This window comes from Streptomyces kronopolitis (assembly GCF_014646275.1).
GTDB lineage: Bacteria > Actinomycetota > Actinomycetes > Streptomycetales > Streptomycetaceae > Streptomyces > Streptomyces kronopolitis.
In genome coordinates this window covers 172,001-284,175 of sequence record NZ_BMND01000002.1, presented here as the reverse complement: position 1 = coordinate 284,175, position 112,175 = coordinate 172,001, and the positions used below count along the sequence as shown (strand labels likewise).

General features: G+C 72.2%; 106 protein-coding genes and 1 pseudogene. 70 read left to right on the top strand and 37 right to left on the bottom strand.

The genetic code is table 11. The features are described 5' to 3' along the window. Positions 1-4: 4 nt before the first annotated feature. The 3 genes from IEY78_RS03095 to IEY78_RS03085 form a co-directional block, all read right to left on the bottom strand. On the bottom strand, positions 5-487 hold the full coding sequence (locus IEY78_RS03095) for a hypothetical protein (RefSeq protein WP_189095950.1): 483 nt from the start codon (positions 485-487) through the stop codon (positions 5-7). A gap of 492 nt (positions 488-979) precedes the next feature. Next, positions 980-2,701, bottom strand: coding sequence for an acyl-CoA dehydrogenase family protein (locus tag IEY78_RS03090; protein ID WP_189095949.1), 1,722 nt, complete (start codon positions 2,699-2,701; stop codon positions 980-982). Between the two features lie 85 nt (positions 2,702-2,786). Next, positions 2,787-3,359, bottom strand: coding sequence for a PadR family transcriptional regulator (locus tag IEY78_RS03085; RefSeq protein ID WP_189095948.1), 573 nt, complete (start codon positions 3,357-3,359; stop codon positions 2,787-2,789). A 237-nt stretch (positions 3,360-3,596) separates the two neighbouring features. Between IEY78_RS03085 and IEY78_RS03080 the strand changes: the two genes are divergently transcribed. From IEY78_RS03080 to IEY78_RS03065, 4 genes are all read left to right on the top strand, one after another. Then, positions 3,597-4,268 (top strand): AAA family ATPase, encoded by a 672-nt coding sequence (locus tag IEY78_RS03080; RefSeq protein ID WP_229699670.1) that lies wholly within the window; start codon positions 3,597-3,599, stop codon positions 4,266-4,268. Between the two features lie 148 nt (positions 4,269-4,416). Continuing rightward, positions 4,417-6,399, top strand: a complete 1,983-nt coding sequence (locus tag IEY78_RS03075) for a P-loop NTPase family protein (protein WP_229699669.1) — start codon at positions 4,417-4,419, stop codon at positions 6,397-6,399. Positions 6,400-6,435: 36 nt separating this feature from the next. Then, positions 6,436-7,983 (top strand): ABC transporter substrate-binding protein, encoded by a 1,548-nt coding sequence (locus tag IEY78_RS03070; protein WP_189095946.1) that lies wholly within the window; start codon positions 6,436-6,438, stop codon positions 7,981-7,983. A 250-nt stretch (positions 7,984-8,233) separates the two neighbouring features. After that, positions 8,234-8,659, top strand: a complete 426-nt coding sequence (locus tag IEY78_RS03065; protein ID WP_229699668.1) for a DUF779 domain-containing protein — start codon at positions 8,234-8,236, stop codon at positions 8,657-8,659. 243 nt (positions 8,660-8,902) lie between these two features. Here IEY78_RS03065 and IEY78_RS03060 read toward each other — a convergent pair whose 3' ends face one another. The 3 genes from IEY78_RS03060 to IEY78_RS03050 all read right to left on the bottom strand — a co-directional run bounded on the left by IEY78_RS03060 (position 8,903) and on the right by IEY78_RS03050 (position 11,813). Next, positions 8,903-9,850, bottom strand: coding sequence for a hypothetical protein (locus IEY78_RS03060; RefSeq protein WP_189096186.1), 948 nt, complete (start codon positions 9,848-9,850; stop codon positions 8,903-8,905). 170 nt (positions 9,851-10,020) lie between these two features. After that, on the bottom strand, positions 10,021-10,539 hold the full coding sequence (locus tag IEY78_RS03055; RefSeq protein ID WP_189095945.1) for a lytic polysaccharide monooxygenase auxiliary activity family 9 protein: 519 nt from the start codon (positions 10,537-10,539) through the stop codon (positions 10,021-10,023). Positions 10,540-10,793: 254 nt separating this feature from the next. Beyond that, positions 10,794-11,813 (bottom strand): LacI family DNA-binding transcriptional regulator, encoded by a 1,020-nt coding sequence (locus IEY78_RS03050; protein ID WP_189095944.1) that lies wholly within the window; start codon positions 11,811-11,813, stop codon positions 10,794-10,796. 355 nt (positions 11,814-12,168) lie between these two features. Between IEY78_RS03050 and uriH the strand changes: the two genes are divergently transcribed. Then, entirely contained in the window at positions 12,169-13,116 is a 948-nt protein-coding gene (uriH, locus tag IEY78_RS03045) for a uridine-preferring nucleoside hydrolase UriH (protein WP_189095943.1), read from the top strand. Next, positions 13,113-14,552: a uridine transporter UriT gene (gene uriT / locus IEY78_RS03040; protein ID WP_189095942.1), complete on the top strand. Its 1,440-nt coding sequence runs from the start codon at positions 13,113-13,115 to the stop codon at positions 14,550-14,552. Before uriH ends, uriT begins: the two co-directional genes overlap by 4 nt. 87 nt (positions 14,553-14,639) lie before the next feature. On the opposite strand, the gene IEY78_RS03035 is transcribed toward uriT, so the two are convergent. Further along, the gene (locus IEY78_RS03035) at positions 14,640-15,719 is read right to left on the bottom strand and encodes a baeRF2 domain-containing protein (RefSeq protein WP_189095941.1); all 1,080 of its coding nucleotides are present in this window, start codon (positions 15,717-15,719) and stop codon (positions 14,640-14,642) included. 354 nt (positions 15,720-16,073) lie between these two features. On the opposite strand from IEY78_RS03035, the gene IEY78_RS03030 reads away from it, so the two are divergent. The 3 genes from IEY78_RS03030 to IEY78_RS03020 all read left to right on the top strand — a co-directional run bounded on the left by IEY78_RS03030 (position 16,074) and on the right by IEY78_RS03020 (position 18,639). Beyond that, positions 16,074-16,490: a DUF2795 domain-containing protein gene (locus IEY78_RS03030; protein ID WP_189095940.1), complete on the top strand. Its 417-nt coding sequence runs from the start codon at positions 16,074-16,076 to the stop codon at positions 16,488-16,490. Between the two features lie 120 nt (positions 16,491-16,610). Further along, positions 16,611-17,090: a DUF5709 domain-containing protein gene (locus IEY78_RS03025; RefSeq protein ID WP_189095939.1), complete on the top strand. Its 480-nt coding sequence runs from the start codon at positions 16,611-16,613 to the stop codon at positions 17,088-17,090. A gap of 241 nt (positions 17,091-17,331) precedes the next feature. After that, a complete protein-coding gene (locus IEY78_RS03020) occupies positions 17,332-18,639 on the top strand; it encodes an NAD(P)/FAD-dependent oxidoreductase (RefSeq protein WP_189096185.1) in 1,308 nt (435 codons plus the stop codon). Between the two features lie 79 nt (positions 18,640-18,718). On the opposite strand, the gene IEY78_RS03015 is transcribed toward IEY78_RS03020, so the two are convergent. After that, positions 18,719-19,135, bottom strand: a complete 417-nt coding sequence (locus IEY78_RS03015) for an Asp23/Gls24 family envelope stress response protein (RefSeq protein ID WP_189095938.1) — start codon at positions 19,133-19,135, stop codon at positions 18,719-18,721. 569 nt (positions 19,136-19,704) lie between these two features. On the opposite strand from IEY78_RS03015, the gene putP reads away from it, so the two are divergent. Together putP and IEY78_RS03005 are read left to right on the top strand one after the other, a co-directional pair. Then, positions 19,705-21,207 carry a sodium/proline symporter PutP gene (gene putP, locus IEY78_RS03010; protein WP_229699667.1) on the top strand — a complete coding sequence of 501 codons (1,503 nt, stop codon included), beginning with the start codon at positions 19,705-19,707 and terminating at the stop codon, positions 21,205-21,207. 339 nt (positions 21,208-21,546) lie between these two features. Beyond that, positions 21,547-22,194 carry a TetR/AcrR family transcriptional regulator gene (locus IEY78_RS03005; RefSeq protein WP_189095936.1) on the top strand — a complete coding sequence of 216 codons (648 nt, stop codon included), beginning with the start codon at positions 21,547-21,549 and terminating at the stop codon, positions 22,192-22,194. A gap of 163 nt (positions 22,195-22,357) precedes the next feature. On the opposite strand, the gene IEY78_RS03000 is transcribed toward IEY78_RS03005, so the two are convergent. Next, positions 22,358-23,350 (bottom strand): DUF6214 family protein, encoded by a 993-nt coding sequence (locus IEY78_RS03000; RefSeq protein WP_189096212.1) that lies wholly within the window; start codon positions 23,348-23,350, stop codon positions 22,358-22,360. A gap of 214 nt (positions 23,351-23,564) precedes the next feature. On the opposite strand from IEY78_RS03000, the gene IEY78_RS02995 reads away from it, so the two are divergent. Next, a complete protein-coding gene (locus IEY78_RS02995) occupies positions 23,565-24,938 on the top strand; it encodes an FAD-dependent oxidoreductase (protein WP_229699666.1) in 1,374 nt (457 codons plus the stop codon). A 40-nt stretch (positions 24,939-24,978) separates the two neighbouring features. On the opposite strand, the gene IEY78_RS02990 is transcribed toward IEY78_RS02995, so the two are convergent. Then, positions 24,979-25,350, bottom strand: coding sequence for an ArsR/SmtB family transcription factor (locus IEY78_RS02990; protein WP_189095935.1), 372 nt, complete (start codon positions 25,348-25,350; stop codon positions 24,979-24,981). Positions 25,351-25,508: 158 nt separating this feature from the next. Here IEY78_RS02990 and IEY78_RS02985 point away from each other — a divergent pair, with 158 nt between their 5' ends. From IEY78_RS02985 to IEY78_RS02955, 7 genes are all read left to right on the top strand, one after another. After that, the gene (locus IEY78_RS02985; protein ID WP_189095934.1) at positions 25,509-26,612 is read left to right on the top strand and encodes an NADH:flavin oxidoreductase/NADH oxidase; all 1,104 of its coding nucleotides are present in this window, start codon (positions 25,509-25,511) and stop codon (positions 26,610-26,612) included. Positions 26,613-26,782: 170 nt separating this feature from the next. Further along, the gene (locus IEY78_RS02980; protein ID WP_189095933.1) at positions 26,783-27,868 is read left to right on the top strand and encodes a WD40/YVTN/BNR-like repeat-containing protein; all 1,086 of its coding nucleotides are present in this window, start codon (positions 26,783-26,785) and stop codon (positions 27,866-27,868) included. A gap of 141 nt (positions 27,869-28,009) precedes the next feature. After that, positions 28,010-28,687 carry a uracil-DNA glycosylase gene (locus IEY78_RS02975; RefSeq protein ID WP_189095932.1) on the top strand — a complete coding sequence of 226 codons (678 nt, stop codon included), beginning with the start codon at positions 28,010-28,012 and terminating at the stop codon, positions 28,685-28,687. 23 nt (positions 28,688-28,710) lie between these two features. Continuing rightward, positions 28,711-29,778, top strand: a complete 1,068-nt coding sequence (locus IEY78_RS02970; protein ID WP_189095931.1) for an LURP-one-related family protein — start codon at positions 28,711-28,713, stop codon at positions 29,776-29,778. Then, positions 29,771-30,802 carry an N-acetylglucosamine kinase gene (locus IEY78_RS02965; RefSeq protein ID WP_189095930.1) on the top strand — a complete coding sequence of 344 codons (1,032 nt, stop codon included), beginning with the start codon at positions 29,771-29,773 and terminating at the stop codon, positions 30,800-30,802. Before IEY78_RS02970 ends, IEY78_RS02965 begins: the two co-directional genes overlap by 8 nt. Positions 30,803-30,893: 91 nt before the next feature. Next, positions 30,894-31,850 carry a sirohydrochlorin chelatase gene (locus IEY78_RS02960; protein WP_373294048.1) on the top strand — a complete coding sequence of 319 codons (957 nt, stop codon included), beginning with the start codon at positions 30,894-30,896 and terminating at the stop codon, positions 31,848-31,850. A gap of 392 nt (positions 31,851-32,242) precedes the next feature. Then, positions 32,243-32,584 (top strand): nuclear transport factor 2 family protein, encoded by a 342-nt coding sequence (locus IEY78_RS02955; RefSeq protein WP_189095928.1) that lies wholly within the window; start codon positions 32,243-32,245, stop codon positions 32,582-32,584. 125 nt (positions 32,585-32,709) lie between these two features. On the opposite strand, the gene IEY78_RS02950 is transcribed toward IEY78_RS02955, so the two are convergent. Together IEY78_RS02950 and IEY78_RS02945 are read right to left on the bottom strand one after the other, a co-directional pair. Continuing rightward, complete coding sequence (locus IEY78_RS02950; protein ID WP_189095927.1) at positions 32,710-34,218, bottom strand: FUSC family protein; 1,509 nt, start codon at positions 34,216-34,218, stop codon at positions 32,710-32,712. A gap of 287 nt (positions 34,219-34,505) precedes the next feature. Beyond that, entirely contained in the window at positions 34,506-34,880 is a 375-nt protein-coding gene (locus tag IEY78_RS02945) for a 2'-5' RNA ligase family protein (RefSeq protein ID WP_268240247.1), read from the bottom strand. A 231-nt stretch (positions 34,881-35,111) separates the two neighbouring features. Between IEY78_RS02945 and IEY78_RS02940 the strand changes: the two genes are divergently transcribed. Both IEY78_RS02940 and IEY78_RS02935 read left to right on the top strand, forming a co-directional pair. Continuing rightward, positions 35,112-35,591 (top strand): Lrp/AsnC family transcriptional regulator, encoded by a 480-nt coding sequence (locus tag IEY78_RS02940; RefSeq protein ID WP_189095926.1) that lies wholly within the window; start codon positions 35,112-35,114, stop codon positions 35,589-35,591. 25 nt (positions 35,592-35,616) lie between these two features. Beyond that, positions 35,617-36,339, top strand: coding sequence for an HAD family hydrolase (locus IEY78_RS02935; RefSeq protein WP_189095925.1), 723 nt, complete (start codon positions 35,617-35,619; stop codon positions 36,337-36,339). 128 nt (positions 36,340-36,467) lie between these two features. Here the strand turns inward: IEY78_RS02935 and IEY78_RS02930 are convergent, their stop codons facing one another. Next, positions 36,468-37,538, bottom strand: a complete 1,071-nt coding sequence (locus IEY78_RS02930; protein WP_189095924.1) for a sugar ABC transporter substrate-binding protein — start codon at positions 37,536-37,538, stop codon at positions 36,468-36,470. 709 nt (positions 37,539-38,247) lie between these two features. Here IEY78_RS02930 and IEY78_RS02925 point away from each other — a divergent pair. After that, positions 38,248-39,135, top strand: coding sequence for a phenylalanine 4-monooxygenase (locus IEY78_RS02925; RefSeq protein WP_189095923.1), 888 nt, complete (start codon positions 38,248-38,250; stop codon positions 39,133-39,135). A gap of 45 nt (positions 39,136-39,180) precedes the next feature. On the opposite strand, the gene IEY78_RS02920 is transcribed toward IEY78_RS02925, so the two are convergent. Further along, positions 39,181-40,047 carry an SDR family oxidoreductase gene (locus IEY78_RS02920; RefSeq protein WP_189095922.1) on the bottom strand — a complete coding sequence of 289 codons (867 nt, stop codon included), beginning with the start codon at positions 40,045-40,047 and terminating at the stop codon, positions 39,181-39,183. A 96-nt stretch (positions 40,048-40,143) separates the two neighbouring features. Between IEY78_RS02920 and IEY78_RS02915 the strand changes: the two genes are divergently transcribed. Beyond that, a complete protein-coding gene (locus IEY78_RS02915) occupies positions 40,144-40,605 on the top strand; it encodes a MarR family winged helix-turn-helix transcriptional regulator (RefSeq protein WP_189095921.1) in 462 nt (153 codons plus the stop codon). A 25-nt stretch (positions 40,606-40,630) separates the two neighbouring features. Here the strand turns inward: IEY78_RS02915 and IEY78_RS02910 are convergent, their stop codons facing one another. Beyond that, positions 40,631-41,794, bottom strand: a complete 1,164-nt coding sequence (locus IEY78_RS02910) for a PucR family transcriptional regulator (RefSeq protein WP_229699697.1) — start codon at positions 41,792-41,794, stop codon at positions 40,631-40,633. 112 nt (positions 41,795-41,906) lie between these two features. Here IEY78_RS02910 and IEY78_RS02905 point away from each other — a divergent pair, with 112 nt between their 5' ends. From IEY78_RS02905 to IEY78_RS02885, 5 genes are all read left to right on the top strand, one after another. Further along, the gene (locus IEY78_RS02905; protein ID WP_189095919.1) at positions 41,907-43,076 is read left to right on the top strand and encodes a lactate 2-monooxygenase; all 1,170 of its coding nucleotides are present in this window, start codon (positions 41,907-41,909) and stop codon (positions 43,074-43,076) included. Continuing rightward, positions 43,073-44,086, top strand: coding sequence for a 2-hydroxyacid dehydrogenase (locus IEY78_RS02900; protein ID WP_189095918.1), 1,014 nt, complete (start codon positions 43,073-43,075; stop codon positions 44,084-44,086). The genes IEY78_RS02905 and IEY78_RS02900 overlap by 4 nt, the downstream gene beginning before the upstream one ends. A 386-nt stretch (positions 44,087-44,472) precedes the next feature. After that, on the top strand, positions 44,473-45,762 hold the full coding sequence (locus IEY78_RS02895) for an MFS transporter (protein ID WP_189095917.1): 1,290 nt from the start codon (positions 44,473-44,475) through the stop codon (positions 45,760-45,762). 236 nt (positions 45,763-45,998) lie between these two features. Then, on the top strand, positions 45,999-47,318 hold the full coding sequence (locus IEY78_RS02890; protein ID WP_189095916.1) for an NsdA family TPR-like regulatory protein: 1,320 nt from the start codon (positions 45,999-46,001) through the stop codon (positions 47,316-47,318). Positions 47,319-47,337: 19 nt separating this feature from the next. Beyond that, positions 47,338-48,486, top strand: a complete 1,149-nt coding sequence (locus IEY78_RS02885; protein WP_308426853.1) for a UDP-N-acetylmuramate dehydrogenase — start codon at positions 47,338-47,340, stop codon at positions 48,484-48,486. A gap of 42 nt (positions 48,487-48,528) precedes the next feature. On the opposite strand, the gene IEY78_RS02880 is transcribed toward IEY78_RS02885, so the two are convergent. The 7 genes from IEY78_RS02880 to IEY78_RS02850 all read right to left on the bottom strand — a co-directional run bounded on the left by IEY78_RS02880 (position 48,529) and on the right by IEY78_RS02850 (position 56,101). After that, positions 48,529-49,677 carry an amidohydrolase family protein gene (locus IEY78_RS02880; RefSeq protein ID WP_189095914.1) on the bottom strand — a complete coding sequence of 383 codons (1,149 nt, stop codon included), beginning with the start codon at positions 49,675-49,677 and terminating at the stop codon, positions 48,529-48,531. Positions 49,678-49,950: 273 nt separating this feature from the next. Beyond that, complete coding sequence (locus IEY78_RS02875; RefSeq protein WP_189095913.1) at positions 49,951-50,217, bottom strand: acylphosphatase; 267 nt, start codon at positions 50,215-50,217, stop codon at positions 49,951-49,953. A 49-nt stretch (positions 50,218-50,266) separates the two neighbouring features. Then, positions 50,267-51,055 (bottom strand): DUF72 domain-containing protein, encoded by a 789-nt coding sequence (locus IEY78_RS02870; protein ID WP_189095912.1) that lies wholly within the window; start codon positions 51,053-51,055, stop codon positions 50,267-50,269. A gap of 83 nt (positions 51,056-51,138) precedes the next feature. Then, positions 51,139-52,299 carry an XdhC family protein gene (locus tag IEY78_RS02865; protein WP_189095911.1) on the bottom strand — a complete coding sequence of 387 codons (1,161 nt, stop codon included), beginning with the start codon at positions 52,297-52,299 and terminating at the stop codon, positions 51,139-51,141. Between the two features lie 60 nt (positions 52,300-52,359). Continuing rightward, entirely contained in the window at positions 52,360-54,501 is a 2,142-nt protein-coding gene (locus tag IEY78_RS02860) for a xanthine dehydrogenase family protein molybdopterin-binding subunit (protein WP_189095910.1), read from the bottom strand. Then, the gene (locus tag IEY78_RS02855; protein WP_189095909.1) at positions 54,498-55,490 is read right to left on the bottom strand and encodes an FAD binding domain-containing protein; all 993 of its coding nucleotides are present in this window, start codon (positions 55,488-55,490) and stop codon (positions 54,498-54,500) included. The genes IEY78_RS02860 and IEY78_RS02855 overlap by 4 nt, the downstream gene beginning before the upstream one ends. Further along, complete coding sequence (locus IEY78_RS02850) at positions 55,487-56,101, bottom strand: (2Fe-2S)-binding protein (protein WP_189095908.1); 615 nt, start codon at positions 56,099-56,101, stop codon at positions 55,487-55,489. The genes IEY78_RS02855 and IEY78_RS02850 overlap by 4 nt, the downstream gene beginning before the upstream one ends. 287 nt (positions 56,102-56,388) lie before the next feature. Here IEY78_RS02850 and IEY78_RS02845 point away from each other — a divergent pair, with 287 nt between their 5' ends. The 4 genes from IEY78_RS02845 (at position 56,389) to IEY78_RS02830 (ending at position 59,815) form a co-directional block, all read left to right on the top strand. Next, positions 56,389-56,985: a TetR/AcrR family transcriptional regulator gene (locus IEY78_RS02845; RefSeq protein ID WP_189095907.1), complete on the top strand. Its 597-nt coding sequence runs from the start codon at positions 56,389-56,391 to the stop codon at positions 56,983-56,985. Positions 56,986-57,166: 181 nt separating this feature from the next. Next, on the top strand, positions 57,167-57,844 hold the full coding sequence (locus IEY78_RS02840; RefSeq protein WP_189095906.1) for a DUF4232 domain-containing protein: 678 nt from the start codon (positions 57,167-57,169) through the stop codon (positions 57,842-57,844). A 483-nt stretch (positions 57,845-58,327) separates the two neighbouring features. Continuing rightward, positions 58,328-59,275 (top strand): DUF5996 family protein, encoded by a 948-nt coding sequence (locus IEY78_RS02835; RefSeq protein ID WP_189095905.1) that lies wholly within the window; start codon positions 58,328-58,330, stop codon positions 59,273-59,275. 66 nt (positions 59,276-59,341) lie between these two features. Continuing rightward, positions 59,342-59,815 (top strand): VOC family protein, encoded by a 474-nt coding sequence (locus IEY78_RS02830; RefSeq protein WP_189095904.1) that lies wholly within the window; start codon positions 59,342-59,344, stop codon positions 59,813-59,815. A 68-nt stretch (positions 59,816-59,883) separates the two neighbouring features. Here IEY78_RS02830 and IEY78_RS02825 read toward each other — a convergent pair whose 3' ends face one another. The 3 genes from IEY78_RS02825 to IEY78_RS02815 form a co-directional block, all read right to left on the bottom strand. Further along, entirely contained in the window at positions 59,884-60,435 is a 552-nt protein-coding gene (locus IEY78_RS02825) for a hypothetical protein (protein ID WP_189095903.1), read from the bottom strand. 423 nt (positions 60,436-60,858) lie between these two features. After that, entirely contained in the window at positions 60,859-61,029 is a 171-nt protein-coding gene (locus IEY78_RS02820) for a hydrophobic protein (protein ID WP_189095902.1), read from the bottom strand. Between the two features lie 133 nt (positions 61,030-61,162). After that, positions 61,163-61,549, bottom strand: coding sequence for a hypothetical protein (locus IEY78_RS02815; RefSeq protein WP_189095901.1), 387 nt, complete (start codon positions 61,547-61,549; stop codon positions 61,163-61,165). Between the two features lie 309 nt (positions 61,550-61,858). Between IEY78_RS02815 and IEY78_RS02810 the strand changes: the two genes are divergently transcribed. The 10 genes from IEY78_RS02810 (at position 61,859) to IEY78_RS02765 (ending at position 67,929) form a co-directional block, all read left to right on the top strand. Then, entirely contained in the window at positions 61,859-62,155 is a 297-nt protein-coding gene (locus tag IEY78_RS02810; protein ID WP_189095900.1) for a gas vesicle protein GvpO, read from the top strand. Positions 62,156-62,300: 145 nt separating this feature from the next. Continuing rightward, positions 62,301-62,747, top strand: a complete 447-nt coding sequence (locus IEY78_RS02805; protein ID WP_189095899.1) for a gas vesicle structural protein GvpA — start codon at positions 62,301-62,303, stop codon at positions 62,745-62,747. 2 nt (positions 62,748-62,749) lie between these two features. Next, positions 62,750-63,463: a GvpL/GvpF family gas vesicle protein gene (locus IEY78_RS02800; protein WP_189095898.1), complete on the top strand. Its 714-nt coding sequence runs from the start codon at positions 62,750-62,752 to the stop codon at positions 63,461-63,463. 50 nt (positions 63,464-63,513) lie between these two features. Then, positions 63,514-63,771: a gas vesicle protein GvpG gene (locus tag IEY78_RS02795; RefSeq protein ID WP_189095897.1), complete on the top strand. Its 258-nt coding sequence runs from the start codon at positions 63,514-63,516 to the stop codon at positions 63,769-63,771. Between the two features lie 27 nt (positions 63,772-63,798). Beyond that, a complete protein-coding gene (locus IEY78_RS02790; protein WP_189095896.1) occupies positions 63,799-64,506 on the top strand; it encodes a hypothetical protein in 708 nt (235 codons plus the stop codon). Further along, complete coding sequence (locus IEY78_RS02785) at positions 64,499-65,740, top strand: SRPBCC family protein (RefSeq protein ID WP_189095895.1); 1,242 nt, start codon at positions 64,499-64,501, stop codon at positions 65,738-65,740. Before IEY78_RS02790 ends, IEY78_RS02785 begins: the two co-directional genes overlap by 8 nt. A 56-nt stretch (positions 65,741-65,796) precedes the next feature. Then, positions 65,797-66,264, top strand: a complete 468-nt coding sequence (locus IEY78_RS02780) for a gas vesicle protein (protein WP_229699663.1) — start codon at positions 65,797-65,799, stop codon at positions 66,262-66,264. Next, positions 66,261-67,172 carry a GvpL/GvpF family gas vesicle protein gene (locus IEY78_RS02775; RefSeq protein WP_229699662.1) on the top strand — a complete coding sequence of 304 codons (912 nt, stop codon included), beginning with the start codon at positions 66,261-66,263 and terminating at the stop codon, positions 67,170-67,172. Before IEY78_RS02780 ends, IEY78_RS02775 begins: the two co-directional genes overlap by 4 nt. Then, positions 67,169-67,435: a gas vesicle protein gene (locus IEY78_RS02770; RefSeq protein ID WP_229699661.1), complete on the top strand. Its 267-nt coding sequence runs from the start codon at positions 67,169-67,171 to the stop codon at positions 67,433-67,435. The genes IEY78_RS02775 and IEY78_RS02770 overlap by 4 nt, the downstream gene beginning before the upstream one ends. Positions 67,436-67,533: 98 nt before the next feature. After that, positions 67,534-67,929, top strand: coding sequence for a gas vesicle protein K (locus IEY78_RS02765; protein WP_189095894.1), 396 nt, complete (start codon positions 67,534-67,536; stop codon positions 67,927-67,929). Here the strand turns inward: IEY78_RS02765 and IEY78_RS02760 are convergent. Next, entirely contained in the window at positions 67,926-68,132 is a 207-nt protein-coding gene (locus tag IEY78_RS02760; protein ID WP_189095893.1) for a hypothetical protein, read from the bottom strand. The two genes, IEY78_RS02765 and IEY78_RS02760, sit on opposite strands and share 4 nt — an antisense overlap. A 135-nt stretch (positions 68,133-68,267) precedes the next feature. On the opposite strand from IEY78_RS02760, the gene IEY78_RS02755 reads away from it, so the two are divergent. The 3 genes from IEY78_RS02755 (at position 68,268) to IEY78_RS02745 (ending at position 70,979) form a co-directional block, all read left to right on the top strand. Continuing rightward, positions 68,268-68,975 carry an AAA family ATPase gene (locus IEY78_RS02755; RefSeq protein ID WP_189095892.1) on the top strand — a complete coding sequence of 236 codons (708 nt, stop codon included), beginning with the start codon at positions 68,268-68,270 and terminating at the stop codon, positions 68,973-68,975. Between the two features lie 119 nt (positions 68,976-69,094). Continuing rightward, positions 69,095-70,120: an alcohol dehydrogenase gene (locus IEY78_RS02750; protein WP_189095891.1), complete on the top strand. Its 1,026-nt coding sequence runs from the start codon at positions 69,095-69,097 to the stop codon at positions 70,118-70,120. A 145-nt stretch (positions 70,121-70,265) separates the two neighbouring features. Next, positions 70,266-70,979, top strand: coding sequence for a DUF4328 domain-containing protein (locus IEY78_RS02745; protein WP_189095890.1), 714 nt, complete (start codon positions 70,266-70,268; stop codon positions 70,977-70,979). 88 nt (positions 70,980-71,067) lie between these two features. Here IEY78_RS02745 and IEY78_RS02740 read toward each other — a convergent pair whose 3' ends face one another. Continuing rightward, positions 71,068-71,928, bottom strand: a complete 861-nt coding sequence (locus IEY78_RS02740; RefSeq protein ID WP_189095889.1) for an alpha/beta hydrolase — start codon at positions 71,926-71,928, stop codon at positions 71,068-71,070. Positions 71,929-72,466: 538 nt separating this feature from the next. Between IEY78_RS02740 and IEY78_RS02735 the strand changes: the two genes are divergently transcribed. The 5 genes from IEY78_RS02735 to IEY78_RS02715 all read left to right on the top strand — a co-directional run bounded on the left by IEY78_RS02735 (position 72,467) and on the right by IEY78_RS02715 (position 77,375). Beyond that, complete coding sequence (locus IEY78_RS02735) at positions 72,467-72,607, top strand: hypothetical protein (RefSeq protein WP_189095888.1); 141 nt, start codon at positions 72,467-72,469, stop codon at positions 72,605-72,607. Positions 72,608-72,770: 163 nt separating this feature from the next. Then, positions 72,771-73,877 carry a cupin domain-containing protein gene (locus IEY78_RS02730; protein ID WP_229699660.1) on the top strand — a complete coding sequence of 369 codons (1,107 nt, stop codon included), beginning with the start codon at positions 72,771-72,773 and terminating at the stop codon, positions 73,875-73,877. Positions 73,878-74,007: 130 nt separating this feature from the next. Next, a complete protein-coding gene (locus tag IEY78_RS02725; RefSeq protein WP_189095886.1) occupies positions 74,008-75,078 on the top strand; it encodes a hypothetical protein in 1,071 nt (356 codons plus the stop codon). Positions 75,079-75,172: 94 nt separating this feature from the next. Continuing rightward, positions 75,173-76,399: an MFS transporter gene (locus tag IEY78_RS02720; protein WP_189095885.1), complete on the top strand. Its 1,227-nt coding sequence runs from the start codon at positions 75,173-75,175 to the stop codon at positions 76,397-76,399. A 160-nt stretch (positions 76,400-76,559) separates the two neighbouring features. After that, entirely contained in the window at positions 76,560-77,375 is an 816-nt protein-coding gene (locus IEY78_RS02715) for an SDR family NAD(P)-dependent oxidoreductase (RefSeq protein WP_189095884.1), read from the top strand. Between the two features lie 177 nt (positions 77,376-77,552). Here the strand turns inward: IEY78_RS02715 and IEY78_RS02710 are convergent, their stop codons facing one another. The 3 genes from IEY78_RS02710 to IEY78_RS02700 form a co-directional block, all read right to left on the bottom strand. Continuing rightward, positions 77,553-77,804: a hypothetical protein gene (locus IEY78_RS02710; protein ID WP_189095883.1), complete on the bottom strand. Its 252-nt coding sequence runs from the start codon at positions 77,802-77,804 to the stop codon at positions 77,553-77,555. Then, entirely contained in the window at positions 77,801-78,415 is a 615-nt protein-coding gene (locus IEY78_RS02705) for a nucleotide-binding protein (protein ID WP_189095882.1), read from the bottom strand. Before IEY78_RS02705 ends, IEY78_RS02710 begins: the two co-directional genes overlap by 4 nt. A 238-nt stretch (positions 78,416-78,653) precedes the next feature. After that, complete coding sequence (locus tag IEY78_RS02700) at positions 78,654-79,610, bottom strand: LysR family transcriptional regulator (protein WP_189095881.1); 957 nt, start codon at positions 79,608-79,610, stop codon at positions 78,654-78,656. 364 nt (positions 79,611-79,974) lie between these two features. Between IEY78_RS02700 and IEY78_RS02695 the strand changes: the two genes are divergently transcribed. Then, a complete protein-coding gene (locus IEY78_RS02695) occupies positions 79,975-81,099 on the top strand; it encodes a homogentisate 1,2-dioxygenase (protein ID WP_189095880.1) in 1,125 nt (374 codons plus the stop codon). A gap of 327 nt (positions 81,100-81,426) precedes the next feature. Here IEY78_RS02695 and IEY78_RS02690 read toward each other — a convergent pair whose 3' ends face one another. After that, the gene (locus IEY78_RS02690) at positions 81,427-81,849 is read right to left on the bottom strand and encodes a secondary thiamine-phosphate synthase enzyme YjbQ (RefSeq protein ID WP_189095879.1); all 423 of its coding nucleotides are present in this window, start codon (positions 81,847-81,849) and stop codon (positions 81,427-81,429) included. A gap of 145 nt (positions 81,850-81,994) precedes the next feature. On the opposite strand from IEY78_RS02690, the gene IEY78_RS35080 reads away from it, so the two are divergent. From IEY78_RS35080 to IEY78_RS02640, 11 genes and pseudogenes are all read left to right on the top strand, one after another. Then, positions 81,995-82,084 carry a putative leader peptide gene (locus tag IEY78_RS35080; protein ID WP_352231883.1) on the top strand — a complete coding sequence of 30 codons (90 nt, stop codon included), beginning with the start codon at positions 81,995-81,997 and terminating at the stop codon, positions 82,082-82,084. 457 nt (positions 82,085-82,541) lie between these two features. Continuing rightward, positions 82,542-83,504: an ABC transporter permease gene (locus IEY78_RS02685; RefSeq protein WP_373294047.1), complete on the top strand. Its 963-nt coding sequence runs from the start codon at positions 82,542-82,544 to the stop codon at positions 83,502-83,504. Beyond that, a pseudogene (locus IEY78_RS02680) lies at positions 83,477-84,244 on the top strand (ABC transporter ATP-binding protein); the annotation flags it as partial. The gene IEY78_RS02685 and the pseudogene IEY78_RS02680, both read left to right, overlap by 28 nt. 227 nt (positions 84,245-84,471) lie before the next feature. Continuing rightward, positions 84,472-85,518: an ABC transporter substrate-binding protein gene (locus IEY78_RS02675; protein ID WP_189095877.1), complete on the top strand. Its 1,047-nt coding sequence runs from the start codon at positions 84,472-84,474 to the stop codon at positions 85,516-85,518. Between the two features lies 1 nt (position 85,519). Further along, positions 85,520-86,725 carry an LLM class flavin-dependent oxidoreductase gene (locus IEY78_RS02670; RefSeq protein WP_189095876.1) on the top strand — a complete coding sequence of 402 codons (1,206 nt, stop codon included), beginning with the start codon at positions 85,520-85,522 and terminating at the stop codon, positions 86,723-86,725. Between the two features lie 167 nt (positions 86,726-86,892). Beyond that, entirely contained in the window at positions 86,893-88,011 is a 1,119-nt protein-coding gene (locus IEY78_RS02665; RefSeq protein ID WP_189095875.1) for an NAD(P)-binding domain-containing protein, read from the top strand. Positions 88,012-88,649: 638 nt separating this feature from the next. Then, entirely contained in the window at positions 88,650-89,627 is a 978-nt protein-coding gene (locus tag IEY78_RS02660; protein ID WP_268240244.1) for an oxidoreductase, read from the top strand. An 89-nt stretch (positions 89,628-89,716) separates the two neighbouring features. Next, entirely contained in the window at positions 89,717-90,364 is a 648-nt protein-coding gene (locus IEY78_RS02655) for a class I SAM-dependent DNA methyltransferase (protein ID WP_189095873.1), read from the top strand. Positions 90,365-90,537: 173 nt separating this feature from the next. Then, a complete protein-coding gene (locus tag IEY78_RS02650; protein WP_189096178.1) occupies positions 90,538-91,485 on the top strand; it encodes an alpha/beta fold hydrolase in 948 nt (315 codons plus the stop codon). After that, the gene (locus tag IEY78_RS02645; protein WP_189096211.1) at positions 91,407-91,937 is read left to right on the top strand and encodes a 2OG-Fe(II)-dependent halogenase WelO5 family protein; all 531 of its coding nucleotides are present in this window, start codon (positions 91,407-91,409) and stop codon (positions 91,935-91,937) included. Before IEY78_RS02650 ends, IEY78_RS02645 begins: the two co-directional genes overlap by 79 nt. Beyond that, positions 91,934-92,338: a hypothetical protein gene (locus IEY78_RS02640; RefSeq protein ID WP_189095872.1), complete on the top strand. Its 405-nt coding sequence runs from the start codon at positions 91,934-91,936 to the stop codon at positions 92,336-92,338. The genes IEY78_RS02645 and IEY78_RS02640 overlap by 4 nt, the downstream gene beginning before the upstream one ends. Here the strand turns inward: IEY78_RS02640 and IEY78_RS02635 are convergent. Further along, a complete protein-coding gene (locus IEY78_RS02635) occupies positions 92,317-93,618 on the bottom strand; it encodes an MFS transporter (RefSeq protein WP_189096177.1) in 1,302 nt (433 codons plus the stop codon). The genes IEY78_RS02640 and IEY78_RS02635 overlap by 22 nt on opposite strands. Before the next feature lie 652 nt (positions 93,619-94,270). Here IEY78_RS02635 and IEY78_RS02630 point away from each other — a divergent pair. The 3 genes from IEY78_RS02630 to IEY78_RS02620 are packed head-to-tail and all read left to right on the top strand — an operon-like array spanning position 94,271 to position 97,154. Continuing rightward, a complete protein-coding gene (locus IEY78_RS02630) occupies positions 94,271-95,023 on the top strand; it encodes a (Fe-S)-binding protein (RefSeq protein WP_189095871.1) in 753 nt (250 codons plus the stop codon). Further along, positions 95,020-96,510, top strand: a complete 1,491-nt coding sequence (locus IEY78_RS02625) for a lactate utilization protein B (RefSeq protein WP_189095870.1) — start codon at positions 95,020-95,022, stop codon at positions 96,508-96,510. The genes IEY78_RS02630 and IEY78_RS02625 overlap by 4 nt, the downstream gene beginning before the upstream one ends. Then, positions 96,507-97,154: a LutC/YkgG family protein gene (locus IEY78_RS02620; RefSeq protein ID WP_189095869.1), complete on the top strand. Its 648-nt coding sequence runs from the start codon at positions 96,507-96,509 to the stop codon at positions 97,152-97,154. The genes IEY78_RS02625 and IEY78_RS02620 overlap by 4 nt, the downstream gene beginning before the upstream one ends. Here the strand turns inward: IEY78_RS02620 and IEY78_RS02615 are convergent. Together IEY78_RS02615 and IEY78_RS02610 are read right to left on the bottom strand one after the other, a co-directional pair. Further along, the gene (locus tag IEY78_RS02615) at positions 97,132-97,518 is read right to left on the bottom strand and encodes a DoxX family protein (protein WP_189095868.1); all 387 of its coding nucleotides are present in this window, start codon (positions 97,516-97,518) and stop codon (positions 97,132-97,134) included. The two genes, IEY78_RS02620 and IEY78_RS02615, sit on opposite strands and share 23 nt — an antisense overlap. Before the next feature lie 102 nt (positions 97,519-97,620). Beyond that, on the bottom strand, positions 97,621-99,438 hold the full coding sequence (locus IEY78_RS02610; protein WP_189095867.1) for an ABC transporter ATP-binding protein: 1,818 nt from the start codon (positions 99,436-99,438) through the stop codon (positions 97,621-97,623). A gap of 125 nt (positions 99,439-99,563) precedes the next feature. On the opposite strand from IEY78_RS02610, the gene IEY78_RS02605 reads away from it, so the two are divergent. Together IEY78_RS02605 and IEY78_RS02600 are read left to right on the top strand one after the other, a co-directional pair. Then, complete coding sequence (locus IEY78_RS02605; RefSeq protein WP_189095866.1) at positions 99,564-100,022, top strand: MarR family winged helix-turn-helix transcriptional regulator; 459 nt, start codon at positions 99,564-99,566, stop codon at positions 100,020-100,022. Positions 100,023-100,054: 32 nt separating this feature from the next. Continuing rightward, positions 100,055-103,024 (top strand): FAD-binding and (Fe-S)-binding domain-containing protein, encoded by a 2,970-nt coding sequence (locus IEY78_RS02600; RefSeq protein WP_189095865.1) that lies wholly within the window; start codon positions 100,055-100,057, stop codon positions 103,022-103,024. Between the two features lie 12 nt (positions 103,025-103,036). Here the strand turns inward: IEY78_RS02600 and IEY78_RS02595 are convergent, their stop codons facing one another. After that, complete coding sequence (locus IEY78_RS02595; RefSeq protein WP_189095864.1) at positions 103,037-104,407, bottom strand: alpha-amylase; 1,371 nt, start codon at positions 104,405-104,407, stop codon at positions 103,037-103,039. A 328-nt stretch (positions 104,408-104,735) separates the two neighbouring features. Here IEY78_RS02595 and IEY78_RS02590 point away from each other — a divergent pair, with 328 nt between their 5' ends. Next, complete coding sequence (locus tag IEY78_RS02590; RefSeq protein ID WP_189095863.1) at positions 104,736-106,169, top strand: Gfo/Idh/MocA family protein; 1,434 nt, start codon at positions 104,736-104,738, stop codon at positions 106,167-106,169. A gap of 90 nt (positions 106,170-106,259) precedes the next feature. Here the strand turns inward: IEY78_RS02590 and IEY78_RS02585 are convergent, their stop codons facing one another. Next, a complete protein-coding gene (locus IEY78_RS02585; protein WP_189095862.1) occupies positions 106,260-107,021 on the bottom strand; it encodes a hypothetical protein in 762 nt (253 codons plus the stop codon). A 227-nt stretch (positions 107,022-107,248) separates the two neighbouring features. On the opposite strand from IEY78_RS02585, the gene IEY78_RS02580 reads away from it, so the two are divergent. Continuing rightward, positions 107,249-109,051: an ABC transporter transmembrane domain-containing protein gene (locus IEY78_RS02580; RefSeq protein WP_189095861.1), complete on the top strand. Its 1,803-nt coding sequence runs from the start codon at positions 107,249-107,251 to the stop codon at positions 109,049-109,051. Beyond that, positions 109,048-110,829 carry an ABC transporter ATP-binding protein gene (locus IEY78_RS02575; protein WP_189095860.1) on the top strand — a complete coding sequence of 594 codons (1,782 nt, stop codon included), beginning with the start codon at positions 109,048-109,050 and terminating at the stop codon, positions 110,827-110,829. Before IEY78_RS02580 ends, IEY78_RS02575 begins: the two co-directional genes overlap by 4 nt. Before the next feature lie 238 nt (positions 110,830-111,067). On the opposite strand, the gene IEY78_RS02570 is transcribed toward IEY78_RS02575, so the two are convergent. Continuing rightward, complete coding sequence (locus IEY78_RS02570; protein ID WP_189095859.1) at positions 111,068-111,859, bottom strand: metal-dependent hydrolase; 792 nt, start codon at positions 111,857-111,859, stop codon at positions 111,068-111,070. Between the last annotated feature and the right edge of the window lie 316 nt (positions 111,860-112,175).

The following is a 112,175-nucleotide window of genomic DNA, read 5'->3' as shown; positions in this document are numbered from 1 at the left end:
CGCTCTACGGCTGGTGGTAGATGGTGGCGCTCCAGCCGGCCTTCCAGCCTCCGTCGCCGAAGCGGAGGTTGACGGTGCACCTGCCGTTGTCGCCGTCGCAGTTCAGGCTGCTCGCCGGCACGGGCGCCATCCGCCGGGCGGCGGACCGCAGCGCCGGGTGGAACACGGTCGCGGGCCAGCGGGCCCGCCAGCGCCCGTCGCCGAACATCAGCTCGGCCACGCAGGAGCCGTTGTCGCCGTCGCAGGAGAGGTTCGTCACCGGTACGGGAGCGCGCGAGGCGGACCGGGTCGCCGCCTGGTGGAAGATGGTCGCGTCCCACCTGGCCTTCCAATTGCCGTCACCGAAGCGCAGGTCGGCCGTGCACTTGTAGGTGTCGCCATCGCAGCTGAGCGCGGTCACCGGAACGGGGGCGGCGAGGGCCGGGGCGGCCGGTCCGATCCCCAGAGCCGCGAGGGCGGCGCAGGTACCGAGGAGGGTGCGTCGCATGGCCGTGTCCTTCCGTCGCGGGCGCCCGCTGCGCCCGGTCCGGAGAAGGATCCGCTGATTCCGTCCGGCGTCACGACCGGCTCCACGGGCCTTCAGCAGAAGGTGTGAAGGCCCGGAACGGCAAGCGAACCCCTGGCCCTCGGCGCCCGCGGAGAACGGTGGTGAACAGCGCGTTCGTGGTGAACGCGGGGTGGTGAAGAGGGCGCATCGCAGAGCCCGCCCGGTATCCGGTGGCCCATGCCACGGGCACGGTCCGGCGCGCCGTCGGCGGCGTCGGGGGGCGCTGCTCCGACCGGCGCCCCGAGGGAGGGTGCGGGGCGGGCGCGGGCGGGTAGGGAGTCCGGTTCGGGTACGCGGGGGTGGGACGGGACGGCGTATCCGCTCCGGCGGCGCCGGGCCCGGCGGGGCCCGTGACCACAGCGCTCGGCCGGCCCCGTGCGGGGACCGGCCGAGTCGGTGGGTGCGGCGCCGGACGGACCGGGCGCCGGCTGGCTACGGGGCCATCTCGTACGCGCCGGCGAGCGCGGCGACGCGCTCCCAGACGCGGGCCGAGCGGGCCTCGTCGACGACCGGGCGGCGGACCGCGCCCAGCGCCCAGTTCTGCTGCTCCGGGGTGGCGGAGTCCTTGCCGTGCAGCTCGACGGCGTGCGCGGAGAAGTCCCGGACGAGGACGGCGAACAGCTCGTCGAGCACCTCCTCGTCGAGCCCGGTCAGCCGCGCCTGCTCCAGGATCAGCTGGCCGTGGACGACCAGCGCGAACAGCTGGCCGATGGCCAGGAGGAGGTCGAGGTCGCGGCTCTGCTCCTTGTCGGGGGCGGCGGTGGTGATGAACTCGCAGAGTGCGTCGGCCTGTTCGCGCAGGCGGGCGACGTTGGGGACGGCCGCGTAGGCGTCGTAGGCGGCGCGCCAGTCGTGGAAGCGGATGCCGCTCAGGCCGCGGGCCGGTCCCTGCCGGAAGAGGAACGCGTCGTCGGCCGCGTCGAGGCGGGTGGGCACCGGCTCGTACTCGGCCGGGTTCAGCAGGTGGTTGCCCATGAACTTGAGGATCAGGGCGAGGTTGACGTGGACCGTGCCCTCCAGCTTCGGCAGGCCGCGGATCTCGGTGGCGGCCTGGGAGAAGTAGGTGTCCTTCTCAAAGCCCTTGGCCGCGATGACGTCCCACATCAGGTCGATGACCTTCTCGCCCTCGGTGGTCACCTTCATCTTCGTCATCGGGTTGAAGAGGAGGTAGCGGCGGTCGTCGGGGCCCGCGGAGCGGAAGTAGTCGACGGCGCGGTCGCTGAACAGCTTCATCCCGACGAGGCGGACGTAGGCGTCGGTCAGCTCGCGGCGCACGTGCGGGAAGGCGGTGACGGGACGACCGTAGAGGATGCGGTTCTGCGCGTGGGTGACGGCCTCGTACATGGCGTGCTCGCAGATGCCGATCGCGCCCGTGCACAGGTTGAACTTGCCGACGTTGACGGTGTTGAGAGCGGCGTCGAAGGCCGCGCTGCCGGTGTGCAGGATGTCGTCGGCGCCGACCGGGTAGTTGTCGAGCCGGAACTCGCTGACGTACTTCGAGGAGTCGACGACGTTCTTCACCAGGTGGTAGTCCGGGTGGCGGCTGTCGGCGGCGAAGAAGACGTAGCCCTCGGGGCCCTCGATGTCGGTGCGGCGGCCGAAGACGGAGACGAGCCCGGCGGCGTTGCCGTTGCCGATGTAGTACTTGGAGCCGCTGGCGCGGAAGCCGCCGTTGCCGTCCGGCTCCAGCAGCATGTCGGTGGAGTAGATGTCGGCGCCGTGCGACTTCTCGGAGAGGCCGAAGGCGAACACCTCGCCCTGGTCGAGGAGTGCGGCCGCGCGGGCGCGGACGGTCTCGTTGTCGCTCTGCCAGATCGGGCCGAGGCCCAGGATGGTGACCTGCCAGGCGTACCAGTAGTCGAGCCCGTAGAAGCCGAAGATCTCGTTGAGGGCGGCGATCCGGGCAGTGTCCCAGCGCTTGTCCTGCGCTCCGTCGGCCGCGGAGGCCGGGGTGAGGAACGTCGCGAACAGCCCCTCCTTCGCGGAGAAGGCGAGGAACTCCGACAGCCAGGCGCGGGAGCGGTAGTCCTCGATCAGCCGGCGCTTGCCACGGTCCTCGAACCAGTCGACGGTGGCGCGCAGCAGCCGGCGGGTCTCGGGGTCGAAGTGCGCGGGGTCGTAGGTGCGCGGGTTGAACAGCAGCGGGTCGGCCATGGTGTTCGCCTTTCCGGTTCGTCGGGAGATGAGGGTCAGGAGACGTGCGGGCGGTGCCGGTGAGCGGCCCGGGCAGGCGGGCGGCTCACCGGGACCGGGTTCCGTGCGCGGCGGCGAGCCGGCGGAGGGTGGCGAGCACGTCCTCCAGCCAGGCGATCGTCATCCGCTCGTACGCGATGCCGCCGCGCAGCACGACGTGCTGGAGCTCCTGCCCGGCGTCGGGCTCGCCGGGGGCATCGGGTCCGGTGAAGTCCCGCCGCTCGCCCGCGAGATAGTGGGCGAGCCGGTCGGTGTGCTTGCGGTGGTGCCGCTCGACCTCGTGGATCAGCGCGGCCGGGTCGTCGAAGGCGGCGCCGCGGATCTTCACCGCGAGGTCGTGCCGGACGCTCTCCGGCTCGATCGGCTCGTGCAGCCACGCGGCGAGGGCGGCCCGGCCGGGCGCGGCGACGGAGTACTCCTTCTTGTCCGGCCGGGCCTGCTGCGGCACCTCCCGGACATCGATCCAGCCGTCGCTCTCCATGCGCTTGAGAACGCGGTAGATCTGCTGGTGGGTGGCGGTCCAGAAGTAGCCGATGGACCGCTCGAACCGCCGGGCCAGCTCATAGCCGGAGCCCGGTTGCTCCAGCAGGGAGACGAGGATCGCGTGGTCGAGCGCCATGCCCCGATCCTTCTATGCAACGAGTTGCATAAACAAGGGGCGCCGTGCGGGTGAGACACGGCTCACCCCGCACCCACCGCTTCCGCGCGCCTCCCCTGCGCGGCACCGCCGCCCGCCGCGCCGTGGGACGATGACGCCGACGGGGAATCGGGGGAGGCAGCGGTGCAAGGCGGAGTTTCGGGTGTGCCGGACGTGGGTGCCCCACCGTCGGGGCCACCGCGGCCACCGGTACTCGCGGTGCACGGCGGACTGTACGACCTGCGCGGACGGGCCGGCGCCCGGCCGGTCCCGTCGTCCCCGTTCACGCTGGTCTACCCGGCGAACGCGGTGGTGGTGGTCTCCGGCCTGCCGGGCAGCGGCAAGAGCACGCTGCTGCGCCGCGCCCCCGCGCAGGCCACCGTCATAGACCCGCGGGCCGTCCATGTCGCCTGCGAGGCGGTGATGCCCGACTGGCTGCCGTACGGCCTCTACCGGCCCTGGGCGCGGTGGAAGCACATCCGCTGGCTCCACCGCGAACTGCGGGGCGGGGGACCGCTGTTGGTGCACGACTGCGGCAGCCGCCCCTGGGTGCGCCGCTGGATGGCCCGGGCGGCGGCGCGCCGCGGCCGCCCCCTGCATCTGGTGCTGCTGGACGTCGGCCGGGCCGAGGCCCTGTCCGGCCAGAAGTCCCGCGGGCGGCGGGCGCCGCGACGCGCGTTCGCGCGGCACCACCGCGGTCTGGACCGACTCCTCGGCCGACTGTCCCGGGCGGCCGACGGCGGGGCCGCCGCGGACCGCGCGCCGCTGCCCGTCCCCCCCTGCGTGGCGGAGGCCGCCTCGGTGGTGCTGCTCGGCGGCCCGACCCGGGGGCTCGCGACATGGGAGTTCACCGGGGTGCCCGGGCCCGCGCGACCGGCCGACGGCCCGTGACCGCACCCCGCCACTGCGGCCCGTGAGACATCGTCAGCACCTTGCGTGAACCGCTGGCACGTTGCGCATGCGCGTGCCAACCTTCTGTAATCAGCCGGCGGTCATGTCGCCGGCCGGGACAGGGGGATGGGCCGTGACGGAGCGTCCGTTGGGCATACAGGGGATCGAGGCCCTGTACGAGGAGTGCCGCACTCGGGTACCGGACCACAAGGCCGCGCCGGCGGGGCACGGGCTCCCCGCGATCGTCCTCGTCGGACCGCGCGGCAGCGGCAAGACCGCCGCCCTGAAATGGCTCGGCCACCTCGGCTCGCGGCGTCCCCACGCGTACTTCGACTTCGACTCCGCCGCGCCCCGCCGCCCCCACGAGGTCGCCGGCCGCCTCGCCTACGGGCTCTCCCACCGCCTCCCCCGGCAGACCCCGCTGCTCTTCCCGCGGCTGACCCTGGGCCTGTTCGTGGTGGACCCCGAGCTGTTCCTGGACGCGACGGATCCCGAGCGGGCCAAGAAGCAGCTGCGGCGGGCGCTGCGCGGGCCCCGCGACCCGCATCCCGCGGCCGAGCGGGTGGTCGCGGTCGCCGGGCTGCTCCAGGACATCAACCTCGTCCGGATCCCGGGCATCAGCCTGCTGGCCAGCCTCATCCGGCAGCCGCCCAGCATGCCGCTGCGGGTGACCCGGCACACCGGATTCGCCTGGTATTCCGGCCCGCTGGCCGCGATGGACGCGCTGGTCGAACTCAACCAGCTCAGCAGGAGCGAGGACCCCGCGGACCGGGCCGCGGTCGACCGGCGGCTGTGCGAGGCGTTCCTGGCCGATCTGCGCGGCGAGTACGCCCGGCGGCAGCGCGACCGCAACTGCGTGGTGCTGCTGGACAACATCGACGCCCCCGGCGGGCGGGAGTTCCTCGACCTGCTGATGGAGCTGCGGGACGCCGCCGGTGCGCCCGATCCGCTGCTGGCCGTGGCCGGGGCCGCGAACGTCGGCCGGGTGCCGGGGATGTTCGCGACCGGACCGGCGGGCGTGCGGCTCCGCTCCCCCGAGCAGGCCGGCTACGCCGACTGGGAGCGGTCCATCCCGGACCCGCCGCCCAACCGCTCCTGGCGCTGGTACTGCGTCCGGCTGCGCGGGCTGACGGCCGGCGAGACCGCGCAGCTCGGCACGAACATCGCCACCCGGCTGCCGGACGCGCCGCTGCTGGCGCACCGGTTGACCGACGGGCATCCGTGGGGCGTCCGGCAGCTGCTGACCGCCTCGGCCCGCATCGTGGGCCGCGAGGGACCGGAGGCGCTGCTGCGCGGGGTGCTCTCGCGCACCACACCGGCCACGGCGGACGCCGACGAGGGGCCGCCGCTGGAGGCCGCGGCGCGGGAGTACCTGCTCCGGGATCTGACCGACGACCAGCGCCGGGCGCTCGTCGAGTGCTGTGCCGCCCGCGAGTTCGACGCGGCGTGCGACGCGGGGCTCCTCGACCGCTTCCCGCTGCACACCCGCGATTCGCTGGCCCGGGTGGTCGCGACCCGATTACTGCTGACCGACCCGGTCCCGCAGGACGCCGAGACCCGTGGCGGCCGCGGCTCGGGGTATCTGGAGCGGGTCCACCCGCACCCGTTGCGGGGCGGCAGCGTGCTGCACCCGTGGCCGCGCCTGCTGCTGTTGCGGGAACTGGCCGCCGTCCCGGACCGCTGGACGGCCGTCCACGGCAGGCTGCGGACCTGGCACACCGAGCACGGCCACCCGCTGGACGTGCTGTACCACTCGCTGGCGCTGCACGAGGTGGACGAGGTCGTCGAGCATCTCGCCCGGCGGCTGGCCGAACTCTCCGACACCGAGGTCTGGCTGTACGAGCTGTACGCCGTCACCGCCGCACCCTTGCGGGAGCCGGTGCTGCCGGAGCAGTCCGCGACGCTGCGGGCCGAGCAGCTGGCCGCGGAGCTGGCGCCGCGCGCGTTCGCGGCGCACACCCCGCTGACCCTGCTGGTGCTGTCGCTGTGGCTGGCGTCCGATCCGCGCAACCGGCTGCCCGGGGCGCAACCGGAGCTGAACCGCACGATCAACGCGATGTTCCAGTACCTGGCCATGCGCTCGGCGCCCACCCGGGTCGGGCTGCTGCACGAGGCCGCGAAGTACGCCTGAGCGCACCGGCGCACCCCTCCCCTAGGAGCTGGCACCATGCATCTGACCCCGCCGCCCGCCGACGCGCTTCCCCCCTGGTGGAAGGGGTGGCAGGGCGTCGCCGCCCTGGCGCTCGCCCTCCTCCTCATAGCCGGCGGCCTCTGGTACTTCTGGCCCGCGAAGGAGGACACCGGGTGCGCGAAGGGCGTTCCGGGGCTGCACTGGGCGGGCCGGGGCGCGCAGCGCGAATGCGTCGGCCTGATGGACGAGACGGCGTACTCCTTCGATCCGCGGCTCAAGGGGATCACCGACCGGATCGTGCAGGAGAACCGCAGGGTCCGTCAGCAGTGGGACAAGCCCGGCAAGGGCCGGAGCCGCATCCCGTACGTGAAGGTCGCCGTGCTGACGCCCATGACGGACAGCGACACCAGCGCGCTGCCCATGGAGGAGATCCTCACCAGCCTGGAAGGCGCCTACATCGCACAGTGCCGGGCGAACGGCTGCCCGCAGCTGTCCCCGGCCGGCTCCACCGGCATCCAGGGCAAGACCCCGCAGATCGAACTCGTCCTGGCCAACGAGGGCCGCAGCGAAACCCATTGGCAGCCGGTGGTGAAGCAGCTCGCCGCGCTGGTCACGGGCGACCATCCGCTGGTCGCGGTCACGGGAATGGGGGTCAGCATCCCGGAGACCCGGGCGGCGGCGGAGGAACTGAGCCGGTTGAAGATCCCCTCGATCGGCGCGGTGCTGACGGCCACCGACCTCAACGCGCCACGCCTGTTCAAGGTCTCCCCGTCCAACGTCGACTACGCCAAGGCGCTCCGCCGCTACCTGACCGGCTCCCCGCTGGCCAAGCAGCGCGGCTACCTCGTCTTCGACAGCCGGGACGACAACTACGTCAAGACGATGCGCCAGGCGTTCGACGCGGAGTTCGGCGACTACATCGGCCGGCGGCGCGCCTCGTTCGTGGGCACGACGGGCCACAAGCCCGCGGGCATCCCGAAACTGTTCTACAACGCCGTCAACAACATCTGCCTGACCAAGGCGCAGGTGGTCTTCTACGCCGGCCGGGACCGCGATCTCGCCGACCTCGTCCGTGCCCTGTCCACCCGCAGCCAGTGCGGTCACGACAAGCAGATCACGATCATGACGGGGGCCACCGGCGCGTTCACCCAGGGATCGGCGGTGCGGGGGCTGCTCAGGGCCAACAAGATCACCGTCCTCGACGTCTCGGCGACCAGTCCCGCGCAGTGGATCAGCGGCGTCCACGCCCCGTCCGGGTTCAAGCCGTTCCTCCAGGCCCTGCGGGACCTGAAGTTCTCCGACGCGGTGATGGACGACGGGTACGCGATCATGCATCACGACGCCGTGCTGACCGCGGTGTGGGCCACCCGCAACGTCACCGGCCAGACGGGCAAGGTGGCGCCCGACGTCCAGGATGTGTACAACGAAATCACCAACCTGCACGACGCGAGCACCGTTCCCGCGGCGAGCGGGGAGCTGAGCTTCGACGACGCCTCCCAGGGCTGGCCCCACAACAAGCCGATCCCCGTGATCCAACTGCCCGATCCCCTCAAGCATCCCGCGCCGCCGTATCTGGTGCCGTGACGGCCGTGACTGCGGCGAGAAGGCGGCCACCGGGGCCGTGTGTGCAACCACCGCGCAACCTCGCAGGGCGTTAAATGCAGTGGTGCCCCGTGGCGGCCCGGACGCATGGTCCGGGCCAGCTCCGGGCCGGACCGCCGCCGTTCAGGGCACTGACCGCCATAGGGCCGGGCAGAGAGGGACCGTACATGTACCGAACTCGGCGCAAGAATCCGCTGGTCAGCGGCCTGACCATGACCTCGGGGCGCTTCTGATGAGCGGCGACGAGCGGGAGATGACCGCTCCGGACGCCCCGGCCGACGCGGGTGCCGCGCGGATCGCGCTCTCCGCGGCCGCGACGGAACTGCTGCGGCTGCTGCACGCCCAGCACGGCCCGCTGATGTTCCACCAGTCCGGCGGCTGCTGCGACGGCAGCGCCCCCATGTGCTACCCGGCCGGGGAATTCCGTACGGGCTCGTCGGATGTGCTGCTGGGCCTGCTGTCCGTGGAGGGCGTGCCGGAGCCGGTGGAATTCTGGATGTCGGGTGACCAGTTCGCGCGCTGGCGGCACACCCATCTGACGGTGGACGTCGTCCCGGGGCGGGGCAGCGGCTTCTCCCTGGAGGCCCCCGAGGGGGTGCGCTTCCTGATCCGCTCGCGGCTGTTCACCGAGGAGGAGCGGGCGCTTCTCGACGACTGAGGGCGGTCCGTACGGGCCGACGGCCGGCGGGCGGTCCGCCCGGAGCGGTGGGCCGGCCGGCCGGAGTGGAAGACGGAGTGAGGCCCCACGCACGGGGGAGAGCGTGGGGCCTCACATGGATAAACGGGCAGAAGCGGGTTCAGGTTCCCGCACGGTGCGGAATACGCGAAAAAATTTCCGGGCGCGGTGCGGAGGCCCGGTCGGCGGTGCCGGTGTGCGGTGCCGGTGTGCGGCGCCCGGCGGTCAGCCGTCCCGCTGGACCAGACGTTCCAGCATCGCGTGGAAGTCCGCGTCCGCCACCACCCGCAGCCCGTCGCCGTCCGGCTCGCTCAGCGGCGTCATCACCCCCCGGCGCCACCAGAACACCCTGGGGCTGATGGCACCCGCCGCGTCCTCGTGACCGGCCGCCGCGAACTGCGCCATGGACTGGAGGGCCGGAATGACCCGGGCGTCGTGGATGCGGTGGAAGGCCAGCTGGTGCCTGAAGGGCATGGCGACCAGCGCCCCGTCCGCGGTGAGCCCGGTGCCCACGAGCCGCTGCACCAACTCGTCCAGGACCAGCACCCGGCTCGCGGTGAAGAAGGAGTCGCCGAGCAGCACCTCGAACGCGGAGCCGTCGCCGCGCCGCACGGTCTCGTGCCCCTCGACCGGCAGCGCCCGCAGATTGTTCATCGCCCGGATCCGGAGTTCGGCCACCTCCCCCAGGTCCGTCAGGGAGTCCTCGCTCAGCATCTGCACGGCCTCCGGCAGATCGAGGGCGAGCACCTCCCGCAGCCCCGGCGCCGGCGCGCGCCCGTACCGGAAGGAGTCCGAGGCGGGCAACGTCTCCTGAGCGACGACACGGGGGTAGAGGCAGGCCCGGATCTCGTCCTCGCTGAGGATCTCCAGGGGCTGCGGGCCGTCCATCGTCCGCAGCACCTTGCCGACGTGGTCCCGGATCAGCGCGGGCCAGCTGCGCTCCCCGCGGCGGTCGCGGTGGCACACGGCGGCGAGGTTGCCGAGACCGAACTGCCGGCCGGCGGAGTCGGTGACCACGCCCGCGTACGCGGTGACTTCGAGGCCCGCTTCCGCGAAGGCCTGGCGGACCTGCGAGCGGAACAGGCCGCCCTCCCGCTCGGAGAAGAAGCTGAACTCCCCGTCGCGTGCCAGGTCGCGGGAATCCCGCTTCGGTCCTCGGCGGAACAGGCGCATCTCTTCCTCCCGGCAGCGGCCACGCACGACGGCCATGAATGGGCCGATCGTAACGGGTGCGGCGCCGGCCCCGTCGCCCCGCCGCCGGTGCTGTGCACCGCTGTGACCGGCGCGGGGAGACGAGGTGTCGGGGACGGGAGGGGGAACCGGGAGGGAAGGGGCGGCGGGGGTCAGCCGCCGATGGTGACGTCGATACAGGCGTAGAAGGCGTTCGCGGTGTCGGCGATGTTCCACACCGCGAGGATCTTCTGCCGTCCGGTGAGGCTCCCGAAGTCGACGGTGTGCGAGACCGTCTCGGGCGGCCGCGCGCCACCGTCGTTGAACTCGGCGACCTTCCGTCCGCCGACGAAGTACTGCCAGGTGCTGGTGGCATGACGCGCGGTCAGCCGCCAGCTGAAGGTCTGGGAGTGGCCGATCGGGGTGACCCGCCAGCCCTTGGCGTCGTTGTCGAGTTCGGCGAACCGGCTGTCGCCCCCACTGCAGCTAGTCAGCCCCTTGGGCCCTTCGACGCTCTGCGGCTCCCACTTGATCGGGCCGCAGTCGACGGTGCCGGCCGCGCACTGCGCCTGCCGGCTGGGGGGTGCGGACACATAGCCGTGCGCGTTCGCGGGGGCGGCCGGCACGGTGACGACGAGCAGCGGGGCGATGCCCGCTCCGAGGGCGAGGGCCAGCCTTCTTTTCTTGTGCATGTCAACCCTTTCGCGGGGGAGGCCGCCCACGCGAGAGCTGCGGACCCGGCGACGCCGACGACGCCGAACACCCGCCACGGGGGGCCTCGTTGAGGGGGGATGGATGACGCGAGGGTGCAGCAATTGGTCTAGACTTTACCGCTTGGCCAGGCGCGGTCAAGGGGCGCGGTCAAGGGGTGTGTTGATGCGGGAGGCTGGGGACATAGATCCTCAACTCATCGCAGCTGTAACGAGTTTGATGAGGAATCAGGTCGTCACACCCCCGCGACGACGTCGTCCGGGACGCTGGAGCCCCGGACGACCAGCTGCGGGGCGAGCCGCACCGTGTGCCGCGGACCCGGCTCGCCGTCGGACGGGCGGCGGCTCAGCAGGCGGGCGGCCTCGGCGGCCAGTTCGCCGACCGGCTGGCGCACGGTGGTCAGCGCCGGGTCGGCGAGGCCCGCGAGCGGGATGTCGTCGAAGCCGGTGACGGCGATCTCCCCGGGGACGTCCGCGCCCAGCTGCCGCAGCCGTTGCAGCGCGCCGGCCGCGATCAGGTCGTTGGCGCAGATCAGGGCGTCCGGCCGGGAGGGCCACACGCGGTCGGCGGCGGCCCGGCCCCACGCCACCGAGAAGTCGCCGAGTGCGACCCGCCCGGGTGCCGCCGGGTCCAGGGCCGCGGCTCCCGCCTCGTAGGCCGCGCGCCGTTCGACCGCCGCCGACGCGGTCCCGGCCGCCCCGACGAAGCAGGGGCGGCGGCGCCCGGTGGCCGCCAGATGTTCGAGCACCAGCGCCATGCCGGCCGCGTTGTCGACGGCCACCGAGTCGGCGACGCCGGTGCCGCAACCGCGGTCGAGCAGCACCAGGGGCACCCGGGCGGCCGCGGCCGCCACCGCCTCCCGGCTGCGCCGCTCGTCGACGGGTATCAGGAGCAGCGCGTCGACCCGCCGCCCGAGGAAGGTGGCGATCCGGGCCGCCTCGATGGCCGGGTCGTCGTCGCAGTCGGCGAGGAGCACGGCCCGGCCCTCGGCGTGCAGGGCGTGCTCCAGCTCCCGGACGAGGGAGGGGAAGAAGGGGTTGGTGATCTGCGGCAGGACCAGCCCGACGGTGCCGGTGGTGCGGCTGCGCAGGGCGCGGGCCACCTCGTTGGGCCGGTAGCCCAGGCGCTCGGCCGCCGCGCGGACGGTGCGTGCGGTCTCGGCGCCGACCGGGCGGGTGCCGGTCAGGACGCGGGAGACCGTGGCGATGGAGCAGCCCGAGGCCAGCGCGACATCCTTCAACGTGACTTCGGCCACCGTCTCCAGGCTCCCTTCGTCCGGCCCGCCCGAACCGGTGGGAGCATACGCCCCCTTGCCCCTCGGGCAATCGTTGTCCCATGAGAGCGGGATCTCCTGGTCAACCGGCCATCCTTTCCTCCCGAAATAAACCGGAAGGCCAGAGATTGAACCATTGACAACCGGCAGGTCCATGGGTCAAGTTTCCGGAGAACGTTTTCCCATGCTGCTCGCTCGCCGGCTGACCACCCGCCCGGGCTCGCCATGGGGCGACCGCCGGACGCGCTGTGCGCCGGAGCCCGCGTCGGCTCGCACACACCACCACTCCGCGCTGCCTTTCCACGCAGCCGAGCAAGCAGAGCAAAGGGGCTCTTCCGTGGCCAGAAAGATCATCCTCGACTGCGACCCGGGGCATGACGACGCGATCGCCATGCTCCTGGCGCACGGCAATCCCGATGTCGAGCTGGTCGCCGTGACGACCGTGGTCGGGAACCAGACGCTGGAGAAGGTGACCCGCAACGCCCTGTCCGTGGCCCGGATCGCCGGGATCACGGGGGTGCCCTTCGCCGCCGGCTGTCCGCGTCCGCTGGTGCGGGCCATCGAGACGGCGCCGGACATCCACGGCGAGACCGGGCTGGACGGCCCCGACCTGCCCGAGCCGGCCTTCGAGCTGGACCGGCGGCACGCGGTGGACCTGATCATCGACACGGTGATGTCCCACGAGCCCGGCGAGATCACCATCGTGCCGACCGCCGGACTGACCAACATCGCGCTGGCCGTACGCAAGGAGCCGCGGATCGCCGAGCGGGTCCGCGAGGTCGTGCTGATGGGCGGCGGCTACCACGAGGGCAACTGGAGCGCGGTCGCCGAGTTCAACATCGCCATCGACCCCGAGGCCGCGCACATCGTCTTCAACGAGCGCTGGCCGGTGACCATGGTCGGGCTCGATCTGACGCATCAGGCGCTGGCGACTCCCGAGGTCGACGCACGGATCGCCGCGGTCGGCACCGGCCCGGCCCGGTTCGTCGGGGAGCTCCTGGACTTCTTCCGCGAGGCCTACCGCGAGAACCAGGGCTTCGAGTTCCCTCCGGTGCACGACCCGTGCGCCGTCGCCTATGTCATCGACCCCGACGTGATGACCGTGCGCAAGGCCCCGGTGGACATCGAGCTGCGCGGCGCGCTCACGGTCGGCATGACGGTGACGGACTTCCGCGCGCCCGCCCCGCCCGACTGCACCACCCAGGTGGCGGTCACCCTCGACCACGAGCGGTTCTGGAACCTCGTCGTGGACGCGCTCGAGCGGATCGGTGACGTCGCGGCATGAGCGTCTCCACTTCCCCGCGCCCCGTCGGGGCACCGGCCGGCGGCTCCGGCGTCCGCATCGGCGTGCTGGTCACCGCGCTGCTCGCGGCCTGCTTCGCCTTCCAGCTCAACGCCAGCATGCTCAGCCCCGCGCTGAAGCACATCGAGGACTCGCTCGGCGCCAGCTCGGCCGAGATCGGTCTGACCCAGACCGCGTTCTTCACCTCGGCGGCGCTGTTCTCCCTGTTCCTGCCGCGGCTGGGCGATGTCATCGGCCGCCGCCGGGTGCTGGCCGGCATGCTCGGCCTGATGGTCGTCGGATGTGTCGTCGCGGCGCTCGCCACGAGCGTGCCGATGCTGTTCGTCGGGCGCGTCATCCAGGGCGTCAGCGGTCCGGTCGTCCCGCTGTGTCTGATCATGCTGCGGGTGGAGGTGCACGAGCCCAAGCGCTACGGCACCCTGCTCGGCGTGATCACCGCGGTCAACGGCGGCATCGCCGGTGTCGACTCGCTGGCCGGCGGCTACCTCGCCGACCGGCACGGCTTCGGCTCGGTCTTCTGGGCGATGGCGGTGGTCGCGGGCGTCGCCGCCGTCCTGGTCGCCACGCTCACCCCGGAGTCCAAGGCGGACGCCGGCGGCCGGATGGACTGGCCCGGTGTCGCGCTGCTGGTGCTCTCGGTCGGCTCGCTGCTGATCGCGCTCAACGAGGCGGGCAAGCTCGCCGCCGCCAACTGGCCGCTGATCGCCGCCCTTCTCGTGGTCGCCGCGGCCGCGTTCGCCCTCTTCTGGCGGACCGAGAACCGCAGCGGGCACCCGCTGGTCGCCACCCGGCACCTCAAGCAGCGGGCGACCTGGGCGACTTTGCTGACCACCGTGCTCACCATGACCGGCGTCTTCGCCGTCATGAACGGACTGATCCCGGCCTTCGCCCAGGACGCCCAGGCCGGCCTCGGGATGAGCGCGGAGCAGTCCGCCTGGTGGACGCTGTCCCCGTACGCGCTCGCCGGACTGGCCATGGGCCCGCTGGCCGGGCGGCTCGCCGCCACCTTCGGCTACGGCCGGGTGCTGCGGCTGGGACTGGCCGGCTCGGCGGCCACCGTCGTGCTGATGCTGCTCACCATGCACAGCCACTCGCAGCTCCTGCTGCTGGCGACGTCCGTCCTGGTGGGCATCGCCTACGCGGGCGTGGCGAACATCGTCCTCAACGGGCTGGGCATCGTCCTCTCCCCCGCCGAGAACCCGGGCTTTCTGCCCGGTCTGAACGCGGGTGCGTTCAACCTCGGCGCGGGGCTGAGCTTCGCGGTGCTCTACGCGGTCAAGACGGCGGCCACCCCGGCCGATCCGGCGTCGTCCGGCAGCTACACCGCAGGCATGATCGCGGGGGTGGTCATCCTGGCGGCGGCCATCGCCACGTCCTTCCTGATCCCGAAGCCGGTGGCGGCCGAGGCGCAGAGCTGAGGCCGTCGGTTCCTCGTCATGCGGCTGCCCGCCGACCGGAGTCCGGTCGGCGGGCAGCCGCATGAGGTGACCCCGCGCCGGGTCCGCTCAGCGCAGGATGGCGCCGAGTCCCCCGGCCGGTGCCCGTTCGGGGTCGAGGACGACCACGATGTCGGCGCCGTGTGCGGCCGCCGAGCGCACCAGGGCGTCATCCGCCCGGGCGGCGGCCGGGCGCAGCTCGCCCAGTTGAGGCAACTCCATTCCGCGGACGGCGAGTTGGTCGGCGTCGGAGCCCACCCAGACCTGCCGTGCGCCGTCCGCGCCGTGCGGACTGACCAGCAGGGTGTCGATCCGGTGCTCCCGCGCCGCCTCGATCAGGGCGGGGATACCGGCCGCCGAGTGCGGGACGTCCTTGCGGCCGGGGCCGGCACCCGCGCGGAAGCGGTCCGCGACCTGCGCGATGTGGTCGCTCTCCTGGGCGGCCCTGACCTGGGCGATGTCGCGTTCCACCAGGTCGCGCTCGGCGTCGGGCGTCCGGCCGCCGTGCTCGCTCTCGTAGGTCAGGGCGCGCAGCGGCTCGGGCAGTGCGCCGTGCACCAGCCGGCGTTCGCGCTCCTCGCCGACCAGGACGACGGCCTCGGCGCCGCTGCTCTCGAACTCCCCGCGCACCGCGTCGGCGATCTCCTCGGCGCGCCGGACGCCGTCGTGCTCCGCGGCGGCCCGGAAGTGCCGCGCGGGCCGTTCCCCGGGGGCGCCGGGGCCCGTGCCCGCGGCCCGTCCGCCGAGTACGGCGAAGTCTGCTCCTGCCCGGCTCAGGCGGACCACGAGGCATACGGGGTCGTCGCCGATCGCCGCCAGTAGTGGCGTGACTCTGGGCACCGGCCCCCATGCCGCGAAGGGGACGGCAGGGGGGCCGGGGAGCGGGGTGTCGAGGACGATCGCCCCGTGGGCGGCGAACAGCGCCCGTCCGGCGTGTGCGCCGGGGGCGCCGCGGGGGGTGAGCAGGGCCTCGTGCACCGCACCGCAGGTGGCCTCGTCCGCGCCGAGGGCGAACAGCTGCGCCGTGGTGGCGGACGCCGCCAACTCCTGTGGGTTTCCGGCGTCCCCGGTGTCGTGCGCGTCATCGGCGTAGACGGACGCCCAGGGGCCGGGCCGGTCGATGACCGGTTGCAGGAGCGAGAGTCGCATGGCGCTGCCTCCTTGGCTTCCTCGGATTCCGCGGATTCTCCTGTGATGCCGTGGGTGCGATGTTCCCCGCGGGGTGCGGTGCGCGCGCGTCGCGAGCGCGGTGGCGGGCATCCGTGCGGGCCCGGCCGCCGCCGGCAGGCACTGGTGCCGGTAAGCAGCCGACGTCCTACGAATTCCCGTTCCGCAAAGGCGTATGCATGGCGGGCATATGCCTTCGCGATCACGTTCCGTGCCTGTTCAGACCGCTTGCGTGGCCTTCTTGAAACGGCGGCCGCCGGGTTGTTAGGGCTGGGGGACCAGGGAAACTGGGAGGAACACGTCGGGTCGGTACGACCCGTAGAGCCGGAGGCACCCATGGTCATGGAACACGGAACGGACAAGACCGGCCCCGCCCGGGACGACGTGATGAAGCGGCAGCTGCGGGGGCAGCTGACGGCCGAGCGCTCCCTGTGGCTGGAGGAGGAGCACGAACTCCAGCCGGCCGGCGAGGACCAGCCGGTGGCGGCGTGGTCCCCCGAGAGCGATTTCCGGGGCGGCACACCGAGCGGGATGACCGAGGAGGACGTCGGACTGCGCTCCGAACTCGCCCGGCACCTCGGGCGCAGCCTGTACCCGGCCGACCGGAACGCGGTGATCGAGACCCTCCGGCGCAACAACGCCCCGGACCGCCTGGTCACGATGGCCGAGCGGCTGCCCGCGCACGAGCGGTTCGGCAATGTGCAGAGCATCGCGGAGGCCGTCGGGATCCACACGGAACACCAGCGTTCCTGAGATCCGGCGCCGCTCCGCCTCCTGGCGCTGCCGCGCGGCGCCAGGAGGCGGACAATCGGTGGTAGGCGCACCTGCCGCACCCCGCGGCCGGGCACGTGGACGGGAAGAGGGAGGGCGGTTATGTCCGACGAGACGATGGGCGACGAGGTCTACCAGCCGCCCAGGTCCGATCCCCGGGACAACCCCAACGAACTCGACATGGAAGACGCCCTGGACGAGCCGGATCTCGACGCGACCCTGGACACCGGCTATTCGCCCCCGGAGCGGCCCTACGTGGTGAATCACGAGGGGACCACCGCGCGGGAGCTGCACGACCGCGAGACGCTCGACCACCGGCTGTCGGTGGAGACGCCGGAGGTGTGCGCTCCGGACGGCGACGGGATCGGCGACCTGCCCGGCGGGGTGGGGGAACCGACGGACCTGGAGTGCGGCGAGGAGCGGGCCGGCCGGCTCGTGGGCTCCGACGAGGGCTTCTGGCGCGGCGGCAGCAATGACATCGCCGCCCGCGACGTGGGCATCGACGGCGGGGCCGCCTCGGCGGAGGAAGCCGCGGTGCACATCGCCCGGGACGACGCGGGCGACGGGGACCGCGAGCGGTAGGGCCGCGCGGATGCGGGGCAGTGTGCGGCCAGCCGGACGCCAGGGTTCCCTGCCGCCGGACGGACAAGACCGCGGCATCGATGTGTAACCGTCCGCTCGCGGGACAGCCGACAGGGCATCGACCCCGCCGGAGCGGCCGCGCGGAGCGCCGCGCGCGCAAGGGCCCCGGCGGCCGACCGGCGCACCATGCGCACCCTCCTCGACCGCAGGAGCCCACGTGAAGCGACGTCGCCCTCGGATCGTGATCATAGGAGCCGGATTCGCCGGCTACGAATGTGCCCGCAGGCTCTCCCGGCAGGCCGGCAGAGCCGCCGAGATCGTGCTTCTCAACCCGAACGACTACTTTCTGTATGTGCCGCTGCTGCCGGAAGTGGCGACCGGGATCCTGGAGCCCCGCCGGATCTCGGTGTCGCTCACCGGCACCCTGCCGGGCGTCCACCTCGTCCTGGGAACGGCCCATGACCTGGACCTCGACGCCCGTCAGGTGCACTACACCGACCCCGAGGGCCGCGCGGGCAGCCTGTCCTACGACCGGCTGGTGCTGACCGTCGGCAGCGTCAACAAGCTGCTGCCCGTGCCCGGTGTCGCCGAGCACGCCCACGGCTTCCGCGGGATGCCCGAGGCGCTGTTCCTCCGCGACCACCTCACCCGGCAGACGGAGCTGGCCGGCGCGGCCGAGGACCCGGAAGAACGGTCCGCCAGGACCACCTTCGTGGTGGTGGGCGCCGGATACACCGGTACCGAAGTCACCGCCCAGGGCGTGCGGTTCACCGAGGCGCTGGCCCGGCAGAACACCGGACTGCGGCACGGCCCGCGCCCCCGCTGGCTGCTGCTGGACATCGCCGACCGCCTGCTGCCGGAGCTGGACGAGCGGCTGTCGCGCACCGCCGAGCGGGTGCTGCGCGCCCGCGGCGTCGACATCCGCACCGGCACCTCGGTGAAGGAGGCGACCGCGGACGGAGTGCTGCTCGACGACGGCGAGTTCATCGCCACCCGCTCCCTGCTGTGGTGCGTGGGCGTGCGGCCCGATCCCCTGGTCGAGTCGCTGGGGCTGCCCACCGACAAGGGGCGGCTGTGCGTCGACGCGTTCTTGAACGTGCCCGGCCGGCCGGAGGTGTTCGCCTGCGGCGACGCCGCGGCCGTTCCGGACCTGACCCGGCCCGGTGAGGTGACGCCGATGACGGCCCAGCACGCCCAGCGGCAGGGGAAGGCCGTCGCGCGCAATGTGGCGGCGTCCTGCGGCCGGGGCACGCCCCGCGCCTACCGGCACCACGATCTGGGCTTCATGGTCGACCTGGGCGGGATCCAGGCCGCGGCCAACCCGCTGCGCATCCCGCTCTCCGGCCCGCTCGCCGGGCTGGTCACCCGCGGCTACCACCTGATGGCGATGCCGGACAACCGCGTGCGGGTGGCCGCCGACTGGCTCCTGGACGCGGTGCTGCCGCGGCAGGGCGTCCAGCTGGGGCTGGTCAGCTCCTGGTCGGTGCCGCTGGACACCGCGTCCCCCGAGGTGGCCCGCGTACCCGGCGGCGCGCAGGGAGGAGGGTGAGGGGCGGACGGGAGCACGCCACCGCCGGGCCGGGACCCTTCGGGGTTCCGGCCCGGTCGGACGGCTGCCGACCGGGCGGCTACTGCACCCGGTCCGGCGCTTCCTCCTCCTCGTCGGGCAGCCGCACATCGCTGACCGCGATGTTGACCTCCACGACATCGAGGCCGGTCATCCGCTCCACCGCGGAAATGACGTTCTCCCGCACGGCCTTGGCCACCTCGGGGATGACCTCGCCGTACTCGACGACGACGTCCAGGTCCAGCGCCGCCTGCTTCTCGCCCACTTCGACCTTGACGCCGTGCGTGGTGGTCGTCCCGCCGCCGGGTACGCGTTTGCGCAGGGCACCCACCGAGCGCGAGAGCCCGCTGCCCAGGGCGTGCACCCCCGCCACGTCACCGGCCGCCAGGTAGGCGATCTTCTCGACCACGCCGTCGGCGATGGTCGTGCGCCCCAGGTCACCGGTGTTCCGCGGCCGGCGCTCTGCGAAGTCGGTCATTGCCCATCACCCCTTGTGATCGCGCGGACGCTTCGGCCCGTCTCTTCACGCTATGGCCGGACGGGTGACGCTGCCTCCTGAAGCGGGCGCCGGCTGCCGCCACCCGGCCCGGCGCGGCACGCACGCGCCCTTTGCCGGTCCGGCAAAGCCCCTTGACCGCCTGATCGACCGCGCCCCCGCGCGCCGTACCGGCGCGCCCCGCCCCGTCGGCCGCGCCCCTCCCCCGTAGGCGCCGAAACCGGCACGAGCTGTTCCGGGGCCGGACCCGGCGCGTCGACCCGCCGTCTCAAGTAGTGGTCACACAACAGGAGTTGGCGTTCCGCAGGGCCGTTCCACGGTAGGGTCCTGAGCCCCGCACCCGCCCCGGGCCTGCGGGGACGGCGAAACGGCGATTGCCACGGACATCTGCCAAAAGGGTGCCGCTCCCGGCGGCTGGTCCGTATCGTCTGCTCGCGCCGGAGCCTTCCCGCCCCGGGACTTCCTCGTGGGATCCCCCATCGGGGGCCCGTGCACGACATGGCAGCGCCTGCATCGAGGGAGCAGTGGTGACACACCTGATCGTACCGGTCATGATCACATTTGGGATATTCCTGCTCGCCATGGTGGCCGTGGGCTTCTGGACGTATCAGGACACCTTGACGTTCTCCGATTTCGCGCTGGGCGGGCGCCGGTTGAGCGCGACCGTCGCGGCGCTGTCCGCGGGGGCCAGCGACATGTCCGGCTGGCTGTTCCTGGGGCTGCCGGGTGCCGTCTACGCGGCCGGCATCGGCGCGACGTGGATAGCGGTCGGCCTGGCCCTCGGCACGTATCTCAACTGGCTGCTGGTCGCCCCGCGGCTGCGCACGTACACCGAGCTGGCCGGGGACGCCAAGACGCTGTCGGCCTACCTGGAGGAGCGGTTCGAGGACGGCAGCCGGATGCTGCGGCTGCTCTCGGCGACCGTCACCGTGGTGTTCTTCACCGTCTATGTGGCGAGCGGACTCCTGGCCGGCGGGGTGCTGTTCGAGGGCATCTTCGGCGGCGGCTTCGAGTTCGCGCTCACCGTCTTCGCCGTGGTGATCGTCGTCTACACCGTCCTGGGCGGCTTCCGTGCGGTGAGCCTGACGCACTCGGTGCAGGCCACGGTGATGTTCGGCGCGGCAGTCGCCCTCCCGGCCATCGGCGTCGGGCTGCTGGGCGGGTTCGGCGCACTGCACGGGGTGCTCACGCACAAGAGCGCCGCGCTGCTGGACATGGGGGCCAAGGCCGGTTTCGACGGCAGCCGTTGGACGTCCGGGCACCCGCTCGGCACCGTGGCGGTGGTCTCGCTGCTCGCCTGGGGCCTGGGCTATTTCGGCCAGCCCCACATCCTGGTCCGCTTCATGAGCATCCGCAGCACCCGCGACATCACCAAGGCCCGCCGGATCGGGGTGAGTTGGGTGGTCGTCTGCCTGGCCGGGGCCTCGCTCGTGGGCCTGGTGGGGATCGCCTCGCTCGACCAGCCGCTGGAGAACCCCGAGACGGTCTTCATCGCGCTCTGCACCCAGCTGGTCAACCCCTGGATCGCCGGGCTCCTGCTGCTGGGCGTGCTCGCCGCCATCAAGTCCACCGCCGACAGCCAGCTGCTGGTCTCCGCGATGGCGCTCACCGAGGACTTCTTCCGGGCGTTCGTCAGACGGCAGGCCTCGGACGCCGTGCTGGTGCTGACGGCCCGCGCGACCGTGGTGGCCGTCGCCGTGGTCGCCTACGTCATCGCGCTCAGCGGCGGCGCCGTGCTGGACATCGTCGCGTACGCCTGGGCGGGGTTCGGCGCCGCCTTCGGCCCGGTGATCCTGCTGTCGCTCTACTGGCCGCGGATGACGCGGGCCGGGGCGATGGCGGGCATCGTGACGGGCGCGGTCACCGTCCTGCTGTGGAAGCAGATCGACCCGCTCCTCGGGCCGCTCCAGTCGGGGATCTACGAGATGGTGCCCGGGGTCCTCGCGGCCACCGCGGCGGCGCTGCTCTTCGGAAGGTTCGTCGGCCGTCCGCCGCGACGCGTCTGGTCGGGCTCGATGGAGCGGCAGAACGCCACGGCGGTGCCGGTCGGCTGAGCCCCCGGAGCGGTCCGGCCCGGCGGGCGTACCGGGCGGGGCCCGTGCCGGGGCTCGGGCCACCGGTCGTTTCACGTCAGGAAGAGTGCGACAGGCGCTCGGTGAAGGCTCGGCAGCCGTCCGGCGGGGCGGGCTCCCCGGCGCGGGCGCCTGGCCCGGGCGGCCTGTTCTACCTGCCACAACGCAGGTCGAGCAGGCCGCCTTCGCCTCGCCCACGCCCGATTCGGGCGATCCCCCGCGTCGCCCGAACCGGGCAGCTTGACCGGATTTCTGCCTGGACAGATATCCGAAGTCGTCCTGAGTATATTGGCTCGCAGCCAGTCAACGCAGGAGTACAGGATGTCCCCCCGCAGCGCCTCGGTCAATGAACAATTGCGGCGGCGCTCCCGCGAGCGGCTGCTCCAGGCGACCGTCGAGCTGGTGGGCGAGCGCGGCTACGAGACCACGACACTCGGCGACATCGCCCAACGTGCGGGCACCGCACGGGGGTTGATCTCCTATTACTTCCCCGGAAAACGCCAGCTCTTCCAGTCGGCCGTGCACCGGCTGATGCATCTGACCCTGCGGGAAGCGCTGGAGCGGGAGCCGCGGCCGGGCGGACCGGACGCCGGACGCGAGCGGTTGGCCCGGGCTGTCGACGCCGTCCTCGGCCTCGCACATGACCGCCCGTTGCTGATGCGGACGCACATGGCGGGCATCCTGACGGCCGAGGGGTTCATCCGGTGCCCCGAGCAGCAACGGCTGGCGCAGCTGCTGCGCGAGACGGTCGTGGCGTACGGCTCACCGGCTCCCGATACCGACTATCCGCTGCTGAGGGCCCTGCTGATGGGCGCGGTGGTGCCGATGCTGCTGCCGGGAGCACCGACGCCGCGCGCTTTCCTGCGGGCCGAGCTGTTCCAACGCTACGGACTGGGCTGGGAGTTGGGCTTCCCGGCCGACGAGGAGCCACCGCCGGCGTCACGCGCGCGGGGGCCGGTGGACGGGTAGCCGGTGCAGGGACGGCCGGTGGACGGGTAGTCGGCGCTTGGGTGGCCGGTGTATGGACGGCCGCTCGGCGGTGGGGCGCCGGGCCGGCGGGTGATGCACGGGCTGCCGCGCAGGCCCAAAACGGCTCTCGGGAAGTCCGGTTGAGCGTCCTGGCGTCGCGTCGCTAGCGCTTGTTGTGGCGTGGTGCCAGCAGGCCCTCGTCGCGAGCGCCGGCGATCAGCCGCAGCGACCTCCGGCGGTTGCGGCCGGTGGCCTGCATGACGGCGAGTACGGGATCGTGCCCGTCCCGCTGCGCCTGGCGGTAGGCGTCGGCGGCGATCCTGCGGCGCGCACCGGACCGCGACCGGGAGAGGAGGGCGGAGCGGGCCGGCACGGAGGACAGCTCGGCGGGTGCCCCGGCGGGTGGCGCGGTCGAGGGCTCGGCGGTGGTGTCGCAGGGAGTCTCTGCGGAGGCATCGGAGGGAGTGTCGGCGGAGGTGTCGGCTGATGCCCCGGTGCCGGTGCCCGTCGCCGTCGGGTCGGCCGCGTCCTCGCCGGTCACCGTGCCGATCGCCATCGCCGGCGCCACCGCCGGCGCCTCCACCGGCGCCGCTTCCGTGACGGTGGGTGCCGGGCCCTCCCCCGCCCCGGCACCCACGGTGTCCGGCGTGCGGTCCGGCAGCGGGCCGTCCACCGGCTGCTGCGAGGGCGCCGGTTGCTGCGGCGACAGCGGCCGCGGGTCGGACACCGGCCGGGTCGCCGTGCCGCCCGCGTGCCCCGCGTCCGGCCCGTCCGGCAGCGGCGTCCCGTCGGCCGTGTCCCCCGCCGCCGGGACGGCCACCGGGCCGGGCTGGCGGGGTGCGGAGCGGGCCTTCTGCGGACGCCCGGTGGCCGCCCGGAAGGTGTCGTCCAGGGGGCCTTCGATCCAGCGGGCCAGGGCGGCCAGTCCGGCCAGGGTCAGCGGCGGGTCGGCCCGCACGTCCTCGACGGTGAGGTGTTCGTCGGAGACCGTCACCAGGACATCGATCCGGGCGCCGTCGGCGAAGGTCAGCCGGGCGCTGCACCACGGGCCCAGCGGGTCGAGTCGCGGCGGTGAGCACCCCGGCCCCTCGGAGCCGGCCGGATCGTACGAGGTGGCGGGCTCGGCGGGGGGCGCGGCGGAGCCGTGTGCCCGCACCTCCCATGTGGGCCACTCCAGTGGCGCGTCCTGGGCTTCATATCGGTGATTAACGGTATAAAAGTCACTTTCCGACACATTGAAAACCTAGCCTCCAGCTCACCCGGCCCAGTAGCGCGGCACGCTCATCCCACCGGGAGCAACCCCGATAGCGCATCTCCCGCCACGTGCCCGCCGGTGCGACCCTGGGGGTATCCCGCGGAAGGAGCCACCCGTGCTTCGTGTCGCAGTGATCGGTTCGGGACCCAGCGGCGTCTACACCGCCCAGTCCCTGATCGAGCAGCAGGCGGTGCCGGACCTGGAGGTCTACGTCCTGGACCGGCTGCCCTGCCCGTACGGCCTGGTCCGCTACGGCGTCGCGCCGGACCACGAGAAGATCAAATCGCTGCAGAGCACCCTGCGGACGGTCCTGGAGCATCCCGGGGTGCACTTCCTGGGCAATGTCGAGGCGGGGGCGCCCGGGCTGGGCGTCGAGGAGCTGCGGGAGATCTTCGACGCGGTGGTCTTCTGCGTGGGCGCCGCCACCGACCGGCGGCTCGGCATCCCCGGCGAGGAGCTGCCCGGCAGCCATCCGGCGACCGAGTTCGTCGCCTGGTACAGCGCGCATCCGGACGCGGCCGCGGTCCGCTTCACCCTCGCGGCGCGGTCCGCGATCGTGATCGGCGTGGGGAATGTGGCGGTGGACGTGGCGCGGATGCTCTCGCGCGGCGCCGCGGAGCTGGCCCTCACCGACATGCCGCAGGGCCCGCTCGGCGCGCTCGCGGACAGCCGCGTCGAGGACGTCTGGATGGTCGGCAGGCGGGGCCCCTCGCAGGCCAAGTTCACCACCAAGGAGCTGCGGGAGCTGGGCTCCCTGCCGGACACGGAGGTGTGCGTCCGGCCCGGGGAGCTGGCGCTGGATCCGGCCTACCGGGATCCGGGCGCGCTGCCCGCGGCGGTGCGGCGGAACATCGAGGTACTGCGCGGCTGGGCGGAGCGCACGGCGGCCGGAGCGGCGGGCGCGGGATCCGCCGCCCGGGCCCGGCGCCGCATCCATCTGCGGTTCTTCCTGCGGCCGGACGAGGTGCTCGGGGATGCCGCGGGGGTGCGCGGGGTGCGGTTCGAGCGGACCTCGCCGGACGGCCGCGGCGGGGTCGCCGGGACCGGCGAATACGAGGACATCGAGGGGCAGTTGGTGCTGCGTTCGGTCGGCTACCGGGGGACGCCGCAGCCGGGCCTGCCGTTCGACGAGAGCACCGGGACGGTTCCGCATCTGGCCGGCCGGGTGCTGCGGGACGGGGCGCCGCTCCCCGGTGTCTACGTGGCGGGCTGGATCAAGCGCGGGCCCACGGGCGTGATCGGCACCAACCGGCCGTGCGCGAAGGAGACCGCGTCCTCGCTGCTGGCGGACGCCGCCGAGCTGACGGGGCGGAGCACGGCCGGGGATCCGGTGGCGGCGCTGGTGCGGGCGGGGCAGCGGCCGGTGCCCTGGCCGGGGTGGCTGGCGATCGAGGCCGCCGAGGCCGCGTGGGGTCGCGACCTGGGGCGGGGCACGGTCAAGCTGCCGGACTGGGCGGGGCTGTTGGAGGCGGCGCAGGCGACGGGCTGAGCCGCCGGGCGGGCCGCCCGGGATCACCGGGCCGGGCCGCTCACTCCTCGCCGAGGCGGCCGGCCTGGAGGGCCGCCGCCCGCAGCACGCCGTCGATCAGCCCGGGGAAGAGCTCCTCCAGATCCTCCCGGCGCAGCCCGTTCATCTTGGCCGTGCCCCGGTAGAGCTGGCGGATGACGCCGTGCTCGCGCAGCACCCGGAAGTGGTGGGTGCAGGTCGACTTGCTGACCGGGAGTTCGATGTCCGCGCAGTTCAGCTCGCCCTCGGCGGCCGCCAGCGCGCGGACGATCCGCAGGCGCATCGGGTCGGCCAGCGCGTGCAGCACCTCGGCCAGCCGGATGTCCGCCCGGTCCGGGTGCTCCAGCGACCGGGGGCCCGACGGGGCGCGCGCGGAGGTCGTATCGGTCGGCATGACGGCTCCTGACTCACTCTGCGGGGCTCGGCTGGTGTGCCGCCCGCCGGTTCATTGTACGAGAAGCGTCGTAGTTTGACATCCACCGTAGTACGACGCTTATCGTATGACTGCTGGATCCGACCGGACCCACTCCTTCCCAGGCACAGGAGTCTGCTGTGAGTGCACTGTTCGAGCCCCTCTCCCTCCGCTCGCTGACCGTCCCGAACCGCCTCTGGATGGCACCCATGTGCCAGTACTCCGCGGCCCCCGAGGGTCCGGAGACGGGCGCGCCCGGGGACTGGCACTTCCAGCATCTGGCCGCGCGGGCGGTGGGCGGCACCGGCCTGATCCTCGTCGAGGCGACCGCGGTGAGCCCCGAGGGCCGCATCAGCCCGTACGACCTCGGGCTGTGGAACGACACCCAAACCGAGGCGTTCCGGCGCATCACCGGCTTCCTCAAGGAGCAGGGGACGACTCCGGGAATCCAGATCGCCCACGCAGGCCGGAAGGCGTCCACCGAGCGCGGCTGGGTGAACCGCGGCGGGCCGATCCTCCCCGGTCAGCGCCACGGCTGGGAGCCGGTCGCACCGAGCCCGGTGCCGTTCGCCGAGGGCTACCAGGCGCCCGCGGAGCTGTCCGTGGCGCAGATCGGGGAGATCGTCGCGCAGTTCGCCGCCGCCGCGCGGCGGGCGCTGGCCGCGGGCTTCGAGGTGATCGAGATCCACGGCGCCCACGGCTACCTGATCAATGAGTTCCTCTCGCCGTTCACCAACCGGCGCACCGACGGGTACGGCGGTTCGTACGAGAACCGCACCCGCTTCGCGCGGGAGGTCGTGGACGCCGTGCGCGAGGTGTGGCCCGACGAACTGCCGGTCTTCTTCCGGATCTCGGCGACCGACTGGCTCACCGAGGACGAGAGCGACCCGCGCGAGGGCTGGACCGCCGACGACACCGTGCGCTTCGCCCGTGACCTGCGCGAGCGCGGCATCGATCTGCTGGACACCTCCACGGGCGGCAACGCACCGGACGCGAAGATCGCCACCGGGCCCGGCTACCAGGTGCCGTTCGCGGAGCGGGTGCGCAAGGAGAGCGGTCTGGCGGTGGGCGCGGTCGGTCTGATCACCGAGCCGCGGCAGGCGGAGAAGATCCTCGCGGACGGCCAGGCCGACGCCGTGCTGCTCGGCCGGGAACTCCTGCGCAACCCCAGCTTCGCGCGACAGGCGGCACGGGAGCTGGACGCGCCGATCGCCGTGCCGCCGCAGTACCTCCGGTCCGCCTGAGAGCGGCGGGAGGGTGTGCGATCCCCCCGGCGGAAGGGTGCGCGGCGCCCGGGCCGGGAGCCGGTGGCACACCGTGTGACCTGCGGGGACAGACACCGGGGCGCCATTGTCAGTGGTCGGGTGCAGACTTGCCACTGTCTGAGACAACGGCGTCCCGGAGGTGTTCCGGCATGACTGACGTACTCCTCGCGGTGGGCACCCGCAAGGGGCTGTTCCTCGGCCGTCGACGGCACGGCAGCTGGGAGCTGAGCGCACCGCATTTCCCCGCCCAGGCGGTGTACTCCCTCGGCATCGACACCCGGCGGGCGACGCCCCGGCTGCTGGCCGGCGCCGACAGCGCCCACTGGGGCCCGTCGGTGTTCCACTCCGACGATCTGGGCGAGACCTGGCAGGAGCCCGCCCGCCCCGCGGTGAAGTACCCGAAGCACACCGGGACTTCGCTGGAGCGGGTGTGGCAGCTGCATCCGGCCGGGCCCGCCGCCCCCGACGTGGTCTACGCGGGCACCGAGCCCGGCGGCCTGTTCCGCTCCGAGGACGGCGGCGAGACCTTCGAGCTGATCCGGGAGCTGTGGGACCACCCCAGCCGGGAGAAGTGGGTGCCGGGCGGCGGCGGTCTCGCCGTGCACACCGTGCTCACCGACCCGCGGGACGCCGACGCGGTCACCGTCGCCGTCTCGACCGCGGGGGTCTTCCGCACCCGCGACGGGGGCGCCAGCTGGACCCCGTCGAACAAGGGCGTGAAGGCGGTCTTCCTGCCGGATCAGCATCCGGAGTTCGGCCAGTGCGTCCACAAGATCGCTCGGGACCCGGTCGACCCCGACCGGCTGTATCTGCAGAACCACTGGGGCGTCTACCGCAGCGACGACGCGGGCGCGACCTGGCAGGACATCGGCGCCGGGCTGCCCTCCGACTTCGGCTTCGCCGTGGCCGCGCATCCGCACACGGGAGATGTCGCCTACCTCTTCCCGATCACCGCCGACATCGACCGGGTGCCGGCCGGAAACCAGTGCCGGGTCTACCGCACCGGTGACGCCGGCGGAAGCTGGGAGCCACTGATCCACGGCCTGCCGGCGGAGGACCACTACGGCACGGTGCTCCGGGACGCCCTGTGCGTCGATGACAGCGATCCCGCCGGGGTGTATTTCGGCAACCGCAACGGCGAGGTCTACGCCAGCGCGGACGACGGCGACAGCTGGCAGCAGCTCGCCTCGCATCTGCCGGATGTGCTGTGCGTACGGGCGGCCGCGCTGGCCTGAGAAGAGGCGGACGGGCGGGGGCGGTCCGGAGGCCGGACAACGAGGTGTGCGGGAGTGGCAGTTGGCGACGGCGTGCGCCGGGGCGCCGGAGTCCGGGCCATCGGTTGAGAGGGAGCGGGCCCGGGCCAGTAGGGTGATCCCGTGGCTGCACGACCTCTCCGAGACATTGTCGAACCAGGCTGGGCCAAGGCACTTGAGCCCGTCGCCGACCGGATCGCCGCGATGGGCGACTTCCTGCGGGCGGAGATCGCCGCGGGACGGACCTATCTGCCGGCCGGCGCCCATGTGCTGCGCGCCTTCCAACAGCCCTTCGACGAGGTGCGGGTGCTCATCGTCGGACAGGACCCCTACCCCACACCGGGGCATGCGGTCGGGCTCAGCTTCTCCGTGGCGCCGGAGGTGCGCCCGCTGCCGCCGAGCCTGGAGAACATCTTCCGCGAGCTGCACTCCGACCTCGGACTGCCCCGGCCGTCGAACGGCGATCTGACCCCGTGGACCCGCCAGGGCGTCCTCCTGCTGAACAGGGCACTGACGACGGCGCCCCGCAAGCCGGCCGCGCACCGCGGCAAGGGCTGGGAAGAGGTCACCGAGCAGGCCATCCGCGCGCTGGTGGCCCGCGGGCGCCCGCTGGTGTCGGTGCTGTGGGGACGCGACGCCCGCAATCTGCGGCCGCTGCTCGGCGACCTGCCGGCCGTCGAGTCCTCGCACCCCTCCCCCATGTCCGCCGACCGGGGCTTCTTCGGCTCGCGGCCCTTCAGCCGGGTGAACGACCTGCTGGCACGGCAGGGCGCCCAGCCCGTCGACTGGAGGCTGCCCTGACACCGGGCGATAGTGTGCCTGGCATGACGAATGCGAACATCCCTGCGGGTTGGTACGCCGACCCGCAGGGCACCCCCCACCAACTGCGCTGGTGGGACGGGTCCCGATGGACGGAGCACACCCACCCGGGACAGCAGCCCGCGGCCCCGCACCAGGCGCCGCAGCCGGAGCACCACACGGCACCGCAGCAGCCGGCGCCCGGGCAGGCGGCGCAGCAGCAGGCCACCCGGCAGCCTGCGCAGCAGATGCCGCACCAGTCCGCTCCGCAGCAGCAGATGCCGCAGCAGCAGCCGGGCCAGGCCCCGTACCCGGGCCCGCAGCAGGGCGGCGCCCCGTACGGCGCGCAGGGCTACGGCCACCCCCAGCAGGCTCCCGGCCAGCAGCAGCCGTACGGACAGCAGCCGGTGCCGGGACAGCACGCCGGGAATCCGGGCGCCGTGCAGCAGCAGGTGCAGCAGCAGGCCGGGGTGGCGCCCGGCGGGCCGGGCGGCGGCAGCCTGTTCACCGAACCGGTGCTGGTGGTCAACCAGAAGGCCAAGCTGATCGAGGTCACCAACGAGTACAGCGTCTTCGACCAGCACGGCAACACCGTCGGCACGGTCGTCCAGGTCGGCCAGAGCACGGCCAAGAAGGTCCTGCGGGTCGTCTCCAGCCTCGATCAGTACATGACCCACAAGCTGGAGATCCGCGACGCCTACGGCCAGCCGCAGCTGGTGCTGACCCGGCCGGCGAAGATCCTCAAGTCCAAGGTGATCGTGCAGCGTCCGGACGGCTCGCCGGTCGGCGAGATCGTGCAGCAGAACGCCATCGGGAAGATCAACTTCGCGATGACGGTCAACGGCCAGCAGATCGGCGCCATCCGGGCCGAGAACTGGCGCGCCTGGAACTTCGCCATCGTCGACCACGCCGACACCGAGGTCGCCCGGATCACCAAGACCTGGGAGGGGTTGGCCAAGACGATGTTCACGACGGCGGACAACTACGTCCTGCAGATCCACCACCAGCTGCCCGACCCGCTGCTGAGCCTGGTCGTCGCCACGGCCCTGACCGTCGACACCGCCCTCAAGCAGGACGCCCGCGGCCTTGGGTGAGACCCCCGCCCGCGGCCGGGGCGCCCCCGGGGCCGGTCATGTCCTCGGCGTGGACTCGGGCGGGTCGGGGCTGCGGATCGCCGTCGCCCGCGCGGACGACGAGGCCGCCCGCCCGCTGGCCGTACGCGTCTCCCGCGAGCCGGTGCGCACCGGCCCCGCCGGGATCGACGCCGGGCATCTGCTGTCCCAACTGCTGCCCGCGGCCGAGGAGTTGCGGCGCGAGACGGGTGCGGACGGGTTCGCCGCGGCGTGCGTGGGCGCGGCCGGTGCGGCCACGCTGGGCGACGAGCTGCGCGCCCGGCTGCCCGCCGCGCTGGCCACCGCCCTCGGCGTGCGCCACTGCGCCCTGGCCGCGGACGCGGTCACCGCGTACGCCGGGGCACTGGGGCAGCGGCCCGGCGCCGTGCTCGTCGCCGGCACCGGCGCGATCGCCCTGGGCACGGATCCGGCCGCGCCGGGCGGTTGGCGCCGCGCGGACGGCTGGGGCCATCTGCTGGGCGACTGCGGCGGCGGCGCCTGGCTAGGCCGCGCCGGACTGGAGGCGGCGCTGCGGGCGTACGACGGGCGCTCCGGCGGTTCGACCGCCCTGCTGGCGCGTGCGGAAGCGGTGTTCGGGCCGCCCGGCGCACTGCCCGGCGCGCTCTACCCGCGCGCCGACCGGCCCGCCGTCCTCGCCTCGTTCGCCCCGGAGGTGGCCGGCTGCGCCACCGCGGGCGACCCGGTGGCGCTCGGCCTCCTGCGGGCCGCCGCGGGCCATCTCGCCGATGCCGCCGCGGCGGTCTGCCCGTCGGCCGCGGACAGCGCGGTGGCGTGCACCGGCGGACTGTTCGGCCTGGGCGAGCCGCTGTGGGCCCCGGTGCGCACGGCGCTCACCGAGCGGCTGCCGCGGGCCCGCCCGACCGTCGCCGGCGGGAGCCCGCTCGACGGGGCGCTGACGATCGCCGCGGCGCTGGCCGGCGACCGTCTGACGCTGCCGGTCGACGGGAAGTTGTTGCAGATCACACGGCCTGCGCCGGGTCCATGACCGGTGACGCGCGGGATAAAACGGGACGGATACCTCGTCACCGAACCCTCCCTCCGCGCGGGTCGACCCCGAGGCGTTAGCATGCGGCGCCATGAGTTCCCCCACTGGGCCCGCACCTGGCTCGCCCCATTTTGACGCCGCACCCCCGAGCCCGGGAGCCGCACCTGGCCTGCCTGTACGTATGCCGCGCGCGCGGCAGTCCGGCCGCCACCGCAAGCCGGAACCCCTGGCCGCGCCCGAGGGCGCGCCCGCCCTGGTACTGGCCGTGCCCGGCACCCCCTCGTCCGCCTCGCGCAGCCTGGCCGACGAGATCTCCAGCATCGCCCGCTCCGAACTCCCCGGCCTCGACGCCCGTATCGGCTATGTCGACGGCGGCGACGACGAGTTCCCGTCCCTGGAGGCCGTGCTGGCGCAGGCCGCCACGGAGCACAAGGCGCGGGTGGACGCCGACGGCCGGCCCGGCCCCGGCCCCGCCGCCGTCGTGGTGCCGCTGCTGGCCGGCCCGGACAGCGCGCTGCTGCGCCGGATACGCCAGGCGATGATGAACAGCGGCTCCGGCGCCGAGCTGACCGAGGTCCTCGGCCCGCATCCGCTGCTCGCCGAGGCGCTGCACGTCCGGCTCTCCGAGGCCGGTCTGGCGCGCGCCGACCGCGCCCGGCTGTTCACGGTCGCCACGGCCGCGGACGGCATCATCCTCGCCACCGTGGGCGGCGAGGAGGCCGTGCAGGCCGCCGGCATCACCGGCATGCTGCTCTCCGCGCGGCTCGCGGTGCCGGTGCTGGCCGCCGCACTCGACGAGGAGGGCGCCATCTCCCGTACTGCCGAGCAGCTGCGCGAATCGGGTTCGCAGCAACTGGCGCTGGCCCCGTACCTGATCGGCCCGGAGATCGCCGACGGCCTGCTGGGGGCGGCCGCGGCGGAGGCGGGCTGCGCCTCGGCCGAGGCGCTGGGCGCCTACAGCACGGTGGGCCGACTGGTGCTGTCGAACTACGCGGCGGCGGTGGGCATCAACCTGCCGACGCAGTCGCAGGGGGTACCGGTCCGCTAGGACCGCCTCCCCGCCGGACACCACGGCGTCGATGGGCCGTCCCCGCACAGCGGGGGCGGCCCTTCGCCGTCCGGGCCCGGTCGCCGGCTCCGCTCCCGCACCGAGCGCGACAGGCGCTCGCCAGACGGCCCGGGAGCGCCGCGGCCAGGGAGCGGAGCACCGACGGCCCGTCCGTCCGCCAGAGCGCTGCGCAGGGCATCTGCCGTACCGCTCAGGCCGCGGGCGGCGGCCGGAGCCGGGACGCACGACCGTTGCGACGCGCGGGGCAAGACCCCGCGGGCGAGCGGCCGAGACGCGATACGTTCCGCCCGAGCCGTGCACGGCGCGAGCGCGGCCACTGACCGGCCGCGCCCGCCGTGAGGCGTGAGCGGGCTGCCCACGGAAGGAAGTTCATGTCGCACATCGATGTCGTCCGTGCCGCCTTCGCGGCCTATCTCGCCCAGGACCGCCCGGCCATGGACCGGCTGCTCGCCGAGGACTACGTCTTCACCAGCCCGCAGGACGACCACATCGGCAAGGCCGCGTTCCTGGAGGTCTGCTTCCCCACCGCGGACCGGCTGCGCGAACAGCACCTCCTCGACGCGGTGGCCCTCGACGGCGAGCAGGTCTGCGTGCGCTACGAGTACGAGCTGAAGACGGGCGAGCGGCATCGCAACGTCGAGGTGACGACGGTGCGGGACGGCCGCCTCACCGAGACCCAGGTGTACTTCGGCGGGCGCTTTCCGCGGGGCTGAGCGGACGCCCGCGGGCCGGTCGGGCAAAGGCGGCGCAGGAGGCCGCGGGGCCTCGACCAATCCGGTGCCGGCGCGCCGCCCGCCTTCGTGAACGATTCCGAGGTACGCCCGGGATCCGCCGTCGGTCAGGCGTCGACGAGCGGCGCGCGCGGGGAGCTGCGCAGGGGTGCGGAGAGTTCGGCCAGGGCCCGTTCCAGGCCGTGCAGATGCAGCAGCGCGGGCTCCGCGACGGACGGGTGCGGCACGGACACCGCGACGGCGGCCGCGTCGCCCGCACGCCGTGGGCTGGTGAGGGCCTCGACGGCGGCCTCCACCCGCTGGCAGGCGGCGGTGAGCCGGGCGTCGTGGGAGGCCTCCGGGTCGGCGGCGACGGCCGCCAGCCCGCGGACCTCGCGGGCGCAGTCGTCGAGCAGCGCGAGCACCTGACGGGCCCGGGCCTTGCGGGCCCGCAGCGGGCTCAGGGGGTGGACCAGCGGTGCCAGGGAGAGCCGGACCCTGCCGAGCAGCGGCTCCAGCGCGGCGACGTGCGCGGCGGGGTCGGCGGTCGCGGAACCCGCGAGGCGGGCGGCGGCCTCGGCCGTGCACAGGTGCACACCGCGCAGGGCGCGCTGGATCCAGGCATCGGTGGTCGCGTGGGTGGTGACGGGCAGCACCAGGAGCACGGCGAGCACGGCGCCGAGCGCCCCGACACCGGTCTCGGCGAGACGCAGCGCGAGCAGCGCGGGGTCCAGCACCCCCAGCAGGCCGTAGAGCAGCCCGGCCAGCAGCGTCACCGCCAGCATCATCCAGGTGTACGACACCGCGGCCGTGTAGAAGATCCCGAAGACGCTGACCGCGAGCAGCGCCAGGGTGGGGACGACGGCTCCGTGCAGCGGTACGGCGACGAGCAGACCGAGGGCGATGCCGAGCACCGTGCCCAGCGCCCGGCGGAAGCCCCGGACCAGGGTCTCGCCGCGCGAGGTGGTGTTCACGAAGATCCACCAGGTGGCGCCCACGGCCCAGTACCAGCGCTGGTCGGAGAGCAGCTGCCCGGCCAGGAGGGCGAAGCCGGCGCCGGCGGTGGCCTGGATCGCCTGGCGGGTGGTGATCCGGGCCAGCCCACGGCCCCCGGGCGGGGCGGGCACGGCGGCCGGGGGCAGCCGGCGCTCGTAGCACCACAGGCCGAAGCGGACGGTGGAGGAGGCGAGCAGGGCGAGGGCGAGGGCGGCGTACAGCTCGGGCAGCCCGGCCGGTTCGGCGTGCAGGAACTGGGCGGCGAAGAAGGTCATGAACGCGAACACGCCCAGGGCGTGGCCCCGCGGCCCCCACCTGCGGGCGTAGACCCCGGCGCCGACCACGGCGAGGAAGGCCGCGTCACGTGCCACCGGGTAGTCGTGCAGCACCGCGGCGGCGGCGAGCACGGGGAAGCCGACGACGGGCAGCAGTGCCGTGGTGACCAGTTGGCCGCGGACGGTCGCGTCGGTGACCGTGAAGAGGGCCAGCAGCGCGCCCAGCCCGCCGAGGACGGCGGCGACGAGCGAGTGGCCGGCGAGACCGCAGACCGTGACCGCCAGGCCGATGCCGAAGACGGCCCGCACCGCGCCGCGCAGCCGCACCCGGCCCGGATCCGGCGCCACGAACACCCTCTTCAGCACGGCTTTTGCCCCTTCGGTGGTTCCGCATGAAAAAGGCGCCGCGGAATTCCGCAGCGCCCTCGCGGGACCATCAGAGCATTTTTGAGACAGCTTGCTCAACAGTGGCCGGAATCAGTGTGCCATTGGTACAGCAAGAGCCTGCTTCGGCAGGCCAGAGGAGTGCCAATGGGTGGGGTGCGGCCCCGGGCGGCCATTCCGGACGACGGGGCAGTGGTCACGGCTGGGCGGCGCCGCACGCGAGGACGTGGGCGTGGAGAGGCGATGGTTTCCACCCGGTCCGCGGCGGGTCAGGGGACCTGCCCGAGCGCGAAGGACGCGTGCTCGTGCCACCTCGTGCCGTCGTGCACCAAGAGCGCGACCGAGGAGACCCACGCGGTCACGGGCATGCTGTCGGCGAGTGCGGCCTCGGCGTTCGCCAGCGCGGCCTCGTCATGCCCCTGGGCGACGGTCAGATGCGGCACGACCTCGTCGAACCGGCCCCCGAACGGCGGTGCTTCCGGCCACCGTTCGGCGACCGCCTCGGTGAGCTCCCGGAACGGCCCGTCCGGTTCGGGGGCCAGATACAGGACCCCGGGGAAGCGGTGGCAGCTCTCGAACCGCACCGTGAAGGCCGGATGGGCGGCCAGCACCGCCGCGAGAGCACGGCGGACGGCACCGTCGATCCGGCTCGCCCGGAGGAACGGGAAACCCGGCGACGGCGCGGGAATTGCCGGACCGCGGCAGGGATCCGCCCGCCGGGGCTCGTCGGCCGTCGCCAGGCGTCAGCCCGTCGGGCCGACCGTGACGCGAGGAGCGCGCACCAAGCACGGGCCACTGGCACAGCACCCGGCCCGCCCACTGGGCCATTGGTACCGTGAGCAGGAGAGATGTCGACCGGGAGGAGGGTGTGGGGCATGGCCGTGGATGCGTTGGATGCCAAGATCCTTCGGTTGCTGCTGGAGCAGCCGCGTACCAGTGTGCGGGAGTACGCCCGCCTCCTCGGGGTCGCCCGGGGCACCGTCCAGGCCCGTCTGGACCGGCTCGAACGGGACGGGGTGATCACCGCGTACAGTCCGCGGCTGTCCCCCGCCGCGCTCGATCACCCCGTGCTCGCCTTCGTCCACATCGAGGTCACGCAGGGGCATCTGGAGGAGGTGGCGGACGCGCTGGCCGAGGTGCCGCAGATCATCGAGGCGTTCTCGACGACCGGGGGCGGCGATCTGCTGACGCGGGTGGTGGCGCGGGACGCGGCGCATCTGGAGGACGTGATCCAGCAGCTGATCAGCATGCCGGGCGTGGTCCGGACCCGTACGGAGGTGGCGCTGCGCGAGCGGGTGCCGCACCGGATGCTGCCGCTGGTCGAGGCGGTGGGCGGCACCGCCGGGGCGCGATGAGCGGGCCGCTTGGCATGCTGGGGGCATGAGCGCCTCCCCCACCTCCCGGGTCACGCCCGCCCCGCCGACACCGGTGATCTTCGATCTCGACGGCACCCTGGTGGACAGCGAGCCGAACTACTACGAGGCCGGGCGCCGGCTGCTGGCGGCCCACGGCGTACCGGACTTCAGCTGGGAACACCACACCCGCTTCATCGGCATCGGCACCCGCGAGACGCTGGAGATCCTCCGCCGGGAGTACGGCATCGAGGCGCCGGTCGAGGCGCTGCTCGCCGGCACGAACCGCCGGTATCTGGAGCTGGCGCGGGCGCACACCGAGGTCTTCCCCGAGATGCGTGCGCTGGTGGAGCGGCTCTCGGCGGCCGGGCATCCACTGGCGGTGGCGTCCGGTTCGTCGCGGGCCGCGATCGAGGCGGTGCTGGCCGGTACCGGGCTCGGTGCGCTGCTGCCCACGGTGGTGTCGGCCGAGGAGGTGGCGCACGGCAAGCCCGCGCCGGATGTGTTCCTGGAGGCGGCGCGGCGGCTGGGTGCCGATCCGGCCGACTGCGTGGTGCTGGAGGATGCCGCGCCCGGGGTGCTCGCGGCGCACCGGGCGGGCATGCGCTGCATCGCCGTTCCGTATGTGACCGGCACCGCCGACGACCCGGCGTTCGCGCAGGCCGGGCTGCTGTTCAAGGGCGGCCAGGGGGAGTTCACGGCCCGGGCCGCGTACGACTGGCTGGGACGGCGCGGGAGCGCGGCCGGCTGAGGGAGGGATCGCGCGATTCGTTTCCGGGCGGCTGCTGCCCGGTCCGCACAGGCCTCCGCCCGTTGTCGGGCGGAGGCCTGTGCCTCGTCCGGCACCCACCGAGGGGGTGTGCCGGTGCGCAAGGGCGGTCAGTTCAGACCGGCGGACTTGCACTTGTCGGCGAGGCTGCCGGCGCACAGCAGGTCGGTGCGCACGGCGCCGTCACGGATAACGGTGTCCTTCATGTTCTTCCTGGTGACGATCTGCGCCTTGAACAGCCGGGCGGGGATACCGGACTTGGTCGAGTTGTGGGCGGTGGTCGACGTCAGGGACTTGATGCTCTTGCCGCGCAGAAGCCGGAAGGCCATTTCGGCTGCGGTTTCCGCCTCCGGCCGGACTTCCTTGTAAATGGTGAAGGACTGCGTGCCGTCGACCAGCCGCTGGAGAGCGGGGAGTTCGGCGTCCTGGCCACCGAGCGGCACATTCTTGATTCCGGCGGACCGGAGAGCCGCGGCGATGCCGCCCGCCATGCCGTCATTGGCCGAGTAGACCGCGTCAAAGCCTTCCGGGCCATGGGCGTCGATGAAGTCGGTCATCTCCTTCTTGGCCTTCGCCTCGGACCAGCCGGGGATGTCCTTCTCGAAGACGATCTTACGGACCTTGCCGTCGAGGACCTCGTGGGCGCCCTTCTTGTAGGACGGCGCATTCGGGTCGGTCGGCGAGCCGTCCATCATGACGAGGTCGGAGGTGGCCGCCTGCGAACCGAGAGCGGCGAGAATGCCCTCCCCCTGGAGCCGGCCGATCTTCTCGTTGTCGTAGGAGACATAGGCCGTGACATCGCCCTCGGCGAGCCGGTCGTACGCGATGACCTTGACGCCCTTCTTGGCGGCCGAATCCACCCAGCTCTTGGCCGCCGCGGCGTCGACCGGGTCCAGAATGATGACCTTGACGCCCTTCTTCACCAGCGCCTCGAACTGCTGCTTTTGGGCATCGACCTGCTGCTGGGCATTGTGGTAGTCCACTTTGCATTCGAGGCAGAGGGATGCGAGGCGCGTCGAAATGATGCGGCGGTCGAACTTCTCATAGCGGGCCGCTTTGCTCTCCGGGAGCAGCAGACCGATGGAGTCCTTGCCGGCACCGGCGTCCTGATGATCGCTTCCGCAGGCCGCCAAGGGCGCTGCGAGCGAAAGCGCCATCGCGCCGGTGAGGGCGCGCCGCATTATTGCATTCATTTCCCGGTACCTCCAAAGGGGCCTCCTGACCGGCCCAGAACGGCTGAAGTGAACGTCACTCACGGCCCAATCGTCAAGAATCGAACCAACAATGAGATGAAAGCGAGCTGTGAGATGACTCTCTGAAGGGCCGTCATTCGACGGGCTTTCCGGACAGTCCCGAAAACATTCCATTCGTTCCGTATAGCGCATAAATTCCGGTTACGCGGGAGTCAGCTGGTCCGGGCGGCGAGGGGAGGAGTGGGCGGGAACGCGGCTTTCGGGACCCGCCGTACGCAGGTCAACCGGTGCGTGCGGGTGGTGAGTTGGGAAATGGCCGGCGCGGGGTGACGCCGGCCGCGGGCGCGGATGCAGCCCCGCACGCCGCGTGCCAGACTGGGAGAAGCCAGGAGAAGACAAGAGAAATAGGTGCCGGGCACAGCTTTCCGGTGCGTTCGCCGCGCCGGAGCGAGCGCGGTCCGGGGGCGAAGCGAGCACCCTTCGCGCTTCGGCGACGGTCGCGGCGAGTTTTCCCGCTCCGCAACCGAATAGGGCGGAGGCCATGGGGAATCCCTGGGAATCTCTTTAGCCTAATTTTTTACAGCCGGGAAATCCGGAGAGTTTCCTCCCGGCGCGGAACTCGGCTCACGGGACGGCGCGGGCGCGGCCCACCGGGCGCGCCCCACGGGCCCGCCGGGCGCAGAACCAGGTGACAGACATGAGCACGGTGTGCGGACGGACCCCCATCTCCGCCGACGGCCGGCTGGGGCTCCCCGGCGAGCACCCGGGCCGCAGCGACCCGGCCTATCTGCGGCGCCGCGACGCGCTCGCCGCACGGGCGGTGGGCCATCGCGTCGGGGCGCCCTCGCCCGCCGTCCACTACACCGACGAGGAACACCGCACCTGGCGGGTGATGCAGCGGGCGCTCGGCCCGGCGCTGCGCGCCCACGCCTGCCGTGCGGTGGTCCAGGCCGGTGAGGACGCGGCGATCCCCGCCGGGCACATCCCGCAGCACACGGAGGTCAGTGCCCTCCTAGTCGCCCGGACGGGATTCACCTTCACCCCGGCCGGCGGGGTGGTGCCCAACGAGCGGTTCCTCGGGGCGCTGGAACACGGCTACTTCCACGCCGTGCAGTTCGTCCGCCACCCGGCGGTCCCGCTGTACGCCCCCGAACCCGACGTCCTGCACGACGTCTTCGGGCACGGCATCCATCTCTCGTGCCCGCGCTTCGCCCGGCTCTACCGGCTCATCGGGCAGGCCGCCGGCCGCACCGAGACCGCCGAGGCGCTCGACATCCTCAGCCGGGTGTACTGGTTCACCCTCGAATACGGGCTGATCACCGAGGGCGGCACGCCCAAGGCGTACGGCGCGGCCCTGCTGTCGTCCTACGGCGAGATCGCCGCCCACGAGCGGCGCACGGTCCGGGCCCTGGACTTCCGCGCCGCGGCGGCCACCCCGTACCGCATCTCCGGCTACCAGCCCGTCCTGTACTCCGTGCGGTCGCTGGCCCAGCTGGAGGACATGCTCGGCGCGTTCTGCGCCGGCTTCGACGACGACGCCGCGAGCCGGCTGCGCGTCCCCGCGCTCTCCCGCGACCGGGCGTAGGCCGCGCCGGGCGGCGCGGCCTACGGCGGGAGCCGCGGTGGCGGGTCAGCTCACCCAGCCGGCCGTGAGGCCGACGACCGCGGAGCCGTCCAGGTCGGTGAGCTTGGTGCCGGTGAAGGCGCGCGCCCAGTCCGACGTCTGGAGCCGGAACGCGGGCCGGTCCGCGGTGAGCGCCTCCAGCACGGCCTCGGCGGCCTCGGCCGGGGTCTGCGCGCCGTTGAGGAACTGCGCGGTGGTGCGCTCCAGGTAGGCCTGCAGCGGCTTGGCGTACGGGCCGGCGGCGTCGACCTCGGCCTGGATGTCGAGCCCGATGTTGTTGACGAACTCGGTCGCCACGGCGCCCGGCTCGACGACGGAGACGGACACCCCGAGCGCGGCCGCGACCGGCGCCAGGCTCTCCATGTAGCCCTCGACGGCGAACTTGGCGGCGCAGTAGGCCTCGTTGAAGGGCTGCCCGACGACTCCGCCGACGCTGGTGACGGTGATCAGACGGCCACCGGTCGCGCGCAGGTGGGGCAGCGCCGCCTTCGAGACGTGCAGCACGCCGAAGAAGTTGACCTCCATGACGGTGCGGACCTCGTCCACGGATTCGTTCTCCAGGGTGCCGAGGTGCCCGGCGCCGGCGTTGTTGATCACCGCGTCCAGGCGGCCGTGGTCGGCGAGCACCCCGCTGATGGCGGTGGCCACGGAGGCCTCGTCGGTGACGTCGAGCTGCCGGACGTCCAGCTCCACCCCCGCCTCGGCGGCGGCCGTGCGCAGTGCCCCGGCGCGGGAGGGGTCGCGCAGCGTCGCCACGACCTGCCAGCCGGCCTGTGCGGCGGCGACCGCCGCGGCGAGGCCGATACCGGAGGACGTGCCGGTGACCAGGACAACCTTGGGGGAAGCGGCGGAAGCGGAGGAGGTGGCAGACATGGTGGGCCTTTCGCGTGCTGCAAGGAGCAGATTGAGTGCGTGTACACACACCATAGACATTATGTGTGCGTACACGCAACCGGTAGTCTTGCCGGCATGGCGAAGAGGAAGCTCACCCAGACCGAGATGCCCGAGGCCGACTACGCCTTCTACGGGCTGGTCTGGGCCGGAACCGTGCTCACCGAACGCGTGGACCGCGCGCTGCGCAAGGCGCATGACCTACCGGTCTCCTGGTTCGAGGTGATGCTCTGGCTCGCCTCCAGCCCGGACCCGGTCCCGGCCTCCGTGCTCGGCAACACCACCATGCTCAGCCGCAGCCAGGTCTCCCGCGTGGTCGACGCGCTCCAGGGCCGCGGGCTGGTCGTCCGCACCCCTTCGGCGCGGGACGCCCGCTCCGTCGAGGTGTCCCTCACGCCGGCGGGCCACCAGCTGTTCAAGGAGGCCGATGACACCCGCCGCAGTTGCCTGGCGCCGGTGTTCACCGACCTCCTCGACCAGGAGGACCTGACGGCGCTCGGCTCGGTGTGGAAGAAGCTGAAGGCCAACAAGGACGGGTGACCGGCAGGGCCGGCTCGCCGCGGAGTCAGTGGCCGATGGTGCGGGCGATGTCCAGGGTGAGCCGCTGCCAGGGATCCCGCGGATCGCGCAGGGTGAGGTCGGCTATCCGACGCAGCCGGTAGCGCAGCGACTGGGGGTGCAGGCCCAGGCTGCGGGCGGCGGCGTTCGCGGAGCCCGTGTCGAGGTAGCTGGTCAGCGTGTCCAAGAGAGGGCCGCGGCCCGGCTGGACGAGCGGGCCGAGGATCAGCCGGCTGATCCGCTCGGGGGCGGCGGCGGGACGGCCGCCGAGCAGGGCCAGCACCTGGGCGTCCCCGTCCGTCAGCACCCGCGCCGGATGGTGGGCGTGCGCGGGCGCCGTGTCCAGGGCATCAGCCGCGAGCCGGTAGGCGACGGCGATCCGGTCCTGGCTCTCCCCCGTGATCGCACACCCCCGCAGGGCGCGCTCCCGCAGCGCCTCCGCGGCGGCCGCGCCGGCCGCGGCGGGCAGCAGCAGGACGAGGCGCGAGGCGCGCACCGTCGCCAGCGCGGTGGCATCGTGGCCGGGACCGTCGAGCGCGGCCAGCAGCCCGAGGGCCGCCTCCTGCGTCACCGGCGGGCCGTCCGCCTCGACCGGTTCGGCCACCAACAGGCAGTAGGGGTCAGGGAGTTGGCGGCCCAGTTGAGCGGCCCGGTCGGTCAGGGCGCCGAGCGAGGCGTGCCGGCCGGCGATCAGATCGTCGAGGAGCAGCCGCAGCGCCCGGTCGCGGTCCCCGGCGAGGTCCTCGCTGGCGGCGGTGTACGCCGTGACCATCTCCTCGGAGAGCAGGTCCAGGGTGGTCAGCGCCATCCGGACGAAGGCGAAGGCATCGGCCGCGTCCGGGGCGGGCGCCGCGGCCGCGACCTCGTCCGTGAGGACCGTCGCCGCGACCCGGTAGGCCCGCAGGACCGCCTGCACCGGGCGGCCGTCCGCGGCCCGCGCCGCCGCGATCCCGCGGAACCGCCGCAGATCGGCCGGGGTGAGGGCGCCATCGGTGGCCCACAGTTCGAGCATCCGCTCCAGCGCCCAGGCGGCGATCGCACGGACCTCGTGGAGCCGGCTGCCGTCGAGCACCGCGTAGGCCGGGACCTGCGCGCGCACCGCGGTGACGATCGAGGCGGCCACCCGCGGGGAGGCGGTCAGCCGCTGCCGGATGCGCTCCCGTTCCTTCATCACAGGGTGATGATGTCAGCCGCGTGTTGTGCGCACCGTGGTGGACGGGTCTTGTCACTGTCGCCAGGATCGCGGGGAACGGGGTTTCGGCGACGAGAGGCGGGACGGACGGATGGCGAAGCACTGGGCGGACTTCCAGTACGAGATCTATCTCCGCGGTATGACGGGCGCGGTGCCACGGCTGCCCACCGATCTGTCGCGGCTGGAGGAGCTGACCGAGCGGCGGCTCGGGCCCGGACCGGTCGGCTATGTGGCCGGCAGCGCGGGCACCGGCAGCACCGCCGCGGCCAACCGGGCCGCGCTGGACCGCCGGCGGATCGTGCCGCGGATGCTGCGGGACGTGGCCGAGCGCGATCTGTCCGTGGAGGTGCTGGGCCGGTCGCTGCCCGCGCCGCTCGCGCTGGCGCCGGTGGGCGTGCTGTCCCTGATGCATCCGGACGCCGAGCCCGCCGCCGCCCGGGCCGCCGCAGCACAGGGCGTGCCGTACATCCTGTCCTCCGCCTCCAGCACCCCCATGGAAGAGGTCGCCGCGGCGATGGGTGACGGGGAGCGGTGGTTCCAGCTGTACTGGGCGAAGGACCGGGAGGTGACCCGGAGCTTCCTGCGGCGGGCGAAGGCGGCGGGGTTCACCGCGCTGTTCGTCACCCTCGACACCCCGCTGCTCGCCTGGCGGCCGCGCGATCTGGACCAGGCGTACCTGCCGTTCCTGCACGGCGTGGGCACCGCCAACTACTTCACCGACCCGGCGTTCACAGCCGGGCTCGCCAAGCCGGTGCACGAGGATCCCGACGCGGCCGTGCTGCACTTCGTGGGGATGTTCGCCGACCCCGGCAAGACCTGGCCGGACCTGGAATTCCTGCGCGAGAACTGGGACGGCCCGATCGTGCTCAAGGGCGTCCTGCACCCGCAGGACGCGCTGCTGGCCGCCGAGGCCGGGATGGACGGGGTGGTGGTCTCCAACCACGGCGGCCGCCAGGTCGCCGGCTCCGTCGCCGCCGCCGACGCGCTGCCCCGGGTGGCGAAGGCCGCCGGGGACCGGCTGACCGTCCTGTTCGACAGCGGGATCCGCACCGGCGACGACATCGTCAAGGCCCTGGCCCTGGGCGCGAAGTCGGTGCTGGTGGGGCGCCCTTACGCCTATGGGCTCGGCCTCGACGGCCAGGCCGGCGTGGAGCACGTGATCCGCTGCCTGCTCGCCGAGTTCGACCTGACCCTTGCCCTGTCCGGGCACTCCCGTCCCAGCTCCCTGACCGCCGACGACCTCCTGGAGGAGTCCGCATGACCCCCACGACAGATCCGGCCGCCGCCACCGGGCCGCAGCCCGACAAGCACGTCCTGGCCGTCGTCTCCCCGCACGTCGGCGGCCGCACCGCCGGGGCAGCGCTGACCGGCCTGTTCCCCGGCCAGGCCCGGGTCACCGTCGTCGAGACGGCGGACGAGGACCCCGCGGCGCTGCGCGAGGCGCAGATCCTGATCACCGGGCTGAGTCCGGTCACCGCCGCCCACCTCGCCGCGGCGCCGGACCTGGAACTCGTCCAGTGCGCCAGCCACGGCTTCGACTACGTCGATCTGGACGCGGCCCGCTCGCGCGGCATCCCGGTCTGCACCATCGGCTCCAGCGGCGCCGAGAAGCAGAACGTGGCCGAGCAGACCTTCGCTCTGATGCTCGCCCTGGCCAAGCAGCTGGTCCCCGCGCACACCGCGCTGGTGGAGGCCGACTGGGCGCTGCCCCGCCTCCAGCAGTCCCTCACCGAGCTGTCCGGCAAGACCCTCGGCATCATCGGGTTCGGCCAGATCGGTGCGGAGGTGGCCCGGCGCGCGGTCGCGTTCGACATGGACATCGTCTACGCCGGGCCGAGGCCGCTCGCCCCCGAGGACGAGGCCCGCTTCGGCGGCGCCCGCCATCTGGCCGTCGACGAACTGCTGCGCACCGCCGACTACATCAGCCTGCACGCCCCGCTCACCGAGCACACCCGCCACCTCCTCGACGCGGAGCGCCTCGCCCTCCTCAAGCCGACCGCGTTCGTCATCAACACCGCCCGCGGCGCCCTCGTCGACCAGGACGCCCTCGCGGACGCGCTGGAGGCCGGTGCGCTGGCCGGCGCCGGTCTCGACGTCTTCGACCCCGAGCCGCCCACCGCCGCGCTGCGCCTGCTCAAGGCCCCGAACGTGGTCCTCTCCCCGCATGTCGCGGGCGTCACCCGCGAGACGCTGGTGCGCATCGCGCTGGCCGCCGTGCAGAACGTCATCGACCATCTGGCGGGCAAGCCGCTGCGGGACGTCGTCTCCTGAGTGCGCTCCGGCGCGGCGGTCCGGGGCGCTCCGAGGCGGGGGAAGTCCCGTGCGGCTCAGGGGACTTCCCCCGCCTCCCCCGGCGCTCTGCCCCACCTTTCGGCCATTGTTCGATTCGGCCGGTGAGCGGCACCGGCCACCTCGGCGGGGCGATGCGGCGGCGCCCCGTCGGCCGGCCACCGCCATTTCACGACAGCCCGGATCTGCCGGGCGCGCATCGGGGTGTAGCGTCCGCCCCCGGAAATTCGGGCGTCCCGCCGGACGGCCCGGGCCGTCCGGCCGTCCCCCACCGGACCGCCGCGGCCGCCGGCGGGACGCCCGGCCCGGCATCCGCGGCCGGTCCGCGCCCGGCGGCGGCCGCACCAGGGAAAGGCGGACGCACGCACGTGGAACCCCGTGGACGCACCCGGTGGGCGATCGGCGGGCTGCTGGCCGGCGGCATCGTCGTCAACTTCCTCGACCGCACGGCGATATCGGTGGCGAGCTCCTCGATCGCCGCCGACTTCGGGCTGGACCTCGGGCAACTCGGGGTGGTGCTGTCCGCCTTCACCTGGTCGTACTGCCTGGTCCAGTTGCCCGCCGGCATGCTGGTGGACCTGCTGGGCGTCTCCCGGCTCACCCGGATCGCCTCCGCGCTGTGGGCCGTCGCCGGTCTGCTGACCGCGGTGGCGAGCGGGGTCGGGCCGCTCATCGTGGCCCGGTTGCTGCTCGGGGTGGCCGAGGGGCCGTCGATGGTCGGCGCCTCCAAGGCGACCGCCGCCTGGTTCCCCGTCGGTGAGCGCGGGATGGCCACCGCGCTGTTCGACGGCGCCACCAAGCTGGCCAACATGGTGGCGTTCCCGGTGCTGGCGTTCGTGATGAGCGAGTGGGGCTGGCGGGCCGGCTTCCTGTTCACCGCCGCGGTCAGCCTGCTGTTCACGGCCGTGTGGTGGTGGGGCTACCGGGACCCGTCCGCGCTGCGCTCCCTGCGCCCGGCCGAGCGGGACTTCATCCTCCGGGGCGGGGCACGGGACACCGACCGGGGCGGTGCCCGGCAGTTCCGCACGGCCCTGCGCTCCGGCCGGATCTGGATCCTGTGCTGCGGCTTCGCCTGCTACGGCTACACCATCAACATCGTGCTGACCTGGATGCCCGAGTTCCTCCAGCGGCAGTTCCATGTGCGGCTGTTGCAGTCCGGCCTCTACTCGATGATTCCGTGGGCGGTGGCCACGGTGGCCGAACTGGCCTTCGGCGGCTGGCTGGTGGACCGGCTGGTGCGCCGGGGGCGGCACCCGTGGCGGGTGCGCAGGACCGTGCTGACGTGCGGGCTGGCACTCGGCGCGACGATCGGCGCCGCGGGCAGCGCGGCGTCCCCGGCCGTCGCGGTGTTCTGGATGTCCGCCTCCCTCGCCGGGCTGGCGGTCGCCGCGCCCGTCGCCTGGAGCCTGCCCGGCCTCCTCGCGCCGCCGGGAACGGTGGGGGCGGTCAGCGGACTGATGAACTTCCTCAACACGGCGGCCACCGCCGGCGGGGTGCTGCTCACCGGCTGGCTGGCGCAGGCGACCGGATCCTTCCACGCGCCCTTCGTGCTCGCGGTCGCGGTCCTGGCCGTCGGCGTCGCGCTCTACTGGTGGGCGCTGTACCCGTCCCCGGTGCCGGACGCGGCCCCGCCGGCCCGGCAGCTGGACCACGTCTGAGGCCGCGCGGCGGGGGCCTGCTGCCTGCTATGCGCAGTTGCGACCAGCTGGCAGGAGCTGTGGCTGCCGTCACAGATTCCGTGTCCCGCCCGGGGGGAATCCCTAGTACCGTCTGGTAGTTCTGGCAGGGGAGCGTGGAAGGCAGTGAGGCACACCGTCGGACCGGTCCGGCCCGGGTACGGGCCCGTCGCGGGGCCCGCCCGGTGGTCGCCGGCACCGGGCGGGGGCGTGCGCCGATGAGTGCGGCCTCCGTCCTGGGCTCGTGTCTGGCGCGATTATCCTGGCCGCCGGAGCGGCTGGCCCGGGAGATCAACAGACGCTGCGGCAGCGGCACCATCAGCAGCAAGGCCCCCTACAACTGGCTGAAGGGCGCCTGCCCCCGCCGCCGCCTCCCCCACATCGTCGCCACGATCCTCTCCGAGCAGCTCGGTGAGCCGATAGCGGTCGAGGCGCTGTGGCCCCAGCACTTCCCGGCCGGCTCCCCGCCGCTCCCCCAGGGCCCCACCCTCCGGCAGCCCGTGCCGCCCCTCCCCCGGCCCGCCGACCGGGACCCGTTGACGGCATCGGTGGACTGGCTGGTGACCGACGACGCCCCGCCGCCCTCGCGCCACCGCGGCGAGGAGGTCCCCGAGGCCGCGGTGGGCATGCTGACCGTCCGGATCCAGCAGCTGCGGCAGCTCGACGACAGCGCCGCCGGCGGACTCGTACTGGACTGGGCACTCGCCGACCTGCAGTGGGCGCAGAAGCTGGCCGCCAAATACGCCTACGACGCCGCGACGGGCCTCCAACTGCACCGCATCATCGCCGAACTCGGCCAGCTCACCGCGTGGCTGACCGCCGACCAGGGCATGGACGCGCTGAGCACCTCCCGCTTCCTGACCGCGCTGGGCGCCGCACGCGCCGCCGGTGACCGCCCGCTCGCCGCGTACATCATCTCCTGCATGAGCTACCGCGCCGCGTGGGCCGGGCGGGCGGAGGAGGCGCTGCGGCTGATCCGCATCGCCCGCAAGGGGACGGCGCACGAGGACATGGGCATCGGCCAGGCGCTGCTGGCCACCCGTGAGGCCCGCGCCCACGCGAGCCTGGGCGACGAGGCGGGCTGCCAACGCGCCCTGGAGGAGGCCGCCGAGCTCAGCCGGGCCGGCCGGCCCACGTGCGAGCCGCCCTGGGCGTACTGGCTCACGCCCGCGGTCATGGTGGCCGACGCCGGGCGGGCCTGGCTGGAGCTGGGGCGCCCGCAGCGGGCGGAGACCCATCTGACGCGCGGGATCGACATGCTCCGGGGCAGCCAGCCGCGCAACCTGCTGCTGCACAGCGCCTCGCTGGCCGAGGCCCGGCTCGCGCGCTGCGAACTCGACGGCGCGGCACAGGCCACCGCGGACGCGCTGGCGCTGACCGAGACCGTCACCTCGCAGCGCGCCCACAGCCGGCTGATGAGCCTGCGCCGGAGGTTTCAGCGGTACGACAGCACGGTGGCCCGCGACATCGTGCGACGGGCGGACGACCTCCTGCACGCGGGCCGGACACCGCCGCCGCGCCAGGGCCTGGCGCCATGAGCGCCGTCCGCGGCCCCGCATACAGTGCACCTGCGCGGGAGCGAAGCTCTTACGGGACGGGCCGATCGCGGGCACCCCGCTGCCTCCCGCCCGGGGAACCCCTCTGACACGGAACGGAATCCAGGAGAAACAGGACCCTATGCGAGTCACTCACGCGGTACCGCTTGCCCCGATGACGACACTGGGCGTCGGAGGACCGGCCGCGGCCCTGATGGAGCTGCACGACGCCGCCGACTTCCCCGAGTTCGTCGCGCTGGCGGACACCCTGCCCGGTGCGCCGGTCTGCCTCGGCGAGGGCAGCAATGTGCTGGTCAGCGACGCCGGCTGCGAGAGCGCCGTGCTGCGGATGTGCACCAAGGGCGTACGGATGGCGGGGAGCACGGCGGACGGCCGGGTGCTGGTCGAGGTGCAGGCCGGTCATCTGCTCTCCGACCTGGTCGACATGACCATCGCCGAGGGCCTCACCGGGATGGAGATGCTGGTGGGCATCCCCGGGACCACCGGTGCCACGCCGGTCCAGAATGTCGGTGCCTACGGTCAGGAGACCGCCGACAGCCTGGTGGAAGTGACCGCGTGGGACTGGCAGTCGGGCCGGATGGTCACCCTTGACACCTCGGCGTGCGGGCTGGGCCACCGCACCAGCGTCTTCAAGCGCTCCCGCCGCTGGACGCTGCTGAGCCTGGTCTTCGCGCTGCGCCGCTCCGAGCTGAGCGCACCGGTCGGCTACCGTCCGGTCGCCGCCGTACTCGATGTGCCGGTGGGCAGCCGGGTCCCCCTGGAGGAGGTGGCGCAGGCGGTGCTGGCCGTGCGGCGGAGGAAGGGCATGGTGCTGGGGTGCAGCGGCACCGACGACCGGTCGGTGGGCAGTGTGTTCCTCAGCCCCGAGATCTCCCCCGCCCAGGCCGAGAGCCTGCGGGCGCAGGGCGCCCCGGTGAACCACTTCCCGGACGGCTCGGTGCGGGTGAGTGCCAGCTGGCTGATCCGGGAGGCCGGGTTCGCGCTGAGCAGCCCGGTCGTGCCGGGCGTGCGGCTGTCCTCGCTGCACTACACGCTGGTGGCGGACGAGGGCGCGAGCGCCGCCGCCTTCACCGAGGCGATCGACCTCGTGTTCCAGCAGGTCCTGCACCGCACCGGGGTACGGCTGACCTCGGAGATCGACCTGATCTGAGGGCCGCGGCGGCCGATGCCGTGCCCGGCCGGTGGTGGACGGTCAGGCCCGGTCCGCCAGCCGGTAGACGCGGCGGGCGTTGTCGTGGCCGATCATGCGCACCACCTTCAGGGCGTCACCGACGTCCCATTCGCCGCTGTCGGTCCAGGCGGCGAGGGTCCGGGCCATGCCGCGGCGCCACAACAGGGCACCGAGATGGTGCAGTTCCGGCGGCCCCCAGGCGTCGGAGGAGAAGAGGATCTTGGCGAAGGGGGCGAGTTCCAGTGATTCGGCGATGACGGCGTCGGAGCGCATGCCGGTGTAGTTGATGCCGAGGCCGACATCGAAGTACACGTGCGGGAAGACCTGGGCGAGGTAGCCCGCGTTGCGCTGGAAGGGGTAGCAGTGCAACAGCAGCAGGTCGGCGCCGTACGGCTCCACGTTCTTGATGAAGCGGGTGAGCAACAGCGGGTCGCAGCGGTGGAGTTCGACATCCGGGTCGCCGTAGCCGGCGTGCAGCTGGATCGGCAGTCCGCGGTCGACGCCGCACCACAGGGCGAAGCGCAGCAGTACCGGGTGGCTGACGCGGACGGTGCCGGTGGCCTCGCACTCGGCGAACCAGGCGCCCGCCGCGGCGGTCACCTCGTGGTCGTCGGGGCGGGCGGGGTCGAAGTCGAAGCCGTGGCGGTAGGCGACGATGCTCTTGAGGCCGACCGCGGCGGCCGAGCGGGCGGCCAGGGTTTCCCGGAACCGGTCGGGGAGTTCGGCGGCGGTGACCCCGGCGCGCGCCACGTCCTCCAGCACGGTTTCCAGGCGCACCACCTCGTCGACGGGACGCCCGGAGGCGGCCGCCATGCCCTGGGGGCCGAGGATGTCCTCGCCCTTGTAGCCGGTCTCCAGCAGATAGTGGCCGATGCCGGAGGCGTCGAGCAGTCTGCGGTTGACCTCGTCGGTGCCGAGTTCGGCGCGCCGGGCCACATAGGTCTCGGGGTCGGCGTGCGGTGCCAGGCCAAGCACGGGGGCGCACCAGCGGCGGACGGCGAAGCCGAGCTGCGAGTCGAATTGGGTCATCCACGGCGGCACCGGGCGGTCGGACTCGGTGAGCATCTGCTCCAGGTCGGAGCGGTCGGCGTCGCGGCGGAGGGCACCGTGGACGTGGTGGTCCACCAGGGGGAGCCGGTCGATCTCCGCGAGGAGTCGTTCAGTGGACATGGCGCGTCATCCTCCTCCGTTCGGCGGGAGACTGCCCACTCTCCGCACGCCGCACCCGCTCGGCCACGGTGGCCTCCGGGCCGGCGTCATGACCGTCCGACACCGGCCCCGTGCCGCCCCTCGCACGATCGCTGTGCCTCCCGGCCAGGTCGGCCATCCGCGTCCCTTCTCCGCCCCGTGTGACACCACGATTCTCCGCACCGTGTGACACCACGATCGTGACACACCGCCAGGAGGACCAGCCGTGCTCGCGCCTGCCTTTGACGACGGGCGCTAGCGCACCTCGAAGCCCGTCAGGCCCTGCGGTTCCTCCTCCTGGACGGTCACGGTGTCGACGCTCGCCAGGGGCGGGCCTTCACGCACCCAGTCCAGAAGGGGCCCCACCCGCTCGGGCGCCCCCTCGAACACGGCCTCCACCGTGCCGTCCGGGCGGTTGGCGACCCAGCCGGCCACGGCGTGCTCGACCGCCAGCTGCCGGCAGGAGTCGCGGAAGAACACCCCCTGCACCGTCCCGGAGACCACCACATGTCTGCGGATCATCCGTCGCTCACCTCACTTCCTCGCCTGACGCCGGCCACGGCGCGGACGGCTACCGTCCCTCCGGCCGGAGCGCGGCGCCGCGCCCGGTCGGTGTGCGGCTGACGGAGCGTCCGGCGGCCGCGACGGCCCGGCCGAAGTGTGCGGCGTCCAGGACGGCCGCGCCGTGGGTGTCGTTGTTGAAGTACACATGCACGTCCGCCCGGTCCGGCCAGGTGTCGGTGATCCGCCGCACCCAGCTGCCGAGCGCCTGCCGACCGTAGCGCGGCGAGGGTTCCGCGCGGCCGCCGTGGAGGCGGAGATACCCCCAGTCGGCGGTCCGCCAGAGGGGCGTCACGGGCCGGGAGCGGCGGTCGGCCCAGCACAGCGCGGCGCCCCGCCGCTCCAGCACCGTGCGGATCTCCGCGGTCCACCACGAGGGGTGGCGGGGTTCGACCGCCACCCGGGTACCGACCGGGAAGCAGCCGAGGCAGGTGTCCAGCAGGCGGGCGTCCGCGAGGAGTGTGGGCGGCAGTTGGAGCAGGACGGGGCCGAGCCGGGGGCCGAGGGCGGCGGCCCGCGACATCAGCCGGGCGACCGGCTCCGCGGGGTCGCGCAGCCGCTTGATGTGGGTGAGGTAGCGGCTCGCCTTGACGGCCAGCAGGAACCCGTCGGGGGTCCGCGCCCGCCAGTCGGCGAAGGTCTTCTCCTCGGGCAGCCGGTAGAAGGCGGCGTTGCTCTCGACGGTGGCGAAGTGCCGCGCGTACTCCTCCAGCCACAGCCGTTGCGGACGGTCGGGCGGGTAGAGGACCGTGCGCCAGTCCTTGTACTGCCAGCCGGAGGTTCCGACGAGGACGGTCATGTGTGCATCCCTGCCCGGCCGTGGCCTGGGCGTATCAGCCGCCCGCGCACGGCCCGGCGGCCGAGACAGCGGCCGGGCAGCGGTCAGGCCGCGGCGGGCGCCCCGGCGGCACCGGTGCCTCCGGTCTTCTCCGCGGCACGGTGGATGGGTGTCCGCAGGCCGGTCAGCGGGGCGCCCGTGCCGCCACGGCGGGCCGCGACGATCTCCGCCGCGATGGACAGGGCGGTCTCCTCGGGCGTGCGGGCGCCCAGGTCGAGGCCGATCGGCGAGTGGAGCCGGGCGAGTTCGGCGGCGGTGAGGCCGGCCGCGCGGAGCCGGCGGTCGCGGTCCTCGTGGGTCCGGCGTGAGCCCATCGCGCCGACGAACGCGACCGGCAGCCGCAGCGCCGCCTCCAGCAGGGGTATGTCGAACTTGGCGTCGTGGGTGAGCACACACAACGCCGTGCGGCCGTCGGTCGCGGTGCGCTGGAGGTAGCGGTGCGGCCACTCGACCACGAGGTCGTCGGCCTCGGGGAAGCGGGCCCGGGTGGTGAAGACGGGGCGGGCGTCGCACACCGTGACGTGGTAGCCGAGGAACTTGCCGGCGCGCACCAGCGCCGCCGCGAAGTCCACCGCGCCGAAGATGATCATGCGGGGCGGTGGTGCGCTGGACTCGACGAACAGCGTCACGGCCGGTCCGCAGCGCGCTCCGCCCTCCGTGACCTCGCACTCACCGGTGTGCCCGGCCTCCAGCAGGGCGCGGGCCTGCTCCGCCGCCGCGCGGTCCAGCTCCGGACTCCCGCCGAGGCCGCCCTCGTACGACCCGTCGGCACGGACCAGCAGCGGTCTGCCGAGGAGTCCGGCCGGGCCCCGGACGACCCGGGCGAGGGCCGCCGCCGTGCCCCGGGCGGCGGCCGCCAGCGCCGCCGCCCACACGCTCCGGTCCGGCGCGGCCGCCGGCACCGGCGTGACCAGGACCTCGATCTCGCCACCGCAGGTCAGTCCCACCGCGAAGGCGTCCTCCGCGCTGTAGCCGAACCGCTCGCGCAGCGTCACGCCGTCCCGGAGCGCCTGGACACACAGGTCGTACACCGCCGCCTCCACACAGCCGCCGGAGACCGAGCCCACGGCCGCGCCCCGGCCGTCGACGGCGAGGGCGGCACCGGGCCGACGCGGGGCGCTGCCGGCGACGGCCACGACGGTGGCGACGGCGAAGTCCCGGCCCTCTTCGACCCATCGGGTCAGCTCGTCGGCGATGTCCAGCATCGTGGTCTCCTCGTGATTCGTGGGGCGGCGGGGTGACGGCCCCGCGGACGTCCGGACGGGTCAGCTGCCGGGGCGGCCCCCGTCTCCCGCCCGCAGGACGCGGTCGGGGCGGATCGGCAGGTCCCGGTGGCGCACCCCGGTCGCATGCCAGACCGCGTTGGCGATCGCCGCCGCACCGCCGACGACTCCGATCTCACCGATCCCCTTGATGCCGACCGGATCGCTCTCGTCCGGATCGTCGACCCAGTCCGCCTCGATGGCGGGCACATCGGCGTGCGCGGCGACGTGATAGCCCGCGAGGTCGGCGCCGACGGTGGCGCCCGATGCCCGGTCGCGGACCGCTTCCTCGTGCAGCGCCATGGACAGTCCCCAGGTCATGCCGCCGATGAACTGGCTGCGGGCGGTCAGCGGATTGACGATCCGGCCGGCGGCGAAGATGCCGAGCATCCGGCGCACCCGGACCTCCCCGCTGGTGACGTCCACCGCGACCTCGGCGAACTGCGCGCCGAAGGCGTGCCGTTCGGTGGCCGCCAGCGCGGCGATCGCCGCGGTGGTGTCCGACCGGACCGTGATCCCCTGCGGCGGGATCACGCCGCCCAGGGCGAGTTGCTCCCGCAGTTCGCCCGCCGCGGCCATCACCGCCCAGGACCAGGAACGGGTGCCCATCGAGCCGCCGGCGATCATCGCCGGGCCGAAGTCGCTGTCCGCGATCCGCATCCGGATGCGCTCCGGGGGCACCCCCAGCGCGTCCGCGGCCACCAGGGTCAGCGCGGTGCGCGCGCCGGTGCCGATGTCCGCCGCGGTGATCCGGACGGTGAAGTCTCCGTCCGCCTCCGCCGTCACGGCCGCCGTGGACGGGGCGGCGCGGGCGGCGAACTGCGAGGCGGCGGTGCCGGTGCCGAGCAGCCAGCGACCGTCGCGCCGCCTGCCGGGGCGCGGGTCGCGCTCCGCCCAGCCGAATCTGCGGGCGCCCTCCCGGAAGCAGGCCTGCAACTGGCGGCTGCTGAACGGGAGGCCGGAGACGGGTCCGCTCTCCGGCTCGTTGCGTGCCCGCAGCGCGATCGGGTCCATTCCGCACTTCTCGGCGAGTTCGTCGAGCGCGGACTCCAGGGCGAACGAGCCCGGCGCCTCGCCCGGCGCCCGCATCCAGCTCGGGGTCGGCACATCGAGCGGGACGACCTGGTGGAGGGTGTGGTGCGCGTCGGCGTCGTACATCACCCGCCCCATGTCGGCGCTGCGCTCGACGAATTCCCGCACCGTCGAGGTGACGCTCTCCGCGTGGTGCGCGAAGGCGCGCAGCCGTCCGTCGGCGTCGGCGCCGAGCCTGACCCGCTGCGCGGTGGGGCTGCGGTAGCCGACCAGCGAGAACATCTGCCGGCGCGTCAGGACGACCCTGACCGGGCGCTGGAGCACGGTCGCCGCCATGGCGGCGAGCACCTGGTGCGGGCGGGTGGCCTTGGACCCGAAGCCGCCGCCGACGTGCTCGGACCGCACCCGCACCGAGGCCGGGTCCAGCGAGAAGAGGTGCGCGAGTTCCTGGGCGACGAACCCGCTGCCCTGGTTGGAGTCGACGATCTCCAGCCGGCCGCCCTCCCAGCGCGCCATCGCCGCATGCGGCTCCATCGGATGGTGGTGCTCCTCGGGGGTGGTGTACCGCGCGTCCACCACCACTGCGGATGCGGCGAGTGCGGCCGCCAGGTCGCCCTTCGCCGTCTCCGCCGGGCTATCGGAGCCCTGGGGTGTGTACCTGTCCGGATGCCCGGCGGAGAACTCGGCCTCGTGCGGCTCCTGGTCGTAGCGGACCACGAGCGCCTCGGCGGCCTCCCTCGCCTGTTCGGGGGTCTCGGCGACGACCAGCGCCACCGGCCAGCCCACATAGGGCACCCGGTCGTGCTGGAAGACCTGGAGGACCGGGTCGGGCGCCCCCAGGGGGCCGGTGTAGTCGCCGTCGACGCGCGGGGCGTTGCCGTGGTGGAGCACGGCGAGCACGCCGGGCATCGCCAATACGGGGGCGGACTCCACGGCGCGGATGCGGCCGCGGGCGATGGTGGACAACACCAGCCAGCCATGGGCGAGTTCGGCGAACGGGATCTCGCCCGCGTACCGGGCCGCGCCGGTGACCTTGGCCAGGCCCTCCAGGCGGGTGCGGGCGGCGCCGACGGCTCCCGTCGCCGCGGGGGTTCCCGTGGTCGTGGTGGTCATCGGGCGGCCTCCTCGGTCAGCTCGGTCAGCACGGCGACGACGAGGTTGCGCAGCAGCGCCACCTTGTAGCCGTTGTGGGGCAGCACCTCGGCGGCCGCCAGCTCCGCGTCCGCCGCGGCGGCGAACGCCTCGGCGCTCGCCGGTCCCCCGATCAGCGCCCGCTCGGCTGCCCGGGCCCGCCACGGCCGGGACGCCACCGCGCCGAAGGCGAGCCGGACCTCCTGGACCGTGCCGTCCCGGACATCCAGGGCCGCGGCGAGCGAGCCGATCGCGAAGGCGAACGAGGCGCGCTCGCGCACCTTGCGGTAGCGGGAGACGGCGGCGACCGGAGCCGGCGGGAGCCGGAGCCCGGTGATCAACGCGCCGGACGGCAGCGCGGTCTCCCGATGCGGGGTGCGCCCCACCGGGAGATAGAACTCCGCCAGGGGCAACTCCCCCGGCCCGTCCGACGTTTCGTAGGTGACGACGGCGTCGAAGGCGGCGAGCGCCACCGCCATGTCCGAGGGGTGGACGGCGACGCAGTGCGCGGAGGCACCGAGGATCGCGTGGTTGTGGTGCTCGCCCCCGATGGCCGGGCAGCCGCTGCCGGGGTCGCGCTTGTTGCACGGCGCGGCCGGGTCGGTGAAGTAGCCGCAGCGGGTGCGCTGCAGCAGATTGCCGCCGACCGTGGCCATGTTGCGCAGCTGCCCCGAGGCGCCGGACAGCACGGCCTGCGCCAGCGCCGGATAGCGGCGCCGGACCTCCGGATCGGCCGCGAGATCGCTGTTGGTGACCGTCGCCCCGATGTGCAGGGCGCCGTCCGCCGTGACCTCGATCCGGTCGAGAGGGAGGTCCTGGACGTCGATGAGCAGCGCGGGCCGCTCCACCCCGGTCTTCATCAGGTCGACGAGATTGGTACCGCCGCCGAGGAGGCGCGCCCCGGGGTCTGCGGCGAGCAGCGCGACCGCCCCCTGGACGTCGTCGGCCCGCCGGTAGCCGAATTCCCTCATGCGACCGCCTCTCCATCCGCCGGGGCGCCTGGCTCACCCGGGCCATCGGCCTGCCACGGCCGTGACGAGGCGCCCGGTTGGGCAGCCTCCTCGGCCGCACGGGCGACCGCCTGGACTATCGACACATACGCGCCGCAGCGGCAGAGGTTGCCGCTCATCCGCTCCCGGATCTCCTCGGCGCTGAGCTCCGGCACGCCCGCCTCGGGCCGTACGTCGGCGGTCGCGGCGCTGGGCCAGCCCGCCGCATGCTCCTCGATCACCGCGAGGGCCGAACAGATCTGCCCCGGAGTGCAGTAGCCGCACTGATAGCCGTCGAGGTCGAGGAAGGCCTGCTGCACCGGATGCAGCCGCTCGCCGTCCGCCACACCCTCGATGGTGGTGATCACGCGTCCCTCGGCGGCCACCGCGAGCTGGAGGCAGGACACCGCCCGGCGCCCGTCGAGCAGCACCGTGCAAGCGCCGCACTGCCCTTGGTCGCAGCCCTTCTTGGTGCCGGTCAGATCGAGCTGCTCACGCAGCGCGTCGAGCAGGGTGGTGCGGTGGTCGACGGGCAGCGTGTGCTTCTCGCCGTTGATGTTCAGTGTGATGGCGCTGGACGTCGGTGGGGCCATCTCTTCAGCCTTCTTTCGCGTGGGTCAGCGCGGCGGGCGTCATCGGGCGGCGACGGGCTCCCTGCGGGCGGCGACGGCTCGTGGTCGCCCGGGACCAGGAGCACGAGGAGCACGATGTGAGAAGGGCTGACCAAGGCATCGCCAGTTCCCCCGTTCCGGCTGTATCTACCGCTTGGAATCTGCCGCTATGGTGGACCTAAGCGGACAACTGTCCACTCCAACGAAGCTACCGGACAGTTGTCCGGTTAGCAAGACCGCATTTCGCGTGATTCCCGAAAGGAGGACGAGTGCAGCAGCCGAAGGAAGCGCCCCTGCGCTCGGACGCGCAACGGAATCGCGAGCGCATCCTCGAAGTGGCACTGGCGGAGCTGACGCACACGGCGGACGCCCCGCTGAGCGCGATCGCGAAGAAGGCGGGCGTCGGGCAGGGCACGTTCTACCGGAACTTCCCCAACCGCGAGTCACTCGTCCTGGAGGTCTACCGCTACGAGGTGCAGCAGGTCGCGGACACCGCCTCCCAGCTCCTCGAAACCCGCGCACCCGACGAGGCCCTGCGGGAGTGGATGGACCGGCTGGCCCAGTACGCCATGGCCAAGGCGGGCCTGGCCGACGCCATGCGCAAGGCCACCAGCGCACACGGCAGCCTGGCCGGCCTCGGCCACGGCCCGGTGACCTCGGCCGTCGCCCTGCTCCTGCGGGCCAACGAGGAGGCCGGCGCCATCCGCCCCGGCGTGACCCCCGACGACTTCGTCCTCGCCATCGCCGGCCTGTGGCAGATCGACCCGCACAGCGACTGGCAGTCCCGCGCCGGCCGCCTCCTGGACCTGGTCATGGACGGGCTCCGGGCGGGCGCTCCCGGGGCGCGAGCGACAACCGGACGTTAGTGCTCCGTTAGTCGACCGACAGTGACAGCGGGCAGAGTCGATCCCGCTCGCCGCAACCCCGGCCCCACCTGACCGCCCCCGGCGTCAGGGGTGTTGCGGCGCCTGCTGCCCCAAGACCCCAAGAGCAGGCACCCGAGCGCACCGCAGCCCAGTCACCACGCTCGATCGGATCAGGAGCACCATGACCCCCCAGCCCTCCCCCCTCCGCCACGCCCGCACCCTCGCCGCCGCACTGCTCGCCGTGACGGCCGCGGCCGGGCTCACCGCCTGCCAGGACGGCAAGCCCGACAGTGCGCAGAGCCCCTCGTCCGCCGCGTCGGACGGCAACTCGTCGGGCACGGCGTCCGGTGCCGACGCGGGCGGCACCGGAGGGCAGGACTCCGGCGGTTCGGCCGGCACCTCCCGGCAGCCCACTGCCGCCCGGAGCGCCGCCTCCACCGACAACTCGCCGCACCGCTGCACCGCGGCCTCGATGCGCATGACGCTGGGGCGGCCCGACCCGGGCGCGGGCAACATCCACTACGCGCTGACCTTCACCAACAGCGGCAAGCAGTCCTGCACGCTGCGCGGCTTCCCCGGAGTCTCCCTGCTGGCCAAGGACGGGCAGTCGGTCGGCAAGCCCGCCACCCGGGAGGGCTCGGCGGGCGCGGCCGTCACGCTCGCCCCCGGCCGCAGCGCCCATGCGGTGCTGCACACGGTCAGCGAGGGGACGAAGGGCTCCGGCTGCTGGCCGGCCGGCGCCCTGGTCCAGGCGTACCCGCCCGGCTCGAAGGAGTCGATGACCGCACGCGCCTCCGGACTGCGGGTCTGCGGCGAGGAGTTCAGCGTCACGACCGTCGCCCCCGGCGCGGCCGCCTGACCCCCATCCCGGGGTGTGCCGTCCCCGGCAGCGCGCAAGGACGGCGCACAGCCCGGAGCACCCTCACGCCATGAAACGAAGCTCAGCACTGCGGGCCCGCCCGGCACCGGCCCCGGCCGACGGGCGGGCCCGTACGCCTGCCGCCCCGACCAGGCGGGGCCGACTAACGGGTGCCCGGCGGGCTGCCTGACCGGTAACGGCACCCGGGCTGCCTCGCCGGCGCCGAGTTGCCGGAGGCCACGGGCCCTGGGCAAGGTGGAGAGCGGACGGAGGCAGCGGCCGCCGCCGACGGACGGGCGCGGCCGCGGGGCGGTGGCACACCGCGCAGGTCCGGCAGGCTCCTGCACACCGGTCTCCCACCGCCCGATCCGCCCGGCCGGACCTGGCGGCGTACCGGAGCGACGTCCGGGCCATGGAACGGCGTCCGGCCCGCGGAACGACGTCCGGCCCGCACAGCGTCCGACGCCACGGAGCGGAGGAACCATGGGGACAACGCACACCGCCCGGACCAAGGCGGCGTGGCCGCGGTTGCGGGTCGCCGACTGGACCGACACCCGCGACACGCTGCACATGTGGACACAGATCGTCGGCAAGGTACGGCTGGCGCACGCGCCGCTGATCAACCACTGGTGGCAGGTGACGCTCTATGTCAGCCCGCGGGGCCTGACCACCTCCGCCATCCCGCACGGCACCGGCGCCTTCGACATCGAATTCGACTTCCTCGACCATGTGCTGCACCTGCGCACCAGTGACGGCGGCACCCGCCGCATCGCGCTGGAATCCATGCCGGTGACCGACTTCCACGCCCGTGTCCTGCGGGCCCTGGAGGAGCTGGACGTCCCCACCACGATCCAGGGGCATCCCAACGAGGTCGAGCCGGCGATCCCGTTCGCGGAGGACTACCGGCACCACACCTACGACCCGCACGCCGCGCAGCTCTTCTGGCGCCAACTCCTTCAGGCGAACCGGGTGTTGGGGCACTTCCGTACGGAGTTCGCCGGAAAGGTCAGCCCGGTCCACTTCTTCTGGGGGGCCATGGACCTGGCCTGCACCCGCTTCTCCGGACGCGGCGCCCCGCGGCACCCCGGAGGCGCACCGAACTGCGGCGACTGGGTCATGGTGGAGGGCTACTCACGCGAGCTGAGCAGTTGCGGATTCTGGCCCGGCGGCGGGGAGGAGGGCGCCTTCTACGCCTACGCCTACCCCGAACCGGAAGGCTTCGCCGAGAGTCCGGTCGTCCCCGCCGAGGCGTTCTACAGCGCGCAGAACGGTCAGTTCCTGCTGCCGTACGAGGCGGTACGCACCGCCGACGACCCCGATCGGACGCTCACCCGCTTCCTGCACAGCACCTATGCGGCCGCCGCCGACCGCGCCGGTTGGGACCGCGCGTCGCTGGAGGTCGATCCGGAACGCTGGAACCCCGTCCACTAGGCGGCGGCACGGCCAGGGGCCGGGACATGCCCGGCCCCTGGCCCCTCAACCGAAGGGAACGGCCCGATGACTCCTCGCGACGACTGGCCGACGCCCACTCAGGGCCTGGTGCTGACCCATTTCCTGTCCGTACGGGACGTCGCCGTGTCCCGCCGCTTCTACGCGGAGGTCTTCGGCGGTGAAGTGGTGCTGGCCGAGAACCCCTGCATCGTGAAGATCGCCAACGGCTGGATCATCATGAACCCCGGCGGCGGACCCACCCCCGACAAACCCGATATCACCCTCACCGCCCACGAACCCGGCGACCCGGTGTCGTCCTTCCTCAACGTGCGCGTGGCCGATATCGCGTCGTTCTACGAACAGGCCGTAGCCAAGGGCGCGGAGTTCCTGACCGAGCCGATCGACCGCAAGGCCGAGATCCGCTGCTACCTCCGCGACCCGGACGGCTATCTGATCGAGGTGGGCCAGGCCACCGGGATGCTGGAGGGCGTCTTCGCGGACCCGAGCGGCCCGCCCGTGCAGGGTGCCGGAGATCAGTGAGCCAGGAACGCCCTGTGGTGGCTCGCAGTTGCCTCTGCGAGCCACCACAGCGCCCCCCTTGGTCACTCTCAGGAGACGGACACCGTGTTCCACGTCAGTTCCATCTGATGGCCGTGCCGCCAGCCGCGGGTGTGCACGGGCTCCGTGGTTCTCGGGTCGTCGTTGTACGAGTTCTTGGCGTCGACGTTCTGTCCGATGTCGAGTGAGGACTGGAGCGCGCTCGCGCCCCAGCTCTCGCGGCCGCCGAAGGAGAACTGCTGCTGGACCCGCGTGGGGAAGGACAGGCCCTCCATGACCAGCGGGCCTTCGTTCCCTCCCTCGTAGGCCATGACCTTGTTCTTGGCGAGGTTGAAGAGCGTGAAGTGCCCGTTGTCGCCGATCTGGATCCACTGGCAGTACGGGTTCCCGAAGGTGATGCTCTGGAGCCAGACGGAGTCGTCGTTGGGGCTGGCACACAGGATGCGGTCGGACCACAATCCGTTGGCGATCAGCACCGCACCGGAAGAGCTCCGGGCCGCGGCGACCGCCGAGGTGCCGGGCAGAACCGTGAGGCAGGCGGCCGTCATCCCGGCGACCGCCGCGATTTTGGCCGCCCGGGAGATGCGTCTGAAGCGTGCCATGGGTGAGCTCCTTCGCTCGTGATCCCGCCGGAACCGGCAGGGTCGGGCGATCCTCCAGGGCAACTTGTGACATGGCCAGATCACGGAGAAATTTCCGGACAAGGCATGCCCTGCCTCCGCGCCACTTCTCCACACACCGCGCACGGTGCAGCCCCTCGGAAGACCTGCCTGCTCACCGCCCTCAGAGGCACCAGTCCGCCCATGCCGCGCAGGCCCCTCAAGCCCCACCACTCTCAGCGGAGTTGACCGAATTTCACAGAATCTCCACAGTGGCACCGCGCTGCACCCGCCGAGGTCCGGTCAGCCCGAGGCCTGTCCTCCGACGCCCCGCCGCGACTCGCCCGCGCCACCGCCTGCCAACAGCTCAGGCCCCCCGCAGCAATCTCTGCGGGGGGCCTGAGCTGTTGATACGGGGCAGCGACATCACCAGCGATACCAGCGACCGCGACTGCCGCCGGCACCCGTCGACCGCATCAGGAAACCGAGCAGCCAGAACGCCAGCACGACGACGGCGACGATCCACAGGGCCTTCAAGGCGAATCCGGCACCGAAGAGCAGCAGGGCGAGAAGCAGGACGAGGAGCAGGGGGACCATGAGAGTCAACCTCCGAATCGGGGGACTTCGACTCCCGCAGTGAGAGTTCGTCCTCCAGTGGAAAACGCCGGACAGGGCTACGGGAAATTCTCAGTTTTCTTGCGGGAGGGGGTTCGTGAGGGAAGAGGCCGGCTCAGATGCGGCCGTGGACAAGTCGCGTCAGGGGGCCGGTACGCGGCTTCGCGGTGGCACGACCGGCGGCGAAAGCAGCGCCGACGGCGCCGATCAGCCCGGCCCCGACACTCGCGGCAATGGCCTTCCGCTTCTTGACGACCTTCCAGGTGGTGACGGCCGCGCCAGCGACGTGCTCGGTCGCGGCGACTGCCGCCTGCCGGCCGCTTTCGACGCTCGACCTGGCACGCTCACCGGCCGCCGCCGCCTCCTTCGTGGCGACCCGACCTGCATTTCCGGCTGACTTCGTCCCTGCCGAGGCAGCCTCTTTGGTCTTGCGCTGCACCGTGCCGGAGGGACCGTCGGACTTCTTTCGTTCGTCACTCATGCCATTCGTCTCGCCGCTCATTCCACTTTGAAACCTTGGAAGCTGACCGCCGATACCTGACGGAAGCTGATTCAGCGTCAATTACCTTGGTCCTGGTGATCATTCACTGTGACCCGATGATGTTCTCGGGACGCCAGTGACGAGCCGGGCCCGGCGGACAAGAGGCCGGGGTTTTCCGGCGGACGGAAGACGGCGGAGCCAGCGCCACGCATACGTTCGACACCGAGGGGCAGGCGGTGTTCTACCGCCGAAACGGCCCATCGCACTTGGGTCTTCAACGAAACCACACGGCGTACGAACGAGACCACACGACGTACAACGGACGGGATCATGGCGACAACGCAGAGCACGGAAGGAACGAGTGGCCCGAAACGTATCGGCGCCCCCGCAGCGATGCGCCACGCAGCTGCGCAACTCGCCCAGATGCTCCAATGCGAGCCCGGCTCGGTATCCGCGCTCCGAGGGACCGACGACGGTTGGTCGGCTGACGTGGAAATAGTGGAGATCCCCCGGATCCCCGACACCTCAAGCGTCATGGCTTCCTACCGGGTACGCCTCGATCACCAGGGTGAACTCATGGGATACGAGCGGACCCGCCGATATGCCAGGGGCCAGATCGACCGGTAACCGGTCTCGGCCGGTATCCGGCAAGGAAGGAAACCGGAATCCGGCAACCGGCAACCGGCAACCGGCAACCGGCAAGGAAAAAGAGCTCCCGAGAACAGCGAACGTTTCACAACCCACTCCAGCACACTGGAAGGGAAGATCAAACGTGTCTGTAGTACAGCAATCAAACGCACCGAACAGCAGCAGTGGCGGTGGCTCCGGAAATCTCTACGACGTTCTTGAGCTGATACTCGACCGGGGGCTCGTCATCGACGCCTTCGTTCGCGTGTCCCTCGTCGGTATCGAGATACTCAAGATCGATGTACGCGTCGTCGTCGCGAGCGTGGACACCTATCTGCGTTTCGCCGAGGCGTGCAACCGACTGGATCTGGAATCGGGCCGCAAGGCGCCCAGCCAGCTCACCGATCTCGTCGGTGAAGTGACCGAGGGCGGCGCCAAGGGCAAGTCGAAAGGCGCGCTGACCGGCGCCATCGAGGCCTTCAGCGACTCCTTCCAGAAGGGTCAGGAATCCGAGCCGGAGGAAGAGGAGCGCCCCGCGCGCAAGTCCTCCGCGTCCAGCAAGCGGCGGACCGCGCACCGCCGGGAGGAGTGAGCATGCCGACCTACGTCTACGCCATCACGGACGCCGGCCATCCGCTCCGCCTGGACGGCATCACCGGGGTCGGGGACCCCGCGGCCGAGCTGCGCACCGTCCGGACGAAGCAGCTCAGCGCGGTGGTCAGCGATGCGCCGGCGGATCTGCGGGCCAAGCGCAGGGACCTGCTCGCCCACCAGAACGTGCAGGAGCGCCTGCTTGCCGACGGACCCGCGCTGCCGATGCGGTTCGGCCTGGTGGGGCCCGATGACGCCCAGGTCGCATCCGTCCTGGAGGAGCAGCGGGACGCCTATGCCGAGCGCCTCAAGGAGATCGACGGCTGCCTGGAGTACAACCTCAAGGTCGCTCGCGACGAGGACGACCTGCTGCGGGAGGTCATGGCGGAGTCCGCCGACATCCGGCGGCTCAACGAGCGCACCCGGGACAATCCCGCCGCGCACGACGACCGGCTGGCGCTCGGCGAACTGGTCTCCCAGCAGGTCCAGGCCCGGCAGGACCGCATGGGCACCGAACTGGTGGACCGCCTCACGCCGGCGGCGGAACGCACCGCACTCGCCGAGCCGACCAAGACGCACTTCCTGAACGTGTCGTTCCTGGTGAAGCGCGAGAAGGCCGGAGCGTTCTCCGAGGCCGTCCACCAGGAGGCCGAACAGCGCGGCGAGGCCTACACGTTCCACCTGAACGGCCCGCTGCCGCCCTACAGCTTCGTCTGACCCGGCCGCACGCCGATCTGACCCCGCCGCACGCCGAGCGGAGACACGCCATGGGCCTCATCACGAACATCCTGACCTTTCCGCTGGCCCCGGTGCGGGGCACCGTCTGGGTACTCGACCAGGTGCTGCTGACCGCGGAGCGCGAGTACTACGACCCGGAGCCCGTCCGACAGGAACTGAGGCGGCTGGAACAGCAGTTGCTCGACGAAAGCATCACGCCCGAGGAGTTCGACCGGCGTGAGGACGACCTTCTGGACCGCCTGGAATGGCTGGAGGCCAACCAGCAGCGGCTACGCAACCCCTCCTGAGCCCAAGGAGAACGAGGTGTACGAGAGATGATGACCAACGCCAAGATAGGAGTGGCCCTCGTCGGGGGCTACGTCCTGGGACGCACGAAGAAGGCCAAACTGGCCATCGGCCTGGGGATGTACCTCGCCGGCAAGCGGCTGAACCTGGACCCGCGGCAACTGGGCAAGCTGGTGGCCAATTCACCGGTGCTCGGCCCCCTCAACGACCAGATACGCGGTGAACTCGTGGACGCCACGAAGTCCGCGGCCACCTCCGCGCTCACCCAGCGCATGTCCACTCTCACCGACTCCCTGCACGAGCGGACCCTGGCACTCAGCGACGCGGGCGGCGACTCCGGCCGCGGCGAGGAGCCGTCGGACGAGCCGAAGAGCGCAGCACACCGGGACTCCGACGACGAGCTGCCGGATGACGATGACGCCGAAGACACCGAAGACACCGAAGACGCCGAGGACAAGCGGTCGGCGTCCTCGGGCAAGAGGACGGCCGGCTCGTCCGCGAGGTCGGGCAAGCCCGCCGCGAACAAGTCCTCCGCGGGCAAGACATCCGCGAACAAGACGTCGGCGAAGACCTCGGCGGCCAAGGCGTCCCAGCGGGCCAAGTCCGCCAAGACGACCAAGCCGGGCACGTCGGCCAAGACAGCCGCCTCCGGCGCGCGAAAGGCCGGCACCGGCACCCGGAAGAAGGCCGCCGGGACGGCGCGCGCCACTGCTGCCCGCGGAGGCCGCGATGACTGAGTCCACGTTCAGCAAGGTGAAGAACGACGTGGTGAAGAGCCCGGCCGCCGAGGAACTCAAGGAGGAATTCCAGAAGTACCTCCAGGCCCGGGCCCAGCACGCCGTCACCAACCTCGGCCACCGACTGGGCGCAGGCGTCGCCCGACTCGGCGAGCCCGGCCAGGGTGCGGGCTCCCTCGTCAGCAGCCTCGCCAAGGGCGGCAAGGCGCTCGGCGAGGGCAGCTCACCGGCGCAGGCCGCACTGACCGCCGGCGCCTCGCACCTCAAGGACACCGTCAAGGGCAAGCTCAAGGACAAGGTCAAGGGCTTGTTCGGCAAGGGCCGCAAGGGCGGGGGCGGCAAGTCCAAGAGTGTGACCATCGTCGAGGACATCGACGTGGGTGTGCCGGTCCGCGAGGCATACGACCAGTGGACCCAGTTCCAGGAATTCAGCACCTTCGCCAAGGGTGTCGTCAGTGTCGAGAAGGCCGACGACACCACCAGCAACTGGAAGGTCAAGGTCGCCAAGTCCACCCGGAGTTGGCGGGCGAACGTCACCGAGCAAGTGCCCGACGAGCGCATCACCTGGACCACCGAGGGCGCCAAGGGAACGGTCAAGGGCGTGGTGACCTTCCACCCCCTCACCGAGGACCTGACGCGGGTGCTGCTGGTGCTGGAGTACTTCCCCAAGGGCCTCTTCGAGAAGACCGGCAACATCTGGCGCGCCCAGGGCCGACGCGCCCGTCTCGACCTCAAGCTCTACCGCAAGTTCCTGATGATGCGGGGCGAGGCGACCGACGGCTGGCGGGGCGAGATCCGCGACGGCGAGGTCGTCGTCGAGCACGCCGACGCCGTGGAGGAAGAGGAGCGCGCCGGCGAGGACGAGTCCGCCACCGAAGACGATTCCTCCGCCGAGGACGAGTTCGACGGCGACTCCGATGACACGGATGCGGACGCGGACGACGTACGGGATGACGAGGCGTACGAGGACGACGACGAGGGCGAGGAGTACCCCGACGACGTCCGGGACGAGTCCGATGACGAGGCCGCGGGAGACCACGAAGAAGAAGACGAACCGGAAGCAGAGGAGGACGACGAGCCCGGCCTCGAAGACGACGAAGAAGAAGCGGACGACGAGGCCGAGGAAGGCCGCGAGTGGGACGAGGAAGACGAACTGGGCGAGGAGGACGAAGAAGAGGACGCCCCGCCCGCCCGTCGCACACGCCGCCGCCCCGTCGCAGCCTCCCGTCGATAGACCTGCTCCCCCCTCCCCCGCCCACCTGCCCCTGACGCACAGACGAGGCTGATCACGTGTCCGATTCACTCGCCGGCCGTATGGGACCGTCCTCCGGGGTGTCCCCGTACAACGGGCAAGGGTCGTCCGCCAACCTGGCGGACATCCTCGAACGCGTCCTCGACAAGGGCGTCGTCATCGCGGGCGACATTCAGATCAACCTGCTCGACATCGAGCTGCTGACCATCAAACTACGGCTGCTCGTCGCCTCCGTCGACAAGGCCAAGGAGATGGGCATCGACTGGTGGGAGCACGACCCCTCGCTCTCGTCCCGCGCCCACTCCCCCGCGCAGGTCGCGCCCGCGGCCGCTCCGCCGGCGGGCGGCGACCGCCTGGCCGAGGAGAACGCCCGGCTGCGCGCCGAACTCGCCGAACTACGCGCCGCCGTCGGCCTGCCGAAGAGTTCCCAGGACGAGAGTTCCCAGAACGACGGAACACCGCAGACGGCGCACGACCGTCAGGATCATGAGGAGGAGGAACGGTGACCACCGACTCCCGGCCCACCGGAGCGGACGTCCCTCCGACGCCCGACGGCCCGAACAGCCTGGACAGCCCGACGGACCCCGGCACCACGCATCCCGCCACCACGGACCCCGCCGCCACGGTCTCGTACGTCTACGCCATCAGCCGCGCGGGCTCGGAACTCGACACGAAGGCCGCGCACCTCACCGGCCTGGAGGGCGGACCGCTCCGGACGGTCACCCGCGGCGAGCTGACCGCCCTCGTGTCCTCGGTACCCGCCGGCGCATACAGCGAGGAGGGCATGCGGGCACGGCTGGAGGACCTGTCCGAGCTGGAGGCCGTCGCCCGTACCCATCACGCGGTGATCGAAGCCGCGTACGCCACGACGGCTGCCCTCCCCATGCGGCTGGCCACGGTGTATCTGGACGACGCCCGGGTCCGGTCGATGCTCCACGAGCGCCGTACCGACTTCGGCGACCTGCTGGCCTGGCTCGACGGGCACATCGAGCTGGGGGTCAAGGTCTACGCCGACCCCCGCGAGGCCGCCACGGCGCCACCGGCCCCTGCCCCAGCACCGGCCTCGGCGCCGGCCGGCGCCGGCCGCGCCTACCTTCAGCAGCGCCGGGCGCAGCGGCGCCAGCACCGCGACGCGTACCGTGCGGCGGGGGCGGTCGCGGGCGCCGTACCGGACCGGGTCTCCGCGCTCGCCCGGGCCAGGGTGGCGCACCGTCCGCAGCAGGGCGAGCTGGCTGCGGGCCCCGGCGAGAACATCTCCAACGAGGCCTACCTGGTACCCGTCGAGCGGGTGGCGGAGTTCCGGCAGGCCCTGGCGGGGCTGGCCGACGACGTACCCGGCGTACAGGTGGAGATCACCGGACCGTGGGCCCCGTACTCCTTCGCCACACCCCCCACGGCGGGCGCCGGCACATGACACACGACCCGGCTCCGACGAACAGCGGCGGGCTCCCCGGCATCCCCGGCGTCCCCCGTGACCACGGCATCACCGATCTGTCCGAGGAGGAGTCGCTCGCCGGTCGGCAGGTCGCCCTGATCGACCTCCTGGACCGCCTGCTGAACGGTGGCGCGGTGCTCACCGGCGACCTCGTCCTGTCGGTCGCCGATGTGGATCTGGTCCGGATCAATCTGCGCGCGGTCATCCACTCGATCACCCCCGACGACCCGGCACCGTGGTGAGGGGCACGCCCAACACCGTTACCGAGAACGTCAGTTCAGCCCCACAAGCCAGCACCACAAACCAGACCCCAAGTCAGCCCCCAAGGAGGAGTGTGCTCGTGCCGGAAGACCACACCCATGCCCCCGGCCGTGCCCCCGATCCCGCCTTCGCGGAGGTCGCCCAGGCCGCGGCCCGGGCCTTCGATCTGGTACCGGCCGGGGCGAACGACCGGACGTCGGGCAGCGAGGTGGCGCGGCGGCTGGCGACCGACCCCGAGACCGTCGAACGCGATCTCATCAAACTGGTGCTGACCATCGTCGAGCTCCTGCGACAGCTCATGGAGCGCACCGCACTGCACCGCACCGACCACGGCGACCTCACCGAGGACCAGGAAGAACGCATCGGAATGACTCTGATGATTCTTGAGGACCGGATGTCGGAACTCTGCGGCCGCTACGGACTCACCATGAGCGACCTCAACCTGGACCTCGGCCCGCTGGGCTCGCTGCTCTAGTCATGACCGCTCGTGTTCCCCGTCATGCTCCGGCGCTCGCGTCGGCGTCGGCGCTTCTCGGCGCGACGCACCAGCTCGCTCGCGGCGAGCGTCACGGTCGCCACGCGGCAGACCCAGCGGGGTCCGCCGCGCTCCGCCCACAGCACGCATGCACACCCGCCGACGGCGAGCAGCACGACGCCGAGCAGCAGCAGATTGATCATGGTCTTCCCCCTGCGTTCAGTTGTACGGCCTTACTGATGATCTCAGACCAGGAAGGCCCCAACGGGATGCCCGACCGAAACGACATCTCGCATCAGAGGACACTCCGCACGGGTCCCGCATGCGAGACTCGCCAGATGATTATCGAACGCGCGTACGCATACGTGGCCGCCCCTGACGACGGCGAATGGCCCTGGTCCGTGCCCTGTGTACGCGCGCTCCTGGCGGACGGGCTGCGCTTCAGCGCACCGGTGACCTTCCTGGTCGGCGAGAACGGCTCCGGCAAATCGACTCTGATCGAGGCCTTCGCCGAGGGCTTCGGCCTGGACCCCTGGGGCGGCTCCCACGACTGGCGCTACGCCAGCCACCGCGCCAAATCCGCCCTCGGGGAGCGGATCCGCTTCGACGCGGCGCCGCGCGGCCGGCACATGCTCAGCAACTGGTCGGCTCGCAAGGGCTTCTTCCTGCGCGCCGAAACAGCGTTGAACGCGCTGGAGCGGGAGGGGTTCGCACCCGATGCCGTCAGTCACGGCGAGGGCTTCCTGGAGGCGTTTCGGCGGAAGTTCCTCCAGCCCGGGCTGTATGTGATGGACGAGCCGGAAGCAGCACTGTCGTTCACCTCCTGCCTCGAACTGCTGGGCCACCTCGACCAGTTGGTGAAGAGCGGCGGCCAGGTCATCTGCGCCACCCACTCTCCGCTGCTGACCGCGCTGCCCGGCGCGGACATCGTCGAGATCGGCGAGCACGGTGTGCGCCGAGTGGCCTGGGACGAACTCGCGCTGGTCGACCACTGGCGCCGCTACCTCGACGACCCCCGGTCCTACCTGCGGCACATCCTCGACTGAGGCAGCCCTCCCCCACTGCCCGTCCGCGGCGGCAGGCCGCCCCTTCGACGCGCGCGATGATGCCGGAGCTGGTCTGCTGGTTCCGGGGGCTGTCATACACGCCTTTGGGAGAGGTCCGGATGAGTGCCTATCGAGTCGCGCAGGTCACCGCCGTCGGCGGACAGCCCGAAAGCGCCGAGCGGGAGACCCGGCGGCCGGGCCCCGGCCATGTGCGCATCGACGTGGAGGCCTGCGGGGTCTGCCACAGCGACGCCCTGTTCGTGGACGCCATGCTCCCGGGCGTCACATTTCCGCTGGTCCCCGGGCATGAGATCGCCGGGCGCATCGAGGAACTCGGCGAGGGGACGCAGGAGCGTGGCTGGCAGGTGGGCGACCGGGTCGCGGTCGGATGGTTCGGCGGCAGCTGCGGCCACTGCACCGCCTGCCGACAGGGCGACTTCATCGTGTGCCAGTACCTGAAGGTACCCGGATGGTCGTATGAGGGTGGCTTCGCCGAATCGGTGATCGCACCGGTCGACGCCCTGGCCCGGATCCCCGACGCGCTGTCGGCGGTCGATGCGGGACCCCTGGCCTGCGCGGGGGTGACCACGTACAACGGGCTGCGGCGCAGCTCCGCCCGGCCGGGCGACCTGGTCGCCGTGCTCGGCATCGGCGGCCTCGGACATCTGGCCGTGAAGTACGCCGTCGCGATGGGCTTCGAGACCGTGGCCATCGCCCGCGGGGGCGACAAGGCCGATCTCGCCAAGCAGCTCGGCGCCCACCACTACATCGACAGCACGGCGGACACCACCACCGCGGACGCCTTGCAGTCCCTCGGCGGCGCCAAGGTGGTGCTGGCCACCGCGACCAACTCCGACGCCATCACCGCGACCGTGGACGGACTCACGCACCGCGGCGAACTGGTGGTCGTCGGCGCGGCCCCCGAACCGCTGGCGATCGGCCCGGCACAACTGATTCTGTCCGGCAGGATCGTCCGCGGTCATCCGTCCGGCACCTCGCAGGACGTGGAGGACACCATGGCGTTCAGCGCGCTGAACGGCATCCGGCCCATGGTCGAGACGGTGCCGCTGGAAGAGGCCGCCGAGGCCTACCAGAAGATGCTCTCCGGCACCGCCCGCTTCCGCATGGTCCTCACCACCCACTGACCACCGACAATCCCCCTCCTGTCCGCATTTCGATGGACAGGACCGCTGTGCAGAACATATGTTCCGCATGCGCTTGGGCCGCCTCGGGGAGAGGCGGCCCCCTTCATGCGCACACACAGCTGTCCTGACCCGTGGGGGGTTTCGCATGTCTCATCTGCCCATGGCGCCACCGCCGCCACCGCCGTCGTCATCCGGCTGGTACGGCCCGCCCGGCCCACAGGCCCGTCTCCGCTCGCCGGTCGGGCTCTCGAAGGCGGTGATGGCCATGCTCGGCCTCGTCATCGTCGCCGACCTCTTCGCCCTGTGGCAGGGCAACCACTCGTACCGACTGCTCGGCAGGCTCCTAGACGACCTCGGATCCGTGACCGCGCAGGAGATCGACCAGGCGGACTCGCTGTACGGGGCGTCCGGAGTCGTGCAGTTCGCGGCCACCCTCGCCACCGCCGCGGTCTTCGTCACCTGGTTTTACCGCACCCGCGTCAACGCCGAGGTCTTCGCGCCCGAGTACCACACGAAGAAGCGCGCCTGGGCGATCTGGGGCTGGTTCGTGCCCGTGATCAACCTGTGGTTCCCCCGCCGGATCGCCACCGACATCTGGAACGCCAGCGTCGGCGCGCGCGGCCGCTCCAGGGCGGTGCTCAACGGGTGGTGGGCGCTGTGGCTCGTGGACCTCATCTTCGGACGATTCGCCGGCCAGCAGTACAACAGGGCCCGGACCGCGGGCGAGATTAAGGGAGCCATCGCCGGCCTCATGGCGAGCGACGTCTGCAACATCGCGGCCGCCGCCCTCGCCATTCTCTTCGTACACCGCCTCACCCGCATGCAACACGAGAAGGCACTGCTCGGCCCGGGACTCTGACGGGGGCACGCCTCCGTCCCACCACCCGCATGTGCCCGACGCGCTGACGGACGGCATCCGCGTCCGTCCGTCAGCTACGCGGCACCGTTCAGCCGGGCAGTCCGCGAACGAAGTCGGCGACCAGCGCCGCCACCGCGTGCGGAGTCTCCGGGATCGTGGGGTGGCTGGCGTCGATCCGGTCGACGCTGACGGTCGGCCGGGTGCGGGAGAGCGTGGCCAGCTGCTCGGAGAGGTCGCTTGCGAACCGGGCGTTGAACTCGTCGAACCACTCGTGGCCGGGCGCAGGCGGGAGCCGTCGGACGGCCTGTACGAGCAGCAGCGGGCGGTCGACCCCGTCGACCCAGGTGGTGACACCGAGTGCGCCGAGCCTGTGGAGTTCGTCGAGGATCTCCCACGCCGCCGCCCGTTCCGGGAGCGTCTGCCACCTGCCGTCGGGCAGCGGACGTGCGGCGGCGCGGGTGGCGGCCTCCGCACGCTCGGCGGAAATCCCCAGCCGGGCGGCATTGGCGACCTGCTCCTCGATGTACCCGGGTGACGCGATGGCCCCGGACGACGCCAGCAGCCCCTCACTCACCCGTTCAGCACCGGGGTACTCGCGTCCCCACCAGAAGCCGTCGAGATTCACGGCCGCACGGGCACGGGCACGGTCCGGGTTCGCCCGGGCGTACTCGACCGCGACCAACCCGCCGAGGGAATGGCCCACCACAACGGCCTCCGGCACGCCGTGCGCGTCGAGTGTGTCCGCGAGGTCCCGCACCACGCCGGGAAGGGTCCAGGGGGAGATGTCGGGAGAACGGCCGTGCCCGGGAAGGTCAACGGCGAGCACCCGGTGCCCGGCGGTGAGCAGAGCGGCCGAGGGGTCCCAGTCAGTGAGGGACCGCGAATAACCGTGCAGAAGAACCAGTTGAGGGCCGTCGCCCCCGTAGTCATGAGCGTGTAGGAGTGTCATCGGGCCTCACTGTAGGACCACGCCGCACGTCTGGCACCTGGATTGAATCGGGTGCCGGAAGGACGTCGAAGCAGCGCATTACCCTCCCGGAAGCACAACCGCATCTGTCGGTTCCGGTTGTTGATGTTGGTCTCCGCCAATCTTCGCCGGGACAATCCGCGCGACATGCCGAGACACAGCCGCCTGCTCCGAGGTGCGTCAACCGCCCCTCACGCACGAGGAGACAATCCGCGGCGGGCGGGCGGCCGGCGCCCTAGAACGCCGATCTTCGGGGCTCTGACCAGCGTATGGAGTCCCGCCGACAGGTCACCGGGCGCACATCGAACTCGCCCGTTCCCGCGCCTACTTGCGACCTCTCCCACATCACATCCGGAAACGATCAGTAACCCGCCCCTCACCGCGCACAGTTGCCAGCGATTGGCAAGCACCGCAGACACTATGACTCGATCTGACGCCCGTGACCATTCCCACGTTTCCCGCAGTTATGGACAACAAGTAGTAGGAATGGAGGGGAAGTTCCCTAGGCAAGGAGACAGTGATGACCAAGGTTTCCGTAGCACCCAAGAGCGAGACGCACGCGGCTCCCCGTCCGAAGCGGATCGGATTCTCCGTGGAGACGGTGAAGACCGCCCAGGTCAAGAACGTGCCGAACCTCGAGGTCGACCAGAAGGACGTGTAAGGGCAGGGGTCAAGTCACTGCCCTGACCCGCCCGGTGGCTCCTGGAGCCACCGGGCACTCCCCTTAAACCGTGAGGAATGGCGTGTTCGCTCTCGAATCCCTGCTTGACCCGATGCCCCTCGATCAATTCCTTCGCGAAAACTGGACAACCCGGGGCGTCGTTTTGCGCGGGCAGGACCGGGACCGATTCCGTTCGCTCTTCTCGTGGGAGCAGCTCAACCACCTGCTCAATTTCCATCGTCTCCGGTTCGGCGAAGAAATCCGCCTGGCGGCGATAGGAAAGAAGATCTCCGGCCAGCCCGAGACGGCCGAGGAGTGGATCAAGCACTGCCAGGACGGCTACACCCTGATCATCAACCAGTTGCAGCGGCGGCTGCCCGCGATCGCCGAACTGGCGACGGGGATCGAGCGTGCGATCGGCCACCGCAGCCAGGTCAACATGTACTGCTCCTGGCCCGCGCAGCAGGGGTTCGACCAACACCACGACGACCATGAGGTCTTCATCCTGCAGATCGAGGGGACGAAGCGATGGGTCGTCTCCGAGGAGACGTACAAGTACCCGCTCGACAAATACAACAACGTCTCCGTCGACACCGGTGAGCCCAAGGGGCCCCCGTACATCGAGACCGAGCTCCATCCGGGCGACGTGCTCTACATTCCACGCGGCCACTGGCACTACGCGGTGGCCGGCGACGAACCCTCTTTGCATCTGACGCTCGGAGTGACCTGCCGCACCGGCGTCTACTGGCTGAAGTGGCTTGCCGACGAGCTGATGGACGAGGAAGAGTGGCGGCGCAATCTCCCGCCCGTCGTGGACGGTGACACGACCCAACTCGCCACACATGTCCGCGCGCTCATGGGCAGGCTCGCCGCGATTGCCGACGACGACCAGCTGTTGCAGACCTACCTCGCCAACCATCTGACCACCCAGGACAGCCGCCACCGGGAGGTCAGCCTCCCGAGTCAGTCCGGGTTCCATGCCCTGTCCACGAAGGCCGACACCCGTCTGCGACAGGCTCGGTTCAACCCCGTCAAGGTCGATCACGATGCCGAGGCCGAGCAGCACCGCATCCAGTTCGGCACCCGGAAGATCACACTCGACGGCGCTCCCGCAGCACTCATCGACAATATCTTCCGCCGCGAGTCGTTCACCATGGCGGAAGCCGTCGACTGGGCCCCCGGATTCGACCCGGACGAGGACATCGCCCCCCTGCTACGGCTGCTGGTCGAGGAGGGAATCCTGCTGGAGGAGCAGCCTCCGCCGGCGTGAGCACCGCACCGATCCCTGCCAGGCCCTGCGTCACGACCGGGCAGGCGGTCCATGTTCCCGGGCCCGTGCCACGACGTCAGTCCTTTAGAGGTGCTGACTGCAGTGCGCTCACCACTGACGGAGACCACCGATGAAGATCGGCCTGATCGAGCTCAGCGCACACAGCGAGGTCCTCGACAGTCTCATACGGCAAGTCATAGACCTCGGGGCGCACCCGACCGTCTTCACCAACCCGTTCTGCGCCGAAGGCTCGGCGGCCGCCGCGTCCCCGGCGGTCGAGTGGCAGGTGTGTCCCCCGGATCTGCCGTACGCGGACTTCCTGGAGCAGCACGCGTCCTCGATCGGTGCGCAGGATCACCTGTTGCTCATCACCCCGGTCGACGCCCTGTGCGGCCCGCTCCACGAGGCGCGCGCGACGAAACCCGCCTGGCACTGTCTGGTGCACAACCTCAACACGTTCACCTCGTCGGACGACAAACGGCCGAGCGCCGCCATCGCGCAGCTCGTTCTCGACGGCGCGGCGAGGATCCTGCTCCCCGATCTCCGGCTCAGTAAGGCCGGCGACCCGCTGCGCAGCCGCGCCCTCAACATCGCCTACCCGCAGCACCCGCCTACCGCATTCACGCGCGACGAGGTGCGGTGCTGCGTCCCGGGGAGGCTGTACTCCGGCAGGGACCACGCCGAAGTGCTGTCCGCACTGGAACTCGCCGCCCCACGGCTGACAAGGCGACTGCACGTCGACTTCCTGGGCGAGCACTCCTCGGAGGAGAGCAAGGCCACCGTCGAAGCGGCGAGGAGGGCACTCGCTCCCGCGGTCGAGCTGCGAGATCACCCGGGTTACGTCAATCAGCAGGACTTCGACCGGACGCTGTCGGAATCCGACTTCCTCATTCTTCCGGTCTCCGAGCAGCTCACCCGTAACGGCATCGTCGAGACACGCGGCCAGACCTGTGTGACCGGCAACGTCAATGACATGGTCCGGTTCGGCCTGCCCTCCCTCCTCCCCGCCTTCTATCCGTTGAGCGGCCATATCGACGGGATGACGGCCCGCTACGACGGCATCGCGTCCCTCGCGGACCTGATCGTGGCCTGGGTGAACACCGGCGAGTTCAACCGCAGGAAGCGAGCGGCCGGTCCGGGACTGACGGCCTACCGGGCCGAATGCCTGTCGGCCATGCGCGAGCAACTGGCCCACCACTAGCGGCTCGCGTCCCCGAAGAGCAGTCATCCGCACCAGAACCGAGAGAAAGCGCCGTGTGCCACCAGGAGAACAACAGCGCCCCGCAGAGGCGCATATGAGAGTCGATGCCACGCGTGGCCCGGTACGTTTCCTGACGATCGCCAGCTTCGTCACCACCGTCGGCAGCGGCCTCTACCTCGCCGGCAGCATGCTGTTCTTCACCCGCGTGGTCGGGCTGAGTGTGTCGGCCGTGGGCAGCGGCCTCGCCCTCGCGACGGTCGCCGGCATCCTGTCGGGCCTCCCCCTCGGTGCGGTGGCCGATCGCGTCGGCCCACGGGGGCTGTACGTCGCCACCCAAGGTGTGCAGGCGACCGCGATGTTCCTGTTCCCGATGACCCACTCCTTCGCCGTCTTCCTCACGCTGGTCACCGTCGCCGCCGTCGGCCAACGCGGCGCCCAGGCGGTCGGCGGCGCCCTCATCGCACGGATCAGCGAGCCCGGGGAACGTACCCGCGTCCGCAGCCATCTCCGGGCGGTCACCAACCTCGGAATGGGCATCGGTGCCGCCGCGGCCGGTATCGCGCTCCAACTCGACTCGACGACCGGCTACACCCTCCTCATCCTGGCGAACGGACTGAGTTTCCTCGCCGCGGCAGGGCTGCTGCTCAAGATCCCGTCCGTGGCGCCGGTGCCACGCCCGCCCGGCGCACCCCGCATGGAGGCCATGCGGGACAGGCCCTACCTCGCCCTGTCGCTGTTGTGCGGCGTCATCGGCTTCCAGTACGACGTGGTGTCCCTGGTCCTGCCGCTCTGGCTGGTGTCGCACACCGCGGCACCCCGGTGGTGGCTGTCCGCACTGCTGGTGGTGAATACGGCGGTGGTCGTCCTGTTCCAGGTCAGGGCGACCCGATGGGTACGGGGCCCGCTGCCCGCCTCCACCGCGCTCCGCGGCGCAGGATTCCTGGCCCTCGCCGGCTGCACGGTACTCGCCCTCGCCACAGGGACCTCCGCCCCCGTCGCCGCGACCCTGCTCCTCGTCGGCGTCCTCCTGCTGTCCTCCGGCGAACTCGGCCTGGCGGCAGGGGCGTTCGAGATCAGCTTCACGTTGGCCCCGGAACACGCCCAAGGCCAGTACCAGGGAGCCTTCAACCTGGCGGACGGCGCGGTCCGCGCGGCGGCACCGATCGTCCTCACCACTCTCTGCCTCCAATGGGGCCGCCCCGGCTGGGTGGCCCTGGGCCTCGCCCTCGCCCTCTGCGGCCTCGCCACCCGCCCCCTCACCCGGTGGGCGCTGCGCACCCGGCCCCTTTCGGCGCCGGAGGCACCTGCGCTGGTCGGCTGAGGGCTCTCGGGTGGCGCTTGACGGGCGCTCGGCGTGAACAACCCCTCGGTCTCGCGGGCAAAGCCCCGAACCTCTCGACCCGGTCGGCTCGGCGATGCCGGCGCTTCGTATGCTCCCGTTCCAGAGACCGGAAGTTGACCACCTTCGGAGGCGAACGAACATGTCGGAACAGCGTGTTGTCCTGGTGACGGGCGGCGGAACGGGGATCGGGGCCGCCGCCGCCCGGCTGCTGCGCACCGCCGGGCACCAGGTCGTGATCTCCGGGCGGCGGCCCGAGCCGCTGCGCCGGGTGGCCGAGGAGACCGGCGCGCTGGCCCACCCTTCCGACGCCGCCGACCCGGAGGCCGTACGCGAACTCGTCGAGGCGACGGTGGCGGCCTACGGGAAACTCGACGCCGTGGTGCTCAACGCCGCGATCGGGCGGGGCGGCGCGGTCGGCGACACCGAGGTCGAGGACTGGGAAGAGCTGATCCGGACCAACCTCACCGGCCCGTTCCTGCTGCTGCGTGCCGCGCTGCCGCATCTGCTGGCGGCACGCGGCGCGGTGGTCGCGGTCGCCTCCGTCGCCGCCCTCCGCAACAGCGTCGGCAACGCGGCCTATGCGACATCCAAGGCGGGTCTGCTCCACCTCTGCCGCTCCCTCGCCGTCGACTACGGCCCGCAGGGACTGCGAGCCAACGTGGTGTGCCCGGGCTGGGTGCGTACGGAGATGGCCGACCAGCGGATGGCACGGTTCGCGTCGGAGGCGGGGCTGGCGGGCGGCGCCGAGGCGGGATACGAGGAGGCGAACCGGCTGAACCCCGCCAGGCGGCCGGGCGACCCGAAGGAAGTCGCCGAGGCCATCGACTGGCTGCTCTCACCCGCCTCGTCCTACGTCAACGGGGCCGTCCTCACCGTCGACGGCGGGGTGACCCAGGTCGGCGTCGGCGGCGCCGCCTTCGACTACCGCATCGAGCCACGCACCCCGGAGGTGTGACGGGCGACCGCAGGGCGATCCCGGGGGGACGAACGAGGGGCCGTGTGCGGGGCCTGGACGTGCGGCATCTGTGGAGGGGCCGTGTGCGAGGCCCTGGACGCACGACATCTGCGGAGGATTCCGACCGTCTGACGAGACTGACGACTGCTCCGCAACCACACACCTACGGGACAGCTCTCAGCCTCCGGGGCGAGTCACCCTGCCGACCGTGGCGGCCAGGCTCCGCAGGACGGACGTGCCGGCGAACACCACCGAGGAGACCGGCCGCCCCACCCATCGCGTCAGATCACCCTGCAGGTCGGGATCCACCTCGACGGTCACCCGGATGTACCTGCTCTGCAGCGAGGTGACCTTGGTGGACCGGGGCCCGGAGACGTCGTCCTGCTCGCGCCGCAATGCGGCGCGGTAGTTCTCCCTGCGCTGGCTCATCTCTCATCCTGACGCTTGATCAGTTCCTCCGCGAAGTCCACATACGCCGACCCCTTGGCCTGGACCGAGGTCCCGAACGACTGGGCGTACAGGTCGAGCCGCGCGATCTGGGTGTCCAGCACCTCGAACCCCCGCTCGGTGAGGGCGTCGCGAGCGTCGGCATCGGGCCCGGTGCGCGTGGCGTCCGGCCGGTTGGTGCGATTGAGCAGGACCGCTGTACGGGCCGGCTGAGCACGCAGCGACTGCACGTCCGCCATCTCACCGAGGATGGGTGCCATCCGGTCCAGTTCGATGGGGGCGGGAGTCACGGGCACGATCCACTCACCGGCATACCTCATGATGCTGCGGGCGATCCGAGGATGGTCCTCCAGCTGAGGCGCATCGAGCACGACGGCCTGCCGGTTGCCGAGGAAGTCGTTCACGCGACGGTGGACATCCCCCACCGGCAGGGCGATCACCGGAAACGGAAAGCCACCGGCCAGCTCACTCCAGCGCAGCGCGGAAGCAGCGGGGTCACCGTCGACCAGCAGGGGCGACAGTCCCAACTCATGCAGCGCATGGGCCAGCCACACAGCACTCGTCGTCTTCCCGACGCCGGGCTTGAGGTTCACAAACGCACAGCTCAACGGCACAAGAGCCGACAATAACGGCCACAACCGTCCCACTCCGGTCGGCACGAGCACGAGGCCCCATGATTCACCCGCACGCCGGTGAGAAACGGCGGGTGCCATGCGGCCTGCGGCCCGGACCTCCCCGCACCGAGTACCCCACTCGGCCGCAGGGGGCGGTGACGAGCCCGGCTAGTCACGGATGCCTGGGGGGGCGCGTTCGTCGGCCCCCGGGTGTGGATCAGTTCGTGGTCCGCAGTGTGTCGCGATCGGGCTTCGGGAGCCACCAGTTGGTGCCCGGGGGGCGGTGCCAGTGGTGGGTCCGGGCGTAGGTGTGGATGAGTTCCAGGGCTCGGTTGAGAGCGGGGTGCGCGGTGGTGGTGTTCCAGACGGCGTGCCAGGGGTAGAGCGGGACGGGGTCGGTCAGGGGCCGGACGGTGAGGCCGTCGGGGATGTGTGCGGAGGTGCGACCGAAGGCCGGGTGGCGGAGGGCTTGGACGGCGGCCAGAGCGGAGGTGCTGCCGTGACCGCGTACGCGTGTCGCCACCTTCAGCCCGAAGGCAGCGACGGCCTGATCGGCCCAGTCGTGCCACTCGGCGGACTCGTCCGCCGAGTGGATCAGGAGCGGGTGATCGGCGAGGGCGGCAAGGGGGACCTCGTCCCGGTCGGCGAGGGGGTGGCCGGTGGGGAGGATGACGCCGATGGGGTCCAGGCCCACGGGCATGGTGGCGAGGGCGGCGCCGAGGGAGCGGCCGAGGCCGAAGGGGCGGCCGAAGGCAAGGTCGAGGTCGCCGGTGAGGAGGCGGGGCAGTGCTGCGGCCATGCCGTGGCTCTGGAGCACCTCGAACGGCAGGTCGGGGGCCTGGGTGCGCAGGTGGGGGATCAGGAGCGTGGAGGGAAGGCCCTCGGCAACGACGTCGATGCGCAGGGGTGTGCAGGTGTGGGTGACATCGTCGACCAGACGCCCGGCGTCGACGAGGAGGCGTCGGCCGCGTTCGGCGAAGATCTCGCCGGCGGGGGTGAGGGCGACGTGGCGGCGATCGCGGGTGAACAGCGGGACGCCGAGCCGTTTCTCCAGGGTTCTGATCTGGGCGGAGAGAGTCTGCTGGGCGATGGTGAGCCGGTCCGCGGCCCGGCCGAAGTGGAGTTCGTCGGCCAGGGTGACGGCATAGCGCACCTGGCGCAGGTCGAGGTCCACAACTCCCCACCGTAACAGTCTGAGGCTGTCACGTATCCGATGAAGGGTGTTGGACCGGCGGCATGCTGTGGTTGTTGACTCATGGAGTGGCAGGCGCCAGAGGGGCGCGCACCGAACGTGCCACCGGCCTTTGATCGCTGCGTCAAAGGCGGGTGACGTGGCGAGCCAGTGGCCGCGCGTACCTACCGGCTCCGCGAGGCGCGGTGCGGTGCGGTGCGGTCGGGGCTGCGTCGCCACCGTGCCTGGCACGACTGCTGCCGGACGGGGTCTCTCGCCGGACTGGCCACCACACCACACCCACCTCCAACTCACTCACCAAATAGGGCGCTTGGCGCGCGCCGGCGCCCGATGGAGAAGTCACCGTATGTTCGCGAAGCACGTTCAGGGCCGGATCTCCCGCCAGGCACATGCCCGAGTGCCCGAGGGCACCTTCGAGGAGCACCACGGCCGTCAGGGGTTCGAGGGCGATGTCTCTCAGCTCTACCACGCCCACCCGACCACGGACTGGCTGCGGGTGGAGGGCCCGATCCGGCCCCGGGGCATCCGGCTCACCGACGTTCCGGCCGCCGATGAGCACGACGAGCGTGCCCTGCCGACGCCGCTGCTGTTCAACGAGGACATCACGGTCTCGGTGTCGAAGCGGACGGCGCCGATGCCGTACTACTTCCGCAACACCGACGGCGACACCCTGTTGCTGGTCCAGTCGGGCAGTGGCGCCCTCGTCACCGACTACGGCACCCTTGCGTACGGGCCGCTGGAGTACCTGGTGATCCCCAAGGGCACCAACTACCGCATCGTCCCCGACCCCGACGCCGAGCAGCACGTCACCTACGTGGTGGAGACGCGGGAGCCGATCACGCTCCCCGAGCGGGGGCTGCTGGGGCACTTCCTGCCCTTCGACCGCGGCGTCCTCCACGTCCCCGAGCTCGACGCCGGCATCGCCGCCCCCTGCGCGCAGAGTTCGGCCGGCGAGTGGGAGGTGCTCGTCAAACGCGCGGGCGAACTGTCGTCAATCTTCTACGCCTTCGACCCCGCCGACGTGGAAGGCTGGACCGGCACCCTGGCTCCCTTCCGGCTGCGCCTGGCGGACCTCCGCCCGCTCGCCTGCGAACGCCTCGAAATCCCGCCGATGGCACACGCCACCTTCCAGGCCGGGCAGAACTGGTTCGTCACCATGGCCCCCCGGCCCACCCAGACGGCGGACGACGCGGACAAGGCACAGCCGGCCCACCGCAACGTCGACTACGACGAGTTGTTCGTCTTCCTCGGCACCGGCGACGACGAACAGGTCGGTCCGCCGGCGGGGCTGGCCAGCGTCACACCGGCCGGCATGAACCACGGTCCCGACCAGGTCCGCCACGCCAACCCACGCAGTCGGCTGCCGTTCTACGTATGGAACGTCGACACCACCCGGCCCCTGCGCTACACCGAAGCCTTCGAGACCGTCGAGATACCCGACTTCGCCCGCCACGAGAGCTATCGCGGCTGACACGGCGACGGACGGCGAGAGCTGCTCCGGCCACTCCACTGTGGTGTCCTCCACCAGCATGCACTCCAGGTCGGTGCAGAGCTGGACCTGGATGTCGCCCCCGGCTACATCGTGGAGCAGCAGGTCTTCTGCCTTCAGCAAGTCCTCACCGGGCCATCTTTGTGATGCGGTGCCAGCGCGGGAGGGCGTTGTACAGCGATGGGCGGTCGGAGCATCAGAGGACCTGATGCTCCGACCGCCCACGCCATGTGGTCTGCCTGGTCGGGCTTCTGGTCTCATCTCACCCCTCCGGTCCTGCCAGGACGAAGCCGTCCTGAGCGATCTTCGTCAGCCCAGGAAGCTCAGCCGCACCGTCCGTTCCGGGTTGTCCACGTTCGTGTCGACCAGGCAGATCGACTGCCATGTGCCCAGTGCCAGGCGGCCCGAGATGACCGGGAGGGTGGCGTGGGGTGGGACGAGGGCGGGGAGGACGTGGTCGCGGCCGTGGCCGGGGGTGCCGTGGCGGTGGCGCCACCGGTTGTCTGCGGGGAGGAGGTCATGGAGGGCGGCCAGGAGGTCTTCGTCGCTGCCGGCGCCGGTTTCCAGTAGGGCGATACCGGCCGTGGCGTGCGGGACGAAGATGTTCAGGAGGCCGTCGCGGCCGTCCGCCACTTCTTGGAGGAATGTGGCGCAGTCGGTGGTGAGGTCGGCGACGGTCTCGGTGGTGCCGGTGGTGATTTCCAGGGTGCGGGTGGTGAATGCGGTGCTCATGCGTGCATTTTCCTATGGGCGGCGCGTCCGTGTCGCCAGCCTCGCGGGCGCCTCTCGCAATGTTGCCGACATGCTCCGGCAATAAGGGTCCACCAGCCGAGATGACGATTGACCCCTCTTGGACGGCGCAGCTACGTTCATCGGCATGCCTACCTCAGCCCTGCTCACCACGCGCGGTCATATCGACCTGGTGCGGGTGTCCTCTGCCGCGTGTCGCCGCGGCGGCTGTTGCTGACGCCACAGCAGATGCGGGAGGCCGGATGCACGGCCTGTTGCTCGTGATGCGGTCAGGCTGCTGAACGGCTGCTCGGGCTCGTGAGGGGTTCTGTTCCGGTGGAGTTGCGACCCCGAGTCTTCTGGCCCGGCACGGGAATGGCGCTGCGGGCGTTCGCGGCACCGGGATGTGTGTCGTAAGCCAGCCTTCCGGGTGCGTTGTTGCATCTTGTGGTGCTGCGTATTCGGCTCGCCGCAGGTGTGTCGTGTAGGCGTCTCGTGTGTGCGCGTCTCGCTGTTGATTCTTTGCGGCCTGATTCTCGTTCCCGATGGCTTCGGTCTCGTCGTCATGCCGGGTATTTCTGCGTGCGTGGCGGTTCAGTGCGGGGCGGGAGTTTCCCTCGCACCTCGCCTTCTCTCTCGCGCCTCGCCCCCTCTCTCTGTATTTCTCCCTCCCCTCCCCCGCCCGTGGAGCATTCATGACTGTTGAGCAGGCCGTGCGCGGCCATGTGCCGCCCGATGTCGCCGATTCCTCTTCGCAGCCCGTCCACTTGGGGAGTTCGGAGGAGTGGAGGGAGCCGCCGGAGGAGTCGGCGGGGGGTGAGGCCGAGGGTGTTGCCGGTGGTCGGGGCGACGGGCTTGAGCTGGTGCGTGTGGTGCCGGATTCGCGGCGTCGGTGGGCGGTGCCGCGGTGGTTGCGGCGTACGGCCGGGCCGGTGGCGCTCCTGGTGCTGTGGCAGGTGTTGAGCGCGAGTGGGGTGCTGGAGGCCGGCATTCTGGCATCGCCCGGCACCATCGCGGCGACCGCCGGTGATCTGGTCTCGGACGGCACGCTGCCCTCGGCGATGCTGGTGTCGGTCCAACGGGTCGCTGTCGGGCTGCTGTTGGGTGGCGTGACGGGTGTGGTGCTGGCACTGGTGTCGGGGCTTTCGCGGCTCGGTGAGGACCTGGTCGACGCCACCGTGCAGATGCTGCGGGCCATCCCGTGGGTGGGAGTGATCCCGCTGTTCATCATCTGGCTGGGCATCGGTGAGGCGCCCAAGATCGCGTTGATCTCGCTGGGAGTGGCCTTCCACCTGTATCTGAACGTGTATGCCGGGATCCGTGGCGTGGACGAGCAGTTGGTCGAGGCGGGGAACTCGCTCGGGCTGAGCCGCTGGGGCCTCATCCGGCATGTGGTGCTGCCCGGTGCGCTGCCGGGCGCCCTGACCGGACTGCGCTACTCGCTGGCCACCGCGTGGCTCGCGCTCGTCTTCGGCGAGCAGATCAACGCCGATGACGGGCTGGGCTTTCTGATGAACCAGGCCCGGGAGTTCTTCCGCACCGACGTGATCGTCGTGTGCCTGGTCGTCTACGCGCTCCTCGGGCTGCTCGCCGACCTCCTCATCCGTACTCTCGAAAGGCTGCTGCTGCAATGGCGACCGACGTTCACGGGCCGGTGACCGGGATCGACCACCGGGAGCCGCCGCCCCCCGCGGGCCCCGGTGCCGCCGTGGAGGTGAGCGGGCTGGTGCGGGCGTTCGGTGACCGGGTGGTCATCGACGGCCTGGAGCTGTCCGTCCGTCCCGGTGAGTTCGTGGCACTGCTCGGGCGCAGCGGCTGCGGAAAGTCGACCCTGCTGCGGGTGCTGGCCGGGCTCGACCGGGAGATCGCGGGCGAGGTGCTGGTGCCGCGCCGCAAGGCCGTGGCGTTCCAGGAACCGCGACTGATGCCCTGGAAGCGGGTCTGGCGCAATGTGGTGCTGGGACTGCCGGGGCGTCCGCAACGCGAGGCTGCCGTACGGGCGTTGGCGGAGGTCGGCCTCGGGCATCGGGCGGATGCCTGGCCCAAGACGCTCTCGGGTGGTGAGGCACAGCGCGCGTCGCTCGCCCGTGCACTGGTGCGGGAGCCGGATCTGCTGCTGCTCGACGAGCCGTTCGGCTCCCTTGACGCACTGACCCGGCTCAAGGCCCAGCGCTTGGTCGCGGAGTTGTGGCAGGAGCGCGGCTGCGCGGTGCTGCTGGTCACCCATGACGTGGAGGAGGCACTGCTGCTCGCCGACCGGGTGCTGGTGATGGAGGGCGGGCGGATCGCGTACGAGGCCGGGGTGGAGCTGTCGCGGCCGCGCGAGGTCTCCGATCCGCGCTTCGGCGCACTGCGCGCCGAACTGCTCGACCGGCTGGGGGTGGAGGGTGCGGAGGAAGAGGGCGATGTGCCCGGCACCCGTACGCAGACTGCCGTCCCCGCAGCAACAGGAACAGGAACAGGAACAACCGCAGCCGCTGACACCGGTACCGGCACCGGCACCCGCGTCGGCACCGAGGCCGACGCCGACGCCGGGCAACGCCTCACCCCCGCAACCGCCCCCGACCCCCTCCAGGGTCCCGATCCCGCCACCCCGCTCCACCCCCAGAACGAAACGGACACACCATGAGAGCACGCCATCTCGGCCCGGCCGCCCTGCTGCTTCCGCTCGCCCTGTCGCTGGCCGGCTGCGGGGGTGCGCCGCGGGCCCAGGGGGCCGGGGGCGGCACCGGCAGCGGTACGGACGGCAAGGGGTCGCTGACGCTCAACGTCGGTGACCAGAAGGGGGGTTCGGAGGCACTGCTGCGTGCCGCAGGGGAGCTGGATGACCTTCCGTACAAGATCAAGTGGTCGACGTTCACCTCGGGGCCGCCGCTGCTGGAGGCGGTCAACGCGGGGGCGGTGGATGTCGGCGCGGTCGGCAACACGCCGCCCGTGTTCGCCGCCGCGGCGAAGTCGAAGATCAAGGTGATCGCGGCGACGCACAGCAGGGCGGACGGCGAGGCGATCCTGGTACGGAGGGGCTCCCCGCTCAAGCATCCGGCGCAGCTCAAGGGCAAGACCATCGCCGTGGCCCAGGGCAGTTCCGCGCACTACCAGCTCATCGCCTCGCTGAAGAAGGCCGGACTGACGCCGATGGACGTCACGCTCAGCTATCTCCAGCCGGCCGACGCGCTCGCCGCGTTCACCCGCGGGAAGGTGGACGCCTGGGCGGTGTGGGACCCGTACACCTCACAGGCCCTGGACGGGGCCGGGGCGCGGGTGCTGACCACCGGGCAGGGCGTGGTCAACGGGCTGGGCTTCCAGGTCGCCGCGCCGGCCGCGCTGGACGACAAGAAGAAGTCCGCGGCGCTGAAGGACTACACCGACCGGCTGCGGCGGGCGCAGCACTGGGTGTTCACCCACCCCGACGACTTCGCGAAGGCCTGGGCGAAGGAGACCGGGCTGCCGCGGAAGACGGCGCTGGACGCGGTCCGGCGCACCCGGGGCACGGCGGTCGCGGTCGCCGTGGACAAGCCCGCCGTCGCCTCCGAGCAGCGGATCGTGGACGCGTTCGCGGCGCAGAAGCTGATTCCGCGGTCCTTCCGCTTCGGGGACTTCGTCGACCCGCGTTTCAACGGTGACCTGCCGCCTTCGAGCACGGCACCGCACACCTACGGAAAGGCGCACTGAGATGTCCGTACACCTGCACTGGTTTCTGCCGACCGGCGGCGACGGGCGGACGCTCGTCGACCGGCACGCCTACACCGACGGAGGAATCCGGCGCGACCGCATCACTCCGGTGAGCGGGGTACGGGCCCCGGACATCGAGTATCTCGCCCAAATAGCCAAGGCCGCAGAGCAGTTGGGGTTCGAGGCGGTGCTCACGCCGACCGGTACCTGGTGCGAGGACGCCTGGCTGACGACGGTGGCGCTGACCCAGGTGACGGAGCGGCTGAAGTTCCTCGTCGCGTTCCGGCCCGGGGTGATCTCGCCGGTGCTGGCGGCGCAGATGGCCGCGACGTACCAGCGGATCTCGCGGGGGCGGCTGCTGCTGAACGTGGTGACCGGCGGGGACTCGACCGAGCAGCGGCGGTTCGGGGACTCGCTCGACCATGACCGGCGCTATGCCCGCACGGATGAGTTCTTGCAGGTCGTACGCGGGGTGTGGGGCGGCAAGCCGTTCGACTTCCAGGGCGAGCACTACCAGATCGAGGGTGGTCTGACGGCGCTGCCGCCGGATCCGCTGCCGCAGATCTTCTTCGGCGGCTCCTCGCCCGCCGCGGGACCGGTCGCCGCCCGGAACGTGGATGTCTACCTCACCTGGGGAGAGCCGCCCGAGCAGGTCCGGCAGAAGATCGAGTGGATCCGCGGGCTGGCGGAGAAGGAGGGGCGTACGGTCCGGTTCGGCATCCGGCTGCACACCATCTCGCGGGATTCGTCGAAGGAAGCCTGGGCGACCGCCGGACGGCTGCTCGACGATCTCGCCCCGGAGACGATCGCGTCCGCGCAGCAGGCGCTGGGCAAGAGCGAGTCGGTGGGACAGCAGCGGATGCTGGCGCTGCACGGCGGGTCGCGCGACAAGCTGGAGATCTCGCCCAATCTGTGGGCGGGCGTCGGCCTGGTGCGCGGCGGTGCCGGGACGGCGCTGGTCGGCAGCCATGCCGAGGTCGCCGACCGGATCGAGGAATACCACGCACTGGGCGTCGAGCACTTCGTGCTCTCCGGATATCCGCATCTGGAGGAGGCGTACTGGTTCGGGGAGGGCGTCCGGCCGGAGCTGGCGGCCCGCGGACTGCTGGATGCCGGACGCCCACCGCTGGACGGGGTGCCCGCCGCGAACGGCCGGCCTGCGTCCGCACCGGGTGGCGCGCCCTTGCTGGTCGCGGGCGGCCGCTGAGCGGGGTGGTGTGGGACAGCGTGGGGGCGGTAGCGGTGAGCGCCGCCCCCACGCGGGCCCCCGCCCGCCGGTTCCGGGCGCGCGGGCGTCCGAGCCCGGGTCCACTGCGCCGACAAGGCGTCCCGCGGTCCGGGAAGACATCCACCCCTTCCCCGGTTGGATGAAACATGAACTACTCCGGGGTGCGGGACGTCGAGGTCGTGGTGATCGGTGCCGGGCAGGCCGGCCTGGCCGCGGCCTTCCATCTGCGGCGGGCCGGCTGGGCGCCGGACCGCGACTTCGTCGTGCTCGATCACTCTCCGCGCCCCGGCGGGGCCTGGCAGTTCCGGTGGCCCACGCTCACGTACGACAAGGTGCACGGGATGCACGCGCTGCCGGGCATGGAGCTGACCGGCGCCGATCCGCGGCGCCCGTCGTCCGAGGTGATCGGCGGGTACTTCGCGCGCTACGAGGAGACCTTCGGGCTGCGGGTGCACCGGCCGGTGAGCGTGTCGGCGGTGCGTACGGGCGACGGCGAGCGGCTGCTGGTCGAGACGTCCGAGGGGGCCTACGCACCACGGGCGCTGATCAATGCGACCGGGACCTGGGACCGGCCGTTCTGGCCCCGGTTTCCGGGCCAGGACGTCTTTGCCGGCCGTCAGCTGCACAGCGCGCAGTACGCGGGGCCGGAGGACTTCCGCGGTGCGCGGGTCGTGGTGGTGGGCGGTGGGACGTCGGCCGTCCAGCAGCTGATGGAGCTCGCGCCGGTCGCGGCCGCCACGACCTGGGTGACCCGTCGGCCACCGGTGTTCCGGGAGGGGCCGTTCGGCGAGGAGCAGGGCCGGGCCGCGGTCGCCCTCGTGGCGGAGCGGGTACGGCAGGGGCTGCCGCCACAGAGTGTGGTGAGTGTGACGGGGCTGCCGATGACCGAGGCGCTGCGGCAGGCCCGGGCGAGCGGCGTGCTGGCCCGGCAGCCGCTCTTCGAGCGCCTGACGCCCGGCGGGGTGGCCTGGGCCGACGGTCGTACGGTCGAGGCCGATGTCGTCCTGTACGCGACGGGTTTTCGCGCGGTGCTCGACCATCTCGCCCCACTGCGGCTGCGCGAGCCGGGCGGCGGCATCCGGATGGACGGCACCCGCACCCTGCACGATGCGCGGGTGCACCTCGTCGGGTACGGACCGTCGGCGAGCACGATCGGCGCCAACCGGGCGGGGCGCGCCGCGGTCCGCGACATCCGGCGGCTGCTCGACGGGCCCCGTCAACCTGGCCGGGGTGAGCTGGAGTTGGCAGGGAGCATCGCCTCCTGAGGCGGGGAGCCCGGCCTCCTGAGGGCGAGCAGCTCACTGCCTCCCCGGGGGCATCGCGGAGGCTTCTCACCTGCTCACGCTCGGATGCGGGAACACGCGTTCGCGGGCATGCATGATCGAAGAGACGGGGCCTTCAATTGACTTCCCCCGGCGGTCACTGTGGACGAGGCGCAGGCGGCGGGCTGCAGACCGTAAGCCGACGCCCTCCGGTCGATATCCCTTTACGGGCCGACGAGTTGGATCCCACACCACACGTCAAGGAGAAGCCCCCGATGAACATCCTCACCAACCTTCTCGCGTGCGTCCTGCACTTCGTGGGGTGGCTCATCTGACCCACCCCGCATGAAGGCGCCGCCGCCCCTGTCCCTGGAGCGGCGGCGCCTTCGCGTGCGGCGGCTTCCTGCCCCCGGGTCCCCGCCGGCCCGCTCCACCCTCTCCAACGGCCGGGCCGCGCCGCGGAGTTCCCGTCCCTGGTGTGACTTTTCGCCCGCCCGGTACGCCTTCTCACGGTGATGGCCGTCGGCCCATACTCCCGAACCGGAACGGAACCGGAAACAGAACCGGCGGTGACGGTGGCGGTGGCGTCGGGACGAGAACCATGGGGGTGGGGCACGGTGGGACCAGTGAGGGCCGGTGCGGTGCATGCGGGCACGGCGGCGGTTGCCGCGGCGGACGCGGGTACCTGGAAGCTCGGGGACCTGGAGGTGAACCGTCTCGGTTTCGGTGCGCTGCGGTTGACGGGCAACGGGATGGGCGGCGGTTCGGACGGTCCGCCGATCGACCGGGAGCGGGCGATCGGACTGCTGCGGAGCGCGGTCGAGCGCGGGGTGAACCACATCGACACCGCCGCGTTCTACTTCTCACCGCTACGTTCCGCCAACGAGCTGATCAACCGGGCGTTGTCGCCCTACCCCGATGATCTGGTCCTGGTGACCAAGGTCGGGCCCGGGCGGGATCCGTCCGGCGCGTGGCTGCCCATGGCCAGGCCCGAGCAACTGCGCGGGCAGGTCGAGGAGAACCTGCGCCAGCTCGGTCGGGACCATCTCGACGTCGTCAACCTGCGCAGGAACGGCATCACATCGATCGCCGAGCACTTCGGCGCGCTGGCGGAGCTGCGGGAGGCCGGGCTCATCCGCCACCTGGGCCTGTCGAGTGTCACGCCCGGGCATCTCGCCGAGGCACGGGCCATCGCGCCCGTGGTCTGTGTGCAGAACTGTTACAGCCTGGACCAGCGGACCGCCGACGCCAACGGCCTGCTGGACCTCTGTCGTCGGCGAGGCATCGCGTTCGTGCCGTTCTTCGCGATCTCGGGCCATCGGCGCGAGGCGTCCGCCGTCGACACCCATGACGACGCCCTCCGCGCGATCGCCCGCGCCCACGACGCGACACCCACGCAGATCCGGCTGGCCTGGACGCTGCACCGCGGGCCGCACGTCCTGGCGATCCCCGGCACGTCCGACCCCCGCCACCTGACCGAGAACATCGCCGCGGGCGCGCTGCGCCTCTCCCGGGCCGATCTGGACATCCTCGATGGCTCGGGCACCATGGACGACCCGGATGGGGCGGGTAGGTCGGACGGGTCGGATGGCCAGGGCAGCTCGAAGGCGACCGCCTAGCAACGTACTTGGGGGCTCTCCTCCAGGTGCGATCGGCGAGGAGGGAGAGGCCGCCCCGGAGAAGGCCGGCCACCCGCTACGGTCTCCGGATGACCGAACCCGACACCGTGCACGCCACCCGCGAGGCCTACGACGCCATCGCCCCCACCTACGCCGAGCTGTTCCACGACACCTTGCGCGACCGTCCGTTGGAGCGCGGCCTGCTGAGTGCCTTCGCGGAGCTGGTGCGGACGAACGGTGACGGCGGGGTCGCGGACCTCGGCTGCGGACCGGGCCACCTCACCGCGCACCTCGACGGGCTGGGCCTGAAGGCCTTCGGCGTCGACGCCTCCCCGGTGATGATCGAACTCGCCCGCGCGGCCCACCCCGGGCTGCGGTTCGAGGTCGGTTCAATGGCCGCGCTGGACATCGCGGACGGGGCGCTGGGCGGGGTGCTCGCGCGGTGGTCCGTCATCCACACCCCGCCGCGGGAGCTGCCCGCCCTCCTGGCCGAGTTCGCCCGGGTCCTGGCCCCCGGCGGGCACCTGCTGATCAGCTTCCCGGCCACCGACGGCCCCGACCACGAGACACAGGCCTACGACCACACGGTGACGACGGCCTACCGGTGGTCCCCCGACCACCTCGCCGCGCTCCTGCGTGCGCACGGGCTCGCGGAGTCGGCCCGCCTGGTGAGCGAGCCGAAGCCCACCGACCGGCGGCAGTTCCAGGAGGTCCAGCTCCTCGCGCACAAGGCGTAGACCACGGAGTCACCCATCCGAGGGCGGCGCGGGGCGCTGCCCGCCATGACGGCGTCGACGGCTGAACGGCCCGTCGGGACACACGCCCCGGGCGCCCCCTATTTGCGGACACGACCTGGGCCCGCGCGTCAAGGATCACCGGGCGTACGCTCATGACCATGGTTGAGCATCGGATGGTTGACGTGAACGGCGTTCGACTGCACATCGCCGAGCAGGGCGACGGGCCCCTGGTGGTGCTGCTGCACGGGTTTCCCGAGTCGTGGCACTCCTGGCACCGCCAGTTCGGACCTCTGACCGAGGCGGGGTTCCGAGTGGTCGCCCCCGACCAACGCGGATACGGGCGCAGCGACCGTCCCGACGACGTCGACGCGTACAGCATCCTCCACCTGGTCGGCGATGTCGTCGGGCTGATCCAGGCCTTGGGCGAGGAGAAGGCGTACGTCGTCGGGCACGACTGGGGCGCGCCGGTCGCCTGGCACACCGCGTTGCTGCGACCGGACATGGTGCTCGGGGTGGCCGGCCTGAGCGTGCCGCCCCCGTTCCGGGGGACGCAGCCTCCGCTGGCCGCCATGGACAAGAGGTTCGGCGGCCGTTTCTACTGGAACTACTTCAACCGCACCGGTGTCGCCGATGCCGAGTTCGCGCGTGACGTCCGCACCACCCTCCGGAAGTTCTTCTCCTCGGCTTCCGGCTCCGCTTCGGAGACCGGCGAGGTCAAGCAGCCGCTGATCGAACCCGGGCAGGGCTGGCTGGCGAGCATGCCGGACCCCGAGGTCCTTCCGGAGTGGTTCACCGAGGACGATCTCGACGCGCTCACCGAGAGCTTCTCCGAGGGCTTCACCGGGGCCCTCAACTGGTACCGCAACCTCGACCGCAACTGGGAACTGACCGCTCCCTGGCACGGCGCCGTCGTCTCCCGGCCGGCTCTGTACATCTACGGCGATCGCGACCTCGTCCCCGCCTTCCCCGGCACACCCGAACTCATCGAGCGCCTCCCCGCCCTGATGCCCAGCCTCTGGCGCGAGCCCCTCAAGCTGCCCGGTTGCGGGCACTGGACCCAGCAGGAACGCCCGGACGAGGTGAACGCGGCGCTCATCGAATTCCTCAGGGCAGGTGCCTGAGCGCGGTCTCGGTCGCGCAGGAGCCGGACGGCCGCGACTACGAGGCTTCCGTCGTCCGCATCCACGCCGACGGCGTCCGCAACCCGCTGCACAACGACAACATCATGCGCGACGCCCAGGGCACCGGCCTCGCCCTCACCGACCTCGCGTACCAGCTCAGCTGCGTGGTCTGCCTGCAGGAGTGCGACGCCGGCGGCGAGCTGCGCATGTACCGCAAGCCCTGGGAGCCCGTGGACGAGGCGTACAAGATCCAGGACGGTCTCGGCTACGACGAGACCGTGGTCGACGGCTATCCCTGCCACGAGTTCACACCGCAGGCCGGAGACATCTACCTGATCAACCCCACGCAATACCACTCCATCGAGCGGGTCACCGGTCCCGACCGCCTCACCATGGGCTTCTTCTTGGGCTTCGCCGACGACGCGCTCAATTCGGCGGTGGTGTGGGGATGACGGCACACACGGTCTCGCCCGACGCCCCCGCACGGGCGGTCCCGCTACGGCACACGGACCGCACCATCGGCACCACCGGCACGACCTCCGACCGCCTGCTGGCCTTCCTCCAGGACGGCCGGGCCCGTCACCGCCTCATCGAACATGCCCCGGAGGAGATCTTCTTCAACGCGGCCGAGCTGGACCTGTCCCTCGCACTGCACACAGAGGACAACAGCGACCGCTCCGGAAAGACGGGCGACGCCGGGTCGGCCGCGCACCGCCGTGGTCGCCGGCACGAGCAGCGGCATCGGCCCGGCACCGCCCGCAGACCGGCGGACGAGGGCTTCCACTTCCCGGCTGGAACGGAAGGGCCGTCGGTAGCAGGCACCCGCCACCCTCACCGCTCCAGCGGGCCGTGAGCCGTCTCGGGCAGTCGAAAGTAGACGGCGGAGGAGACCAGGCAGAGCACGGCCACGTACACGGGGAAGAGGCCGGCGTGGCCCATGTCCTTGAACAGGGTGCCGACATAAGGTGCCGTGCCGCCGAAGAGGGCAACGGTGAGTGAGTAGGGGAAACCGATTCCCGCGGCGCGCACCCTGGCCGGGAACGTCTCGGCGTTCACGGCCGCCGAGACGGCCGTGAAGCCGCTCAGCAGGATCATTCCCGCGCACTGCACGAGCAGCAGCGTGACGAAGGAGTCGTCGAGCGAGCGCAGCAGCGGCACGATGAGCGCGGCGAAGCCGATTCCGAACGTCAGCAGTAGCGGCTTGCGCCCGATCCGGTCGGACAGGATGCCCGCGAGGGGCTGGAGCAGGGCAAAGAACGTCAGCGAGAGGGTGCCCGCCAGCAGCGCGTCTGCTTTCCCCACCCCGGCGTTGAGCTCGGCGTACGTCGGCAGGTACGACGTCCACGTGTAGTACGCGAGTGTGCCGCCCGCCGTGATTCCGCAGATCAGCAGCGACTCGCGCGGATGGCGGCGCAACGCCTCGAAGAGGCCTGGCCGGGACGCCTTCGCCTGCTTCTCGACGGGGGTCTCCCCTGCTCGAACGGAGTCGAGCGCTTGGGGAAGAGTCTCGCGCGCGCCGCGCCGGACCCAGAAGCCCACGAGGCTCAGGAGCGCGCCCAGCACGAACGGGACCCGCCAGCCCCAGCTGCCCATGGTGGCGGGCGCGAGATTCGCGACGAGTACCGCCGCGACGCCGGAAGCGACGAGCTGGCCGATGGTCGTCGACACATACTGGAAGCTGGAGAAGAGCCCCCGCCGCCCGGGCCCGGCCGACTCCACGAGGAAGGTCGTCGAGGCGGCGAACTCCCCGCCCACCGACAGCCCTTGCAGCAGCCTGGCCAGGACGAGGACGACCGGTGCGAGGATCCCGGCGGCAGCGTACGTCGGCGTCAGCCCCACCAGCAGGCTGCTGCCGCCCATCAGCAGAATGGTCACCGTCAGCGCCGCACGGCGCCCGCGCCGGTCGGCGACCGCGCCCATCAGCAGCCCGCCGACGGGCCGCATGAAGAATCCCACCGCGAAGACCGCGAATGTCGAGAGCAGCGGCACCAGCGAATTCGCCGCGCCCATCGGGAAGATCTGCGCGGCGATATACGTGGCAAGGAAGGTATATGTGTACCAGTCGTACCATTCCACCGCATTGCCGACCGAGGCGGCGAGCAGCTGCCGCACAGGGCGCGCCGGCGGGGTCATCGCGCCGGCACGAGAGCCCTCAGCAGGGGAATCCAACCCGCCCTCGGACGCCGGCCCTTCGTTGAAAGATCCCATGATCACGCATCTCCCCGCCTTCGGGCACGGCAATCACACCGTGCCGACCTCTCCCTATTTCGTAGCGCCGCGCGCCACAAGCGAACCTTCACCGTCGACCGCTCCATCGAGGTCACCTGGCATGCGGAGTGAGCATCTCCACCCCTACGCAAAGGCTCAGCCCAGGCATTCGGAGCACTGCTGGCTCGTCGTCAGGTCAGTCAGCGAACAGCCAGCCTCGACCCGGCCGGAGACGGCGAGACTCAGCAGCACCCGCAGATGCATGATCACCCACATGATTGCTCCGACCTGCGAAGATGCAAGTACGGGACGCTCAAGTGGGCTGCCTGCGCGACCGTGCAGGAGGACCACCCCACCGCGTTCCCGATGGAAGCGGCGGCCAGCTGCCGGAGGTGTGACGGCGGGTGGGTGCCGTCGGGTGCCCGGTCCTCGGGTATGTACTCGGGGCTCGACATGGTCCTCCGCTCCGGGTTCTTCTCGTGGGCCTGCCGCTGGGGCAGGATGGACTGCCAGGTGATCATGTACCGCGGAAGCGGCTGGCCGCCAGGGGCCGTGGCGGTCGAAAGGAGAGTGCAATGTGCGTGTAGCACTGTTCGTCACCTGTATCAACGATCTGCTCCAGCCGCGGACGGGGCAGGCGGTGGTGGCACTGCTGGAACGGCTGGGGGTGGAGGTCGCATTCCCGGAGGGGCAGAGCTGTTGTGGCCAGCCGCAGTTCAACACCGGCTACCGGCAGGCGACCGAGCCGCTGGTGCGCCGTTTCGACCGGGTGTTCCGCGACGTCGACCATGTGGTCACCCCGTCCGGCTCGTGTGCCGCGATGGTGCGGGACAACTACCCGCGGATCGGGGCGAAGGCCGCCGCCGAGGGGCGCGGCCCGGAGCTGGCGGACGCGGCGGCGGCCGCGGTGGCCAAGACGTACGAGCTGACGGAGTTCCTGGTGGATGTGCTGAAGGTGGAGGATGTGGGCGCCTACTACCCGCATACCGTCACCTATCACCCCACCTGCCACGGGCTGCGGATGCTGGGGCTGGGTGACCGGCCGCGGCGGCTGCTGGAGCGGGTCGGGGGGCTGGAGCTGCGGGAGTTGCCGGGCGCCGAGGAGTGCTGCGGCTTCGGCGGCACCTTCGCGGTGAAGAACGAGGCGGTCTCGGTGGCGATGGGCGCCGACAAGGTCCGCAATGTGCGGGCGACCGGCGCCGAGGCGCTCTGCACGGTCGACAACTCCTGTCTGCTGCACCTGGGCGGGATTCTGAGCCGGCAGGGTGCGGCGGTCCGCCCGGTGCATATCGCCGAGATCCTGGCCAGTACGGAAGGGAACGAGTGGTGAGCGGTACCTACCTGGGCATGCCGGCCTTCCCCCGGGCCGCGGCGGCCGCCACCCGTGACACCCGGCTGCGCGCCAACCTCACCCATGCCACCCACACCATCCGTGACAAGCGGGCGGCGGCCGTGGCCGAGCTGGACGACTGGGCGCAACTGCGGGCGGCGGGCGCCGCGGTGAAGGACCGTACGCTGCGCCATCTGGACCACTATCTGGAGCAGTTGGAGGCCGCGGTCACGGCCGCGGGCGGGCAGGTCCACTGGGCGGCGGACGCCGACGAGGCCAACGCGCTGGTGACCCGGCTGGTGCGGGAGACCGGTGAGCACGAGGTCGTCAAGGTCAAGTCGATGGCGACGCAGGAGATCGGGCTGAACGAGGCGCTGGCCGAGGCCGGTATCCGTGCCTACGAGACGGATCTGGCCGAGCTGATCGTGCAGCTCGGCGGGGATCTGCCGTCTCACATCCTGGTGCCGGCGATCCATCGCAACCGCTCCGAGATCCGCGACATCTTCCGGCGGGAGATGGCCGACTGGGGGCGTCCGGCGCCCGAGGGGCTCTCCGACTCCCCCGCCGAGCTGGCCGAGGCGGCGCGGCTGCATCTGCGGGAGAAGTTCCTGTCGGCGAAGGTCGCGGTCTCCGGCGCGAACTTCATGGTGGCCGAGACGGGCACGCTGGTCGTGGTGGAGTCCGAGGGCAACGGCCGGATGTGCCTGACCCTGCCGGAGACGCTGATCTCCGTCGTCGGCATCGAGAAGGTGGTGCCGAGCTGGCGGGACCTGGAGGTCTTCCTCCAGTTGCTGCCGCGCTCCTCCACCGCGGAGCGGATGAATCCGTACACCTCCACCTGGACGGGCACGACGGAAGGCGACGGTCCGCGGACCTTCCATCTGGTGCTGCTCGACAACGGGCGGACCGATACCCTCGCCGACACCGTCGGGCGGCAGGCGCTGCGCTGCATCCGCTGCTCGGCCTGCCTGAACGTCTGCCCGGTGTACGAGCGGGCCGGCGGCCATGCCTACGGCTCGCCCTACCCGGGCCCGATCGGCGCCATCCTCACTCCCCAACTGCGCGGCATCGAAGGGTCGTTGGAGGCTTCGCTGCCGTACGCCTCCTCGCTGTGCGGGGCGTGCTACGAGGTGTGTCCGGTCGCCATCGACATCCCCGAGGTGCTGGTGCATCTGCGGGAGCGGGTGGTGCAGGGCGGGCCGGTCACCCGGGGCGGGTCGCGGGTCGTGCTCAAGCCGGCCAGGGGCCATGCCGCGGAGCGGGCCGCGATGCGCGCGGCGACCTGGGCCTTCGACCATCCGGGGGCGCTGCGCGCCGGGGAGCGGCTGGCGGCCCGCACCCGGCGGCTGCATCCGCGGCGGCTGCCGGGGCCGGGGCGCGCCTGGTCGCGGACCCGCGATCTGCCCGCGGTGCCCGCCGAGTCCTTCCGCGACTGGTGGCGGCGCACCCGCGGGGAACCGTCCGAGCAGGCAGGAGGCGAGGCATGAGCAGCCGGGAGGTGGTGCTGGCGCGGGTGCGCCGGGCGTTGGCGGATGTGCCGCGCGAGGAGCGGCCGGACGAGGTGCCGGTGGCGCGTGACTACCGGCGGGTGCACGGGTCCCGTACGGCGGAGGAGACCGTCGAGCTGCTCGCGGAGAACCTCGCGGACTACCGGGCGCTGGTGCACCGCAGTACCGCCGGGGCGCTGCCGGGGCTGATCGGGCGGCTGCTGGCGGAGCGCGGTGCGCGCACGCTGCTGGTGCCGCCGGGCCTGGACGCCTCCTGGGTGGCCGCGTCGGACATCACCCGCGTCGAGGACCGGGCGTCGGCCACGGCGCGTGAACTCGATGCCGTGGACAGCGTGCTGACGGGGTGCGCGGTGGCCATCGCGGAGACCGGCACCCTGGTGCTGGACGGCGGGCCCGATCAGGGCCGTCGGCGGATCACGCTGGTGCCCGACCATCATCTGTGTGTGGTGCGCGTCCCCGAGCAGGTGGTCGACTCGGTGCCGCAGGCGCTGCCGCGGCTGGCGCCGGACCGTCCGCTGACCTGGATCTCCGGGCCGTCCGCCACCAGCGACATCGAACTCGACCGGGTGGAGGGGGTGCACGGTCCGCGGACGCTGGAGGTCATTTTGCTGACGGGGGCGTAGCCGCGCGGGCGGTGTGCAGGGCCCAGCCGATCAGGGGGAGCTGGGCGGGCAGCCGTCCGTAGGCCAGGGCCTTGAGCGGGGCGGGGCGGTGCCGCCAGTCGCGGGCCATCTTGACGTTTGCCGGGAAGACGGCGGCGAACAGGCCGGCCGCGGCGAGCGCGCCGGCCCGGCGGGTGCGGGGCAGGGCCACGGCGGCGGCGACCGCGAGTTCGGCGGCGCCGCTGGCGTACGTCCAGGCGCGCGGGGTGCCGGGCAGCCGCCGGGGCACCAGCGCGTCGAAGGGCTTCGGCGCGAGGAAGTGGAGGGTGCCCGCCCCCGCGAGCAGACGGGCCAGCGCGCGGGCGGAACGGTCGTCGGCGGTCACGGGAACTCCCGGAGCGTAGGGGCGGCGGGCCGGGAAGGGGGTGCGGCGGCCACCCCGACCAATGAACTGGCCGCCGCGCCCCCGACCTTACCCGCGGGTCACTTACGGGGCCATCATCTGCTCACCGGCCGGGGTGAGGTCTGCGTCACGCCGCACCAGCGCGGCATAGCGCCCGTCGGCGGCGAGCAGCTCGTCGTGGGTGCCGCGCTCGGCGATCCGGCCGGCGTCCAGCACCACGATCTGGTCGGCGTCGCGGACCGTGGAGAGGCGGTGGGCGATGGTGAGGGTGGTGCGGCCCGCGGACAGCTCGTCGATGGCCTGCTGGACGGCGTGCTCGGTGCGGGTGTCCAGGGCGCTGGTCGCCTCGTCCAGGACGAGGACGGGCGGGTCGCGCAGGATGGTCCGGGCGAGGGCGAGGCGCTGCTTCTCGCCGCCGGAGAAGCGGTAGCCGCGTTCGCCGACGAGGGTGTCGTAGCCGTCGGGGAGGGCGGCGATGTGGTCGTGGATCTGGGCGGCCCGGGCGGCGCGTTCGATCTCCTCGTCGGTGGCGTCCGGCTTGGCGAAGCGGAGGTTGTCGGCGACCGAGGCGTGGAAGAGGTAGGTCTCCTGGGAGACCACCCCGACCGTGCGGGCGAGGGTGTCGAAGTCGAGGTCGCGGACGTCGGTGCCGTCGAGGGTGACCCGGCCGCCGGTCACGTCGTAGAGGCGCGGCACGAGGTAGCTCAGGGTGCTCTTGCCGCTGCCGGTCGGTCCGACGACGGCGAGGCTGCCGCCGGCGGGGACGGTCAGGTCGATGCCGTCGAGGGTGGCGGCGGCGTCGGCGTCATAGCGGAACGTGACGTTCTCGAAGCGGATCTCGCCGCGCGGGGCGGCGATCCGGACCGGCTCGGCGGGCTCGGTGATGGCCACCGGCAGATCGAGGTACTCGAAGATGCGCTGGAAGAGCGCGAGCGAGGTCTGCATCTGCACGCCGGTGGACAGCAGGGAGACGGTGGGCCGCAGCAGGCCCTGCTGGAGCGAGACGAAGGCGACCAGGGTGCCCAGGGAGAAGGCGGGGCCGCCGAGCTGGAGGACGAGTCCGGCCGCCCAGTAGATCAGCGCGGGCATGGCGGCCATGACGATGCCGATGGTGGCCATCCGCCAGCGGCCCGCCATGTTGGCGCGGACCTCCAGCTCGACCAGGCGCTCGGACTCGTCGGCGAAGCCCTTGGTGAGGGAGTCGGCGCGGCCCATGGTGCGGCCGAGGAGGATGCCGCTGACCGAGAGGGACTCGGTGACCATCGCGGACATCGCGGCCATCTGCTTCTGGCGCCGGGTGGTGATCTTCTTGCGTTCGTTGCCGACCCGGCGGCTGATCCAGACGAAGAGCGGGAGCAGCAGCAGGGAGACGACGGTCAGCCGCCAGTCGAGGGCGACCATGGCGCAGACGGTGGCGAGGACGGAGGTCAGGTTGGAGACCAGGGAGGTGGCGGTGGAGGTGACCGTCGCCTGCATGCCGCCGATGTCGTTGGCGATCCGGGACTGGACCTCGCCGGTGCGGGTGCGGGTGAAGAAGGCCAGCGGCATGCGCTGGAGCTTGGCGTAGACGGCGGTGCGCAGGTCGTGCATGACGCGCTGGCCGACGGTGGTCGACACCAGGGTCTGCAGCACGCCGAAGACGCTGGTGGTGACGGCCGTGGCGATCATGCCGAGGGCGAGCAGGCTCAGCAGCCCGGTGCGCCGGCCGGGGATGGCCACGTCCAGGATCTCGCGGAGGAGGAACGGAGAGGCCACCGACACCAGCGAGGAGGCGCCGACGAGCAGGCCGACGAGGGCCAGCCGGCCGCGGTAGGGGCGGAAGAGGGCGAGGATCCGCCGCAACGGCACCGGCGTGTCCGGGTCCTTGGGCGGTGGGGTCCACTGGGGATCGTCGCTGCGCATGGGCTCCTTCGAGAGGGTGCGGGAGAGTCCGGCCGGGGACGGCCGGAGACGAGCGTCGTGGAGCTTAGCTCATTGTTACCTATACTCACAATGAACCTGGTCCTGATATCCGCTATCCTCACGGCATGCCCTCCCCCGAGCCGACGGTCAGCACCTCGAACCTCGCCGAACAGCTGGTACGGCTGACCCGCCGGATGCACCGCGCCCAGAAGCACCATCTGGAGCACCTGGACATCGCCTTCACCCCCGCGCAGTCCCGGCTGCTGCGGATCGTCGACCACTACCGCGGCACCCCGCCGCGGATGGCCGACCTCGCCGAGCGGCTGGAGGTCGTCCCGCGCGCGGTGACGACGCTGGTGGACGCCCTGGAGGCGCACGGCGCGGTGCGCCGGGTGCCCGATCCGGCCAACCGGCGGGTGGTGCGCATCGAGCTGACCGACACCGGACGGTCCACGCTGCGCGCGTTGCGCAGCGCCCGGCGGGCCGCGGCGGAGGAGATCCTGGCACCCCTGACCGCCGATCAGCGCGAGGTGCTCGGCGGACTGCTGTCCACCCTGGTCGACGGGCCGGGTGCACCGCATTGAGCTGACCTGCCGTCAACCGGAGGAGTGCCGCCATGCCCCTGCTGGAGCCGGATCCCCGGAGCCTGCGGCCCACCGCTCCCCCCGGCCCCGCGCCCGACCGGGTGGCCGCCGGGCGCGCGGCGGGCACCCCCGAGCGGCTGCGGGACGACCTGGTCGCCCTGCTCGGCCCGGACAAGGTGCTCCACACCCTCTCCGACCTGGTCCGCTACGCCTCCGACGCCAGCCCGTACCGCTTCGTCCCGCAGGCCGTGGTCATGGCCGAGGACCTCGACGACGTCTCCGCGGTCCTCTCCTACGCCCGGGACAACGGCCGCCATGTCGTCTTCCGGGCCGCCGGGACCTCGCTCAACGGCCAGGCCCAGGGCGAGGACATCCTCGTCGAGGTGCGCCGCCACTGGTCCGGGATCGAGGTGCTGGACGACGGCGCCCGCGCCCGGATCCGGCCGGGCACCACCGTGCTGCGCGCCAACGCGGCCCTGGCCCGCCACGGCCGGCTGCTGGGGCCCGATCCGGCCAGCGCCCTCGCCTGCACCCTGGGCGGTGTGGTCGCCAACAACGCCTCCGGGATGACGGCCGGCACCACCCGCAACTCCTACCGGACGCTGGCCTCGCTGACCCTCGTCCTGCCGTCCGGCACGGTCGTGGACACCGCGCGGCCGGACGCCGACGCGCTGCTGGCCGAGGCCGAACCGGCGCTGTGCGCGGGCCTGCTGGCGCTGAAGGCGGAGATCGAGGCGGATCCCGCGCTGGTGGCCAGGATCCGCGCCAAGTACGAGATCAAGAACACCAACGGCTACCGTCTGGACGCCTTCCTCGACGGCGCGAGTCCGGTGCGGATCCTGCGCGGGCTGATGGTCGGCTCCCAGGGCACCCTCGGCTTCATCGCCGAGACCGTCTTCGACACCGTGCCGCTGGACCGGCACACCGCCGGCGCGCTGCTGTTCTTCCCAACGCTGCGCGCGGCGGCCGCGGCCGTGGAGCGGTTCAACGAGGCGGGCGCGCGGGCCGTGGAGCTGATGGACGGCAACACGCTGCGCGCCTCCGTGCGGGTGGCCGGGGTGCCCGCGGACTGGGCGGCGCTGCCCAAGGAGACCACCGCGCTGCTGGTGGAGTTCCGGGCGCCCGACGAGCGCACCCTCGACGGGTACGAGCGGGCCGCCGGGCGGGTGCTGGCAGAGCTGGAGCCGGTCGCCCCGGTCGCGTCCGTCCGCAACGCCTTCACCCGGGATCCGGCGGTCCTCGGCGGCTACTGGAAGGCCCGCAAGGCATTCGTCACAGCGGTCGGCGGCTCCCGGCCACCCGGGACGACACTGATCACCGAGGACTTCGCGGTGCCCCCGTCCCGGCTCGCGGACGCCTGTACGGCCCTGCTGGAACTCCAGTCACGGCACGGCTTCGACACCGCGGTCGCCGGCCACGCCGCCCACGGCAACCTGCACTTCCTGCTCGCCTTCGACGCGGCGAAGCCGGACGACGTGGCGCGCTACGCCGCGTTCATGGCGGACTTCTGCCGGCTGGTCGTGGAGCGCTTCGACGGGTCGCTGAAGGCGGAGCACGCCACCGGCCGGAACATCGCGCCGTTCCTCGCCCTCGAATGGGGGCCGCGGGTCACGGAGTTGATGTGGCGGATCAAGGAACTGATCGACCCGCGCGGCGTGCTGGCCCCGCGCGTCCTCCTCGACCGCGACCCCCGGGCGCATCTGCGCGGGCTGAAGACCCTCCCCGGCATCGAGGCCGCCGCCGACCCGTGCATCGAATGCGGCTTCTGCGAACCGACCTGCCCCAGCGCGGACCTGACCACCACACCGCGCCAGCGGATCGTGCTGCGCCGCGAGATGCTGCGGCAGCCGGCCGGCTCCCCGGTCACCGCCGCGCTGCTGGACGCGTACGGGTATGACGCGGTGGACACCTGCGCCGGCGACTCGACCTGCGCCCTGGACTGCCCGGTGGGCATCGACACCGGCGCGCTGATGAAGGACTTCCGCCACCGGCGCCACACCGCCCGCGAGGAGTCGGCGGCGGACCGGGCCGCCCGGCACTTCCGGATCGTCGAGCGGGCGGCGCGGCTTGCGGTGGCCGCGGCGGACCGGCTCGACGACCGACTGCTGACCGCCCTCACCCGCGCCGCCCGCCGGGCCGTCCGCCCGGACCTGGTGCCCGAGTGGCTGCCGCGGATGCCCGGCCCGGCGGCCCGCCACCTGCCCGGGACCCGGCGGGCGGGAGCGGCCGCGGTCTACTACCCGGCGTGTGTGAACCGGATCTTCGGCGGGCCCGCCGGGTACCGCAGGCCCTCCCTGCCGGAGGCGATGGTGGCGGTGTCGCAGCGGGCGGGCCGCCCGGTGTGGATCCCGCCGGATGTCGCCGGGACCTGCTGCGCGACGATCTGGCAGTCCAAGGGATACCGGCGCGGGGCCGCGGTGATGGCCAACCGCGTGGTCGAGGCCGCCTGGGGATGGACGGCGGGCGGCCAACTGCCGCTGGTGGTGGACGCCTCCTCGTGCACCCTGGGGCTGACCCGGGAGGTCGTGCCGTACCTGACGCCGGCCAACCGGGCGCTGCACGACGGGCTGACCGTCGTCGACTCGGTCGTCTGGGCCGCAGGCGAGCTGCTGCCGCGTCTGGACCCGGTGCGCACGGCCGGGTCCGCGGCGCTCCATCCCACCTGCGCCACGGCGCACCTGGGCAACGGGGAGCAGCTGCGGGAGGTGGCCCGGGCGTGCGCGCGGGAGGTGGTGGTACCCGACGACGCGGGCTGCTGCGCCTTCGCCGGGGACCGCGGGATGCTGCACCGCGAGCTGACGGAGTCGGCCACCGCGAAGGAGGCGGCCGAGGTGACGGGGCGGCACTTCGACATGCATCTGTCGGCGAACCGGATGTGCGAGATCGGAATGGACCATGCCACCGGGGGCCGCGGCTACCACTCGGTCCTGATGGCGCTGGAGCGGGCCACCCGCCCCGGCGGGCCGGACGGGCCGGGGCGGCCGGGCCCGTCCGGCGGGTGAGGAACGGCGCGCTCAGCGCACGGGAAGCAGCGCCACGGCGCGCTTCGCCGGGACGGTCAGACGGACCTTCCCGTCCTCCCCGACGGTGACCGTGTGGCCGTCGCACGAGGACGGGTCGGCGGCGACCACATCGCAGTAGGTCCCGCCGGGCAGCGAGGTCGCGAAGGTCTGCTTCAGCTCCCCGTCACCGTTGTTGAGCGCGACGAAGCCCTTGCCGCCGCGGCCGAAGGCGAGCGCGCTGCTCCCGTTGTCCCACCAGTCGGTCAGCGGGGCCGCGCCCACCGCGTTGCGGAAACCGACCATCCCGGTGATCTCCCGCTTGGCGTGCTCGCGGGTCCAGCCGGCGCTGCCGCTCGGCGGTCCGGCGTCCTTGTCGGTCCACTCGTAGCCGGAGTAGACGTTCGGTGAGCCGTAGGGCGAGGCGAGCATGAAGGCATTGGCGAGGGTGTACACGGCGCCGTCCTTGTAGGTCAGCGTCGAGCCGTTGCGTTCGGTGTCCCAGTTGTCGACGAAGGTACGGGCCTTGTCGCCGCCGAGCTTGCCGTCCGCCACGGACTTGAGCTGGGCGAGGCCGCCGCCCTGGAAGGCGTTCTTGAGCTGGCTGCCGTAGCGGAACTCGTCCACGTCGCCGGTGCCGGTGTACTCGTCGGGCCGTACCGCCTCGCCGTCGCCGTAGATGACCTCCTGCGCCCAGTAACCGGGGTCGCGCATCTTGCCCTTGATGGCGGCGAGGTCGGTGGCGGAGATGTGCTTGGCGGCGTCCACCCGGAAGCCGTCCACCCCCATCGACCACAGGCCGTCGAGGTACTTGGCGATGGTGGTGCGGACGTACTCGCTGCCGGTGTCGAGATCGGACAGGCCCACCAGCTCGCAGGTCTGGACGTCGGTGCGGTTGCCGTAGTCGGAGATGCTGCGGCGGCAGCCGTGGAAGTCCTGGTCCTGGTAGAAGCCGGGGTAGTCGTACTTGGTGTACCGGGTGCCGCCGGTGCCGGTGCCGGCTCCCGCGGCCATGTGGTTGATGACGGCGTCGGCGATGACCTTGACGCCCGCGCCGTGGCAGGTGCGGACCATCGAGGCGAAGGCGTTCCGGTCGCCCAGCCGGCCGGCGATCTTGTAGCTGACGGGCTGGTACGAGGTCCACCACTGGTCGCCCTTGATGTGCTCGGTGGCGGGCGAGACCTCGACATAGCCGTAGCCGTCCGGACCGAGCTGGTCCGTGCAGGCCTTGGCGACATCCGCGTACTTCCACTCGAACAGCGTGGCGGTGACGGTCTTTTCGCCGGGCGGGGCGGCCTGGGAGGACCACGGCGCGAAGGTGGCGAGGCCGGCCGCGGCCAGCACGCCGGCCAGCGCCCCGCCGAGCACACGGGAACGTTGCTGCATCTTGCGGCTCCTTGGTCATGGGGCACGGCAGGCACACCGCGCCCACGAGTGCAGCCACGCGCCGGCCGCCATGGGGGATGGTGTACCGGAGCCTGCCGTTCGCCCGAGGGACACGTCAAGGCTTCCCGCAAGTCTTTTCATGCTCTTGCGAAAGAAGCTGACGGTGAGTCGCCCGGACTTGCGGAAGAAGATCAGCCGATGCGGCAAAGAATCCCCCTGTGCCACGAACGGTTCCCCCTTGGCCCTCTTGTGCCCCGGCCCGCCGGCCGACAAGGTCCTGACCGAGGTTCACGCATGCCCCGGTACCCCACCGCTCCCTGGAGGATCGATGCACGAGGCACCCTCGCAGCGCCACGCCCCGCACGACGACCCCAACGAGGCGGGCCCCAGCCGCCGTTCGGTCCTGTGGACCGCCGGTGCGGCGGGCGCCGGGCTGGGGCTCGGCGGCCTGTCATCCGCTCCGGCCGCGGCGGCCGCACCCGCGGCCGAAGGCACCGCCGCCGCCCCCGCGGCCACGGGCCGGACCATGATCGGGGTGCCGTTCGAGCGGCGCGGCACCGTACGCGTCGGCATCATCGGCCTCGGCAACCGCGGCGGCAGCATGATCGACCTCTTTCTCGCGATGCCGGGCGTCCGCGTCGTCGCCCTGTGCGACCCGGTCAAGGAGAAGACCGCCAAGGCCGCCGGGAAGGTCACCGCCGCGGGCCAGCCCGCACCCGCCGTCTACACCCACGGCGAGCACGACTACGAGAACCTCTGCGCCCGCGGCGACCTCGACTTCGTCTACGCCGCCACACCCTGGGACCGGCACTTCGAGATGGCGAAGGCGGCGCTGCTGCACGGCAAGCACGTGGGCGTCGAATGCCCCCTCGCGCTGCGGCTGGACCAGCTGTGGGAGCTGGTCGACCTCTCCGAGCGCACTCGCAGGCACTGCATGCAGCTGGAGAACTGCTGCTACGGCAGAAACGAGATGCGGGTGCTGCGGATGGCGCACGCGGGCCTGTTCGGCGAGCTGCTGCACGGCGCCGGCGCCTACGTCCACGATCTGCGCGGCCTGATGTTCGACCCGAAGTACTACGAGGGGCCGTGGCGCCGGCTGTGGCACACCCGGCTGCGCGGCGACCTCTACCCCAACCACGGGTTCGGCCCGGTCGCCGGCTACATGGGCCTCAACCGCGGGGACCGCGCCGTGCGCATCTCCAGCATGGGCACCCCCGCCCTCGGACTCGCCGCCTACCGCACGGACCACATGCCCGCCGGCGACCCCAGTTGGAAGGAGTCGTACATCGGGAGCGACCGGACGATCAGCCTCGTCCAGACCGCCAAGGGGCGGGTGATCCGGCTGGAGCACGATGTCTCCACCCCGCACCCCTACAGCCGCATCAACAGCCTCGGCGGCACCAAGGGGCTCTTCGAGGACTACCCCGAGCGGATCTACCTGGAGCCGGACCACAGCAACGACGAGTGGGGCGACTTCGGCGCGTACGCGCAGTGGGACCACTGGCTGTGGAAGGAGCACGCCAACCCGCCCGGCGGCCACGGCGGCATGGACTACCTGCTGGTCTTCCGGCTGATGCAGTGCATGCGGCTGGGCCTCGTACCGGACTTCGACGTCTATGACGCGGCGACCTGGACCGCGCCGGTGCCGCTCAGCGACCTCTCGATCAGGGCGAACGGCGCCCCGCAGGAGATCCCCGACTTCACCCGCGGACTGTGGAAGAAGGCCCGGCCGGGGATGGATTCACCGAAGCCGGAGGAGTAGGCACGCGGGCGCGGGCCCGGCGGGCGGTGCGTCCGCCGGGCCGCGCGTCAACCAGTACGGCGGCTGCCTCGCCGCGCCGAAGGCACCGCGTCAGGCCGCCAGATGCGCCTTGTCCCCCATGACCACCACCGGCTGCCGGGCCGGATCCAGGGCACGCAGCAGGGCCTGCATCGCGGCCTTCGGGACGCTGACGCAGGCGGAGGTGCCGCTGCCGTGGTCCATGTGCAGCCAGACGCCGCCGCCCTTGGACTGCCCCTCGGGGCGGGTCGGATCCAGCGGGGAGGTCCCCTTGACGCGGTTGTAGTTGATCGCGACGACATAGTCGAAGTCGTGTCGGGTGTTCTTCGACCAGTACGACGGCGGGGTGAACGCCGAGGAGTGCGTGTAGGGCAGCTTGGCGCCGGGGTCGGCGAGCACCCCGCCCGCATCGGTCAGCGCGAACACCCCGACCGGGCTGCGCTTGTCCCCTTCGTGATGGTGCACCGTCCAGCCGCGGCGGCCGTTGTGCGCGGCCCAACGCCCCTTCTGGTCCCAGCCCTTGGCGCCCTTGTCGTAGAGGACGACGGTGGCATCGGCGGAGTCCGCCCCGTCCCCGTAGACCGCGACGACCTGCCGGGAGCCGGCCGGGATCCGTGACCGCAGCGCGGAGCCGACCTCGGGGATGCGCTCCAGGTGGGTGGTGGCCGACGCCCCGCGGGCCGCACCACCGGGGCGCTCCCCCTTCTTTCCCGCGCCGTCGTCCTTGCCGTCGCCCCGGCCGCTCCCGCCGCCGCAGCCCGCCAGAAGGACCAGCCCCGCCGCGGCCACCGCCGCCATCCGCATCGCACTGCCCGCTGTTCGCATGGCCCCCATGGTCGCACCGCCGCAACGGCGCGCTTCGGGCGCCCGCCCGCTCCGTACGGACCGCCACACGATTGTCCGAAAGAGCGGGGCACTGCGGAAAAACCGTTTGAAATCAGACCTCCCGCCGGGCCAACCTTCCAGAACCTCCGCCGTCGACACGACCGGCGTGAGGGCCACTTCACCCTGCCCGGACGGCCCGCCACCACCCACTCCACCCCGACTTCGCCTGGGACATCATGCACATTCGCGACCTTCCGCATACCGACCCGGGCGTCCCGGACGTCCGCACGGGCGGCGCCTTCCTCCGCTGGCTCTGCGCACGGCAACTCCGCGGACAGCTGGCGGCCCTCGCCTGGGGACTGCTGGACGTCGGCGGCATCGCCGCTACCCCGCTGGCCGTGGGCCTCGCCGTGCAGGCCGTGGTGGACCGCGACGGCGGCCGGCTCCTCCTGTCCGGCGGGCTGGTCCTGGCCCTCGGACTGCTGACCGCGCTCGGCGCGGTGATGCTCCACCGCGCCGCGGTCACCAACTGGATCACCGCCGTGGCCCGGATGCAGCAGCTGCTCGCCCGCAAGACCACGGAACTGGGCGCGGCCATGACCCGCCGGGTGGCGGCCGGCGAGATCGCCGCCGTCAGCACCGGCGACCTGGAGAAGATCGGCTGGTTCGTCGAGGCGCTCTCCCGGTTCGGCGCCTCGGCGGTGACCACGGCCGGCCTGTGTGTCGCACTCGCCTGCTACCAGCCGACACTGGGCGCCCTGGTCGCTCTGGGCGTCCCCGTCATGGCGCTGGCCGCCCTGCCGTTGCTGCCGCCCGCCATCCGGCGTGCCGACGCACAGCGCGACAAGGCCGGCCACGCCACCGAGCTGGCCTCCGACACCGTCGCCGGGCTGCGCGTGCTGCGCGGCATCGGCGGCGAGGAACTCTTCCTCGGCCGCTACCGCAGCGCCTCCCAGGAGGTCCGCAGGGCAGCCGTCCGCAGCGCCCGGATGTGGTCGCTGATCTCGGCCGTCCAGGTCCTGCTGCCGGGCCTGCTGCTGCTCGCGGTGGTCTGGTACGGCGCCCGGCTCGCCCTCGACGGCACGATCGGCGTCGGCGAGCTGGTCACCCTCTACAGCGCGGTCGCCTTTCTGCTCTTCCCGCTCCGGCACTTCGAAGAGATCGCCCAGGCCTACGCCTTCGCCCGGCCGTCCGCGAACCGCACGGCCCGCGTGCTGGCCCAGCACCGTCCGGCCGGCGAACACCCCGAGGACGCGGCGGCGCCCACCGGCGAGCTGCACGACCCGGTCAGCGGCCTGACCGCACCGGCCGGCCGGCTGACCGCCGTGGTCTGCGGCGACCCCGACGCGGCGGGCCGGCTCGCCGAACACCTGGGCGGCCACCCGCCGTCGGCGGACGACGACACACACGGCGGCCCCCCGTCCGTCGTCCTCGGCGGCACCCCGCTGGACCGACTCCCACGCGACGCCGCCCGCCGGGCCGTACTGGTCCAGGACAAGGACCCGATGCTGCTCTCCGGCACCCTCGGCGAACTGCTCGACGTACCGGCCTCCGGGCGGGTGGACGCGGCGCGGGCACTGGCCGCGGCGCAGTGCGGCGATGTGCTGACGGCGCTGGCCCAGGCCTCCGCCGACGACTCGGGCGACCCGATGCGCACCCACATCACCGAGCGCGGCCGGTCACTGTCCGGCGGCCAGCGGCAGCGGCTGGCGCTGGCCCGCTCGCTGGTCACCGACCCGGAAGTACTGGTGCTGGACGAGCCGACCAGCGCCGTCGACGCCCACACCGAGGCCCGGATCGCCGACGGCCTGCGGGAGCTGAGGAGCGGCCGCACCACGGTCGTGTTCACCTCCAGCCCGCTCCTGCTGGACCGGGCCGACGAGGTGGTGTTCCTCCAGGACGGCACCGTCGCCGCCCGGGCCACCCATCGCGAACTGCTGCACCTGCACCCCGCCTACCGCGCGGTCGTCACCCGCGCACCGGACCCCGAGCCGGCGATGTCGGCCGGCCAACCTGAACGAGAAGGGAGGACCGCATGATCGGCCTGGCACCCCCGGCCCACGATCCGGACGCCCCGCAGACCGCCACCACCCTGCCCGTCGGCTCACCGGCGACGGTACGCGCCTACGTCGGCGGCCTGATCCGCCGTCACCGCACGGCCTTCACCGTCCTGGTCACCGTGAACGCCGCGGCGGTGATCGCCTCCATGGTCGGCCCGTACCTGCTCGGCGGCGTCGTGGAGAAGCTCTCCGCGGGCGAGCGGGACATCCCGCTGGAGCGCACCCTCGTCCTGTTCGCCCTCGCACTGGCCGCCCAGACGGTGTTCGTCCGGATGGTCCGGCTACGCGGGGCGATGCTCGGCGAGCAAATGCTGGCGGACCTGCGCGAGGACTTCCTCGTACGGTCCGTGGCATTGCCGCCGGGCGTCCTGGAACGGGCCGGCACCGGCGATCTGCTGTCCCGTATCACCACCGATGTCGACCGGCTCTCCAGCGCGATGCGCGAGGCGGTGCCGCAACTGGCCATCGGGGTGGTGTGGGCGGCGCTGCTGATCGGCGGGATCACCGTGACCGCGCCGCCGCTCGCGCTGGCCGTGCTGCTCGCGCTGCCGCTGCTGATCGTCGGCTGCCGCTGGTACTTCAAGCGGGCCCCGAGCGCCTATCGCTCGGAGGCGGCCGGCTACGCCGCGGTGTCCGCCGTGCTCACCGAGTCCGTGGACGCGGGGCGCACGATCGAGGCCCACCGGCTCGGCGCCCGCCGCATCGCGCTCTCGGAGCGCCGCATCCGCGAATGGACCCAATGGGAGCGCTACACCCTCTACCTCCGGTCGGTGCTCTTCCCCGTCGTCGATCTGACACATGTGCTGCTGCTGGGCGCCGTGTTGCTGCTGGGCGGGGCGTTCGTCATCGGCGGCTGGATCACCCCGGGGCAGCTGACGACCGGCGCGCTGCTGGCGCAGATGATGATCGAGCCGGTCGGCCTGATCCTGCGGTGGTACGACGAGCTGCAGGTGGCCCAGGTGTCGATCGCGCGACTCGTCGGCGTCCGGGAGATCGAACCGGAGGCCGGGGATCCGGAGCGGTTCCCGGACGGCCGCGACGTACACGCCGACCGGGTCAGCTTCGGCTACCGCGCCGGCGTGGACGTGCTGCGCGAGGTCTCGTTGCAGATCCGTCCGGGCAGCCGGCTGGCGCTGGTGGGGCCCTCCGGCGCCGGCAAGTCGACGCTCGGCCGGCTGCTGGCCGGCATCTACGGCCCGCGCACCGGGACCGTCACCCTCGGCGGGGCCGAGCTGTGCGCACTGCCGCCCGAGCGGATCCGCGAGCAGGTGGCGCTGGTCAACCAGGAGCACCACGTCTTCGTGGGCTCCCTGCGCGACAACCTCCGCCTGGCCCGCGCCACGGCGGCCGACACCGAACTGTGGGCCGCACTCGGCGCGGTGGACGCCGACGGCTGGGCACGGGCCCTGGGCCAGGAGCTGGACACGGAGGTCGGCTCGGGCGGCCACCCGCTGACCCCGGCCCAGGCACAGCAGATCGCACTGGCCCGGCTGGTCCTCGCCGACCCGCACACCCTCGTCCTGGACGAGGCGACCTCCCTGCTCGACCCACGGGCGGCCCGCGATCTGGAACGTTCGCTGGGCAGGGTGCTGGACGGCCGCACGGTGGTGGCGATCGCCCACCGGCTGCACACCGCGCACGACGCCGACGTGATCGCCGTCGTCGAGGAGGGCCGCATCAGCGAACTGGGCAGCCACGACGAACTCGTCGCGGCCGACGGCGCCTACGCGGCACTCTGGCGGTCTTGGCACGGGTGAGGGGGTGGGGGTGGGGAGGGGGGTGCGGTTTCCTGCCCGGTGGGGTGGGGGTGGGGCTTGGGGCTTGCGGGGGCCCGGTTCCTGGGCTGGTGGCTTGGAGGTGAGGCGCGGGGCGCCGGTTCCTGGGTCGGTGGCCTGGAGGTTGGGGCTTGGGGCGCCGGTTGCCGGGCCGGTGGCTTGGGGGGCTGGGGATGGAGGGTTGGGGGCGAATCGGCCCCCTCCCCGCCCCCGGGCTCCGTCAGATGTAGCCGAGGGCGCCCAGGCCGCCGATGCCTCCCAGCAGCATGAACGCCGGCATCAGCACCTTCAGCTCCACCCAGCTGCCGGCCTTGAAGCGCATGGCCTGGGGCGGGCCGACGGGGAACCAGCGCTTGCGGCCTATCGGGATGGGCCACAGAACAGGGCAGCCTGAGACCGTCAGCGCGTCACCGATGTCATGGACCAGCGCCCCCAGGACGACCGGCAGCCCCAGCCAGAGGTACTGCTGCCCCGGCTCGGCGAACAGCCAACTCGCGCCGTTGCCCGGCTGATCGAGTATGCCGCCCAGGATCCAGGCCGCGGCAGCGCCCAACAGCCACACCAGCACATCGCTGGAGACCCGCGCCGCCCGCCACAGCAACCCTTCGATGGCCAGCACCATATGGACGAAGAGGATGCCGAGCACCGCCCAGTGGCCACCCTTCATCGCCAGCAGCGACATCCCGCCACCGACCAGCACGGCCCACAACCAGGTGTGGGTCAGCGTGCGGTGCCCACCGTTGCGGTTCGAGTCACCGCGCATCTTGGTCGCCTTGTAGACCGCGTGCGAGAGGGCGTCGACCACCTCGCACAGAATCCGCGAGAGTGGACCGAACGCCCGCGAGATGGTCGCGGACTTGTGGTCAAGGTCCGGTGCCAGCGCCGCTCCGGCACAGATCAGGGCTCCGCAGACGAGCACCGGCCAAGGCATCGGATATCCGGCGGCAGCGGCCCCGGCACCCACCCCCAGCCAGGCCGCAGCCCCGGACAGCGAGTGCGCCGGTCCCATCATGATTGCTCCCACCCTCTGTTCTCTTGCGCGTCTTCTCCCGCACGCACCATGTGCCTCGCACGCCGCTGAGCTGCGCCTCTGACACCCGTTCGGCCACTCAGCGTAGCGTCAGATGATCTCGCCCCCGGTCCGGGGTAACCCCACAAGCCACAGGCTGACGGGGCACCAGAGAGCGTGTCGTCGGGGCAAAGTTCGGCCGAGGGGCTGGGGTAGGCGTGGGGCGGGGCTTGGGTAGTGGGGCAGGCGTGCTGGTGGGGTGAGGCAGGCGTGGGGTGAGGCGGGCGTGGAGCTGGGGGTGGGGGTGGAGATGGGGTTG

Excerpts from the sequence above, each read along its gene's own strand:
- IEY78_RS03095 (WP_189095950.1), bottom strand. The coding sequence starts at position 487 with ATGCGACGCACCCTCCTCGGTACCTGCGCCGCCCTCGCGGCTCTGGGG.
- IEY78_RS03090 (WP_189095949.1), bottom strand. The coding sequence starts at position 2,701 with ATGGCCGACCCGCTGCTGTTCAACCCGCGCACCTACGACCCCGCGCAC.
- IEY78_RS03085 (WP_189095948.1), bottom strand. The coding sequence starts at position 3,359 with ATGGCGCTCGACCACGCGATCCTCGTCTCCCTGCTGGAGCAACCGGGC.
- IEY78_RS03070 (WP_189095946.1), top strand. The coding sequence starts at position 6,436 with ATGCATCTGACCCCGCCGCCCGCCGACGCGCTTCCCCCCTGGTGGAAG.
- IEY78_RS03065 (WP_229699668.1), top strand. The coding sequence starts at position 8,234 with ATGAGCGGCGACGAGCGGGAGATGACCGCTCCGGACGCCCCGGCCGAC.
- IEY78_RS03060 (WP_189096186.1), bottom strand. The coding sequence starts at position 9,850 with ATGCGCCTGTTCCGCCGAGGACCGAAGCGGGATTCCCGCGACCTGGCA.
- IEY78_RS03055 (WP_189095945.1), bottom strand. The coding sequence starts at position 10,539 with ATGCACAAGAAAAGAAGGCTGGCCCTCGCCCTCGGAGCGGGCATCGCC.
- uriT (WP_189095942.1), top strand. The coding sequence starts at position 13,113 with ATGAGCGTCTCCACTTCCCCGCGCCCCGTCGGGGCACCGGCCGGCGGC.
- IEY78_RS03035 (WP_189095941.1), bottom strand. The coding sequence starts at position 15,719 with ATGCGACTCTCGCTCCTGCAACCGGTCATCGACCGGCCCGGCCCCTGG.
- IEY78_RS03030 (WP_189095940.1), top strand. The coding sequence starts at position 16,074 with ATGGTCATGGAACACGGAACGGACAAGACCGGCCCCGCCCGGGACGAC.
- IEY78_RS03025 (WP_189095939.1), top strand. The coding sequence starts at position 16,611 with ATGTCCGACGAGACGATGGGCGACGAGGTCTACCAGCCGCCCAGGTCC.
- IEY78_RS03015 (WP_189095938.1), bottom strand. The coding sequence starts at position 19,135 with ATGACCGACTTCGCAGAGCGCCGGCCGCGGAACACCGGTGACCTGGGG.
- putP (WP_229699667.1), top strand. The coding sequence starts at position 19,705 with ATGATCACATTTGGGATATTCCTGCTCGCCATGGTGGCCGTGGGCTTC.
- IEY78_RS03005 (WP_189095936.1), top strand. The coding sequence starts at position 21,547 with ATGTCCCCCCGCAGCGCCTCGGTCAATGAACAATTGCGGCGGCGCTCC.
- IEY78_RS02990 (WP_189095935.1), bottom strand. The coding sequence starts at position 25,350 with ATGCCGACCGATACGACCTCCGCGCGCGCCCCGTCGGGCCCCCGGTCG.
- IEY78_RS02980 (WP_189095933.1), top strand. The coding sequence starts at position 26,783 with ATGACTGACGTACTCCTCGCGGTGGGCACCCGCAAGGGGCTGTTCCTC.
- IEY78_RS02970 (WP_189095931.1), top strand. The coding sequence starts at position 28,711 with ATGACGAATGCGAACATCCCTGCGGGTTGGTACGCCGACCCGCAGGGC.
- IEY78_RS02960 (WP_373294048.1), top strand. The coding sequence starts at position 30,894 with ATGAGTTCCCCCACTGGGCCCGCACCTGGCTCGCCCCATTTTGACGCC.
- IEY78_RS02955 (WP_189095928.1), top strand. The coding sequence starts at position 32,243 with ATGTCGCACATCGATGTCGTCCGTGCCGCCTTCGCGGCCTATCTCGCC.
- IEY78_RS02940 (WP_189095926.1), top strand. The coding sequence starts at position 35,112 with ATGGCCGTGGATGCGTTGGATGCCAAGATCCTTCGGTTGCTGCTGGAG.
- IEY78_RS02935 (WP_189095925.1), top strand. The coding sequence starts at position 35,617 with ATGAGCGCCTCCCCCACCTCCCGGGTCACGCCCGCCCCGCCGACACCG.
- IEY78_RS02930 (WP_189095924.1), bottom strand. The coding sequence starts at position 37,538 with ATGCGGCGCGCCCTCACCGGCGCGATGGCGCTTTCGCTCGCAGCGCCC.
- IEY78_RS02925 (WP_189095923.1), top strand. The coding sequence starts at position 38,248 with ATGAGCACGGTGTGCGGACGGACCCCCATCTCCGCCGACGGCCGGCTG.
- IEY78_RS02920 (WP_189095922.1), bottom strand. The coding sequence starts at position 40,047 with ATGTCTGCCACCTCCTCCGCTTCCGCCGCTTCCCCCAAGGTTGTCCTG.
- IEY78_RS02915 (WP_189095921.1), top strand. The coding sequence starts at position 40,144 with ATGGCGAAGAGGAAGCTCACCCAGACCGAGATGCCCGAGGCCGACTAC.
- IEY78_RS02910 (WP_229699697.1), bottom strand. The coding sequence starts at position 41,794 with ATGAAGGAACGGGAGCGCATCCGGCAGCGGCTGACCGCCTCCCCGCGG.
- IEY78_RS02905 (WP_189095919.1), top strand. The coding sequence starts at position 41,907 with ATGGCGAAGCACTGGGCGGACTTCCAGTACGAGATCTATCTCCGCGGT.
- IEY78_RS02900 (WP_189095918.1), top strand. The coding sequence starts at position 43,073 with ATGACCCCCACGACAGATCCGGCCGCCGCCACCGGGCCGCAGCCCGAC.
- IEY78_RS02890 (WP_189095916.1), top strand. The coding sequence starts at position 45,999 with ATGAGTGCGGCCTCCGTCCTGGGCTCGTGTCTGGCGCGATTATCCTGG.
- IEY78_RS02880 (WP_189095914.1), bottom strand. The coding sequence starts at position 49,677 with ATGTCCACTGAACGACTCCTCGCGGAGATCGACCGGCTCCCCCTGGTG.
- IEY78_RS02875 (WP_189095913.1), bottom strand. The coding sequence starts at position 50,217 with ATGATCCGCAGACATGTGGTGGTCTCCGGGACGGTGCAGGGGGTGTTC.
- IEY78_RS02870 (WP_189095912.1), bottom strand. The coding sequence starts at position 51,055 with ATGACCGTCCTCGTCGGAACCTCCGGCTGGCAGTACAAGGACTGGCGC.
- IEY78_RS02865 (WP_189095911.1), bottom strand. The coding sequence starts at position 52,299 with ATGCTGGACATCGCCGACGAGCTGACCCGATGGGTCGAAGAGGGCCGG.
- IEY78_RS02860 (WP_189095910.1), bottom strand. The coding sequence starts at position 54,501 with ATGACCACCACGACCACGGGAACCCCCGCGGCGACGGGAGCCGTCGGC.
- IEY78_RS02855 (WP_189095909.1), bottom strand. The coding sequence starts at position 55,490 with ATGAGGGAATTCGGCTACCGGCGGGCCGACGACGTCCAGGGGGCGGTC.
- IEY78_RS02850 (WP_189095908.1), bottom strand. The coding sequence starts at position 56,101 with ATGGCCCCACCGACGTCCAGCGCCATCACACTGAACATCAACGGCGAG.
- IEY78_RS02840 (WP_189095906.1), top strand. The coding sequence starts at position 57,167 with ATGACCCCCCAGCCCTCCCCCCTCCGCCACGCCCGCACCCTCGCCGCC.
- IEY78_RS02835 (WP_189095905.1), top strand. The coding sequence starts at position 58,328 with ATGGGGACAACGCACACCGCCCGGACCAAGGCGGCGTGGCCGCGGTTG.
- IEY78_RS02830 (WP_189095904.1), top strand. The coding sequence starts at position 59,342 with ATGACTCCTCGCGACGACTGGCCGACGCCCACTCAGGGCCTGGTGCTG.
- IEY78_RS02825 (WP_189095903.1), bottom strand. The coding sequence starts at position 60,435 with ATGGCACGCTTCAGACGCATCTCCCGGGCGGCCAAAATCGCGGCGGTC.
- IEY78_RS02820 (WP_189095902.1), bottom strand. The coding sequence starts at position 61,029 with ATGGTCCCCCTGCTCCTCGTCCTGCTTCTCGCCCTGCTGCTCTTCGGT.
- IEY78_RS02815 (WP_189095901.1), bottom strand. The coding sequence starts at position 61,549 with ATGAGCGGCGAGACGAATGGCATGAGTGACGAACGAAAGAAGTCCGAC.
- IEY78_RS02810 (WP_189095900.1), top strand. The coding sequence starts at position 61,859 with ATGGCGACAACGCAGAGCACGGAAGGAACGAGTGGCCCGAAACGTATC.
- IEY78_RS02800 (WP_189095898.1), top strand. The coding sequence starts at position 62,750 with ATGCCGACCTACGTCTACGCCATCACGGACGCCGGCCATCCGCTCCGC.
- IEY78_RS02795 (WP_189095897.1), top strand. The coding sequence starts at position 63,514 with ATGGGCCTCATCACGAACATCCTGACCTTTCCGCTGGCCCCGGTGCGG.
- IEY78_RS02790 (WP_189095896.1), top strand. The coding sequence starts at position 63,799 with ATGATGACCAACGCCAAGATAGGAGTGGCCCTCGTCGGGGGCTACGTC.
- IEY78_RS02785 (WP_189095895.1), top strand. The coding sequence starts at position 64,499 with ATGACTGAGTCCACGTTCAGCAAGGTGAAGAACGACGTGGTGAAGAGC.
- IEY78_RS02770 (WP_229699661.1), top strand. The coding sequence starts at position 67,169 with ATGACACACGACCCGGCTCCGACGAACAGCGGCGGGCTCCCCGGCATC.
- IEY78_RS02760 (WP_189095893.1), bottom strand. The coding sequence starts at position 68,132 with ATGATCAATCTGCTGCTGCTCGGCGTCGTGCTGCTCGCCGTCGGCGGG.
- IEY78_RS02755 (WP_189095892.1), top strand. The coding sequence starts at position 68,268 with ATGATTATCGAACGCGCGTACGCATACGTGGCCGCCCCTGACGACGGC.
- IEY78_RS02750 (WP_189095891.1), top strand. The coding sequence starts at position 69,095 with ATGAGTGCCTATCGAGTCGCGCAGGTCACCGCCGTCGGCGGACAGCCC.
- IEY78_RS02745 (WP_189095890.1), top strand. The coding sequence starts at position 70,266 with ATGTCTCATCTGCCCATGGCGCCACCGCCGCCACCGCCGTCGTCATCC.
- IEY78_RS02740 (WP_189095889.1), bottom strand. The coding sequence starts at position 71,928 with ATGACACTCCTACACGCTCATGACTACGGGGGCGACGGCCCTCAACTG.
- IEY78_RS02735 (WP_189095888.1), top strand. The coding sequence starts at position 72,467 with ATGACCAAGGTTTCCGTAGCACCCAAGAGCGAGACGCACGCGGCTCCC.
- IEY78_RS02725 (WP_189095886.1), top strand. The coding sequence starts at position 74,008 with ATGAAGATCGGCCTGATCGAGCTCAGCGCACACAGCGAGGTCCTCGAC.
- IEY78_RS02720 (WP_189095885.1), top strand. The coding sequence starts at position 75,173 with ATGAGAGTCGATGCCACGCGTGGCCCGGTACGTTTCCTGACGATCGCC.
- IEY78_RS02715 (WP_189095884.1), top strand. The coding sequence starts at position 76,560 with ATGTCGGAACAGCGTGTTGTCCTGGTGACGGGCGGCGGAACGGGGATC.
- IEY78_RS02710 (WP_189095883.1), bottom strand. The coding sequence starts at position 77,804 with ATGAGCCAGCGCAGGGAGAACTACCGCGCCGCATTGCGGCGCGAGCAG.
- IEY78_RS02695 (WP_189095880.1), top strand. The coding sequence starts at position 79,975 with ATGTTCGCGAAGCACGTTCAGGGCCGGATCTCCCGCCAGGCACATGCC.
- IEY78_RS02690 (WP_189095879.1), bottom strand. The coding sequence starts at position 81,849 with ATGAGCACCGCATTCACCACCCGCACCCTGGAAATCACCACCGGCACC.
- IEY78_RS35080 (WP_352231883.1), top strand. The coding sequence starts at position 81,995 with ATGCCTACCTCAGCCCTGCTCACCACGCGCGGTCATATCGACCTGGTG.
- IEY78_RS02685 (WP_373294047.1), top strand. The coding sequence starts at position 82,542 with ATGACTGTTGAGCAGGCCGTGCGCGGCCATGTGCCGCCCGATGTCGCC.
- IEY78_RS02675 (WP_189095877.1), top strand. The coding sequence starts at position 84,472 with ATGAGAGCACGCCATCTCGGCCCGGCCGCCCTGCTGCTTCCGCTCGCC.
- IEY78_RS02670 (WP_189095876.1), top strand. The coding sequence starts at position 85,520 with ATGTCCGTACACCTGCACTGGTTTCTGCCGACCGGCGGCGACGGGCGG.
- IEY78_RS02665 (WP_189095875.1), top strand. The coding sequence starts at position 86,893 with ATGAACTACTCCGGGGTGCGGGACGTCGAGGTCGTGGTGATCGGTGCC.
- IEY78_RS02655 (WP_189095873.1), top strand. The coding sequence starts at position 89,717 with ATGACCGAACCCGACACCGTGCACGCCACCCGCGAGGCCTACGACGCC.
- IEY78_RS02650 (WP_189096178.1), top strand. The coding sequence starts at position 90,538 with ATGGTTGACGTGAACGGCGTTCGACTGCACATCGCCGAGCAGGGCGAC.
- IEY78_RS02640 (WP_189095872.1), top strand. The coding sequence starts at position 91,934 with ATGACGGCACACACGGTCTCGCCCGACGCCCCCGCACGGGCGGTCCCG.
- IEY78_RS02635 (WP_189096177.1), bottom strand. The coding sequence starts at position 93,618 with ATGACCCCGCCGGCGCGCCCTGTGCGGCAGCTGCTCGCCGCCTCGGTC.
- IEY78_RS02620 (WP_189095869.1), top strand. The coding sequence starts at position 96,507 with ATGAGCAGCCGGGAGGTGGTGCTGGCGCGGGTGCGCCGGGCGTTGGCG.
- IEY78_RS02610 (WP_189095867.1), bottom strand. The coding sequence starts at position 99,438 with ATGCGCAGCGACGATCCCCAGTGGACCCCACCGCCCAAGGACCCGGAC.
- IEY78_RS02605 (WP_189095866.1), top strand. The coding sequence starts at position 99,564 with ATGCCCTCCCCCGAGCCGACGGTCAGCACCTCGAACCTCGCCGAACAG.
- IEY78_RS02600 (WP_189095865.1), top strand. The coding sequence starts at position 100,055 with ATGCCCCTGCTGGAGCCGGATCCCCGGAGCCTGCGGCCCACCGCTCCC.
- IEY78_RS02595 (WP_189095864.1), bottom strand. The coding sequence starts at position 104,407 with ATGCAGCAACGTTCCCGTGTGCTCGGCGGGGCGCTGGCCGGCGTGCTG.
- IEY78_RS02590 (WP_189095863.1), top strand. The coding sequence starts at position 104,736 with ATGCACGAGGCACCCTCGCAGCGCCACGCCCCGCACGACGACCCCAAC.
- IEY78_RS02585 (WP_189095862.1), bottom strand. The coding sequence starts at position 107,021 with ATGGGGGCCATGCGAACAGCGGGCAGTGCGATGCGGATGGCGGCGGTG.
- IEY78_RS02580 (WP_189095861.1), top strand. The coding sequence starts at position 107,249 with ATGCACATTCGCGACCTTCCGCATACCGACCCGGGCGTCCCGGACGTC.
- IEY78_RS02575 (WP_189095860.1), top strand. The coding sequence starts at position 109,048 with ATGATCGGCCTGGCACCCCCGGCCCACGATCCGGACGCCCCGCAGACC.
- IEY78_RS02570 (WP_189095859.1), bottom strand. The coding sequence starts at position 111,859 with ATGATGGGACCGGCGCACTCGCTGTCCGGGGCTGCGGCCTGGCTGGGG.